Origin of the sequence: Acinetobacter sp. YH12099 (assembly GCF_013419195.1) — a bacterium.
GTDB classification, from domain to species: domain Bacteria; phylum Pseudomonadota; class Gammaproteobacteria; order Pseudomonadales; family Moraxellaceae; genus Acinetobacter; species Acinetobacter towneri.
Genome location: NZ_VPAP01000001.1, coordinates 115,343 through 230,685 on the forward strand (window position 1 = coordinate 115,343; position 115,343 = coordinate 230,685).

Sequence of the window (115,343 nt, forward strand, 5' to 3'; positions counted from 1 at the left end):
GTATTCACGTGAAACGTACAGGTGATATTGGTCTGTTCAAAATCATCTCTGAAGGTGGTGTTGCAGCTGGTGTACGTCGTATTGAAGCAATTACAGGCAGCAAAGCCGTTGAAGCCGTTCAAAAAACTGAACGCGATATCAACAGCATCAATGCTTTGTTGAAAGCACAAAAAGACCAAACTTTAGAAAAAGTGAATACATTGGTCGATACAGCATCTAGCCTTCAAAAGCAGATTGAACAGCTCAATCAAAAATTAGCGCACTTCCAAGCAGCTGAACTTTTAAGTCAAGTACAAGAACTTGCTGGACGTACCACGCTCATTACCACTGTACAAAATATGGATGCAAAATCACTGCGTAATTTGCACGACGGTGTAAAATCCAAACTCGACCAAGCAGTGATTGTACTTGCAGGTGTAGAAGGCGATAAAGTCAGCTTAATCGCTTCTGTTGCACCAGACTTTACTGCTACGATTAAAGCAGGAGACATCATCAAACACTTGGCTACAGAACTAGGTGGTAAAGGTGGTGGTAAACCTGATTTGGCACAAGGTGGCGCGCCACTTAACGAGAACTTTGCAACGGTGATGGCAGGTTTAACTGCTTGGCTTGCGGCAAAATAATCTCACTTTTTGTGTAACTGACCCTGAGCAGGTAAATTCAGGGTCATGGCTTATATGGAACAACTATGGCACTAATCGTTCAAAAATATGGCGGTACCTCAATGGGTACTCCCGAGCGCATTTTAAATGTTGCTCGTCGTGTGAAGCGCTGGCATGATCATGGCCACAAAGTAGTGGTTGTCGTTTCTGCCATGAGTGGCGAAACCAATCGCCTACTCGCTCTCGCGAAAGCCATTACCGAAACCCCTGATCCGCGTGAATTAGACCAAATGGTGTCTACAGGCGAACAGGTGACGATTTCGATGTTAGCGATGGCGCTGAATTCTATTGGCGTTGCGGCAAAATCACTAACTGGTCGCCAAGTTGGTATTCAAACTGACAGCGCATTTACCAAAGCACGTATTGAAGCGATTAATACTGACGTGTTAACTGAAAACCTAGACGCAGGCCGTGTGATTGTGGTTGCTGGTTTCCAAGGTTTTGATGCTGAAGGTAACACCACTACTTTAGGTCGTGGTGGTTCTGATACTTCTGGCGTTGCGCTTGCTGCTGCATTGAAAGCCGATGAATGCCAAATTTATACTGACGTAGATGGCGTTTACACCACAGACCCACGCGTTGCACCAAAAGCCAAAAAAGTAGATCGTATTTCTTTTGAAGAAATGCTAGAAATGGCTTCTTTAGGTTCTAAAGTATTGCAAATTCGTGCGGTTGAATTTGCAGGTAAATACCAAGTACCTTTACGTGTATTATCAAGTTTTGATAATGACAATGATGGCGCATTCGACGAAGATTTTAAACAAAATGTCGGCACACTCATTACTACTGAATTGGAAGACAACATGGAACAACCTATCATCTCAGGTATCGCGTTTAACCGTGACGAAGCAAAATTAACTATTTTAGGTGTGCCTGATGAGCCAGGTATTGCATCTAAAATCTTGTCACCTATTGGCGCTGCCAATGTTGAAGTTGACATGATCATCCAAAACGTAGAAGAAGATGGTACTACCGACTTTACTTTTACTGTAAACCGTGGCGAACTTGCCAAAGCAAAATCAATTCTTGAAGCAACTGCCAAAGAAATTGGTGCACGTGAAGTCGCTACACGTGGTGACATCGTGAAAGTATCTATCGTTGGTGTAGGTATGCGTTCACATGCAGGTGTTGCAAGCAAAATGTTTACTGCCCTTGCAGATGAAGGCATTAACATTCTCATGATTTCTACTTCTGAAATTAAAATTTCAGTCATTATTGAAGAAAACTATTTAGAGCTTGCAGTACGTACTTTACACACTGTATTTGGTCTAGATCGTGAAAGCGGTGAGTCTAGCGCACGCGCTTAATACGCCCCTGTCAGAAAATGTAATTGTCTGACAAATTTTGCGAAAAAGTACAAAAAAATAGAGCCACTATAGTTTTTTTTATAGTGGCTCTGTTATATTGAGCAATATGCTTTCATAAATTTTGGCAGCGCTGTATCTTATAAAATAAATAATGATACGTTCCGTTAAAATTTACTGGTTTTTATTTGGTTGTGACTTTTAAATTGCTTTAAAAATCAATGCAGGTTTAGCATTTTGCAAGGAGATAAACATGCTGATTCTGACCCGACGTGTCGGAGAAACATTAATGATTGGGGACCAAGTCAGCGTGACTGTGCTTGGTGTCAAAGGTAACCAAGTTCGTATTGGTGTAAATGCCCCGAAAGAAGTATCGGTTCATCGTGAAGAAATCTATCAACGTATTCAACACGAGCGTGCCATGCATGAGCATTTGCAACATTTAGATCAAGATTATCAACCTTCATTTGAAGAAGATAACTACTCGCAAAATGACTTTAATCGTTAAACGATTAAGGTAATTGAATATAAAGCGGCTCATTTGCCGCTTTAAATTTTTCTGCTGAATGCTTTTTAAAAACTCGCATCATTTCAGAGTTGCTCGCTGATTCGAAGCATGTAAAGACTATTTTACAGGCAACTCAGCACAAGTTTTGCATGAAAATTACTGTGAGTTTTCCATTAATTCTAAAGCTTTACGCACAGGTGCAAAACTACGTCGATGTGCCGCAATCACGCCATGCTGTGCAATGGCTTCAAAATGTGCTTTGGTTGGATAACCTTTATGTTTGGCAAAACCAAATTGTGGAAATGCTTGATCAAGCAATACCATTTCACGGTCACGCGCCACTTTAGCTAAAATACTGGCTGCCGAAATCTCTGCATGTAATGCATCTCCCCCAACAACGGCATCACAAGACATCGCTAAACCCTGCGGAATTTTATTGCCATCGACTAAGACATGCTCAGGTTGAATAGATAAGGCTTCCACCGCACGACGCATCGCCAATAACGACGCTTGCAAAATATTCAGTTCATCAATTTCGGCTGCAGATGCTTCTGCAATTGCCCAAGCCAAAGCCTTTTCCTGAATTTCAACAAATAACTTTTCACGCTTTTTTTCTGTCAGTTTTTTAGAATCATTTAAACCTTCAATCGGGTTATTCGGATCTAAAATAACTGCCGCAGCGACAACAGAACCCACTAAAGGCCCACGCCCTGCTTCATCTACACCTGCAATTTTCATCATCTTTTTCCAGAAAAAATAGGCTGAAATCTTCAGCCTATCTTACGATGCGAGTCACAACGCACCATTTTTAATTTTACAGAATCGGTAAAACTTATCTTACTGCTTCTGCCACACATGCATTAATGGTTCGAGATACTGCATTGCTCACAATGGTTGCACGTGCAGCAGGGTCAATTGCTGCAGTGGCTAAATCTACTGCAGTCACATTTTGTGGTGCTTTTTCACTAACACAACCACAAATTTCCGCTTGAACATTTTGCTTTTGCGTTGGTGTCATAACACGTGTCGCAGTGTGCCATGCAGGAATGTTGTTTAATTCAGTCACACACTTAGCATTAATTGCAATTTTAATCGCCGCCATACCCAATTGTTGAGTTGCTGTCGGTGCAGTTGTCGTTCCTATAGTAGTACCTGTAGTGGTGGTACATGCAGATAAAACCAAAGCGATAGGTGCCAATACAGCGAGTAGTTTTTTCATGGATATTTCCTGTATTTAATATTCAAGTCATTTGAGTGAAACAATGCCGCTATTGTGCCTAAACTTGTTTGACGAAGGAATAGCTTTTTGCAATTTCTACATTCATGTGCTTAGGCTTAAGGCTAGGGGCTGTTGACAATTTTTCTATGTTTGCGACAACGCATATTTTTTAGCTGATATAAGGCATGAGGTAGGAAATTTAGTCATTCTAAATGACTGACTCATAACGCAATAGCAGCAAAAAATATGCTTGTCCTGAAAGGCTGTGGCTAAAACTTTCTCAGATTGCGTTATGAAACTTGGCAATAGTCTCGCTATTCCCTGCGTTTCATGCCTGATCTGCTCAGTTTTAGCCTACAGCGCAAACTATTTATGAAATATCAACAGCCCCCTCAAGAACGCTATTTTTTTTGCAGCGTTGCAGATTTTCAACACTCCGTTGCAGGTGGATACTTTTTTCGCTACATGCTGTTGTTTAGCATGCAAGCACACTATTCGCCTGAAACACAACATGAACAGTTCTCATTCATATTACACCCGTACCGCACAAGTTTTACATTGGCTCATGGCGATTATTTTTATTGGTGATTCGCTTATTTTGGCGTTACACCCACCCTGCGCCACAACTGCCTGACAGCATGTCACCGTTGATGAAAACACTAGCGCATTTAGGACATCTAGGTCTGTATTTTATGCTGATTGCGATTCCAATCACGGACTGTTTGTTTAGCTGGAGCGTGGGTAAACCTGTGCCTGTGTTGTATTTATTTGAAATTCCAGCCTTGGTGGATAAGAACCCCGAACTATTAGCAATTGTTAAACCTGTGCATACTTATTTGTCATGGTTTGCAGGGGCAATGGTGGTTGGGCATATGCTTGCAGCACTTAAACATCACTTTATAGATAAAGACGATGTATTGCGTAGTATGACGCAACAAGGTAAATAATTTTTAAAGCTTGAGTTTAAAGCGATTCAAATCGTTCTCCCACAAAAAAGCAGCTTAAATTAAGCTGCTTTTTTGTAGTCTAAGCTAATCTAAATTCAGTTTAACTCATCCCAATGCTTGAATTTGCTCAATCCATTTTTGCTTTTCTTCAGCCGAAATAAATGAAGCTTCAAAAGAATTAACCGCCAATTGTTTTAATTCAGCATTGCTTAAATCTAAAGCTTGGCTAATAGCAACAAAGTTATCATTCATATAACCACCAAAATAAGATGGATCATCTGAATTAACTGTCACTTTAACACCCTGCTGCAATAAACGGCGGATGTTGTGCTGTGCCATATCATCCACTACGCATAGCTTTAAATTACTCAATGGACAGACCGTGAGCGGCATTTTCTCTGCAATTAGACGTTGCATTAATACAGGATCTTCTTCAGAACGCACACCATGATCAATACGGTTTACTTTCAGTAAATCTAATGCTTCCCAAACATATTCGGCTGGCCCTTCTTCGCCTGCATGTGCCACGACTAAAAAGCCTGCTTCACGTGCTTTGGCAAAGACACGTTCAAACTTTGAAGGTGGATGTCCAACTTCGCTTGAGTCCAAACCCACTGCGATAATTTGATCTTTATAAGGCAAAGCCTGTTCAAGTGTGGCAAATGCTGCATCTTCGCTTAAATGACGCAAGAAACACATAATTAAATTTGAACTGATGCCTAATTTTGTTTGCGCATCATCACAAGCACGTTGTAAGCCATTAATCACGGTTGCAAATGCCACACCACGCTCGGTATGGGTTTGCGGATCAAAAAACATTTCGGTATGTACCACACGGTCTTCAACACATTTTTCAAAATATGCCCAAGCCAAATCGTAAAAATCTTGCTCATGCACCAACACTTGTGCGCCTGCATAATAAATATCTAAAAAAGACTGCAAGTTATGAAAGTTATATGCTTGTTTGACTTCTTCTACGGACTGATAAGGGATGTCTATTTGGTTGCGCTGCGCAATGGCAAACATCAATTCAGGTTCAAAAGTACCTTCAATATGCACATGCAATTCTGCTTTAGGTAATGCACAGATTAGCTCAAGTTGATTCATGTTCTGTCCTTTTTGCTATTTTATGGGAGAATATTAAAAAATTGATCAAAATAAAAAAGGGTGCAAACTGAGTTTACACCCCTTTTCAGTTTAAGAATATTAACCGCCAAACATGGCAAATTTTAATGCCCAAAGTGCAGCAATAATCCACACCATATAAGGTACAGACTTGGCTTTGCCAGTGAGTAGTTTAATCAGCGCATAGCTAATAAAGCCCATAGCGATGCCATCGGCAATAGAATAAGTAAATGGCATGAACACGACTGTTAAGAATGCAGGCACGGCTTCGGTGATGTCATCCCAATCAATATGCACAATGCCTTGAATCATCAACACACCCACAAATAACAAGGCAGGTGCAGTCGCAAAACCTGGTACCGATTGCGCAAGTGGGGCCAAGAACAAACAGGCAATAAACAACAAGCCAACAATCACTGCGGTTAAGCCTGTACGACCACCCGCTGCAACACCTGCAGATGATTCAATATACGGCGTTGTTGAAGATGTACCCAATGCCGCACCTGCAACAATTGCAGAAGAATCGGCAAAAAGTGCTTTTTTCAAACGGGGTAATTTACCATCTTGCAACAAGCCTGCACGGTGTGAAACACCCACTAAAGTACCTGTAGAGTCGAATAAATCGACTAAGAAAAATACGAAAATTACGCCAATTAAACTTGCTGTAAATAGACCTTCAAAGTCCATTTGCATAAAAGTAGGTGCAATAGATGGAATTTCACCAACCACACCTTTAAATTCGCTTAAACCTAAAGCTGTTGAAATAGCAGTCAGCACCAAAATACTGATGATAATTGCACCACGTACTTTAAAGTGATGCATTACTACAACCATTAAAAAGCCAAGTAGCGCTAACAGTACTGATGGTTGTTTTAAGTCACCCAAGCCCACCAAAGTCGCAGGATTATCAACAATAACACCTGCATTTTTTAGCGCGATTAAAGCTAGGAATAAACCAATACCACCGCCAATGGCTAATTTTAATGACATGGGAATGGCATTAACAATGGCTTCACGGATTTTAAACATGCTAATGGCAATGAAAATAATCCCTGATACAAAAACTGCAGCCAAAGCCGTTTGCCAAGGCACACCCATGCCTAAACAAACCGAGTAAGTGAAATAGGCGTTTAGCCCCATGCCTGGTGCGAGTGCGATTGGGTAATTGGCAACAATTCCCATCACCAAGCAGCCAATAGCTGCGGCTAAACAGGTGGCGACAAAGACAGCTCCATGATCCATTCCTGTTTCAGATAAAATCATCGGATTGACAATAATGATGTAACACATGGTTAAGAATGTGGTTACACCCGCCAAAATCTCGGTACGGAATGTGGTCTTGTTTTCGCTTAATTTGAATAAGCGCTCAAGCATTCCCGCTGAGGATGGATTAGGAGTCGTCATGACCTAGCCCCTGTAAATAAACTGAATTTGCAGCATGACGCAATTTTAAGTCAGCACTTAAAAGCCTGTGTCAGTTGCGGCAATGGATTTGCCCAATGAGCATGTAAAATTACATGAAAAAGATAAACTTAATTCACAATCAAGCATTTGATTTTATCAAAATCAAAAATTCGGAATGCTAAATAAAAAAGCCGCATAAATTTTATGCAGCTTTGTTCATCTTTTTTTTACTTCAGTCACTCTCAAAAGTAATGCCTTTGAGTTGTGATGAAGCAGTTTCAATTGGCAAATTATACCATAGGGATTTTTTAAAAATTCTAGTTTTTTGAATTAAAGATAAAATTTTACGATAAAGTGAAGCACACAAAAGTGTGATGAATAAAGCAATTACCACACATTATGTTAGAAATTTCTACGCTTATTCTGTGACTTGCAAAATCTGTGGTGTAGCCGCTTCTGTTTTTTCTAGCGATAAATTTGCAGATTCAGTCAAAACTCGGTTCAGTTCTGCCTGCTTTCGCGTTTCCTCTTCCAAGTAAACGAGATAACCTAATAAAACGACCAACACCACCAAAACTGGCACAAGAATGTGTTTCATGTCATTTACTTTTATTGAACAATTTTCATACATATTAGCAAAAATTATGCGCGGTGTAACTCTTAATACGCCCCAGTCAAAATTTGTGCTTCAGCGATCAAACTCAATCTATTACATTAAGCCATTGTATGAATGGTATTTTTAAAACGTTTCCAAGATACATAGAAAAATGTTGTTGCAATTGCGATTAACCATAGAAAGGAAGGCCAGACCACATCCAATCCTGCATTTCGGTATAAAATTGCTTGCGCCAATGTTACAAAATGCATTGTCGTTGCAATCAACATGATATTTTGAATAATTTCTGGCATGCTTTCTCGTGGTGTACTTGCCCCAGACAACATTTGCAAGGGAATCAGAATAAGTATCATCAGCAAACCGAATTGCGGCATCGATTTAGACACGGTTGCCATATATATACCCATTGAGGTTGTTGCAAATAAGGTCAGCAAGGCTCCAAAGAAAAATAACAGCAAACTTCCTTCTATGGGTACCTGTAATGCCCCCTGCACCACTACTTTTAAGCCTAAAAAAGCTGCTAAAAGCACCACAAGGCTCATCGATAAAACCTTTGCCAGCATAATTTCAAAAACCGTGACTAGCATAACCGTTAAATGCTTAATGGTGCCATGTTCTCGCTCACGAATCAGTGCACAAATGAAATGTGGAAAGAGGCTTCAAAGCTCTAGTGCAAAATAAAAACCAATTAGTGCAAAATAAGCCGAAAACTTACATGTGTACACCACTGTGTACATATTTTTAAACTATAAGCGAATTTATGTATCTTTAAGAAAAGCAATAAAAAAGCCCTAAATCGTTATAATTCAGAGCTTTATTACTTATATGAAGTTATGTAACAACATATAATTTTAATGTATTGGTAGGCATATCCAGACTCGAACTGGAGACCTCTACGATGTCAACGTAGCGCTCTAACCAACTGAGCTATACGCCTAAAGTGCTTCGCATCATATTCAGTTTTGATTTTTAAGACAAGTCCTTTCTGTGTTTTTTCAACACATCCGAGCAAGTTTTAAGCAAATCAAAAAACACCTGCTCTGAAACACGGTCATGTTCAGGCGCATAAGAATATTGTTGATAGCACACGCCTAAACGCTTAAATGCCTCTTGTTCATTTGCATCTACCTGCGCTGCTAAACGCTGCATCCACACACTCACTGTTTCTGCATCCTGTTTTTGCAACTGAGCGGGCAATCTTTTAGAAAATTTGTCTAAGGCACGATTTATGCGAGAACCTTGCTGACGTTTTTTCCAAAAAATCCAGCCAAAATACCCTGCTAAGATCATGAGAATACTTGAAACCAACACCGCTGCCAAAGCATAGTTTGAGTGCAGCCCTAAGCGTCCAAACCAGTGACGCTGTGACTCGGCATCATAACCCACGACCTTGCTTTGCCATTGATAACTTGCATAATCACTCCACACCCGTAAAGAACGAATAAAATTAGAATGTTGGTATTGCCACATTTGTGTGTCAGCACCCAAAACGGCCCGATCATCTGCCATTAGGTTTTGCATACCATCATCTATACGTTGAGGTGCAATGATGGCTGTCGGGTCTATGCGTACCCATTGTTGATTGAGCAACACTTCTGTCCAAGCATGTGCATCTTGCTGTCGTACTTCCCAGCTTTGTCCATCGGGTGCAAGTTCCCCACCCTGATAGCCCACGACTACACGCGCTGGAATCCCGACATAACGCATCAATAAGGCAAAACTTGAGGCATAATGTTCACAAAAACCTTGCTTACTCTGAAACAAGAATTCATCGACTCGGTTTTGTCCGAGCATTCCAGGTTTTAAGGTATAACTAAAGCCATTATTGCGATACCACTGCAATACATTCTGCACGTAGCGTTCAGGTTGTTGCTGACTTTGAGCAAACATCTGCAGGGCAAATTGCTGAGCTTTTGGGTCAGATTGCGTCTGTACCTGAACATTTAAACGCTGGCTAAAGCGTCGATAACGCTCGTTCTGTGCATCATCCCCTTGAATACGTGCAGATTCCCCAACCCACTGCAAAGCAATCGGTTGAATCCGACCATTTTGACGCTGTGGCACCATACTCCAATCACGGCGTAACACATAGCCGTGTTGATTCGGTACAGATTTTTCCAGCGCCATAATCCACTGTACACGTGGATCTGCTGCAATATATTGATACTGAAAATCGACTTGCTCTGGCTGTAATTGTGCTGCCTGAACGGGTTGTTGATTGCTAAAATTGCTTGTCCATGTGCGACCATCATATTGATCAAGTACCATCGCCCGCCAATATAGTTTTGAACGTGGCGGCAGTTGCTGCATATTCCCCACAATACGAAATGCCAAAGCAGAAGATTGTGATAATTCGGCAATATCGCCCGGTGACATCGTGTCACTAATACCTGTCACGCCTTTGGCATCAGGAATAGGTACATGCCACAATGGCGGTAAACGTGGAAAGAATAAAAACAATAATAAAAAGAATGGCAAAGCGTATGCGATAAACTTGGCGACATTTTTAAGGTCATGCTTTGCATCTTGCCTGCTCGAATGTCGCGACGCATAATCTGAAAATGCACTTTTTTGAATCCGATATAACCCAATTAAACAACTGATTAAACATAGAATGACCAACACGGTCATCCACATGCTCTGGCTGTATAAAAATGAACTGGCGCTCACAAAAAGCGCAAAATTAAATAAAATAATCAGGTCGCGCTGAGTATGACTTTCTAAAGCTTTGGCAAACAAAAAGGTGCTTAATAAGGCAACCCCTGCCTCTACACCAATCAGGCTTTTATAACTCAAATAAATGCTGGCTAAGGCACAACAGGTCAATCCATAAGTCCAAACTTTAGAAATATGCGCTGTCTTGTTTTTATAGTGAAGATACAACAGCAACAACATGAGTCCGAAAATAACACTCAATGCCACAGGGCTAAACAGCATGTGAGCAGCCAAAATTAAGATCAGGCTAAGCAGAATAGATTGCTGAATCGAATTGTGCATGATCATCAAGCCTGTGCCAAAAGAATTTTTGCCTGTTTCAACTGTCGCTCGCCTACGCCTTTTTCAAGGGTCGCATGCGGCAAAAACATCGCATAATTCAACTGTTGTTGTTCACATTGTTCAACTAAGCCCATCATCAAACTTAGTTTTTCTTCTTGGGTCGGTGCAGGCATGTGTTCATAGTGAATGTCGATACTCTGTTGATCCTGATATTGTTCAAAAACTTTCACATATAAGCCTTGCCCTCGTGCCGCTTGCTTCCACGACACAGCTTGCAAAGAATCGCCCAATTGAAAATCACGCAGCTCACGAAACTCGTCTAAATCAGGTTGAAAGCTGTGTTGATGCTGTTTATTCTCTGCGCTATACATGGCGGCTTTGGGCGCAACCCACGCGGTACGTGTCAAATTCAAATAAGTCCACGCACGTACCAAGCCAAAAGGATAAACCGAATAAATGTGTAAATGAGGGAAATTAAACTGCCCACGTTGCTCCGCAAAAAATGTCAATACATACTGCTGCTGGGTGTCTTGAATAAGAACCTTTTCTAATTGATGATTGGCTTTAATCCATAAATAGCGTGCCTGCGCGACCTCTTGTTTGAAATGCAATTGTAATTGCAATACTTCGCCCACTTGCCCAACTTCAGTAGTCACAATTTCTATCTCTAATTCATGCAACTGCTTAAAGGTCAAATAAAAGCTGATACATAAAATGGCACTGATCAAAAAGCAAAAGCCTAAAATCAGGTTATTGCCATAATTCACGCCTGCAATAAACGTGATCAAAATCAGCACTAAATACAGATAGCCCTGTTGGTAAATAAAAACCAAAATATCTTTTTGTTTTAAGGCCTTGTGTCGATCAAATTTAAAACGTGTCTTGATCCAGTTTTGCCATGCCTGCTTAAACATGCGTGTACTAACTCACTTTAACCTGTTGCATCACATACAAAGTTTCTGCCTCACTCAATCCAATACGATGTGCAGCAACTGCCACAAATACCGCTTGAATATCATCGGCAGTGACAAAACTACGTTGCTCAATTAGAGCATGTGCTTGTGCTGCTTTTTTCAATGCCAAAACACCACGGGTAGATAATCCGTGACGCGCTTTACGGGTTTCTGTGGCTAAGTCGAGTAAGTAATCTAGCGCGGTATCTGACACATAAATTTCCGTGACCAATTGCTGTAAATTTAAAATTTCTGTTTCAGTAAAAATATGGGCCAAACTGGCAATCAGCGCATGTCTGGAGTTTTGTTGCAGCAACATTTTTTCAGCAAAACGCGATGGATAACCCAAAGACAGACGCATTAAAAAACGATCAAGCTGTGATTCTGGCAGCGCATAAGTACCACTTTGAAACAGTGGATTTTGTGTGGCAATCACCCAAAAAGGTTGCGGCAAGCTATAACGCACACCATCCACCGTAACCGCGCCTTCTTCCATCGCTTCCAACAAGGCACTTTGGGTTTTAGGCGAACAACGGTTAATTTCATCTGCCAATAAAATTTGGGTAAAAATAGGGCCTTGCTTAAACTCAAATTGATGTTCTTTTTGATTAAACATATTCACGCCAATCACATCACTGGCCAGCATGTCATTGGTAAACTGAATACGCTGAAATTGCAGACCCGCCAAGTGCGATAAGGCACTCGATAAAGTCGTTTTACCTAATCCGGGTAAATCTTCAAAAAGCACATGCCCGCCCGCCAACAAACAACTTAACGCCAATTTGGTCTGCTGTTCTTTATCTAAAATAATGGTATTAATTTCAGTCAAAAAAGCCTGAATTTTTCCAGCATAAGATTCAATCTGTGCATTGAGCTGTTGCTGCGCTTGCGTCAGTTGTTGTTTTTGAACTTTTTCTGTACCCCAAATCACAGTAAATCCCCTTATCCCCAATAAAAAACGGCGCATGTTTAAACATACACCGTTTTGCTAAATTTCCAAAGAAATCCTCGAGATATTCTAAACTGCCTAAAAAAGTAAGTTTTAAACAGCTCGTATCTCTATACGTTTCCATCGTGATACGGGATTAACACGGACACTTTTTCAAACCACCTTTTGCCGATGGATAACGCGCATCGACACAGTAGCGATAAAAAGTCTTCGGATCCATGGCTTCTAAATCTGGATGATGCTTACGCATGTGTTCCAAATAGTTCTGATAATCAGGTACACCAACCATTAAACGAAAACTTTGTTGCAAACGCTGCCATAAAGTAGCGATACGCGACCAGTTTTTCGGATTCAGAATCAAATCCTTTTGCGACATGATGGTCATTTTAATGATGTTGTAAATCACTGTTTTACCCTGTTGGGCAAATTTAAGCTTAATCATGTGCTCACTCCTAATGACCGCTATTCGGCTGAATCGTTTCAGGATCACGATAAATCGCTTCAGCTTCATGTACAGTTGGTGTTGGACTTGCCAATGCACGACGAATCACCCCAATGGCAGCAAACAACATCACAAATGCCACAATCATAAAGAAACCACATAACACGGCATTAATTTGATTGGACATGACAATGGTTTGCATTTCAGTCACTGTTTTTGCAGGTGCTAAAATTTCATTGCGTTGAATTGCAGCATTGAAACGATCTGCTTGCGCCAAGAAACCAATTTTGGGATTGTCGTGGAAAATCTTTTGCCAACCTGCAGTCATTGAAGTAATGAACAAGAAAACTGTAGGGATAATCGTCACCCAAACATATTTTTCTTTTTTCATTTTAAACAGAATCACTGTACCTAAAATGAGCGCCATCGCTGCCAAAATTTGGTTACCAATACCAAATAGAGGCCATAAGCTATTAATACCGCCTAAAGGATCGACCACGCCTTGATAGACGAAGAAGCCCCAACCAGCCACCGCAACTGCTGTGCCAAGCAAGTTACCAAAGAAGTTATGTGAGTTTTTCACTGCAGGAATAACAATACCTACAGTATCTTGCACCATAAAACGGCAAGCACGTGTGCCTGCATCTACTGCAGTTAAAATAAATAAGGCTTCAAATAAAATGGCAAAGTGATACCAGAATGCCATCATTGAGCGGTTATTAAAAATCTCGGTGATGATATGTGCCATACCAATTGCAAACGTTGGCGCACCACCCGTACGTGACAGAATCGAGCTTTCACCGACTTCTTTTGCCAAAATGGTTAAAGCCTCAGGAGTCACTACAAAGCCTAAATTTCGTACCGCTTCTGCTGCACTTTCCACCGTTGTACCTAAAACTGCAGTGGGTGCATTAATGGCAAAGTACACGCCTGGGTCTAGCACCGTGGCACAAATCATTGCCATGATTGCCACGAAAGACTCCATCAACATGCCGCCATAACCAATCATCCGAATGTCTTTTTCGTTATTGACCAGTTTTGGCGTCGTACCTGAAGACACTAAGGCGTGGAAACCTGAAATCGCACCGCAGGCAATGGTAATAAATAAGAATGGGAACAATGAACCCGCAAATACTGGCCCTGTACCATCAATAAAATGGGTCACCGCAGGCATCTTCATTTCAGGCATTGCAAACACAATCCCGACAGCCAAACCCGCTATAACACCAATTTTTAAGAACGTCGATAAATAATCACGTGGCGCCAATAACAACCACACTGGCAAAACTGAAGCAATAAAACCGTAGGCAATTAAACACCACGTTAATTCTGTGCCACTTAAAGTAAATAAAGGCCCCCAGAATGGATGCTGTGCAACATTTTCACCATAAATAATACCCATCATCATCAGGACAAAACCAATAATGGAAACCTCAGCAATTTTCCCCGGACGAATAAAACGCATATAAATGCCCATGAAAATCGCAATTGGGATGGTGGCTGCAATACTAAATACGCCCCACGGACTATTGGTTAAAGCTTTCACGACAACCAAAGCGAGTACGGCAAGAATAATCACCATCACGCCCAGCGCACCCAGCATGACAATCACACCAGCAAATGAACCCAACTCTTGTTTTGCCATTTCTCCCAAAGAACGCCCATCACGACGTGTAGAAATAAACAAAACCAAAAAGTCTTGGACTGCACCTGCCAACACCACCCCGACTAAAAGCCAGATCGTGCCGGGTAAATAACCCATTTGTGCTGCAAGAATAGGCCCAACTAAAGGGCCTGCACCTGCAATCGCGGCAAAGTGGTGACCAAATAACACACTTTTATTGGTGGGCACATAATCTAAACCGTCAGCCAAACGATGTGCGGGCGTTAAGCGTCGCTCATTTAACTCAAATACTTTGGTGGCAATAAATAAACTGTAGAAGCGGTATGCAATGCTATAGACACAGACCGCAGCTAAAACTAACCAGACTGCATTGACGTGTTCGCCTCTACTGACTGCCAATATCCCAAAAGATACTGCACCCAATATAGCGACCAAAAGCCATATAATTTTTGAAGTCAGACCTGACTTCGGTTGAACTGTTTCCATGTCAATCTCTCTTCTTGTTACATTTTTTAAGCGTTACTTTTATTGTCGAGATGTAGCTTTATTTCCTAAATCCTTGGTTGATCCTGCTCCTTTTATTTTGATGTCTGCTGCCCTTACATCCATAGTGTGCGCTACCGTACACTTAAATGGAGCACCAACAGTTTCCTATACTTTTCACCTATTCTTTTACCACATAATCAAATCAACAAAAAAGGGGGATGACGCGAATCATCCCCCTCTTTTACTTATGATTTATCAATAAATCATTATGCGCGTTCTAGGTATTCACCTGTACGTGTATCTACACGAACGCTTTCTTCTTGCTGTACGAATAAAGGAACACGTACCACTGCACCTGTTTCTAATTTCGCTGGTTTACCGCCACCACCAGAAGTATCGCCACGTACACCCGGATCAGTTTCGACAATTTTTAATACCACGAAGTTTGGTGCGTTTACAGTTAAAGGCACACCGTTAAACAACATAATGGTACATTTTTCGTTTGAATCATCTTTTAACCATTTTGCAGCATCGCCCATTGCGGTTTTGTCAGCAGCAATTTGCTCAAAAGATACAGGATCCATGAAGTTCCACATTTCGCCATCGTTGTAGAGGTATTCCATTTCTACTTCTACAATGTCAGCTGCTTCTAGTGAATCACCAGACTTAAATGTTTTTTCTAAAACTTTACCAGAACGAAGGTTACGAAGTTTTACGCGGTTAAACGCTTGACCTTTACCTGGCTTTACATATTCATTTTCCATGATTGAACATGGGTTACCATCAAGCATAACCTTAAGGCCTGACTTGAAATCATTCGTAGAATAATAGGCCATGACTGGCACACTCCAAACTGACTAACTTAACTATTTATGTTACAAAGCAAATGACCAACGCAGCTTTGCGATGCTCGCCATCCTGCAACATCTTTTTTCATCGGACGTATTGTAAATGAGCAAGCCATAACGAAGCAATGAAAATCCACTACCGATCACCTCAAGATATCGGTAAAATCAGCTGTTTTGTAATGATTCTGATTCAAAGCGATTAATCATTCGCGGCATTCACGCTCAATGAACAAAGAATTCATCTACGCTAAATAGATCTGTACTTGGTTCCTTTCACCTCATATTTAAATCTTTTCTGGCATGATCAACTACCTGTACCAAGAACAAAACTGGCAATCTCAACTCAGTGACTTGATCACCGACCCACGCGAATTGTTAAATATTTTAGAGCTGTCTGAACAGCAGTTGCTGTCAGGTGCTTTACTGGCATCCAATCAGTTTAAATTGCGTATCCCGCGTGCATTTGTGGCCAAAATGCAAAAAGGCAATCCACTCGATCCTTTACTGTTACAGGTTCTGCCACATCATTTAGAACTGGAAGATCATCCTGGATTTGTGACCGACCCTTTGGGTGAGGAACAAGCCAATCAACAACCTGGAGTCTTACACAAATATAAATCACGCTTTTTGCTGACCTTGACTGGTGCTTGCGCAGTACATTGTCGTTATTGTTTCCGCAGGCACTTTCCTTATCAGGAAAATCTGCCAAAAACTGAAGACTGGGACAATATCCGTAATTACATTGAAAGCCAGCCCGATATTAATGAAGTGATTTTAAGTGGTGGCGACCCACTCACTTTGTCAAATCGTAAATTAAATATCTGGATTGAGCGTTTAGCGTCTATTCCACAAATAAAATTTTTGAGAATTCATTCACGAGTTCCGATTGTTATTCCCAACCGTGTCGATGAATCGCTGATTTCCTTACTAAAAAATAGTAGGCTGCGTATTATTCTAGTGGTACACTCGAACCACGCATCAGAATTAGATGACTTTACCTGTTCGCAACTTGCCAAGTTAGTCGAACAAAATATCACCGTTCTGAATCAAGCAGTCTTATTAAATGGGGTCAATAATTCTGCTCAGGTCTTGGTCGATTTAAGCTATCGTCTTTTTGATGCGGGGGTGATGCCTTACTATTTACACGTGTTAGATAAAGTAAAAGGAGCGCATCATTTTGATTTAATGCCGCAAGACATTGATCACATCTATAAAGAGCTTTTAGCGAACTTACCCGGCTATTTAGTTCCTAAACTCGTTAGGGAAATTGCGGGCGAAAAAAACAAGACACCGCTTTTTGGGGTTTCAACTTATTGAGTTAAATAACAATCATGAATATGAATACTTCAGATCTTTTTCTAGTTCCCAGCGAACTAAAGCTGGAGCAATTGAGTTTTTGTCAAAATACGGTTAAAAGCATTCAGGCATGGGCAGCGGATTTATCCATTTTACAATTGGGTGATTCTTCCCAAGCTCTATTTAATGCACTTTTAGAAATTTCAGAACTGAAATGTCAGGAAACATTACGTTTTGACTTAATTCAAGCTATTCATCCGACACTTGAAAATGTGCTTACCAGTCTGGAAAAGCATTTTTTCAACCAGGCTTTGATTAGTAATGACCGCAACGATCATATTATTGAACTCGCGCTGTTATTACGCAGTCATTTCGCCAAAGTCTATATTAATATTTCCCGACGTAGCCACCAACAACTCACCCAACAAAAATTTTCTTTATTTGCCTTTAATTTAAAAAAGAACTTACAAACTGCACGAGTTCTATCTAGCTATTATGCTTTACAACAATTAGCTCTACTGCGCTATCAACAACACATGCTTTATAGCCACGCCTTGCCAAATCAGTGGTTAATTGCACACCAACTTTTAGATACAGCCATTCAACAACATTATTATTTAAATAATATTAATCAGTTACAAGGCACACAACATCAACTGATTAATATTGCTCAAGCCTATGCACAGCTGATTTTATTGGAAATTTTCAATACCCATCAAATTCGACCTGCAGAAATTCAAGGCTTATATCTCTGTAGCTTTGATTGGGCAAAACTGATTCAAGTTTTACCCAAAGAAACGACGCTTTCACGTTATGTGGTCGATGCAAGCAAAGATCATCCACCTATTTACAATACGCACCAAAGCCAAGGTTTTCATGCCAATATTTTTATTGCAACTCAACCCCTACTCGATCATTTAAATGAAGCTCAAGGTCGTAAAGGTGAACATTTATCACGCAATGAAAAGCTATTCTTAACCCCTGCTTTGCATTTCCACTTGCACAATATTTTGACCAATACAGCAGAACGTGTGCATGAGCGTTATGAATATTCGGCACGGATTAAAATTTGCTTTGGTTTGACTGTGGCACATTTTTATCTGTCTAATGGTAAAAACTTCAATGAAACGCTGGCTTTGGGCGATAACTACCAATTCCAGAATGAAAGCCAGTTTATCAATGCCATGCATACCAACTCTACGGTAGATATTAGCGCTGTTAAAACCTTAGACCGTGAAGCCAAACAAATTTACAATGCCGATGTTTTAGATATTAGTGTCAATGGCTATCGTATTAAATGGACGGGTGAAACACCGAAAAACCTTAAAACAGGTGAATTTATTCTGGTTCAGGAAAATAGCCAAAGTCCGTGGCGTGGTGGTGTCATTCGCTGGATTAAACAATCTGCTGAAAAAAGCTTAGAACTTGGCTTGGAAATTTTAACCCAAGATATTTACCCTTGTGCTGTTTTTGTTAAAACAGATCGGCATACAGGACATTATCATCCAGCATTATTGGTACAAAGTACGCAGGTCAATGAAGTCAATACCTCATTGATTTTGCCAAGTCTGCAATTATTACGTGACAAACAAACCGTACAGCTACGTTTAGGTGAAGAAGAACTAAAAGTGTTCTTAATTAAGCCGTTATTGATTACCCAAAGCTTTATGCGCTTTGATTTTGAGTTGTTGAATGACCAACAACAGCCTTTACTTGATGGTTTTATTCAGAAACAAGTGAATGAAGTTAAAAATCACGATTTATGGGAAGCATTAAAGTGAGAAATCCATTATTGTCTAAAAAGCTCAAACGTACCGAAACACGTTTACTCATAATCGATGACAACCAAATACGTTTTAATCAAATTTGTGAACAACTCACTGCAAATGAGCACCGTGTTCAGGCTTATCTATTAGATGACATTAAAAACTTTGAAAAACAATTACATTTAACTTGGGATTTGGTGATCTTTGGTCGTGCTTATGACCTAAAAGTCGATCAGGCACTCACTTTAATTCGTGCATCACAGCAACCAAATTTACCGCTACTTTTGCTCAAACCAGACGATTACGATGCCACGCAATACACCAGTTATGTGCGCAAAGGCATCTATGACATTATCAATTTAGATTACCCCGAACGCTTCTATTTTGGCTTAATTCGCGCACTGTCTTTTAGTCGCTTACAGCAGTCACAAGAACAACTTATGACTGAACTGGAAAATGCACAATCACAAGCTCAGGCGTTGGTCGAAGACAGTAGCAAAGCAGTAGCCATTATTCAGGAAGGAATTCATGCACAAGCCAATGCTGAATATTTACAGCTATTTGGTTTAAAAAGTGAAGATGACCTTATTGGCTTGCCATTATTGGATTTATTGCAACCGCAAGATATTACAGATTTTAAATTCCGCTTTAAGAAAGTCAGTCAAGGACAATTTGAACACGGCCGTTTTGATATTCATAGCCAAAACCCGCTATTAGCAAAACAAAACCCACTCAAAATTGAATTTATTGGAGCAGCTGACGACGCCATACAAATCACCATAGATATTGAAAATACGGCGCAAAATACATCCCCTGCTCAAACGACAGCAGACAAAGCAGCGGCAAAACCAAGCACATACCAATTGGTAAATCGCACTTTAGCCAAACAGCCTTCTAGTGCCAATGCTTTGGTGGTATTTTCTTTGGCGAACTGCCCTGAATCAATTTTCCAAGCCGACTGGCAAACCACAAAAAATTACTTTACCAACATTCAAAATTTTTTAAAAGAACAGACCAATGTACCATTATTTAATGTGAGTAATGGTTTAGTGGTTGGTTTGTTCCAAGCAGAATCGCCTGCAATTTTAGAATCGAAACTGATTGGCTTAAATTCACTCACGAAACCGCAATTACTTACGGTAGATCAACATACTTACCCACTTAATTTGCGTATTGGTTATGTGCCATTCACTCCAGACATTCAAAATGAAAGCAGTTTTGAGCAACTGATTAGCCAAGGTTTTGCCAACGCATTACCACAACAGCAAGAACAACATAACTCAGGTTTAACCTTAGACTTGTCCTTTGGTGAATCTAACTTAAATGTAATTGAATCTGCTGCAGCTGTACCACAATCGTATAGTGAATCTGCGATTATTGCAGCGATACGTCAAAGTCTTGATCGTGGTGAAATTCATCTGAAGTATCAACAACTTTATGATAAGCAAGACACCAATTTATATACCTATGAAGTAACTAGTGGCTTTATTTTCAATAGTGAATGGAAATCACTGACAGGCTTAATAGATTTGGCTGAAGACCCAGAATTATCCATTAAACTGGATCGTTGGATTTTGGTCGAAGCTTGTAAACAATTGCACAACTTCATCACCCAATATCCTGAAGCGAAGCTGATTATCAATTTAAACGTATTTGTTTTATTACAAGACCGCAGCTTCCCTGAGTTTGTGTCTAAACTGATAACGATTATTGGTAGCCGCCTCAGCCATCCATTAATTTTGCAATTCTCTGAAGAAGACATCAGCCAAAACTTAGGTGATGCGCAGAAACAAATCAGTTTATTACGTCAGCACGGCGCTGAAATTTCTCTGCGTGATTTTGGTCATTCGATTTATAGTGAATCTATCTTGAAACAAGTCGATATTCACTACTTGACCTTGCACAGTGCACTGACTGAAAAACTGGCTGCTGATGACTCGACGCAAGAATTACAGGAACAATTGAGCATTTATAGTGAAATTAAACCTGTAGAAGTGTTATTGCGTGACTTAAATGATATGAACCTGTTTGCGAATGCGTGGAATGTCGATGCGCGCTTTATTCAGGGTGATTATTTCCAGAAAAAACTCGATCATTTAATTGATGTGCAAGACCAATAAGGTCTTGTGCATTAGGGTCTATTTGTAGACCCTAAAATTTAAGGCACAAAAAAACGGGCAATTGCCCGTTTTTTTCGTACTGGATATTAACGTTTGATAGAACGTGACATACCAGCAAAACGTTGTTTGAACTTGTCGATACGACCGCCAGTGTCAACGTTCTTTTGCTTACCAGTGTAGAACGGGTGGCATGCAGAACATACGTCAAGATAAAGAGTTTCTTTACCAACTGCTGAACGAGTTTCGATTACGTTACCGCAAGAACAAGTTGCAACTAATTTTTCATATTTTGGGTGAATATCGGCGCGCATCGTCGATTACTCCTAAGATTTAAGAAGGCTTAAGCTGTCATCGCAATTGGTCACTCTCATTAAAAAAATGAGGACATGCTTTAAAAGCAGACCAACACCACAACAGACCATTCTTTTGGCCCACCGAGACGGATACCGTCAGAGCTAAGCACAACAAGTTGGGCAATATTATACGGAATAAAATATTTTAAAGCTAATTATTCTTAGGAATTTAATTCCTGAGGTTCAGTCGAATCGGGCTGCTTTTCGAGATAATTGGCTATCACACCGCACACCATCAACTGAATTTGATGGAAAATCATGATCGGTAAAACAATCATCCCCAACGGCTGCCCAATAAATAAAATTTGCGCCATCGGTACACCACTGGCTAAGGTTTTTTTGGAGCTACAAAAAAATGCGGCAATTTGGTCTTCACGTGCAAAACCCAACCATTGCGGCACAACCCACGCCAACCACATCACAAGGGTCAATAACACGGAACAAGCAATAATCAACAGCAATAAAGTCATACCACTAACTTGATGCCACAATCCTGCTACCACTGCCCCACTAAATGCACCAAAAACCACCATCAAAATCGAACCCTGATCAAATACCTTGACCAGCTTTGGTAATTTCAACATCTGAGGAAAAACATAAGGACGTAATAACTGCCCCAAAATAAATGGCACCAATAACAATAAAGTAATTTGAATAATCGAATTTGTCGGGTCAAAACCGTGTTCAGACTGCCCTAAAATAAAGATGCCTACTAAAACTGGGGTAATAAACATCCCAATTAAATTAGAGAATGACGCACTGCAGACTGCGCTGGCAACATTGCCTTTTGCCACTGACGTAAAGGCAATTGAAGATTGCACGGTTGAAGGCAAAAAGCACATGAACAAAAAGCCCCAATACAGCTCCTGCCCGAGCATTGGCACTAGAATTGGCTTTGCCAGCAAACCTAAAATTGGGAATAACGCAAAGGTAAAAGTAAATACCAACGCATGCAATTTCCAATGCATCATGCCCTGAATGACAGCTTCACGTGATAATTTCGCCCCATGCAAAAAGAATAAGATTGCAATGGCAACTGTCGTAATCACACTAAAAACTTCGGCTGCTTGCCCTGACACAGGCACGACACTGGCGAGGATGACCATCACAAACAAAAGAATGGTAAAGCGATCCAATGCCAATAACTTCAACATAAACACATCCTGTATATTCTTTTACTGTTGCAAAAAAGCCCAGCAATTTTTACCTTTCGATAAAGGTATATTACTGAGCAATATTCAAAAAGCGAGCATTTTCAGGCGATGTTCAATATTTTCAAAATGAATACTGAACAACATTCAGTTTATTGCGCCATAAAGGTTTGGTTTTTACTGCTTCACTGATGAAGACTTAGTTATTACGTGCGTTCTGATCTTGCTGAATCAATTCAACTTTATAACCATCTGGGTCTTCAACAAAAGCAATGACAGTTACACCACCTTTCATTGGCCCTGCTTCACGTACCACATTGCCGCCGCGCGCTTTAATTTCTTCACATGCTTTGTAGGCATCGTCTACCGCAATTGCAATATGACCATAACCATTGCCCAAATCATAGCTGTCTGTATCCCAGTTATGCGTCAACTCCAAAACGGTGTGATTTTCTTCATCGCCATAGCCTACAAAAGCAAGGGTAAAACGACCTTCTTCATAATCACGCTTACGCAGCAAAGTCATGCCTAAAACTTCTGTATAAAATTTTAATGATTGCTCTAAATTACCTACACGTAACATGGTATGCAGCATGCGCATGTCATTCATCCTTTTGTTCAATCGGTTTTGCTTGTATGTGTTGATGGTCACGTAACAATTTCGCCACCCACACCACTAAAATTAAAATAGGGATTCCAATTAATGTGGTCATGAGGAAAAAGTTTGGATAACCAATATTGGTCACTATAGTACCTGAATAACCACCTAAAATCTTAGGAGTCAAGGTCATGAGTGAGCTAAAAATTGCATATTGCACAGCAGTAAATGACACACTGGTTAAACTGGATAAAAATGCGATAAAAGCCGCGCCCGCTAAACCTGAAGCCAAGTTATCGACAATAATCGCAAAATATAACCATGCTGTGCTATATGGCTTAATCACCTTGCCCTGAATTTCAACCATATTGTTTGAAGATGATTGAACGATCGGCAAAGGTTGTATATCTACATCCAAAGCATTGCCTTCATGTGTGTTTAAATCGACCTGATAGGTTTGGCTGTGTTGTTGTACTGTTTGCTGTCTATTCAATAATACGGCTTGCAGTTGTTTACTTGGTGAGTCTGCCAAAAGCTGCCCTGCAATCGCTGCCGTAAAAATTCCTTGTGCATCTAGTTTTGCATCAAAATTTTGACCATCTAGCTGCAGTACAATTTTTTGCTGTTCGGTTAAGGCAGGCCCTGCATATTGCCCACGTACGACAATACTGTTGCTGGCTTCATTTTCGCTAATACGATTATCCGAAGTCAGTGGTAAAAACTGGAGTTGTGCAGTTTCAATCTCAGTTTGGTGCAAATACGGCATCGACACTAAACGTGACGGCGTATCGCCCGTTTGGTATTGCGCACGTACCTGAATTTCATCCTGTGTTGCTAAAACCTGACTAGGCACAGCCACTTTCCAATATCCAACTTCATCGGCCTGGGTTTGATATTGTTGCTGCCCCACAGAAACTTGCACATCGCTCAGTTGCTGTCCTGACTTCACCAGACCAATAAAAATAAGATTGGTGGATGATGCCAACACCGCGCCAACAAACATTAATTTCATAATGTTCATACGCTGTGCCAGTAAACCGCCCAAGAAGCCACCCACTAAACTGAAAATGACCCCATAAACCTTAACCGCTTCGGCAATTTGTTCTTTGCTAAAGTTCAAATCCTGATAGAACACATTGGAAATTACACCTGCAATAATGTCTGAAACTCGATAAAAACCAATCAAGAGTAATAACACCAGTGCCAGTTTCATGCCGTAGCGTTTAAAGAAATCTGCAACAGGATGCACCCATGTTTCAAATGCCATCTGTTTATTGACTGCGCCCAATTTGACCAAAATTGTGCCCATGCCTACAGCAGCCGCACCCGATGCAATAAAACGTAAAGCTTCTATAGAAAATAATAAAAATGCATCTTTGAGTTGGAATTGTTGTTTTAAGGCTTCGGTAAAATTACCCGAAAAGACGTAGCACAATACAAAACTGAATACCGCAACAAAAAACACCGTAACCAGACGAAAATAGTCGCGTCGTTGATAATGCTTGCTGACCCGATTCACTTGCGGCTCACGAATCACCAAAGTCGTGATAATGCCAATCAGCATCACCGCAGCCATCGCCAAATAGGTAATTTTCCATGCACTATAAATATAGTTGCCTTTGGCTGTACCTAACGAGGCTGCCAAAAATAAAGCACCTGCCCCTGCGACAATCATCCCAATGCGATAGCCCGCGTTATAGGTCGATGCCAACACGGTTTGCATTTGAGTTTCAGCCAGTTCGATACGGTAAGCATCAATCACAATATCTTGCGTGGCTGCAGAAAAGCCCAGTAATACTGCACCCAATGCCATTTGATATAAATGCGCCTGTCCCAAAGCTGGGTCAGAAAATGCCATCACCGCAATTGCACAAACAATTAAACATTGGGCGATGAGCAGCCATGCCCGACGTCGCCCCAGTTTTTTGGTTAAATAGGGTACGGGTAATTCATCAATTAATGGTGCCCAGACAAATTTAAAGGAATAACCCAAGGCAGCCCAACTAAAGAAAGTGACCGCACTTTTGTCAATGCCTGCTTCGCCCAACCACAAAGATAGACTGGAAAAAATCAGTAAAATTGGAATACCTGCAGAGAAGCCCAAAAACAGCATAATCAGCGCACGACGGTCTAAAAATGCCGTAAATGCAGCTTTCCACCCTGTATTTTGTGCTGAAGTTTGCCCAGTCTGTTGTGTGGTCATTCGATTATTATTTTCTATCAAGTCAAATTGTTGTTATTCAATCGCGGAATAGCTTCTGTTTCAACAGTATTTATGAAATTATCCACAACAGCTTTGTCATTTTGTAGTAAAAATTACGGCTTAGCTTGAATTTTCCGCTTAAACCTGTATACCTTTAAACTTCTAACTGCAATATTTCGTTTTGGATTTCTACAGTGACCCAAAGACTTGATCAAATCACCCCATCAATGACAACCAACACAACAACAGCAGCGCAAGATGAACAACAACCGCTTCTCAGCTCTGCCTTTGAACAAAGCGAAATACAAACGACTTTAGAAAATACACGACTCAAAGCAACACAACTAACCCATATTCCAAATTACGATAACATTCCCGCTTCGACCCGACGCATTAAACCGCTGAATAATTTTTTAGGACAAGATCGGGCACGCGCTTCGGTGGAAGCAGGTATTTCCCTGCCATATTCTGGCTACAATATTTTTGCAGTGGGTACGGCGGGATTGGGCAAACGTACCATGGTCAAGCGTTTGCTGCAGCAACATGCCAAGAGCATGCCCACACCGAATGACTGGGTTTATGTCAATAATTTCAAACACCCGCGCCAACCGATTGCCTTGCAACTGCCTGCAGGTCAAGCGCCTAAATTTCAAAGTTTGTTACATCAAACTTGGCAAACTATTTTAAAGCAACTCGAACGTCGCTTTACCGCAGAAACCTATCACAACCGCATTGAAATGATTCGTCAGCAAGCGGGTGATGAACAGCAACAAGCCTTAATTGAGCTGACCAGTGAAGGTGAAGAACTCGATTTAAAACTGATTGCGCAGGAAGATGAACATTGCTTTGTACCCGTGCATCTGAAAAATGACAAAATGCAGGAAATGTCTAAGGAAGATATTAACGCCTTGGACAGCAAAACCCGTGCAGAAATTGCGTCCAATATTCGTTATATGAATAAAAAACTGGAGCGTTTGGGTTTGCATTTAGGCGATTTAGAAGATGACGCACGTGACAAAGTACAAGACCTGAACCGTGATATTGCCAAACAAGTGGTAATGCCACGCATTGATATTATTCAAAATAAATATCCTAGTGTCGAAGGTTTGACTGAATATTTACAATACTATGCCGAAGATATTATTAATAATGTCGAGTTTGTTTTAGAACAGGAAGAAGATGATTTCCGTCCTGGCACCTTTAGCCGTATTCCTGCGCGCTACCAAGCCAATATTATTGTGACGCACAAACCCAACAGCGGTGTACCTGTTATTTTTGAAGATTTTCCAACCCATTACAATTTATTGGGGCATGTAGAACAACTCACGCAAAACGGCACCATTACCACTGACTTCACCTTAATTCGTGCAGGTAGCTTACATAAAGCCAATGGCGGCTTTTTGATGCTCGAAGCAGAGCAGTTACTGGAACAGCCTTATGCATGGCAAGGACTGAAACGCGCTTTAAAATCGGGGCAATTGAAACTTTCATCTTTGGAACACATGCTAACTTTAACAGGCAGCATTTCAATTGAACCACAAGCCATTCCACTAAATATTAAAGTGATTTTACTGGCAGAGCCTGAAATTTATTATGAAATTTTAGAGCTAGAACCCGAACTTGGCAGCGTGTTTAAAATCCGTGCCGACTTTACCGATACATTACAACGTAATGACGAAAACGAGCAGGCATATATGCAGCTGATTGCCGACTATGTGCAATCTGACAAATTATTACCATTTGACCGTTCTGCTTTGGCAGCTTTACTTACTGACTCAAGCCGTCAAGCTGAAGATCAAAGCTCACTCTCCTTACATGCCCTCACCTTGGGGGATTTAATTCGTGAATCGCATCACCATGCGGCACAGGCGGGCGATAAAACGGTTTCCGAACAGCATATCAATACCGCACTGGATCATCGCAAATATCGCTTAGGTTATTTAAGAGAACTGTACTGGCAAGATTTATCACGCGGTACGCAGTTAATAGAAACTCGCGGACATCGTTTAGGGCAAATTAATGCCCTGTCGGTCATTCACTATGCCGATGTCGAGTTTGGCTTACCTTCGCGCTTAACCGCCTCAGTCTATCAAGGCGGCGGCGATATTTTAGATATTGAACGCAGTGTTGAACTTGGCGGTTCTTTACATGCCAAAGGCGTGTTGTTGATGGCCAGTTTCCTCAAAGCACATTTTGGCCGTGAGCAAATTTTACATTTTTCTGCTGCCCTTGCCTTTGAGCAAAGTTATGGTCAGGTTGATGGTGACAGTGCAACAGTGGCAGAGCTTTCTGCTTTGATTTCTGCAATCAGCCAACTACCTATTGACCAATCTTGGGCCATTACAGGCTCCATGAACCAACTCGGTCAAGTACAGCCAATTGGTGGCGTGAATGCAAAAATTGAAGGTTTCTTTGATGCCTGCAAACTGCAAGGTTTAACTGGCAAGCAAGGCGTGATTATTCCACGTCAAAATATGCAGCACCTTATGTTGCGTAAAGATGTGATTGAAGCGGTAGAACAAGGTCAGTTCCACATTCACGCCATTGATACCATTGACCAAGCCTTAGAAATTTTAATGGCGCGTCCTGTGGGTAAACTCACTAAAAAAGGACGTTACAGTAAAGGTTCAATTTACGCTGCAGTGATGGAACAACTTGAGTATTGGCAAGCCATTGAAGATGGTGCTGAAATTGAAGAAGAGCCAAAGAAAAAGAAAAAGTCCAAGAAAGAAAAGGACAAAAAAGACCCAGAGAAAAAGGACAAAGCGCAAAAAGCCAAGAAAAAACAGAAATCGGCTGAACCATCTGATGCGGCAACTTCTGATGAAGTCACTGCTGAGTCGGCTGAAACTGCTGAACTTGCAACTGAAAGTACTACGGTAAACTAAGTGCAGTGATTCAAATCAGCTATTCAAGTGAATTCCAGATATAAAAAAAGCGCCAAGGCGCTTTTTTTATATCAACTTTTTTGTATGGATGACTTTGGTCTAGTGTGACCCAAGTCCAATACTTTAAGCTTCAGGTGCTGGGCTGTATTGCTCAACTAAAGGCTTTAACTCACCTTTCTGGAACATATCCAACATAATATCGCTACCACCAATCAACTCACCGTTAATCCACAATTGTGGGAAAGTTGGCCAGTTGGCAATTTTTGGCAAAGTGGTACGAATATCCTGATTTTCTAAAATATTCACATAAGCAAAAGGACGACCAATTTGACTGAGTGCTTCTACTGCGCGCGCAGAAAAACCGCATTGTGGAAATTGTGGTGTGCCTTTCATGTAAAGAAGAACAGCATGTTTAGCAATTTGTTCACGAATTAACGCTTCGGTATCGCGTACTTGTTCAGTCATTGGTAAATCCTCAACTCATCTGTGTGGCATTATACCCAAAACCGAGCAAAACAGTACGTCTAAAGCAATAAATCCAATTTTATTTACAATTAGGCTTTTCATCTGCAGTAGATTTTGCTTATATAAGTTTTTCCCTCCAACCTAACAGATAAGAGTTAGTCATGAATAACATTACCCTTGCTCCTGTGCAAACTGATCAACCATCACATTTGATGCCTGTATTTGGCCGTCAGCCGATCAGCTTTGTCCGCGGTCGAGGTTCTTATCTTTATACTGAAGATGGCACAGAATATTTAGATGCACTTACAGGCATTGCCGTATGTGGTTTAGGTCACGCACACCCTGCAATTACCGAAGCCATTGCAGATCAGGCGGCTACCTTAATTCACACCAGTAACTTGTTTGAAGTGCCGTGGCAGACTGCTGCTGCACAAAAATTGGCGCAAGTTGCTGGCATGGAAGAAGTGTTTTTTTCAAACAGTGGCGCAGAGTCTAACGAAGGTGCAATTAAAATTGCACGTAAATTCGGTCATATGCAAGGCGTAGCCAATCCTAAAATTATTGTTGCAGATCACTCTTTCCACGGTCGTACTTTGGCTACCCTGTCTGCAACTGGCAATAAAAAAGTTCAGGAAGGTTTTGCACCTTTGGTTGAAGGCTTTATTCGTGTGCCTTTTGGTGATGTCGAAGCCATTGAAGAAGCTGCGATTCAGCATCCTGATATTGTGGCTATTTTAGTCGAGCCGATTCAGGGTGAAGGCGGTGTGAATACTGCACCACAAGGCTTTAGCTACCTAGAAGACATCCGCCGTATTTGTAATCAACACAACTGGCTGATGATGCTGGATGAAGTACAAACAGGAAATGGTCGTACAGGTAAATTCTTTGCTTATCAGCACACCAATATTGTGCCTGATGTATTGACTACAGCGAAAGGTTTGGGCAATGGCTTCCCAATTGGTGCAGTCATGACTCAAGGTCGTGGTGTGGGCGTTCTTACTGCTGGTAATCATGGCTCAACCTACAGTGGTACTGCGTTAGGTTCACGCGTGGTTTACACTGTTATTGACACCATCCAGAAAGAAAACTTGGTAGAAAATGCAGCAAAAATGGGTGGCTACATTGTGGAACAATTGCGTCAACAACTCGCAGACCAAAATGTAAGCGTGCGTGGTTTTGGCTTGATGATTGGTATTGAATTACCAAAACCATGTGCAGAGTTGGTCGATATTGCCCGCGATGAATACAAAATGATTATTAACGTAACTGCAGGTTCTGTAGTGCGTTTATTGCCAACATTAAATATTACTCAAGCCCAGGCAGATCAATTGATTGAACGCCTTGTAGCAATGATTAAAAATTCTTGGCTTAAATAAATCCCTAACAAAAAGCCGCAGTTTGAACTGCGGCTTTTTGCTAACTAAATGGTCGATCAGTATATTATCAACATTCAATTAAGATGCTTCTTGAAACACTCGCCCACCCGGCAATTGAGAAAAATATTGTTTTAAGGCTTCCAAACAACGATGTACTTTCATCGGTTGTTGCTCATGTTTGGAAATGATTGCATACAAGGTAAATGCGGGTAATTTCCACTCAGGCAAAATTTCAACCAAACTGCCATTAAGCAAATCTTTTTGAATATCCAAATGCAAAATTCGCGCAAGCCCATGCCCTTGCATACACAAAGATTTAGACACCAACACATTATTGGTCGATAGACGCGAGCCCAACTCTACATCCACATTTTCAGCAGTGCTGATATGCTTAAAATTGAGTTGCTGAAAATTCTTCATAATGGTTAATGGAATTAACTCGTGATGTTTTAAATCTTCAGGACGTGAAATGGGCGCGGTTTGATTTAAATAACTAGGTGATGCGACTAAAACTTGGTCAATAAGTGCAATAGGAATCACATGCTGGTTTTGATCTTCAATTATTGGACTCATACGCAGCGCAATATCAATACGACCATCAATCAGGTCAATGTATTGATTGTCGGTTTCTAGATGTACAGACAAGCCACGATGGGCAGACAGCCAATGAGAAAGTGCGGGAATCACATGGTTCGCGGCTAATTCTGGAGTGGTGGCAATTCTTAAATCACCGACCAAATCATCTCTTAACTCATTAATGCGTATTTTACCACGCTCAGCAGCGGCGAGCATTTCTTGACAACTGTGGAAAAAAGCTTGTCCTGCTTCAGTCAAACTCAGTTTTCTAGTAGAACGATGCAGAAGCGTGACTTCCATATCTTGTTCTAGTGAACGGATTTGCTGACTGACGGCGCTGGTGGTGATCCCTAAATCACGTGCTGCACCGCTAAACGAGCTTTTTTCAACAACACAAGCAAATACACCCATTGCTCGAAGTTGATCTAACATAAATTCCCTCTGAAATTATAATCGTTGCCCTCATCTATCGATAAAAGCAACTTATTGTATTATACGGTGAAATTTATGCTTTGTATTCGTGATATTTAATTTATTGGTAAAACATTAGTTGGATTGATTGGCTTGCCATCTAGACGTACCTGAAACTCCAACATGGTACGTGTTGCACCAGAAGAACCCATTTCAGCAATCTTTTGACCCGCTGTGACATTTTGACCACTGCTCACATTCATCTTACTGTTATGTGCATAGGCGGTGATATAACCATCAATGTGCTTGATTAAAATCAAGTTCCCATATTCTTTTAATCCATCTGCAGCATAAACCACCTGCCCATCTGCTGCGGCATAAATTGGATCGCCCACATTGCCACCGTAACGAATTCCTTTGATATTACTTGCCAAATTAAACTGTGCAATCACAGCACCTTGTGATGGTTTCACCCAGCGCAATGTGCTGCTACGCACCGGTGTACTTGGTGTTGTTGAGCTAGTGGTCGTGGTTGTAGTCGATGTTACCGGTGCAGGTGTCGTTGGTAAAGTGACTGTTTGACGTTGAATTGGTGCAGCCTGCGTTACAGGGCGAGTGCTTGTTGTACGTGGTGCATTGCCCGCTTTCAAACGAATCGACTGCCCGACATAAATACGATACGGCGGTGCAATATCATTCATTTCTGCAATGCTGAGATAGCTCAAACCATAACGTGCAGCGATACCACTTAAAGTATCACCTGAACGTACAGTATAAAAATTCGGCGCTGTTGCATAACGTGCAGAATTATTCACTTGAGGTTTAGAGGCACAACCACTCAACACGACGGTAGCCACAACAGCACTTGATAACACTAAGGTTTTCAACAATGCTGTTGGTGTGCTAAATAAACGATACTGAAACACCACAGGCATTCTTTCCTCTCTACAAATTCTAAATATTTTCTATTGCGCTAAGAGTAGCAAAAAAGTCCTTGTAATGAGGCTTACAAGCTACTTTTTCACAAAGTTATAACATTAGTTAGCCAATTTGGGAAAATTGACTGTGCAATGATTGCAAAACGTCATAATTGGTGGCATCCATCTGAATTGGTGTCACGCTGACATAGCCATTTGCTACCGCAAAAAAATCAGACTCAATTTCAGTTAAGCCTTTTTTCGGTGCAGCCACTGCCTCGCCCGACAAACCAATCCAATACACTTGACGCCCTCGTGGATCGACCTGACTAGTAATTGGCTTAGATTGGGTACGCTGTCCTTGATAGGTAATTTTTGTGCCCTGCAACACTGGCACATCTGGAATATTCACATTAAAAATATGTCGTGCAGGTAAACTTGGTAAACCTTGAGCAATAAAGTCATGTACCCACTGCGCTGCCTGCATATAATCTTGCGGATGCTGATAAGCACGTACATTATGCCCTGCAAGTGATACCGCAATCGCAGGCTGTTTCATCAAACGTCCTTCAAATGCCGCACCGACTGTGCCTGAGTACAGTACATCATCCCCTAGATTTGCACCGCTGTTAATGCCGCTGACCACCAAATCAAATTCGAAATCGAACAATCCATTCATCGACAAATAGACACAGTCTGCAGGTGTACCATTCACTGCCCAGACATCTTCAGCAATTTGCACAGGACGTAATGGTCGGTCTAAAGTCAGCGCACTCGAAAAACCACTGCGTTCACTTTCGGGTGCAACAATCACCACGCGACCCAAAGGTTTTAAGGCTTTCGCCAAAGCTTGGATACCAGGTGCAAACACGCCATCATCATTGGCTATCAAAATATTCACAGAAAAATCTCAGATAAAACAAATATAAAGGTTATATACTAAAATATAGCAACGTCGGTTCAATCTTAAACTTGTTTGTGCCTGATTCATGCCTAAGCACATTTAATAAGCACACGACAACAAAATGACTGATCAGCACATTTCATTGAAATATACAAAAGATTATATATATTTAGCGCTTAACATCCATCCAAAAATATATGTGATTCTCATGATTTTAGCTTTGTCATTTCGTCGTTTATTGGGTCTAGGTTTTGCTGCTGTATTAACGCAGTCTGTAATTGCAGAAGATTTGACTGCAGCAGAAGCCAATACGATTGTGAAAGAAGATGTTGCAGCGGCACAAGTCATGACTGAAATGTGCCCTGCACTGATTGGAAAAAATGCAAAATTAGATGCCAATATTCAAGCACTGATTCAAACTTATCTACAAGATTATTCAGAATCGAACATGACGCTTGCCAAACTACAAGCCGACGCAGAATATCAATCCGTTTTAGCTGAAGCGCGTGAAGCAGCAAAAGATACAGCCAAAGAAGAGCAAAAAGTAGTGTGTCAGGAAGCTTTAGAATTAGCACTTTAAATCACATGATTTAAATACTATTTTGAGCCTGTAAATAATTTTGCATACTCACCCTTTAAGGCAAACTTTCAAAGTTTGCCTTAAATTTTATGCTTAGTTTTTATATCTGGTATTTTTCCACTATTATTTTACGCTTTATATCAAGCCACTGATTTTCAAATTTCAGACTTTAATCTTCACTTTTTATACATGATTTGCGCTCAGATCACACAGCTTTAATACATTTTCACTCTTTCAATTCGCAAATAAATGATTCATCTTATAAGCACTTAAATGAATCGGTAGATTCAGTTCAAACAATATTTAAGGTACTTGATATGCAATTTTCTGGCTTAAAAAATTCACGTGCAGTTCATTTTTTTGGCGCAGTTGCGCTCAGTTTGGGTTTAAGTCAAGCCGCAATTGCGCAAGAAGAAAATATTGAAGTGACGCCATTACAACAAGTGACTCAGCAAGAATTAGCCGCTATTTATGTGTTATCTGAAGTTTGCCCTTCACTAGTCAAAGAACAAGATCAATTTCATCAGGGTTATACAAAACTTGCCCAAGAATATATGCCTAAAGAAAAAGACGCTGTTACTGCCTTAAGTAAACTCAGCAAACAAAAAAGCTTCCAGCCAATTTTAAAAGAAGCCCGTGCCGATGCCAAAGCTGCTGGAACAGCCAAAAACCAAGCAATTTGCCAAGAATTGACAGCATATAGCAGATAATACAATTTGGTTACAATACTTTTATCAATAAGCCGATTTCTCCCATAGAAGTCGGCTGAGCTTTGCCCTAAAATGCTAGCTCTTTTGTGCATACCTCAAGTATTGGAACCTCTTAGAATGACCCCAAAAAGCGCCCTTGCTGCATTATTACTATTACCAAGCTTTTCTTATGCAGCAACTGTCTTAGCTACACCACCAGAACTCAATAACAAATCATACGTTTTGATGGATTATGAGACGGGACAAATTTTAGCTTCAAAAAATGAAAACGAAAAACTCGCCCCTGCCTCAATGACCAAAATGATGACTAGTTTCATCATTGAACAAAAGTTATTAAAAGGCGAACTCACGGAAGATGAACAAGTCCGCATGAATGAGTCTGCATGGTGTCGTGGCAGCAGCACAGAATCATGTATGTATGTTCCTTTAAATGGCACAGCAACCGTACTTGAAATGCTACGCGGAATTATCGTGCAATCGGGCAACGATGCATCTAAAGCCATGGCAGAGCACATTGCAGGTAATGAAGGCACATTCGTTCACATGATGAATGAAGAAGCCAAACGTATTGGCATGAGCAATACCCAGTTTATGAACTCTACGGGTATGCCTGCTGAAGGTCACTTTTCTACCGCAAAAGATATGGCGACTTTAGCGCAGCACATCATCCATGACAGCTCAAAATACTACCCAATTTATTCTGAAAAAGAGTTTTCTTTTAATGGAATTAAACAAGGCAACCGTAATGCCCTGTTATATACCGACCCAAGCGTGGATGGTTTAAAAACAGGTCATACCAACGAAGCGGGTTACTGCTTAACCACTTCATCTAAACGTGGCCCAATGCGTTTAATTTCGGTGATTTTTGGTGCGCCAACCATGCAAGCTCGTGCAACTCAAACTCGTGAATTGTTAGCTTGGGGTTATGCAAACTACGAAACTGTACGTGTACAGCCTGCCAACCAAGTCTTAGCTAAAGCAAAAGTATGGTACGGTAAAAGCAAAGAAGCACAAATTGGTTTGCCAGAAAACTTTAACGTGACCATGCCAAAAGGCAAAGCCAACCAAATTAAAACTCAATTGGTGGTTCAACCTAAATTGACTGCTCCTTTGAAAAAAGGTCAAGTGATTGGTAAATATGTCGCAACCTTAGATGGTAAAGTGATTGCTGAAAAACCATTGGTGGCGTTGCAGGAAGTGGAAGAAGCGGGTTTCTTTGCACGTATGCTAGACCATATCAAACAATTCTTTAGCAACTTATTCTAAGATTCATAAGCTTAGACTAAAGCGCAAAGCACACATGCCCGCATGTGTGCTTTTTTATTTTATACTGTCCTCAATCCTAAATTTATAAGCTAAAGATTTGTCCATCATGAAAAAAAATGTGCGTGCTTATTTAGAGCAAACCCCAAAAATTGACGCAAGCTGTTATGTAGATGAATTGTCGGTGGTGATTGGTGATGTGCATTTGGCCGCAAATGTATCGGTTTGGCCATTTGCCGTGATTCGTGGTGATGTTAACCATATTCGGATTGGTCAAAATTCCAATGTGCAAGATCATGCCATGCTGCATGTTAGCCATAAAAAAGCCGACAAACCTGAAGGTTCACCGCTGATTATTGGCGAAGATGTCACAGTTGGACATGGTGTGACCTTACACGGCTGCACCATTGGCAATCGGGTGTTATTGGGCATCAACACAATTGTTTTGGATGATGTCATTATTGAAGATGATGTAATGATTGGCGCAGGGTCTTTAGTGCCACCGCGTAAGCGTTTGGAAAGTGGCTATTTGTACGTGGGTAGCCCTGTGCAAAAAGTTCGTCCTTTAACCGACAAGGAAAAAGAGTTTTTGCCTTATTCTGCACGGCACTATGTAAAAGTGGCGGGGAATTATCAATAATCCACCCCTCAAAGTTCTTTTTGATTGTTGTAATTTGAGGGATTACACGTTCTGCACCGTTAATTTTAAACTCAGTGTATGAATGACATGATTAATCATATCAAATCGAGAGGCTGAATCTTGACTTAGAGTTTTATACAAAGCTTTACGGTCAATATCTGCCTCTTTTTCTATTTGTGCAATAGCTTTGACTTTGGCAACAACACCTAGCGCAAATGAGATCACATCCAGCATCACCAAATGAATCAAAGAACAAAGTACCCCTCACATCTTCCCACAACTACACAAACCTACATTTACAGTTTTAAAGAAATCCCCTTTCAACATAGCCACATCCCCCTAAATTTTGTAGAATATGCGTTTTACCCCATGGTGCTTTTCAATGACCGCTTGGACTGCTCACGTTACTGTCGCCACCGTTATCGAAAAAAACGGAAAATTCCTGTTTGTTGAAGAACATACAGAAGGTGTGACGCATAGCGTGTTTAATCAGCCTGCAGGGCATGTTGAAGCTGGCGAAAGCTTAATTGAAGCAGCAATACGTGAAACCATGGAAGAAACTGGGCATCGGGTGAAAATTAATGCCTTACTCGGTATTTATAGCTATACTCCGCCTATGTTTCCTGACCGCACCTATTATCGCTTCTGCTTTCTAGCCGAATCGCTGCAACATGATGCGCAAGCCCAGCTCGATCCCGATATTATTGGTACAGTATGGATGTCTGCAGACGAACTGGCTGAATCAGCACGTGCCCGAAGTCCGTTGGTACTGAAAGCGGTTCAAGATGCGCTCAGTGGTCAATCTTATCCTTTATCGCTCATTTACGAGCACCAAAATTCTCCCCTTATTTCTAGTTTGGATGCCTAATCCTATGCAACAACGTGTCATCGTCGGTATGTCAGGTGGTGTAGATTCATCTGTTTCTGCTGCACTTCTACTTCAACAAGGTTATCGGGTTGAAGGGCTTTTCATGAAAAACTGGGAAGAAGATGACGGCACCGAATATTGCACCGCGATGGAAGATCTTGCCGATGCGCAAGCGGTGTGCGACAAGCTAGGCATTAAGTTGCATACAGCCAACTTTGCGATGGAATATTGGGATCGGGTTTTTGAGCATTTTCTTGCCGAATATGCCGCAGGACGCACGCCAAACCCAGATATTTTATGTAATAAAGAAATTAAGTTCCGTGCTTTTTTAGATCACGCCATGAATTTAGGTGCAGATTTTATTGCTACAGGCCACTACGCTCGTCGTGGTGAAACGCAGTACAACTCCAAAGGTGAAGCATACGCTCCACTGTTACGTGGTTTAGATAAAAATAAAGATCAAACCTATTTCTTACATGCAGTGCATGGTCGTGAAATCAATAAAACCTTGTTCCCTGTGGGCGAAATTGAAAAGCCGCAAGTCCGAAAAATTGCCGAAGAACTAGATTTAGTCACTGCCAAGAAAAAAGACTCGACAGGGATTTGCTTTATTGGTGAACGTCGCTTTAATGATTTCTTAAAACAGTATTTGCCTGCTCAAGCTGGAAAAATTGTTTTAGACGATGGCAAAGAGGTTGGTGAACATCACGGCTTAATGTACTATACGCTCGGTCAGCGTGGCGGGATTGGTATTGGCGGCTTAAAAGGTGTTGCTGAAGGTGCATGGTTTGTCCTGCATAAAGATATTGAAAACAATCGTTTAGTGATTGGTCAAGGTCATGAACATCCACTCATGCAAAGCACTATTTTATGGAGCGAAGCAATTGATTGGGTGGCAGGTGAACAAGAAATTCCAGCGTCAGGCTTCCGTTGTACTTGTCGCACTCGCTATCGCCAAGATGATCAGGACTGTGTAATTTTCAATGATGACAGCATGCCTGGCGGTGTACGTGTGGAATTTGATGAACCACAACGTGCAGTCACTCCTGGTCAAAGTGTCGTATTCTATTCAGGCGAAATGTGTTTAGGCGGTGGTGTGATTCACCATACCAATGCACCTAAACCCGATTTTATTTAAGGATTGTTTTGGATGACAGAGTTACCGTTTCAACAGTCACCAACTCTGAATGTTCGCCAAAATCGTGCCTTGGCGTTAGCGGGTGTGTTTCAAGCCACCCAGCTCACGCACATGACTGCACTCACAGGCAGACAAAGTATTGGTGAAAGCGGTAACTTTTATTTTGAGCAATTAATTAAAGCCAGTTTAAATATCCGTCCAAGTAGCAATCACAGTTCGCAAACTTTGGATTTTTTTAATCATTTGGCCGATATTTCTTTGGGTTTAAAAACGCTAGAAAGCAGCATCAACCAACCTTTTAATACTGCTCCTAAATCGCGTTTACCTAAACTATCCAATACCAAACTACCCATGTCGTATGCGATGGCACTCTTACAATTAGAAAAGAAAGTGTATAGCAATCCTAAATACGTCGAAATTATTGAGCAGTCACAGCAAAAAATCTTAAAACAACTTTCATTTTTTGATCATAACTATTTGCATCCCAGTATTATTGCCAATTTAGCCCAAACCTATGTCGATACTGCGGGACAAATTAACCCGCGCATTATGGTACGTGGCAATGCAGAAGCATTTAAGGATTCTGCACATACCAACCGAATTCGAGCTTCGCTTTTTACAGGCTTACAAATGGCACACCTTTGGCGTCAACTTGGTGGCAGTTCATGGGGCATGGTATTTAGCAAACGTAAATTATTACGTGATATTCAAGATCTGGCGCGTTTACAGTATCAGGTGGTTTAAACCATGCTGAACACGCTTTTGTTTTAGGTTTAATTCCAAAGTTTAAGGAATCGATATGAACGCTTTAACCGCACTTTCTCCATTAGATGGGCGCTATGCAAGCAAATGTGATGCTCTCCGCCCTTTCCTCTCTGAGTTTGGTTTAATCCATGCTCGTGTGACTGTTGAAGTGCGTTGGTTACAAGCGCTTGCCAATCGTCCTGAAATTACCGAAGTACCTGCTTTCAGTGCTGCAACGAATGCTGCATTAGATGCAATTGTTGCAGATTTCTCTGAAGATGATGCCAACCGCATTAAAGAAATTGAACGCACCACCAACCATGACGTAAAAGCAGTTGAATATTTCTTAAAAGAAAAAATTGCCAACATTGATGAGTTAAAAAATGCAGGTGAGTTCATTCACTTTGCTTGTACTTCAGAAGACATCAACAACTTGTCACATGCTTTAATGCTTAAAAATGGTCGTGAAGTATTGGTTGCAGCGATGCAGCAAATCATTGATTCGATTGTTGCATTGGCAGAAAAACACGCAGATCAACCAATGTTGTCACGTACTCACGGTCAAACTGCAAGCCCAACAACTTTGGGTAAAGAAATGGCAAACGTGGCATATCGTCTTGCACGTCAAATCAAACAGTTCAAGCAAGTTGAGCTTTTGGGCAAAATCAATGGTGCAGTAGGTAACTACAACGCTCACCTTTCTGCATACCCAGAAATCAACTGGCCTGCACATTCTCAAGCATTTGTAGAATCTTTAGGTTTAAGCTTTAACCCATACACGACTCAAATTGAGCCACACGACTATATGGCAGAATTGTTTGATGCGCTACGTCGTTTCAACACCATTCTAATCGACTTCAACCGTGACGTTTGGGGCTACATCTCACTTGGTTTCTTCAAGCAAAAACTGAAAGAAGGTGAAGTTGGTTCTTCAACCATGCCGCACAAAGTAAACCCAATTGACTTTGAAAACTCTGAAGGTAACTTGGGTATCGCCAATGCAGTCTTGGCTCACTTAGGCGAAAAATTACCAATCTCTCGCTGGCAACGTGACTTAACTGACTCGACTGTATTGCGTAATATGGGTGTTGGTTTTGCACAAAGCTTGATCGCATTTGAAGCTTGCTCTAAAGGTATTGGCAAACTTGAATTGAACGCACAACGTATTCTTGAAGATTTAGACAATGCTCAAGAAGTATTGGCTGAGCCAATTCAAACTGTGATGCGTCGTTATAACATCGAAAAACCATACGAAAAATTAAAAGCTCTTACACGTGGTCAAGCTATGACACGTGACATGATGGTAGATTTCGTGAATGGTAATGAGTTGGAAGGCGTTCCTGCAGCAGATCGCGCACGTTTAGCGACAATGACGCCTGCAACTTACACAGGTAATGCAGCTGAACAAGCAAAACAAATTCAAGATTTAATTGCTAAAATCTAATTTGTAAAAGCATTCATCACAATACAAAAATGCGAAGCTTCGGCTTCGCATTTTTATTAGAATAAAACAAATCTTCCAACTTAAACATCACATGCAAAATCAATTCCGCATTCAACATTACTGTGCTTTAGGCTTGGTTATACTCGCCATGCTTGCTGCCAGTATTCAACCACTGGAATTTGAATCGTATCTACTGCATCAGGCAGGCACAGTTTTTATGCTCGCGGCTTTATTGATTGCATTTAAAAAAGTAGGACTGAGTTTTTCTAGCTTTGTGCTGTATTTAATATTTTTACTGATTCATATTGTCGGAGCACATTATCTGTATTCTTATGTGCCCTATAATGATTGGATTTTGCACAGCTTTGGCTTCAATTTAGATCAGAGCATGGGTTGGTCACGCAATATGTATGACCGTTTTGTGCATTTGGCTTATGGTATTTTGCTCTATCCTGTTTTATTGCGCTTGTTTGAAGTCTGGTTTCCAAAAAACAAACCTATCGTTTTATATCTTTTGGTCATTCAATTTATCATGGCAAGCAGTTTAATTTATGAATGGGTGGAATGGCTCATTGCGCTTGGCTTATCGCCAGAAGATGCTGAAAATTATAATGGTCAGCAAGGTGATATTTGGGATGCACACATGGATATGCTTTTAGCAACGATAGGAGCAATGCTGATGGGATGCTTCTACTTGATCAAGAAACCCTAACAGGATGCCTCTTTCGTACTAAATCCAAATTTATTGCCAATACCACCACCAGAAGCCAGCTAAACTTGCGACTGAAATCATCCAGATCAACACCGTTAATACTGCAGGTTTACCTGAACCCCAAAACATGGTTTTGGCAAGCCATTTTTTAAACAATACGCTGCTTAAAGTTAAGCTCGCTAAATGCACCAATACCGCAGCTAAGAATAAATTTGCTGCAAATTCATGTAGCTCTTTTAAAGTATGACTTTGGGTATAATCGGTGAAAAATCCAACCAACACAGTTAAAGGCAATGCCAACCAAATCAACAAAATACTGAATTGAAACGCACTGGAACTGCCTGACTTTAAAAACGGTAATGAAAAAAACTGCTGTGGCTGTTTCCAATCGCGTTTTACAAATTGTTGAATCATGCCTAAACGTTTAGAAATTCCTGTCGGCTGTGTGCTGTTCAACATACTCAACACCTGCCATACGATTCGTAAAGCTAAACTAATCCCCAACGTATAGCCAAAAGCCATATGTAACTGATGCCATTCTTCCGCATCACCTGTTAAGTAAGCCCCTGTAAAACTTAGCAGCATCACCACATGCAAAAAGCGAATCATTAAATCTGTAGATGTTGATTGCTTCGCGGGCACACTATTTGTTTGCATATTCAATCTATCAAGGTGGTTTGGTTCTTATCACAAAGATATAACATCAAGCTGAATTGAAAATTAAGATGCTTAAATCAAAGACCCTATATTTTTGAATAAAAGTGAATAAAAAAATTGCGCTCAATTGAGCGCAATTTTTAGATAAATTTTAGAAGTTAGATCATCACTATTACAGTTTAGGATCACGGATTTGCAACAAACTGCTGTTGGCTTTGCTTAGGCTATCAACCAGTTTATTCATCACTGCAGGAATCAAACTGTCTGCCATTTGTGCAGCTTGCAAACCCAGTTTTTCACCCAAAGTTGGCTTTTTACGGGTTTGAATCACATAAATATCATGCTGTGGCAACAAACTTAGTAAGTATTCATCTGAGGTTTGTAACTTATCTACCAAGTTTAAATCCAGTGCATCCTGACCATACCAATGCTCACCTGTTGCCACTTTTTCAACATTCAGTTGTGGACGGTATTTTTCAACAAAGTGTTTAAATAGTACATGAGTTTGTTGCAATTCTTCTTCAAACTTAGCCTTGCCTTCTTCGGTATTTTCACCAAACATGGTCACAGTGCGTTTGTATTGACCTGCTGTGTACATCTCAAAATCTATATTTTTTTCTTTGAGCAAGCGATTAAAGTTAGGCACTTGTGCCACTACGCCAATAGAACCCAAAATCGCAAATGGCGCTGACACAATTTCTGAACCAATACATGCCATCATATAGCCACCACTTGCTGCGACTTTATCGACGCAAATCGTGAGATGGAAACCTGCATCACGCAAACGTACCAATTGTGCAGCTGCAAGCCCATAACCATGCACCATACCGCCTGGACTTTCCAAACGTACCACAACACGGTCACGTCCAGCTTTGGCCGTTGCCAAAATTAGGGTGATTTCTTCACGCAATTGCTCTACAGCAGACGCAGCAGTATCACCTTTAAAATCCAACACATAAATTTTTTGATTGTTCTTTTTACGGGCGCGCGCTTCACGTGCCATTTGTTGTGAAAGTTGTAATAGCTCGAGTTTAGATGCCGTGGTTTGCGCAATTTTTTTTCGTTGTTCATTAATTCGCGCATTCAAATGACTAATCCGAATTTCGGCAGGTAGTTTAGGTAAATGAAATAACATAAAAATGAGTTCTCAATTTAATTCGGTTTATTAGGACTACATTAGGTCAATTTCGACTTTTTCAATACTTTTTCTATCTTAAAGCAGCTTCTTTTTGAATCAATCGTAAATATCGTTTAGAAATCTGCCGAACAGCCATTAAACGTACAGCAAACCAAATTTGCCCCTGATAGCAAATCCCAATAATAAGTGCGTTGATCGGCCACCAACCAAACAGTAGAAAACTACCTCTACGCTCATGATCTGAAGGTGTAAGCATTGAATAGAAACACACTAAACCTACGCAGAAACACATTACGCAAAGAAATTCACCTACTGCACTGTGCAAGAACGGTAACTTATTTTTTTGTTGTGCTTTTACATAGCGATAAAACTTAAATTTAGTATTGGCATCGATATAGTCTCGCCAAGCCTGCCGAAAATGGGGATCACTTGCTTGCTGCTGTACCCTAAAATAAACAACAAGCACTATCACACCTGAAACTATCACAAATTGATCATACAACCAACGATGATAATTGCTCATATTGGGGCTTTGAGAAGTTGGAAACCACCCATCATGGTTAAAAAACGTTGCCAATAAAATACTCAGCAAAACCAAAAGTGCTGCTATCGTCTCTGCACTATGTTGAAATCCAAACAAGGCATCGATTATTTTTTTCGTGGCTTGGCGTGCTGGTTTTGCCTGTTGTCGTTCTTCTTGTGAAGGAAACTGCATTTTTTATTTTCGCTGCGCGTACAAAACAATCAATACTATAACAAAAAAACAGAATCCTAAGATTCTGTTTTAATAGCTTTCAGGACTTAAGTAGATTAACCAAAACGACCTGTAATATATGCTTCTGTTAATTGATGGTCTGGCTGAGTAAATACTTTTTCAGTTGCATTCACTTCAATCAAATCACCTAAATGGAAGTATGCGGTACGGTCAGATACACGCGCTGCCTGTTGCATTGAGTGCGTTACAATCGCAATCGTATATTGAGTAGAAAGTTCAGAAATTAGCTCTTCTACTTTTGCCGTTGCAATTGGGTCAAGTGCCGAACATGGTTCATCCATCAAAATTACTTCTGGACTTACCGCAATGGTACGCGCAATACAAAGACGTTGTTGCTGACCACCAGAAAGACCTGTGCCTGGTTGATTCAAACGATCTTTCACTTCATCCCACAAACCTGCTTTACGCAAGCTGTTTTCTACAATTTCTTCTAAATCGTACTTATCACGTGCTAAACCATGCAGTTTAGGGCCATAGGCTACGTTTTCAAAAATTGATTTTGGGAATGGGTTTGGTTTCTGGAACACCATGCCCACTTGTGCACGCAATAACACCACGTCTAAGTTCGGATCGTAAATATCTTGGTTATCCAACATTACTTTACCCGTCACACGACAGCTATCAATCGTGTCGTTCATACGGTTTAAAGTACGCAAGAAAGTCGATTTACCACAACCCGATGGACCAATAAATGCAATCACTTCATTTTCATAGATATTTAAATCAATACCTTTGATGGCTTCAGACTCACCATAATACACATGCACGTCATTGGTGCTTAACTTTACATTTGAAGATTTCGCTTCTTTTTTGCTTGAAGTTTGCGTATCAAATTGTGAAACAAACGAAGTCGATGATTGCTTCTGTTCTACATCGGTAGATGTAAATTGGCTTTGTTGTGGATTCACTTGCTTATCCTGTTCTAAGGAATTCGGTTTTTCTGTGCTTACTACAGTATTCATATTCTCTGCCCTCAATTACCAGCGTACTTCAAACTTCTTACGTAACCAAATTGCAAGGCTGTTTAAGCCAATCATTAGCGCAAGTAGTACGATAATGGCTGCAGCGGTACGTCCCTCGAAGAAGTTACGCAATTCATTACCCTGCCATAAGAAAATTTGCACAGGTAACGCAGTAGATTGATCAAGTGGAGTTGCTGGTACACTGGCAACGAAAGCACTCATACCAATTAATAACAATGGTGCGGTTTCACCTAAAGCTTGTGCGACACCAATAATTGCACCCGTTAAAATACCCGGCAATGCAAGTGGGAGTACGTGGTGGAACACTGTTTGTAAACGAGAAGCACCCAAACCTAAAGCAGCTTGACGAATAGACGGTGGCACTGCTTTTAATGATGCACGCGTGGTAATAATCACGGTTGGTAAAGTCATTAAACTCAGTACCAAACCACCGACCAATGGTGCAGACAATGGTAAATGCATCCAACCAATAAAGATCGCAGCACCCAACAAACCAAATACAATAGAAGGTACAGCGGCCAAGTTATTGATGTTCACTTCAATAATATCAGTAATCGCATTTTTTGGCGCAAATTCTTCTAAGTAAATTGCTGATGCAACACCAATTGGAATCGAAATAAAGATCACAATCAGCATCATGAATAATGAACCCATGAATGCACCTGCCAAACCAGAAGTCGCTGGAGAACTACGTGAGTCTGGGCTAACAAAAATATTGGTATTGAAAGTACTTTCAATAATACCTTGTGATTCGAGCTGATCTGCCAATTGACGTACTTCAGGGCTTAATTGTTGCTGCTCATCTGGTAAGCTGCGGTCAATCTTGCCTTCTAGCCATACATCGACGTTGGCATCTGCAAGCACTTTCACTTCTTTGGTTTGGCCAATTAAAGAAGGATCTGCCAAGACCATGTCACGAAGACGGTATGCTTCAGAACTGGTATATAAGTAACCAAGATCATCACGCTTAGCTTCTAGTGCTTTGTCTTTCGCTACAATACCATTCACAATTAAAGCATCCCAATCGACCATACCCATTTCGGTTTGCCACGCAATCATACGGTCTTCGTATTGTGCTGGTGACTCGCCTGCAATCGCCTTAGGTTTTGGACCTGCATTGACAATCGCTGGATCGAAGTAAATTGGAAGGCTCATGCTGCTTTGCCAGAACGCAGGCAAACCTTTAGATAAGATACTGCCGAATAACAATACGACAAAGAATAAACCTGCAATAACTGCCGAGAAACCCATCAAGCGGAAGGTTTTTTCCTTACGATGACGCTTACCCAATGAACTGGCGATGGTTTTTTTACGTTGTTCACGTAATTCGGCAGCAGCTTGTGGATCTAACTGATCCAAAGACGATGTATTTGAAGTACTCATTAGTCGTATTGCTCACGATATTTACGCACGATGTATAGTGCAACAATGTTCAAACCTAAGGTAATCACGAACAGGGTCAAACCAAGTGCGAAAGCAACCAATGCCTGCGGACTTGCGAAATCTGTATCACCTGTTAATTGGTTCACAATCGTAATCGTAACCGTAGATACCGCTTCTAATGGGTTTGCGTGTAGTAAAGGACTATTACCTGCAGCCAACACCACAATCATGGTTTCGCCAATTGCACGTGACGCAGCAAGTAAGAATGCACCAATCACCCCTGGTAATGCAGCTGGCATCACCACGCGACGAATGGTTTCAGATTTGGTTGCACCCAAGCCTAAAGAACCATCACGCAGCGCACGCGGCACTTGCGTAATAATGTCATCAGACAATGAAGATACAAAAGGAATAATCATGATGCCCATCACTAAACCAGCGGTTAATGCACTCGTGGCATTAATATCTAGTCCAATGATTGCACCCGCAGTTTTAAGGAACGGGCCGATGATCATCATGGCAAATACACCGTACACAATGGTCGGAATACCTGCTAAAACTTCAATGGTCGGCTTTGCCCATGCACGGAATTTAGGCGATGCATATTCTGCAAGGTAAATGGCGATCATTAAACCAATAGGTACTGCAACTAATAAAGCAATACCACTCACCATCAATGTGCCCCACAGTAATGGAAGTAAACCATAACTGCCATCTGCACTACCCGAGGTGCTAAAACCAGGGTTCCAGACTGTACCAAAGAAGAAATCCAGTGGGCTAACGAAACTAAAGAATCGCATCGCTTCACTGAACATGGACATCACAATACCAACCGTAGTTAGAATCGCAACACCAGAACATAATGCCAAAGAAATGTTGATGATTTTTTCAACTTGGTTACGTGCGCGGAATTGTTGTGAAACACGTTTCTTTGCCCACAGCAAACCAAATAAGGCCGCACAGATCACCACCGCAAGTTTGGCATAAGAACCAATGGTTTCAATTTTCGCTAATTGCTCTGCCGCTGCAACTTCGTATGCAGCAGGTGTATCACTTACACCAAAACCAGATGCAATGGCTTGTACGCGATCAACCAAAACACTTGTACTTGCAGGGTCTAGGCTTGCAGCAATGTGCGCTGGCACATTATTAATTACCACTTGCTCTAGAATACTTGGTTCAACCAAGTTCCAAACAATCAAAATTAAAAAAGCAGGAATACCACACCATAATGCTACCAACGCGCCATAATATCCTGGGCGTGAATGTAACATTGCAGAGTTATTTCCCTTACCTGCTAGGTTACGGCTCTTGCTTAACCCGATTTGATAGGCTACGGCGATAATCGCCAATAACACACCTATGAGTAGCAGATTCATGTATTCTCCACTGTTTTTTCAATTTGTGTTTTTGAAAAAACATTTCTTAGCAAAAAGCCGATGGCAGGTTGTTCCCTGCCATCAGCTGCTTTAACTCAAATTACTTAACCGCTTTACCAGCTTTGAAGTTAGCAAGAACTTGTGCACGCTCTTTGTCAGACATAGAGATCAAACCTGCTTTGTCTAATTTAGAACCTTTACCAGATACTTTCTTGCTCAAGAAGTATTCAGTAAATTGCGGTAAACCTTTGATTGATTTAAGGTGCTCACCTTTCACGTAGAAGAACAATGGACGTGATACAGGGTAAGAACCATTTAAAATTGTGTTTTCAGATGGCGCTACGTTGTTTACAGTTGCAACACGTAAACGGTCACGGTTTTGGTCATAGAAACCTAAGCCGAATACACCTACTGCGCTTGGAGAAGTTTTCAAACGTGCCAGTGTTTCTGTGTAGTCACCCGCGATTTCGATTACACGACCATCCTTACGGAAAGTAGTACACACTTTCTTTTGCGCATCTTTGTCTAATGCTTTGATTGCAGCATAAGCTTCACAGCCTGCATCAACCATTTTCTCTTGGAACACTTCACGTGTACCGTGGTTAGACGCTGGAATTACAAGTGTAATAGGCTCGTTTGGAAGTGTTTTGTCAATTTGGTTCCAACGTGTATATGGGTTAGCAACCATTTTACCTTTAGATGGTAATTGAGCTGCAATTGCTGCATATACATGGTAAGGCTTTAATTTGTAAGCCGCTTTGTTTGCGTTAGAAGCAAATACGATACCGTCGTAACCAATTTTAATTTCTAAAACTTGGTTTACGCCTGCTTTTTTACAAGCAGCTAATTCTGAATCTTTAATTTTACGAGATGAGTTCGCGATGTCGATTGTGTTATCACCCACACCTGTACAGAACTGCTTCAAACCACCTGAAGAACCGCCTGAACCAATAACTGGAGTTTTGAATTGTGGGAAAGTATTACCAAATTCTTCTGCTACAATACTTGCGTATGGTAGAACGGTTGAAGAACCCGCGATTTGGATGGTGTCACGAGCTGCGTTAGCAGTTGTTACAGCTGCTGCAGATACGGCTAAAGCAATGGCGATGTTAGTAAAGCGCATTCTGTTCTCTCTCATAGTATGCAAGTTCGGAGTACGTCACTTGTTATTAAGTTTTGTACTTATTTCGATAACTGCATTGTGGTTTTATAATATGACAACCATGTTACAGCTTTGTTACGCTTTGGTTATATTTGCTTTTCGTATCTGAAATAATTTTTAAATGATTTAAAATCAATAACTAATAAAACACTAGAGTGCTTATTTTTTTCAGTATTTAAATTTCAAAATGTAATAATTCATGCCAATGTCATCATTATTTATGGTTTTTTCTACCAAAATTGATGGTTTATTCGCCAATTGCGTAATTTTTATGACATCCGCAGTGCATTATTTGAGCCCAAAACACCCAATCCATCACAAAATTCAAGCAAGAACGGTACAACACTTCACTGCAATATTTTTAATCAGACACAAAAAAAGCCACCGTAGTGACTTCTTTTGTTGTATTTCATAACAATCTGAATAATGAAAGCATTAGTCGATTGGTGGCGTATAAGTACCCGCGACAATCGCATCTTTAATGCGATCTGCTTCTGCCAATACTAGGCCTAACAAGTTTTTCACGTTTTCAAGTGTTGCCACTGGACTTAAAGTCGTCATCTTCAATGATTGAACATTACCGACTTTAGTTACACCAATATTGGCCTCACCACGTGCAAATAATTCATCTGCCACGTTTTGGTTCAAGCTATCCAAGAACTCTGCAGGATAACCTTCAGGCACAACACGGAACAACACTGAAGCAAATTGTGGTTCAACCAACAATTCTAAACCTGCAGTCGCTTTAATATAATCAGCAACGTCACGGGTTAGCTTCACACCATGATCAATCATAGAACCGTAAAGCTCTTCACCTAATGCTTCAATCGTCATCCAAAGTTTCAACGCATCAAAACGACGCGTTGTTTGCAATGACTTAGACACCAAGTTTGGTACGCCATGTTCTTCATCATAAGCAGAGTTCAAATATTCTGCTTCATAGTGCATGAAACGATAGTTCGCTTCATCTTTCAGTAAGAACGCACCGCACGAAATAGTTTGGAAGTAATGCTTATGGAAATCCAGTGTCACAGAATCAGACAGCTCAATACCATCAAGCATGTCACGATGACTGTTAGAAAGAATTAATGCACCACCCCAAGCTGCGTCAATGTGCATCCACGCGCCATATTGATTAGTGATGTCACGAATCTTTTTAAGCGGATCAATCGCGCCTGCATCGGTTGTACCTGCAGTCGCAACCACACACGCAACGATCTTACCTTCAGATTTTAAATGCGCCATGGTTTGCTCAAGTGCAACCACGTCCATTTGTGCATTTTCATTAACAGGTACAGTAACAACCGATTGGAAGCCCATACCCATCATCGCCATGTTCTTTTGCACAGAGAAGTGTGCATTTTCAGAACAAATGACTTTCACATTACGCATTGCATCGCTTGGAATACCATCGCGCTGAACAGACCACGGATTACCGTTTTCATCTTTCCAGTTCTTTGCAATACACGCATCACGCGCCAATAACACACCCATCAAGTTAGACTGCGTACCACCTGAAGTGAACACGCCCGCTTGACCTGCACCATAGCCAACTTTTTGACGTAACCAGTCAATTAGTTGTACTTCCATCAATGAACCTGCAGGGCTTTGATCCCAAGAGTCCATAGATTGGTTGGTTGCGTTAATGAGAACTTCTGCAATTTGGCTTGCCACCATAGTTGGACAATGCAAATGTGCCAAAGAATGTGGATGATGAACTTTTAAACTTTTGTTTAAGAAAAGCTCAACCATGCGTTCCAATGACTTTTGTACACCCAAACCTTGTTTTGCAGGCTGGAAAGAAATCGCTTCACGCAATTCTTTAATGCTGCCGCCTGTGTACATTTTGTCATTTTGCAACCATGCCGCGACTGCTTGAGTCGCTTGTTCCATTGCTGCACTGTAGTCAGCAATGGATTGAGCATCATTGCAGAGTAACGCTTTACGATGTTCTGCAAAATCTACCATAAACTTATGCGCCTCGAACTGCGACTAACGCTTCAGCAACTGCTTTCTTGAAGCGAGCGATGACTTCTACACACTCTTCTTGAGTAATGATGAGTGGACAAAGTAAACGGATTACCGTACCACCACGACCACCTTTCTCAAGCAACAATTTGTTGTCAAAACATGCAGCTTGAACAGCAGCAGCCAATTGAGAGTCTGCTGGATAAGCACCTAAACGGTCTTTTTCTTGGCGTTCATCTACAATTTCGATACCAATCATTAAACCACGACCACGCACGTTACCAATACATGGGAATTCAACAGCTAATTTTTTCAATTCAGCTTGTAAGAACTCACCACGCTCTTGCGCATTTTGTGCAAGGTTTTGTTCTTTAATGGTTTTAAGCACCACAAGACCAGTACCCATTGCCAATTGGTTACCACGGAAAGTACCCGTGTGACCTGCAGGCTGCCATGCGTCAAACTTACGTTTAATTGCAAGTACCGCCAATGGCAAGCCGCCACCAACAGCTTTAGACATTACAATCACGTCTGGCTCAATACCTGCATGTTCAAATGCAAACATTTTGCCTGAACGTGCAAAGCCCGCTTGAACTTCGTCTAAAATTAAAACGATGTTGTGCTTTTCAGTCACTTCGCGGATTTTTTTCAACCATTTAATTGGTGCAGTCACTACACCGCCTTCACCTTGAATTGCTTCAAGAATCACAGCTGCAGGCTTAGTTACACCGCTTTCTACATCTTCAATGAAGTTTTCAAAATAATACGTTAAAGCATCTACACCCGCTTCACCGCCAATACCAAGTGGGCAGCGGTATTCATGCGGATATGGCATAAATTGAACACCAGGCATTAAACCATTGACTGCGTTTTTTGCAGACAAGTTACCTGTCATCGCCAATGAACCATGAGTCATACCATGATAGCCACCTGAGAAGCTGATGACTGAGCTACGACCTGTATAGGTTTTTGCAAGTTTGATTGCCGCTTCTGTGCCATCTGCACCTGTAGGACCACAGAACTGCAAGCAGTATTCTTCTTGACCACCAGGCATATGTGAAAGTAACGCTTCAGTAAAAGCATCTTTCAAAGGTGTCGTTAAATCTAGGGTATGTAATGGCAAACCACTCGCTAAAGTGTCTTGGATGCTTTGAACCACCGCAGGATGGTTATGACCCAATGCCAAGGTTCCTGCCCCAGCCAAACAATCTAGGTACTCAGTACCTTCAACATCGGTAACCCAACAACCCAGTGCTTTCGCTATCGCTAACGGTAATTTACGAGGATAACTACGCACATTCGATTCCATCTGACTTTGGCGAGTCAAGTAGTATTCGTTTGTGGAATGGTTGGCAGGGTTTACAGAAGTAACGCTCATATCGAATTACCATCTCTGATATGGGTTGAAAGAAATAAGTCTGGTGACTTGCGGTCCTTTGACTCGGTGCTTTTTTGATCTAGCGAGATAGAGTTTTGTTCTTCAAGACTAGGAAGCGGGATAATACCTAATTTTTCTAGAAAATAAACAGGTTTAACCCAAATATTGCCTAATCTCATCGAAAAAACATATCTTGCAGATGATTCGATTGAATTATCATCTTACATTGTGACAAAGGAAAGAAAATTTAACTCTTTCCACTTCCTTTATACGTTTTTTTGCACAATCTCTCAAGTCATGCAGCATTTATTTTCAAAATAGTATAGATCATTATTTTTATTGAATTTTATAAAGCAGTATTTACCGCATTTTTTAACGCATATTTTACAAAGCCACCACAAATTCAACTAAAAATCCTCACAAAGCAAAGCTAAAATTTAAAGCAGTTAAAACACATTTTAAAATCTCGATAATTTGAACAAAAGGTCAGAATATGCGCTTACTTTCTCTCGCTGCTACCCTGTTGGCTGTTGGTGCTGCAAGCACTGCTTTTGCCCAACAAAATGAATCTTTAAATTACAATATCGTCAATGTTCAAGCCGAAGCTACACGCGAAGTTTCAAATGATCAAATGCACGCTGTGTTATATATTGAAAAAAGTCACAAACAGCCTGCTGAACTTGCATCACAAATTAACCAGTTAATGAGCCAAGCCATTGCAACTGCACGTAAGTATCCACAAGTGAAAGTTGAAACGGGCTCACAAACCACCTATCCAATTTACGACAATGACAGTCGTAAGTTAAAAGAATGGCGCGGTCGTGCAGAAGTACGTGTGCAAAGCACCGATTTTAAAGCCGCAAGCCAGTTGGTGAGTGAGCTACAACAAAACTTTCAGACCCAATCAATTAATTTTAGCGTGTCGGATGCACAACGCAAAAAAGTTGAAAATGAGTTGATGGTCGAAGCGTCTAAAAACTTTCAACAACGTGCGCAAATGTTAAGTCAGGCTTGGAATAAATCGGGCTATAACTTGGTTAATTTGAACCTAAACACCAATTCTTATTTTCCGCAACCCGTTATGCGCGCGAGTATGGCTAAATTTGCTGTCGCAGAAACGGCTGTAGCTGATCAAGATACGGCAGCAGGTGAATCTAAAATTACAGTCAATGCAAATGGAACGATTCAGTTTAAATAAACTTGAAGCATGACATGCGTTGTTTAAGTAATAAAAAACCCGCTTAGATATTCCAAGCGGGTTTTTTAATAACTTCAATTGAATGATAACTTACAGCATCATCAATAAATCGCCATGTGATTGCGATGGATCATCTCCAACGAACGTGCCTCGCCTAACACCTGATGCACTTTGTCAGAAGCCAAGCCTTTGACCAAATCTGCAGAACGTGAACTAAAATTAACACGTCCCACAGCGACACGATGACCTTGTGTATCTACACACTCCACCACATCGCCACGTTCAAAATGCCCTTCTACCGCTTTTACACCCACAGGCAATAAACTGCGATGATTTTCTGTAATGGCTTTGACTGCGCCATCATCAATCACCAAACGTCCTGCCGTTTGTAAATGTGCCGCCAACCACTGTTGATGTGCTGCAATACGGTCATTGTCAGTAATGAACAGTGTACCCAACATTTCGCCCGCCATTAAACGCGCAAGCACATTGTCACTTTCACCACTGGCAATTAAAGTTGGACAACCCGATTTAGCCGCCAAACGCGCTGCACGGACTTTGGTCAGCATGCCACCGCGCCCAAACTTGCCGCCACCACCCGCCATATCAAACAGACTTTCATCCAAAGCGCGTACAGTATGGAACAGTTTTGCGTTTGGATTAGAGCGTGGGTCGGAGTCAAACATGCCTTGCTGATCGGTCAAAATAATCAACAAATCTGCATGTACCTGCCCTGCCACCATCGCAGCCAAAGTGTCGTTATCACCAAAGCGAATTTCGTCAGTAGACACTGTGTCATTTTCATTAATGACTGGTATCACGCGCCATTCAATCAGGTTTTGCAATGCATCGCACGAGTTTAAATAACGACGACGATCTGCCAAATCATCATGGGTTAATAGGACTTGTGCAGTTTGAATCTGGTGTTTTTCCAGCACACTTGACCAAGTTTGAATCAAGCCCATTTGACCAATGGCAGCGCATGCCTGAAGACTGGGTAGATCGGTGGGTCGATGCTCAAGTTTCATTCGCACCATACCTTCAGCCACAGCTCCCGATGACACTAAAATAATTTCGTGTCCAGCATTGTGTAGATCTGCAATTTGTCCCGCCCAATGCGAGATTGCATCCAAATCTAAACCTTGCCCATTGGCTGTGAGTAAAGATGATCCGATTTTAACAACGATTCGTTTACAACCCTTGAGCTGACGTTGCCCATCTACCACTTCTATCATCTTGTCCTCAGTCACTTTTTGTAGCGCTTAGCGTACGTAGTACACTTCTACTTCGCCATCTTCACCATCATCGTCTTCGTCGTCATCGCCCAACATACCTGCAAGACGTTGCTGACGGCGCATCTCACGATACGCTTCTTTCGCGGCAATGGTTTGTTCACGTGTTTCAGCTTCCAGCTGATCACGGAATGCTTTCATTTCTGCTGCGTACTCAGGATCTTCAACTTCGCGTTCACGTTGTTGCTCAATTTGATCCATCAAGTAATACACCACTTGCTGTGTACCTTCAGACATTAAGCCTGAAGTTTTGAACACAGGACCATCCCACTGCAATTCTTCAAGAATGTGTTTACACCATTCTTCACGTGAATCTTCAGGAAGTTGATCAAGTTTATTCAACACCAACACGATTGGTAACTTTGCCAAAGTTGGAGAGAATTTTTCCAACTCTTGCAGAATTGCTTTGGCATTGTACGCAGGATCAGAACCATCAATAGGTTGAACATCCACAATGTGCAGTAAAATACGAGTACGCGCCAAGTGTTTCAGGAAGCGAATCCCCAAACCTGCGCCTTCTGCTGCACCTTCAATTAGTCCTGGAATATCTGCCATGACAAAAGAACGATGACGATCTGCATCCACCACGCCTAAATTTGGCACCATGGTGGTAAATGGATAGTCAGCAACTTTTGGTTTTGCCGCAGACACGGCACGAATAAAGGTCGATTTACCCGCGTTTGGCATGCCTAGCAAGCCTACATCGGCAAGGACTTTCAACTCCAGACGGATTTCACGAAACTCACCTTTCGTACCATGCGTGAATTTACGCGGTGTACGGTTGGTAGATGATTTAAAGTGAGTATTCCCTAAACCACCATCACCGCCTTGAGCGACCAATACTTTCTGACCGCTTTCGACTAAATCTGCAATAATATCGCCAGAGTCTGTATCAACAATGGTTGTGCCCACTGGAACGGTCAAAACGACAGATTCACCACCACGACCTGCACAGTTTGCGCCCGAACCGTTTTTACCACGTTCAGCGCGAAATTTACGGGTATAACGATAATCTACAAGGGTGCTTGCGTTGTCGTCGGCTTGAATAAAAATACTGCCGCCACGACCACCATCACCGCCATCTGGCCCACCAAATGGTACAAATTTCTCTCGGCGAAAACTGGCTACGCCATTGCCACCGTCGCCAGCCTCTACGGTAATGACTGCTTCATCAACAAAGCGCATCTTGCCAATCCTCTAAAACTTTAAAAGCCGTATATTCTGCCATATTTTAGAGAATTTCTCGAATTATATTTATGCAATCGTATGCGTAGATGCTTTTTATCCTTGATTGTTCAAAACACTCATTTCTTTTAGCAATGATATGATCGTTTTTTCTTATTTCTCCTTCCTCATCTAAGTTCTTATAGTGCTTTAACCCTTGTTTGCTTTCTGTCGCCATGTCTAATGCTGTTGCCACCACAACCACGCCTGCTTTATCGCCTAAATTTATTTTACTCATAGCAACCGCCTGTGGCTTGTGTGCGGGATCGGCATATTTTAATCAGCCTTTAATTTATTCAATTGAAAAAAGTTTAGGCATCAGCACCAGCCAAGCAGGTTTTGCAGTAGTACTTGCACAAATCGGCTATGGTTTAGGATTAATGTTACTTGTGCCTTTGGGCGATCTACTCAATAAAAGAAAACTGATTGTGAGCTTGATGGTCTTTGCTGCCCTCTCGCAAATTTTACTGTCCTTCAGCAGCAATTTAACCATGCTGTATTTCTTTACGGTATGTGCCACATTTGGTGCGATTTCCGCACAGGTTTTAATTCCTTTTGCATCAAGCATTAGTCCACCCGAATCGAGTGCTGCCATTGTAGGCAAACTTATGAGTGGTTTGGTGATGGGTATTATTTTATCGCGTACCTTTGCTGGTTTTGTTTCGACCTTTTGGTCTTGGGAAGGTGTTTATTTAAGTAGCGGCATAATCACCCTACTGTTTGCAGGGCTGATGTGGAAAAAGCTACCTTCTACAGCTGCCAATAAAAATTTGACCGTGGTAGCTATTTATCGTTCTCTAATTCAATTAGCCACCACCCAGCCACATTTAATTCGCAGAGCCTGCGCAGGTGCTTTGGGTTTCGCTATTTTGTCCTTGGTTTTTACTTCCATGACTTTTGTTTTAGCCAATCCGCCTTATCATTTTAGTGATTTTCAAATTGGGCTTTTTGGCTTATTGGGTGTGATTGGTATTTTTTCTTCGAGCTGGTCAGGTAAAACGGTAGGCAAAGGACATGAAAATTTTGTCGCTATGCTCTGTATCAGTTTGATGTTGTTTTCTTGCATTCCACTCTTTTTTGCACAGCAGAATATTATGGCTTATGCAGTGGGCGTATTGATGAGTTATTTTGGCCTCACTGCATTTCACGTACTGAATCAGAACTTGGTGTATCGAATTGATGCTACCGCACGCTCACGTATTAATGCCGTATATATGACCATTTATTTTTCTGGTGCAGCACTTGGTTCGCTGACGGCGGTCTACGCATGGCTGCACTGGGGCTGGATGGGCTGTGTCGCGAGTATTTTAATATTTGCCGTAGGTATTTTATTGATTGATCGTTATGATTTTAGACAGCAAGAAAGATAATTATTCTGACAGAGTCTGATTGATATTTTTTTCTAAATAATCAATCAACTGATTAACTTTTTCTGCAATTTGTGAACCTTCAAACGTAAGTTGATACTCCACTTTAGGTGGTACGGTTGGATAGACAGTGCGTAAAATCAAACCATCTTGTTCTAAAATTTTCAGGGTTTGTGCCAACATTTTTTCACTCACCCCTTCAATGCGCTGTCTTAACTCACTAAAGCGATGTAAACCCTCACTCAAACAATGCAGCACCAACATCGACCATTTATTGGCAAGGTGTTCTAACAAAATACGAGATGGACAATCTTTGGCAAGGACTTGTCCGAGTACATGACTGCTGGCATATTGCATAACTTAATCCTTGTGTAGATTGACCTTAAAAGTTGAATTAAAAATCAAGCTTACTTTTAAACATAGACTTTATTTTTGTAAGTTTAGAATAACTTATTTTGCTAAAACTTCAAATATCTATCATACGCTTTAAGCATAGAAAAAATGTATAAAAAAAGAGCCTTAAAAAGGCTCTTTTTCAAATTCTGATGTTACAAATTATGCATTTGTTTCAGCAGGAATTTTTGGATAACTTACGCCACCCATTTGCTCAGCGATACGTAATACTTGACAGCTATAACCCACTTCGTTGTCATACCAAACGTAAGCAGTTAAACGGTTGCCAGAAGTAATGGTTGCTTGCGCGTCAAATACACCCGCAGTACGTGAACCAATGAAGTCGCTTGAAACCACTTCAGTCGAGTTGGTATAACCAATCTGACCTTGAAGGTTAGAGTGAATTGAAATTTGACGAATATATTCGTTCACTTCTTCACGATCTACTTCTTTCTCAAGCGTTAAGTTCAAGATAGCAAGTGATACGTTTGGCGTTGGAACACGTACAGAGTTACCTGTTAATTTACCTTGCAATGCAGGCAATGCTTTCGCAACTGCTTTTGCTGCACCAGTTTCAGTAATAACCATGTTCAAAGTTGCCGCACGACCACGACGATCTGCCTTGTGGTAGTTATCAATCAAGTTTTGGTCATTGGTAAATGAGTGCACAGTTTCAACGTGACCATTCACAACAGTGTACTTGTCATGCAACACTTTTAAAGTTGGTGTGATTGCATTCGTTGTACAGCTTGCTGCAGAAATAATAGTATCTTCATCAAGAATGTCAGCTTGGTTTACGCCGTAAACCACGTTCTTCAGGTCGCCTTTACCTGGTGCAGTTAAAATTACGCGTGCAGCACCTGGGCATTGAAGATGTTGTGCAAGACCTTCTGCATCACGCCATTTACCTGTGTTGTCAATCACTAATGCATTGTTGATGCCGTAAGCTGTGTAATCTACTTCAGATGGGTTAGATGCATAGATCACTTTGATGAAGTTACCATTTGCGATAATGGCTTCATTTTCTTCATCTACAGAAATAGTGCCTGCAAACGGACCGTGAATAGAGTCACGACGTAGCAAAGATGCACGTTTTTCTAAATCACCGTCAGATGATTTACGTACCACAATAGCTTTAAGGTTTAAGCCACGACCAAGACCTGATTGACCAATGATTAAACGTGCAAGAATACGACCGATACGACCAAAACCGTAAAGAACAACATCTTTGCTTTCTACTGTTGTTGGGTTACCTGCTAAAGATTTCACAGCGTCTGCAACAAATGCATCTACATCGCCGCCTTTTTCTTTATATTCAACAGCAAGTTTACCCAAGTCAACTTCTGCTGAACCAATGTTCTCTACTTTGGTTAAAGCTTCAAGAATTGGGAATGTGTGAACAACTGAAAGTTCTACGTCCATCATACGAGTACGACGGTGTGCTTTCAAAATTTGAATCACAGAACGGTTAACTAAAGAACGACCAAAAACTGAAACCATGATATTTTTTTCACGGTACAACTGACCGAGTAAAGCAATCATACGTTCCGCGATTTCTTCACGGTTTTTCCAGCGACCTTGGTGCTCTGCGTGTAGGGCGATGATAGTCTCTTTGCTCACAGATACGTCCTCTAATTAATTGTATATCTAGGCATGAATTTCAAAACCCGATAATTGTAATGGAATTGTCGTCAAGATTGAATCAAAAGCTGGTACTGACCCGACTATTTTCCTATATATTCACTATAAATTCATAAAATAGTTGTAATTATTTTTGTGATTTTAGTTTTTTCAACAAAAGTTCAATTTTTTAGACGAAAAGGAGGATGATGCCAAACTCGATTATCCTCTTGGAAATTTGAATATCTCACCACAGCGACGGCTTTTATTGTCCAGATGACTGTTGAATCTTCTGCTGTAAATCTTGCTGATTCATTTTTTGTTTTCTTAAATGCAAACACCCTTCAACCACCAATAATGCAACTGCCAACCAAATTGGGATATAAGTCAGCCATTCCCCTGCTTCAACTCGTTCACCTAACAACATAGACACAAAAGCCAACAGCACAGGTTCTAAATAACTCAGTAAACCAAAAATCACAAAAGGCAAATGGCGGCTGGCCAAAATATAACTGCCAAGTCCCAATGCACTTAAAAAGCCCAATCCAAGTACCGACCAAATTAAATATGGAAAAGCTGCGATGACATTTACACTGTCACTATAATAAAAGCCTAAATATACCGCGACAGGAATAACTAGCAGTAAATCCCACCAAAACCCGCCCAAGTGATCGGTTTGAAAGACCCGACGTAAAAAGAAATATAAAGGATAGGCAAATGCCACATATAAGGTTTCCCACGCCACCGTGCCAATGCGCCAGATTTCATGACTGACACCTAGCACGGCTAAGGCAACTGCTGCCATCTGCCAAGTCGATAACTTTTCTTTATATAGCACACAGCCAAGCAAAACCATGATCAAAGGCAATAAGAAATAACCCAAAGAAACCTGCAAACCACGCCCGTTAATCGGCCCCCACAAAAATAACCACAATTGCGTAGTGCATAAAAAAGAACTAAAAATCAGCCAAAGTATGAATTGTGGTTGTTGTTTGAGCCGCTGAAAAATCGCGGAAATATGTTTTAAATCTCCCGACCACCACATAAACAAAGTTAGGAATGGCAAAGTTGCCAACATACGCCACGCAAAAGTTTCTTCGCTGTCTAAAGGTTTGAGTAATTGGGTATAAAAATACAGCACCCCAAAAGTGACCGATGCTAAAACCGATAGTGCAATGCCTTTATACATCCGACTCTCCCCTATATCAGTCGGCATTATACTCATATATACGTTGTTTTAGAGATTGATCGAATGTTCAAAATTTAAAATGACAGGATATAAAAAACCACGCAGCTTTTGCGTGGTCAATTGGTCTGCATACGTTTGTCTGCTTATATCTATAAGTAGCTCTGGAGCTGCTGCAACTTAGTCTGACTTTTTAGTTTGCGTATGTCTGGTATAAATCACATCACTTAAGTCATAACCGAGTGATTTGGCATAGTTCAGATATTCAGTCACGACAGCCTGATCAGGATGCGGCGTACGTGAAAGTACCCATAAATATTTACGGCGTGGTTCACCCACCAAGGCAGTTTGATAGTCATCATCTAGCTTTAACACCCAATAATCACCACGCCCTACAGGCAACCAACGAATGACTTCAGGTAAAAAGCTAACTTTGAGTTTGCTGTTAAAAGGCGCATTTTGTACAAAAGCTTCGCCCAAAGCACGCATTTGTTTGCCATCTTTTGCAATACAACGGTTATCCACCTGCACATTGCCATTTTCATTCAATGTATATGCTGCTGTTACATTTGAACCGCATTTGTTTTGGAAATATAAAGGCTTTCTTGCAACCTCATACCAAACGCCTAAATATTTATCTAATTCGACTTTTTCTACCGTTTTCATCGGTTCATTGGTTTTGGAATATGCCATAGTCGCAGCACCCAAACCAATCAGCACCACACCACCAAGGGCAATTTTGGCAAGTCGCGCACCTGCAAACGGAAGTTTTTTAGCCATTGTCCCAACCTCTAAACTCTAATGTTCAGTCAATTTTGTTTATCTTCTTCAAAAATAACCGCAAGCATTTCAATTTACTGTATGGATATGTAATTTTTGCAACTCAAATTTTACATAGCAAGTTTAGTATGCAAACTCGCACTTACACTGACAGTGCAGTTCGCCCCAATTTAGCCAGATTGCAACATTTGCGCTTTTAAACGCAAAATTTCATCACGTAAACGAGCCGCTTGTTCAAATTGCAGTTCTTTAGATGCTTTCAACATCTCTTTTTCAAGTTTGGCAATATGTTTGGCATACAGTTTAGGATCAGCCAAAATGTGCTGTTCATCGTCACTTAAAGCACGGCTTTGTGCATTGATTTTTTCATCAATTTGCTCATCGTTCAGCACTTCACCTGTGTCGATTTCTTTAATCACCTGACGCACTGCACTACGTGGAGTAATGCCGTGCAATTCATTAAATTCAATTTGTTTGGCACGACGACGCTCTGTTTCATCTATCGCCTTTTGCATTGAATCGGTAATGCGATCTGCATATAAAATTGCTTTACCTTTCAAGTTACGTGCTGCACGTCCAATGGTTTGAATCAACGAACGTTCTGAACGTAAAAAGCCTTCTTTGTCGGCATCTAAAATTGCCACTAAAGACACTTCAGGCATGTCTAAACCTTCTCGTAACAGGTTAATGCCAACCAAGACATCATGCACGCCTGTACGTAATTCGTGAATAATTTTGACGCGTTCTACGGTATCAATATCAGAGTGTAAATAAGCCACTTGAATGCCGTATTCTTTTAAATACGAGGTCAAATCTTCAGCCATGCGTTTGGTTAAAGTGGTGACCAACACCCGCTCATTCAATTCTTTACGCAAATTGATTTCAGACAGCACATCATCCACCTGCGTTAACACAGGACGAATTTCAATTTCTGGGTCAATCAATCCTGTTGGACGCACCACTTGCTCTACAATTTGTTGCGATTTTTCCAACTCATATTGTGCAGGTGTAGCGCTCACATAAATTGTGGATGGGACGATGCGCTCCCATTCTTCAAATTTCATTGGACGGTTGTCTAACGCACTAGGTAAACGGAAACCATAATTCACCAAGTTTTCTTTACGTGATCGGTCACCTTTATACATCGCGCCAATTTGCGGAACGGTCACGTGCGATTCATCAATAATCAGCAAGGCATCATCAGGTACATAATCAAACAAAGTGGGCGGTGCTTCGCCTGCAGGTCGTCCAGACAAATGTCGTGAATAGTTTTCGATGCCGTTGGTATAGCCCAATTGCTGCATCATTTCTAAATCATAGCGGGTACGTTGTTCTATGCGCTGCGCTTCTAGCAATTTGTCATGTTCGCGAAAAAACACCAAACGCTCTTTTAGTTCTTCTTTAATGGTACCAATCGCACGTTCTAAATTATCCTTAGGCGTAACATAGTGACTTTTAGGATAAATAGTCACGCGCGGCACTTTACGCACCAATTTGCCTGTTAATGGATCAAACCAACGAATCGAATCGACTTCATCATCAAATAATTCTATGCGAATAGCATGCTGATCAGATTCAGCAGGGAAAATATCTAAAATTTCACCACGAATACGGTAAGTACCGCGCAAAAACTCTAGCTCATTACGGCTATATTGCATTTCCACCAAACGACGGATCAAATCATCACGATTCACCCGATCACCTTGCACCACATGCAGCAACATGCTCATATAAGCATTGGGGTCACCCAAACCGTAAATTGCAGATACCGATGCGACAATAATGGCATCACGACGCTCTAGCAAAGCACGTGTGGCCGAGAGTCGCATTTGGTCAATATGATCATTAATAGACGCATCTTTTTCAATAAAAGTATCGGAAGATGGTACATAGGCTTCAGGCTGATAATAGTCATAATAACTGACAAAATATTCGACTGCGTTGTTCGGAAAGAACGCTTTAAACTCACCATACAACTGCGCTGCCAGCGTTTTGTTATGTGCCATGACAATGGTCGGACGCTGTGTTCTGGCAATCACATTGGCCATGGTATAAGTCTTACCTGAGCCTGTAACCCCAAGTAATAGCTGATCATGATAGCCCTGTTCTATCCCTTGAACCAATTTTTCAATGGCTTGTGGTTGGTCACCCGCAGGTTGATAGTTGGTGACTAAATCGAAAGGTTGCTTATCACTCACAAATGCAGCTCTCAGGTTTGATGCGACCTAATATTTTAGCAGATTTGCCTACACTCAGGACATCCGAATATGTTGTGGCGATGTTGCGTAGCTACAAAGCCATTGCTCGGTTTTAATTCTGTATTGGACGCTGTTAGAACGAAGATGTGCTACGACTAAATTGAGCACGGGGAAACTGCTTTAAGACTTGACCCACTGGCTATTCAAAGGCAACATGAAATTTCAGGACGACAACCATAAAAGCACACATTCATGACTTACCAATATCACGACGAATCAATTATCAAAAGCCTCCCTGAAGATACTGTTTTCGTATTTGGCAGTAACATGGCAGGACAACATGCAGGTGGTGCAGCACGAACAGCCAAAGAATTTTTTGGTGCCGTTGAAGGCGTCGGGCGCGGTTGGGCAGGACAAAGTTTTGCCATTCCAACCATGAATGAACATTTACAACAAATGCCACTATCGCAAATTCAGCACTATGTGGATGACTTTAAAATCTATGCCAAAAACCATCCTAAAATGAAGTATTTTTTAACTTCAATTGGTTGTGGTATTGCAGGTTATACGGTTGAAGAAATTGCCCCTATGTTTAAAGGCATTGCCCATAATGTGATTTTTCCTGCGTCGTTTCGTCCTTTTGTCGAAAAAGCATTGCCTAAACTAACGCAAAAATTACTACACACCATTTACCGTGATTCTGTGATTTTTACCCCTGCCACCGATGAATTAATTGAAGTCTTGGCATTGAGCGATAATGAAAAAGCCTTGGCTAAAATCATATTGAATACACAAATGTACCCAACTGACAGCAATGGGCGTGATCGGGTCTTTGAAATTCAGGATATTTTGCACAACTTAAATGGTAAGGTATTCGAGTTCCAAAATAATTCAGAAGGCCCAATGCTATTTGGTGCAGCGATTTTGGCTTTATTGGAATTGTATAATATCAACGAGCAAGATTTTAGCGATGTATGGCATGGCGTACGTGAAATCTCGCCGCCAAAACCTGCCAACAAAGCGCGTAAGCATGTTCGTTAATTTCAATACTTTTAAATCCCCATCAATAAAAAATGCCACGTAATTGTGGCATTTTTTTAGCGCTTACCCATCGAACGACGAGTACCACGTGGCGGTGGCCAAGTCTTATCCGCATATTGCTCAGGTTTAGGACGCACCGAATTATGTACCGCCTGATCATTATCCTGCGCTGTGTTTGGCATTGGGAATGGGAGATTCACCAATGGTTTTTTTGAAGTAGGCTGCTGCTTACTCATGACCATCACTCTTATAAAATTTGGACTATTTTAAAGTTTTTTGCCGCCCGATGCGAGAAACTTCCACCTCACAGCAGTTTTAATCACGATTTCATAGGAAATTGGTCTAATTTGGTGATTTTTTATTAATTTGATGCAATTTTAAACGACGCAGACATCGAATTTAGGCTAAGATAATATGCTTTTTATTTTTTTATCCCTATAAGAAGGAATATGCCGTGGACGTACGTCTCTCTGATCGTGTCAATGCCATCAAACCGTCCCCAACACTTGCAGTAACCAATAAAGCCGCTGAACTTAAAGCTGCGGGTCATAACGTTATTGGTTTGGGTGCAGGTGAACCGGATTTCGATACACCACAACACATCAAAGATGCAGCTATTGCAGCAATTAATAACGGTTTTACAAAATATACTGCTGTTGACGGTACGCCTGGTCTTAAAAAAGCCATTATCGCAAAATTAAAACGTGACAATAATCTTGACTACCAAGCGAACCAAATTTTGGTGTCTTGTGGTGGTAAGCAATCATTCTTTAACTTGGCGTTGGCTTTGTTAAACAAGGGTGATGAAGTGATTATCCCTGCACCGTTCTGGGTAAGCTATCCAGATATGGTGATTATTGCTGAAGGCGTGCCAGTCATTGTGGAATGTGGTGAAGAACAACGTTTCAAAATCACGCCTGAACAATTAGAAGCTGCGATCACTGACAAAACACGTTTAGTGGTGTTAAACAGCCCATCTAACCCTACAGGTATGATCTACACTAAAGCTGAATTAGAAGCTTTGGCTGCTGTACTACGCAAATACCCTGAAGTATTCATTGCATCTGACGATATGTACGAACCAATCCGTTGGGATGATGAGTTCTATAACATCGCGACAGTTGCACCAGACCTTTATGACCGCACAATCGTGTTAAACGGTGTGTCTAAAGCTTATGCAATGACTGGCTGGCGTATTGGCTATGCAGCGGGCCCTGCTAAACTAATTGGTGCGATGAAGAAAATTCAATCTCAATCGACTTCTAACCCAACTTCTATTTCACAAGTTGCTGCAGAAGCTGCATTGAACGGCCCACAAGACGTACTTGAGCCAATGGTTGAAGCATTCAAACGCCGTCATGACTTAGTTGTAAATGGCTTGAATGACATCAAAGGTATTTCTTGCTTACCTGCAGATGGCGCGTTCTATGCGTATGCAAACATCAAACCATTAATTCGTGCGAAAGGCTTAAAATCTTGCACAGAATTCTCTGCTTGGTTATTGGAAGAAACTGGTGTTGCCGTTGTTCCTGGTGATGCGTTCGGTTTAGGTGGTTTCATGCGTATTTCTTATGCAACTGCAGACGAAGTACTTGTAGATGCGCTTGCACGTATCAAAAAAGCTGCTGAATCAATTGAAGGTGTAGATGAAGCGATTGCTTCAATCGAAGCTGAAAAAGCTGCAAAATAATCTAAACCTGTTTAGATGAACAAAACCCACGATTGAATCGTGGGTTTTTGTTTTTAATTGCGTTTTTTCACTCACTATTTCCCCTTCTTTCTGAGGAGAGAGATCACAAACAACGCTTTAAAAAAGCCTCACAATCATTTCTTGATAGATATAAGAAATTCAATAAAAGACCAAACCCGCTGCAATCTAAACGGTTTTATACACGTGGTTTAGTTAAAATCACCATCAAAATACCACATAACACAATCAAGGTTGCCACGACCTTCAACAGGGTGAGTTGTTCGCCTAGAAAAATTACACCGCCTAAAATCGCCAAACACGGCACAGAAAGTTGCACAGTACTTGCGGTAATGTGATCAATTTTTTTCACAATGCTGTACCACAACACATACGCTCCAGCCGAAGCCAATGCACCCGACAAGACCGCCAAAACCACCCCCTGCCAAGTGATAAAACTTTCGGGTAAATACCAAAGAAAAAATACAGCAACAAGCGGAGTCGCCAGAATGAAATTAGACAGAGTATTAGTTAAAGCATGCTGCATCGTCTTTGCAGTAATGCTATAAAAACCCCATGCAATACCTGCCAGTAACATCATCAGCGCATATTTGAACGTTGGCGTACTGGCTTCAGGCAATAGCAACAAGCCCATCCCCAATACAGCACAGCCTAACCCGACCCAGCGCGGCAAAGTCATGCGCTCACCATGCAAAATTGCATAACTGATCATGGTGATTTGCACTGCGCCAAATAGAATCAATGCACCAATGCCTGCATCTATATGCAAATATGCCAACGAAAAACCGAGTAGATATACAGCAAGGCTTAATGCAGATTTCCATTGGAATTGAATTGGTTGTTGAACCTGCAAAACAGCATAGAATATGCCTAAGCACACTGCCCCACTGCCAACCCTGAGCAAACTAAAACTCATAGGGTCAATTTGCTGTTCAGCCAATGCCAAACGACACAGCAAGGAATTTGCAGCAAATGCGAGCATGGCAATGCATATTTTAATCCACACGGCTGAATATCCTTTTCAAGCTGTTCGCAAATCTTTATCGCAGTTTAGAACACTATTTTAGTGCAAGTCATTTCGCTCAATTCAATACAAATCTATTTGGCTGAAATGATAAATTATCTTAGATTAAATACTATTTAGATTAGATACTGTTTTTCAATGCTGCGATCAACTCTGATTTAGACACTACAGGTTGAGTTGTCGCTTTATATTCACATAAATAGCGAAAAGCAGAGTCTAATTCTACACGCAATTGTTTTTGTTCAGACACAGACCACACGCGTGAACGGTTGCTCCCCGAAAGCGCACTACCCGCCAGTTGGTACAAATATAAATCATGATCACGCTGTAATGGTTTTTTGGTGCCGTTGTCTGGATGGTCTGAAAGCAATTGGCAGGATGATTGAATGAGCCATTTTTCACTAAACCACAATTGCAATAAATCGCCCAAATACAAATCTTGAGGTGCCAAAGGCCAGACATGAATAAACGCGCCTTCTACAGCAGTGTAGTATTGTTCAGGCGTAGACAAGATAGAAAGATAATGTTCTTGATAATAAGAAAATTGAGAAAAAATGTCAGAAATGCTGAGCGTATTCATTCGCTTACTCCGATTTAGCCATTTTAGTGCTGGCAAGTTGGGTTAAATCCACACTGTTTAAGATGCTACTTAAACGCTTTGTTCTGTCACTCAGACTAACAACCGATTTTGTGTAACGCAAGTCTTGTGGGTGATTTTTTAATAAAATTTTGTTTTTTGTTCAAATAAAAAGCATATAAAGTCAAAATGAAAGAAACATGACAATTTATGCTTGACCCTTGCTTAAATCTGCTTATAATCGCATTCAGATTCTCCCATAGCTCAGTCGGTAGAGCGACGGACTGTTAATCCGCAGGTCCCTGGTTCGAGCCCAGGTGGGAGAGCCAAATTCTAAAAAGCCCAAGCATAACGACTTGGGTTTTTTATTGCCTAAAATTTATGGATGATGTGGTCTGTAAATAACCAAGCAGCGATTCATGCCTTAATCGTTCAAAAAGATGAATGTAACTGTTTTGGGCAATTCAGCTTAATGTAATTCCTAATCTTAGCCTTGATCATTTCTAAGTGACTTAGGCAACAATCCACAATCAAAATACCTAAGCAATAACTTGATTGATAAAAAAACGGAACCGAAGTTCCGTTTTCTATCTTAGATCATCTACAAGTTTTAAGCGGCTTGCACAGGCACGCCACTATGAAAACGGAACAAATCATCTGGACTTAAAATCAGATTCTTTTCCACTTCACGTATATGCTGAATTCGTCCCTGAATATCTTCTTCAGGGTTTTTCAGTTTTTCCGTTTTTGCAACATCCAAAGCCAGTGCTAAATAGTCTTCATAATGACGTGATTCTGATTTAAGCAAATAACGGTAATACTTACCTAATTCTTCATCCACCAGTGGTGCTAGCGCATAAAACCGCTCGCATGAACGTGCTTCTACAAAGGCACCAATCACCAAAACATCAATCAATGCTTCGGGTTCATAGGTGCGGATTTCTTTACGTAAACCACCTGCATAACGCCCTGCACTTAAACCTTGCCACGTTTGCCCGCGCTTTGCCATGAACTCTAGCACCTGCTCATAATGCAGCATTTCTTCGCGTACCAACTGTGCAAGTTTGACCTGTAAATCGGTAAAAAAGCTATAACGAAACATCAAGTTCATGGCTGTGCCTGCTGCTTTTTTCTCACAGTTGGCATGATCTTGCATCAAAATATCTAAATTATTTAATGCTTCATTCAACCATTCTTTAGGTGTTTCACAGCCTAAAAATGCTATTACAGGCTGCATCAATTCATCATAATTTATGCTGGACATAACGTTTCAAATTTTATCTTTCAATTTCAAATATACAGATTAACGCGCTGCATCAATCGCGGCTTTCATGCGTTTAACAGCCTGCTCCAATCCGACAAATACAGCATCACCAATTAAAGCATGACCAATATTTAACTCATGGATGTATGGAATTGCGGCAATTGCACCTACATTATCCAAGTTCAAGCCATGCCCTGCATTAATCACTAAGCCACGGCTAGCTGCATATTCTACGCCCTGAACAATACGGGTCAATTCAGCTTGCTGTGCAGCTTCATTTTCTGCATTGGCATACGCGCCTGTATGGATTTCAATGGTCGGTGCACCACATGCAACGGCCGCATCAATTTGTGCAAGATCTGCATCAATAAACAGTGACACATCACAGCCAATTGCTGTTAATTCCTGAGTAGCGGCCTTAACTGCTGCAAAATTGCCTACTACATCCAAACCACCTTCAGTGGTTACTTCTTCACGGCGCTCAGGTACCAAACATACATGCTGTGGACGAATTTCCTTGGCAAACTCGATCATTTCTTCAGTAACTGCCATTTCCAAATTCATGCGGGTTTTCAACAACGGACGCATACGACGCACGTCATCATCCTGAATATGACGACGATCTTCACGCAAATGCAAAGTAATCCCCTCTGCACCCGCCTGTTCACAAACTAATGCGGCCTTCACAGGGTCTGGATAGTTCGTGCCACGCGCTTGTCTTAAAGTTGCCACATGGTCAATATTGACACCGAGTAAAGCCATAATAGGTTCCTACATTACGCTTGGGTTTGAGAATTCTGAATCCACAATTGGCGACTTTTTAAAGGTCGATCACCCAACAGTGAACTAATCATTTGTCGATACAGCCGAGACAGTAATTGTAACTGCTCTGGGTTAAAATCCCTACCTTTTTCATAGTCGCACATACTCAGGATCTGTGCGCCAAGCAAATTTGCTCGTGATACTTGCGCGGTGGGGATAAAACCATCATTCAGTTGAAAATGATAATGTAGATTGGGCTGAATCGGCTCTTGGTTCGCATCGACTGAAAAATCAATCGCATAGCCTAATTCTTCCAATAATGCATGTTCAAACTGACGTAAAATTTGTCTTAAGAATAGATTGGGATTTTCTTGACTAGATAAGTGTTGTAAATGCGCCAAAGTCTGGTGATATTGCACAAAAGTTTCTGGCATTTCCACTTCGGCAGAACATAAGCGCAGCACGATTTCATTTAAATAAAAGCCTGAAAAAAATGCATCACCAAAGAAGAAAACCGGTTGATTGACAATTTCCAGCTTGGTGAAATTTTTAAGGTCTGATTTTCCCGAAGCTTGTATGCGAATCGGTTGATATTGTGGCGGTGGCATTTGTCTTAAAATACCATCAACCCGCCCATGTTCGCGGGTAAACAAGTGCACAATATGGCTACGTTCGCGGTATTTTCGATGATGGATTAAATAACCATGCAAGATTTCATTACGCATGATAGCGTCAATTAATCCTGTTCTTTAGAGGATTCTTGTTTGGATTTTTCTTCGTCATCACCATCTGGAATGACAGCACCAACTACAGCAGCAGTGCCTTTCACCACACCCTTTGTAGTTTTGTAGGCAACTTTTACGGGAACTGTCACAACTTTGTGAATACAACCTTGCAAGACAAACATACATGCCACAATGGCCAACACTTTCATCATCACAGTTCCCTTTTCGTCAAACTTAGATATCGCTATATCCTAAGCTTTTTAATGCACGTTCATCATCAGACCAACCACCTTTGACTTTCACCCAAAGCGTCAGCATGATTTTTTGCTCGAACATTTTTTCCATGTCGACCCGTGCATCCATACCAATTTTTTTCAGCTTCGCGCCTTTTTCACCAATCACAATGGCTTTTTGACCAGAGCGATCTACAAAAATAGTGGCATCAATATAGGTACATGGTGCTTTCATACGACCCGTTTTTTCATTTAAAACCGCATCTTCAGTTTTAAATGATTCGATTTGCACGGTTAAATCGTAAGGCAGTTCTTCGCCCAATTGGCGCATGATCTTTTCACGGATAATTTCAGATGCCAAGAAACGTTCTGAACGGTCTGTGATTTGATCTAGCGAGTACAACGGTGGCTGGAATGGCAAATAGCGTTCAATCGTGTCACGCAAATGATCTAGGTTCGCGCCGCGCAATGCCGATACAGGTACAATTTCGGCAAAGTTCATTAACTTGGCACGTTCTTGAATAATCGGCAAAGCCTGATTTTTATTCTCAAAAGTGTCGAGTTTGTTAATCACTAGAATCACTGGCATTTCTGCATTTTTCAGCTTTTCTAGGACTAACTCATCATTTTGCGTCCATTTTTGTGCATCTACCACAAACAAAACCAAGTTCACATCACGCAAAGCAGATGATGCAGCACGGTTCATCATTTTGTTAATGGCACGGACTTCTTTTTTGTGCATCCCTGGGGTGTCTACAAACACAGCCTGAGATTTTTCACGTGAATCAATTCCCACAATTTTGTGACGTGTGGTTTGCGGTTTACGTGAAGTAATGGATAGTTTTTGACCCAATAAGTGGTTCATGAGGGTCGATTTACCCACATTCGGGCGACCAACAATCGCAACAAAACCACTGCGGAAATCAGATGGAATTTCAGTTCCCTGACCGCTAAAGAATTGGTTAATTAGGTCATTGGCGTCGTTATTCGACTCGTGATCAGCATCTACGTGATCGGAATGGATGGTCATTCAGACTTTTGCTCCAAGAATTTTAAAATATCTGCCGCAACTGCCTGCTCGGCAAAGCGACGGCTTGAACCTTCACCCTTCATTACAGGTAAGCTATCGACTCGGCATTCCACAATGAAATGCTGATTCGGTGCATCGCCCTGAATATCTACAACCTCGTAAACCGGGAGAGGTTTTTTACGTGCTTGTAAATACTCTTGTAAGCGTGATTTAGGGTCTTTGAGTTGATCAGTTGGCTCAATATGATCTAAATAAGGGCTGTACCATTTTAGCACAATCGTTTGCAGCAAATTCAAATCACCGCTATCGACATAAATAGCGCCAATAATCGCTTCTACGGTATCTGCCAGTATAGACTCACGATGATGACCGCCAGATTTCAATTCTCCCGTACTGAGAATTAAATTTTGGCTGAGCTTTAAATCATTGGCAATTTTGCCTAAGGCTTCCTGACGTACCAGTGTTGCCCGCATGCGCGTTAAACGCCCTTCATTTTCATGTGGATAAGCCACATATAAATAATTGGCAACAATCATTCCCAATAACGAATCGCCTAGAAATTCCAGACGTTCGTAATTGTGTTTATGACTCACCGAGCGGTGAGTCAAAGCCAGTTTAAGCAATTCAGGTTGCTTAAAATGATAACCGATTCGGCTGGCTAGACGGGTCTCATTTAGCTTGGACTGAGCTTTGATCAAAACTTTTCTCGAACTTCATTACAATATCAATATTCAATAAGAAAGGTTTTCTTATTTCATATTCTTTTTTCACTTCTAAACCATCTACGTTGGTCACTTGAGCTACATCTGCAAATTTAATATCGCGAATGTTGTTCATGCTTAAACGCTTGTCCATTTCACCAATAAACTTTTGTGGTGATAGGTTTTTTGGCCCATTCAACAATTGCTCTTCAATTTGATTGTCCAACATTCGATCATCGAAATATGGTCCCCAAACCGCAATTGCCACTTTTGCCATAAATGCAAAACCAATAATTGCAATTAAAATTGCAATATAGGATGCCCCTTGTTGATGACGCATTTTTTATTTTCCTAATCTGCTGTATTAATCAATTTTGCCGTTACGACTAAATGACGGCAAATTAAACCCAGGCTCTTTATGCATCCACACATAGAATGCACGACCTGTTAGGTTTTCCTCTGGTACAAAACCCCAAAAACGACTGTCAGCACTTTGATCGCGGTTATCCCCCATCGCGAAGTAATGACCTTCAGGTACTTTGACTTCCCAATATAAACCATTTTCTGCTGAATATTTACCATTGTCTACATAGTTCAGGAATGGTGCCTGACGCGCCACGTTTACACCTTCAAGCTCGCGCATGGTAAATGTATGCGCCCCTAAAGTTTCCTGATGGTAAATTGAAGTAGGTGTATCTAGACTGTCTTTTTCACGGCTAAACTGGATTGGGGTTTTCGTTACTTTCTCGCCATTAATGCTCAGCTGACCATGATCATAAACAATATGATCGCCTGGTAAACCGACAATACGCTTAATATAACTAATGCTTGGTTGTGGTGGATAACGGAACACCGCAACTTCGCCACGCTCAGGCGAACCCACATCTATAATTTTGCTGTTTATAATTGGCAAACGCACGCCATATTCAAACTTGTTCACCAAAATAAAATCGCCCGTTTCTAAGGTTGGCACCATAGAATCTGACGGAATATTAAATGGTTCATACAGGAATGAACGCAGTACCATCACCACTGCCAAAACAGGCCAAAAATCATAAGCCCATGTGATAATGAAGTTTTCATTGCCTCGCCCTTTCGTTGCTCTTTGCTTAAATACAAATTTATCGAGCAGCCACACCGCAATAAAAAATAATGTGGCAGGAACGAGAATCAAATTAAAATCAAAATCCATGGGTTTATTATCCTTATAATTTTAGCGTTCGACTTTAAGTACAGCTAAGAAAGCTTCTTGCGGGATTTCAACACTTCCCACTTGCTTCATACGTTTCTTACCTTCTTTTTGCTTGGCAAGTAGTTTCTTTTTACGAGAAACGTCACCGCCATAACACTTCGCAAGTACGTTTTTACGCATCGCTTTCACGGTTGAACGCGCAATAATTTGCGCACCAATCGCAGCCTGAATAGCCACATCAAACATTTGACGCGGAATCAAGTCTTTCATTTTTTCAACCAAGGCAATACCACGGTGACGTGCATCTTGACGGTGGCAAATCATAGCTAAGGCATCGACTTTTTCACCGTTAATCAGTACATCGACTTTAACCAAAGATGAGCTTTCAAAACGGACAAAGTTATAATCTAACGATGCAAAACCACGTGAACATGACTTCAATTTATCAAAGAAATCCATCACGACTTCTGCCATTGGAATTTCAAAAGTAATAGACACTTGGTTACCCAAGAATTTCATGTCTTTTTGCACACCACGACGCTCAATACATAGGGTCATGACGTTACCCAAGTATTCTTGCGGCACTAAAATATGACATTCCGCAATCGGTTCACGCAAATCTTCTACAGTTGAACCATCAGGCATTTTAGATGGACTGTCGATATAAACCGTTTCGCCATTTTTCATCACAGCTTCATAAATAACCGTTGGTGCCGATGAAATTAGGTCTAAATCGTACTCACGCTCTAAACGCTCTTGTACGATTTCCATGTGCAACATGCCCAAGAAACCACAACGGAAACCAAAGCCTAAAGCATCTGAACTTTCAGGTTCAAAGAACAAAGCTGAGTCGTTAATTTGTAGTTTGTGCAAGGCTTCACGGAACGGTTCAAAGTCGCTGGCATCAATTGGGAATAAACCTGCATAAACCTGCGGCTTAACTTTTTTAAAGCCTGGTAAGGTTTCTACTTCTGGTGTAGTTGCGAGTGTGATGGTATCACCCACTGGCGCACCAAAAATATCTTTAATACCCGCAATAACAAAGCCAACTTCACCTGCTTCCAAAATACCTGTTTCGGTATGTTTTGGATTAAAAATACCAACTGAGGTAATAATGTGCGTTTGACCTGTCGATTTCATCAACATTTTATCGCCTTTACGCACGCGACCTTGCTTGATACGTACCAGCGACACAACGCCCAAATAGTTATCAAACCATGAGTCAATAATTAAGGCTTGCAATGGCGCATCACGATCACCTTGTGGTGCAGGAATGACATTCACCAAGGTTTCTAATACATTGTCGATGCCTAAACCTGTTTTAGCCGAACAGGTGGGTGCATCTTGCGCTTCGATACCAATAATTTCTTCAATTTCATGAATCACGCGCTCAGGTTCTGCCTGCGGTAAATCAATTTTATTCAGTACAGGTAAAACTTCTAAGCCTTGCTCAATTGCGGTATAGCAGTTTGCAACTGATTGCGCTTCTACCCCTTGTGCCGCATCGACTACCAATAGCGCACCTTCACAAGCTGCCAAAGAACGTGATACTTCATAGGAAAAGTCAACGTGTCCTGGGGTGTCAATGAAGTTTAACTGGTATTCCTGACCATTTGGATGGTTGTAGTATAAAGTCACTGAGGTGGCTTTAATGGTAATCCCACGCTCACGCTCAAGCTCCATAGAATCCAACACCTGAGCTTGCATCTCACGATCTTGTAAACCACCACAGGTTTGAATGAAACGATCTGCTAGAGTCGATTTACCATGGTCAATATGGGCAATGATCGAAAAGTTACGGATGTTTTTAATATCAACAGTTTTTTTAGCTTGCGCCATGGGTTACCTTGAAAAATAACACGCTCTGCACCTCAAAATTCATGCAGAGCAAAAGCCGAATAGAAATTGCGAAGGATTATAGCAGATGGATTTTTCAATGTATCCATAATAATGACTTCCTTTTGCAGCCTCACGCGTTTTTCTTTTTATTCGAGAGTTTCAGGCTTTTTATGCAGAGATGTGTGTCGTAATTAAAGTGAGAATTGAAGAATACTTCATGCTATTTGAAACAGGTGAATACCCTCTTTAACAACATCGACAGCAATAACATGCAGCAACTTTCAATGACGCTACACTTGGTGCTTCAACTCATCTTAATGAATCATACTCACTAAAATCCAACGGATTCACATCAGCAGCAAGGGGTTGATAGGCTTGCGTAAATGTCGGTGACATGCGTTTTGGACGACCTGTAGCAATTTCCACACAAGCCCATTGTGTATTGCCCATAAACAGCAGACTTTTATCTTGAGGGCGATAAAACGCATATTGGCGGAATGAATACAACGCATTCAAATCACTTAACCATGTACGCAAAATCAGCTCCTCACCTTCGAGTGCCGCTTTACGATATTGCACATGATGTTCCACCGCCACCATCGCATGTTTTAGTTTTAAGTATTCCAGCACCCCTAAACCTAATGTTTCGATATGTGCCGATGCTACATCCTGCATCCACTGCACATACACCACATTATTTACATGCCCTAAAATATCAATATGTTCTGGCTGTACGGTGATTTTTAAATCAAATATGCTGCTCATGTCATCCTTTTAACTAAAACGGCGATGTCGGTCTAGTCTAACAAAAATACCGAGTTACATAAAAAAGTCGCCCTAATTCAAGAGCGACTTCCTTAAAATAAGTGGCTATTTAAAGTTTAGCAAGATTCTAAATTTTAGATAGATTTACGATTTTATGCCACATCAACTTATTGAATACGCATGCCAATAATCGCACGTTGCCCTTGACGGATAATCACCACACGCGCAATTGTACCTTGTTTCAAGGTAGATACTGTTTCAACAAATTGGTTGGCATTTTGGATGGTGGTGTTATTCAGTTGCACAATCACATCACCTGGCATAATACGTGCCTGAGCTGCCGAACCACCACGACGCACTTCCTGAATCAACACACCGCCTTTAATATCTAATTGGCGTTGTTCTGCAACGCTTAAATCACGAATCGACACCCCTAAAACAGGGCCTTTGGCTGCGGTATCAGGGTTGTTTTTGGCAGGCGTGTCGTCAGGTGCTGTGCTCACCGTAGCGGTAATATTACGGCGTTTATCATCGCGTAATACTTCAAGCTGAATACTTTGATTTGGCACTGAACGGTTTAAATAGTTCAACAATTCAGACGTTCTGGAAATAGGTGTGCCGTTGTATTTAAGAATCACATCGCCCGCGCGCAAACCTGCACGTGCCGCAGGTGAGTTTGGTGCAACTTGAGTAATTAATGAACCTTCAGGCTTACTGAGTTTATAAGATTCTGCCAAATTGCGGTCAATATCTTGCAAACTCACCCCTAAATAAGAACGAGTCACTTTACCGTTACGCTTTAACTGATCGGCAACATCCATGGCAACATCAATAGGAATGGAGAATGACAAGCCCATATAACCACCCGTACCACTAAAAATACGGGAGTTCACGCCGACCACTTCACCGCGCTGGTTAAATAGTGGCCCGCCTGAGTTACCTGGGTTAAGCGCCACATCGGTCTGAATAAATGGCACTGAAGTTTCACCCATCATATTACGCATTTTGGCACTCACGATTCCTGCCGATGCAGAATAGTCAAAGCCAAATGGTGAACCAATCGCAAGTACAGGCTCACCTACACGTAATTGATCGACATTGCCTGTACGCAGTTCTGGATAACTGCTGCCCTGCACTTTTAATAACGCGACATCGGTACGTTCATCACTACCCACGACAGTTGCATCAAGTTCACGGCGGTCATTCAGTACAATGGTAACTTTAGAAGCATCTTCAACAACGTGGTGATTGGTTAAAAGGTATCCATCTTTACTGATAAAAAAGGCACTGCCGTAACCTGTTTTTTCTTGTGGAATTTGCTGTTGAGGAATAATCACTTGATTGCCAAAAAAACGGCGTAAAATTTCTGGAACCTGTTGTTGTAAGAGTTCTTCCTGACTCATTTTTTTGACAACATTGACACTCACCACCGCAGGACTAACCTGCTCAACCAAATTAGAAAAGTCTACTGGTGGTGCTGCTTGAGTCTGCACAGTTGCCATAGTAAAAACAGCCGCATATAAACCTTTTTTTAAGTTGCGATTTTTCATAAATAGCATTCACTCAATAATAATTATGACTTTGAACTCACCTTATTTAGCACAAAATAATAGGCTTTTGCGTAATAAAATGTTGAATCTTTTTCAATTACGGTTTGGCAGGCACTGTGGAGGATAGCTGAGATAGCATCTTATATTTGACCCATCAAAAATGATGCGCCAAAGTGCTATAAATGAAAAGCGTGGAATCGAATCACAATAAAAGTGGGATATTCCATAAAAGTTGCCAGTTTATTCTTTTTTTTCATTATTCAAATCCACTTCGCACTTGCCTTTTTCTGTAAAAAGGGGTGTCATTATCCAACTTTTTTCAAATTAGCTGATGGACATGCCTAATTTAAACACAACACATCAATTTGATGTGATTATTGTGGGAAGTGGTGGTGCAGGTTTGAGTTTAGCGCTCTCATTACCCCAGCATTTCAATATTGCCGTTTTGGCGAAATCTACCCTCACTGAAGCCAGCACCTTCTATGCGCAAGGCGGTGTCGCGGCAGTGCTTGATGAAACAGATTCAATTGAACAACACATAGATGACACTATGATTGCAGGTGCGCATTTATGTGAAATGGATGCCGTCAAACAAACCGTAGAAGGCGGCAAACCTTCGGTAGATTTTCTGCTGAGACAAGGTGTTCAATTTACTTTAGATGAACAAGAACAGTTGCACTTAACCCGTGAAGGCGGTCACTCACAGCGACGTATTATTCATGCAGCCGATGCAACAGGACGCGCAATTTCGACCACTTTAGTACAACGTGTCCAAGAACAGCAAAACATCACCATTTTTGAAAATTTTATTGCGATTGACCTAATTACCTCGCAAAAATTAGGTTTAAATGAAAGCAATCGCACTTTAGGCTTATATGCACTAGATGAAAAAACACAAAAAGTGCATAGCTTCCTTGCTCCGTTTACCGCACTTGCCTGCGGTGGTGCAATGAAAGCCTATCTATATACATCTAACCCAGACATTGCCACAGGTGATGGTATGGCCATGGCATACCGTGCAGGTTGCCGTGTGGCAAATATGGAGTTTAATCAATTCCACCCGACCTGTTTGTATCATCCCCAAGCACGTTCGTTTTTAATTACTGAAGCCATGCGTGGTGAAGGTGCATATTTGCGTTTACCCGATGGTGAGCGTTTTATGCTGCGTTTTGATGAGCGTGCAGAATTGGCGCCACGTGACATTGTAGCACGTGCGATTGACTATGAAATCAAACGCTTAGGTATTCGTCATGTGTGGTTAGACATCACCCATAAACCTGCAGAATTTGTGAAAGAACACTTCCCAACGCTGTATGCACGTTTACTGGAATTGGGCATTGATATCACTACCGATATGATTCCTGTTGTACCTGCTGCCCACTACACTTGTGGCGGAGTAATGGTGGATGAACATAGTCAAACCGATATTGCAGGTTTATATGCGATTGGTGAAACTTCTTATACAGGTTTGCATGGCGCTAACCGTATGGCAAGTAACTCTCTTTTAGAATGTTTTGTCTATGGAATGGCTGCCGCCAAACATATTGAAGCCCATTACACTGCAGATTATAGCTCGCCTGAAGTTCCTGCTTGGGATGATTCGCAAGTGACGAACCCTGACGAAGATGTGGTGATTTTACAAAACTGGGATGAGCTACGTGCAACCATGTGGAACTATGTCGGCATTGTACGCACCACTAAGCGTTTAGAGCGTGCCTTACACCGTATTGAAATGCTAAAACGTGAAATCACCGAGTATTATCAGGACTATCAAGTCAGTAAAAACTTGATTGAGCTGCGTAATTTGGTTCTGGTTTCTGAAATGATTGTGCGCTGTGCCATGCAACGCAAAGAATCACGTGGTTTACACTTCACGCTAGATTATCCAGAGCTTGCGCCTGAATTGCGTAAAACTGTGCTCATTCCACCAAATTTCCAAGTGGAAACTCCATTGGTGAATGAGTGATCTGATTGCTTGTTACACAACAGCATTTGCATAAAAGTATCTGTGAATAAAGTGCATTTGAATTCTAATGCAAGAAAGCACCGAATCGTGTTCCATAACACGATTCGATATTTTATCATTTTGAATATGATGACGTTAACTTACTAAACCTCCCCCCAAGAATTCATCAAGTTGAGTTTTAGATTACGGCTGCAACTTGAGTACCATCTTGAATAAATGCTTCTAAGCGAACTTGACCAGCCAATAGTTGCTGTAATTGGTGGCTAATTATGTACTGCAATTGCTGCCGTGTCTGTTCGTCTATAGGCGCATTTTGCAATTGTTTTGACAAATGCTGTAATGCTGCTTGAGCCCCCAACTGCTGCATTTTAATTGCATACAGATAGCCCAACACCACTCCTTTCTGCACATAATTTGCAGCTAAATCATGCTGCAGATGATAAATCAAAGCACCCATCACCCGTTCATTGGCTGAGAGTTTACGCAAAGGGTCACGTGCCACACGCTGACACGGGTCTTTATAGGCATGTTCACATGAGTCCAGAAAGCTCTGTGCCAGATGCTTTAAGTTTTGCTGACGATGCGGCAACTGTGCAGCTAATCCCAACGCTACTTGTGCCGAAACAGCGCGGGTAAAATCTGCAACCAATGGGTCTGCCATTGCGACACCAATACTGTTATGCCCTATTAAACTGGATAACCAAGCCATCATGGCATGTACACCATTCCATAAACGATTTTTAATGAGTTGGATTTCGGCAATATCATCTACCAAAATCATTTGACGCATGTGTTGCAATAATGGACTGGCATTTTCCACATAAATAGGCATGTCACTTTCAGCATGAAATAAAATTAAATCCATACTTTGCAAAATGTGACTGGGCTGAAAATTGCGTCTTAAATCTTCTACATATAAGGTGGCTTGACGCTCTTGCTCAGGCTGCAATCGAGTATTGTCTTCAATTTCAATTGGCTCTGCTTCGTCATCCAACTGAAATTGCTTAAAAATATTATACTTGATGCGTAATTGGCGATATAAGTTTTGATCGCTTAATTTAGAGACCATTCTATTTACGACAGTATCGCAAAAATAATGCTGCTCCATAATTTTGGCTGCCGTATCGGGATCCAACAACGCCTCTAACGCCTGATGAATATGCGTCATCAAGAGCTGTTTTGCCCCAACTTTATTTAAAATTACCAAAATAGTTAAAGGCTGATAGAGTTCAACTTGCGCTATAAAACGGGCATATAAGCCCTGCGCAATTACTTTAGCCTCTTGCTGTAAAGCATGTTCAGGCAAACATAATGCAATTAGGCTCGACTCCACATACATTTGCTGCATCTGCTGCAAGTTCTCCGCATCAATGATGTGCATATTTTCAATTCGTTCATCATAAGAACATTGTCCATAACGAATTGAATACGTTCCAAAGGCGTTTACTGCAGAACGATATAAGGTATTCCGTGTAGAAGCATAAATACGTTTAGGACGGGTATAGCCATCCCAGTGCGATAAAATTTGGGCCAAATAGCCCCCACCTATTGCACCAAAACCATGAATCCCCACACTCAACTGATTTAAAGTTTGCGGGAAGGCCTCTTGTAAACTCGGCATTTCCAATACAGGAATAACTTGATTTAAGTCATCTAAATAAGCTTGCATACTTGCGTAATAATGCTGCGTGAGTAACAACATATTAGCATTAGGTTTTTTGATATCCCGAAATAGTATGGTTATGCCACCCGCTGCATGTGCAGATTTGATTCCATTTTCAGAATCTTCCAGCATGAAACATTCGCTGGGTTCTAGATTAATTTTTTGTGCGGCTGTTATAAAAATTTCAGGATGTGGCTTGCCCTGTTGCACCTCATCGCCACAAACTAATACATCAAAAAACTTATAGACATTGGCATTAATCAAATATTCTTCGGCAATGGCACGACGACTAGACGTAGCAACCGCCATTCTCAAGCCAGACTTTCGTAACCGCTCTAATACCTGCAACAAACCTTTTTTAATGGGCACACCAAAATTGCGCACACTTTCTAGTTCTAGTTCATCAGCACGCTGACGGATCTCACGGTAAGGAATGTCTGCACCATATTCTGCTTGAGCCAGTTGTTCAGCGCTCTTTGCACTCAAACCCAAACATTGCATGAGGTATACGTCTGAAAATTCAACGCCAATGAGCTCCTGAGATGCCTGCTTCAATGTTTGAAACCGTAATCGTTCAGTATCAAACATTGTTCCATCCATATCAAAGATTGCTCCATGAACAATATTGTTCTTAAATTTAAGCATTTAGCTCCCTTGTTTTATTACTTACGGGTTGCTAGCTTAGACAAAAGCAGATTTGATCTATATGAAAAACATAAAATGAAATATTTGTGATTATTTTTTAACCAATAAAACCCTGATTTTCATGTGGTATGTGTACATATGTAACCACATGGTAAATATAAGTAACTAAAATTAAGATAAAGCTGACTTTATTCTCAGCCAATCTGTGGAATCGAATACGTCCCTGTGACATGCGCCACGGCATCATCTACACCTTCGGAATATACCCAAACCTCACCGACCACGAGGTTTTTCCCTACTTTCATTAAGCGACATTCACCACGTAAATTACGGCCTGCTGCGGGCTTGCGTAAAAAGTTGATGTTTAAATTACTGGTCACCGCCAAAGCCACCAAACCTAATTCGCCTAAAATGGCGATATAAAGTGCATAGTCTGCAACGGTCATCATGGTCGGCCCCGATACTGTGCCGCCTGGACGTAAATCACGTTCATCGATGTGATAATTCACCAATGCCCCACGTGGGGTGATGGATACAATTTCACATTTTTCCAAACTTTGCGGAAACTCAACTTTTAAAAATTCAATAATTTCGTCTTTGGTCATATTTACTATTCGCTATTATTTAAATAAAAAAATCTTCTAAAGCATTTCCACTATAGAAGATTTTTCCATTCAATCAAATGCATAACCATGACCCATTGGCTTGTTATACCTTTGTTTGTTATGCCTTAGCTTGCAAATAGTGCATCGCCTGTGCAAATACTTGATCGGGGCTTTGTGTTGCATCTAAGCGCTTCACTCGCTCAGGGTGTCGCTCCCACAAAGTTTGATAGCCACCTCTTACTTTCTCAAAGAAAGTTGCTTTCTCTTGTTCAAAACGATCAAGTTCACCACGTGCCCGTGCACGGGTCATACCCAGTTCAATCGGTGCATCCAGCCAGAAAGTTAAGTCAGGCATACGTGCCACAAAGTTATTATTTAAAGTCTGCAACTTGCTTTCACTCAAACCACGTCCTGCACACTGATAAGCAAAACTCGCATCACTAAAACGGTCACACAGTACAGTTTTTCCTGCAGCCAACGCAGGTAAAATCACCCGATCTAAATGCTGTGCACGCGCTGCATACATCAACAATAACTCAGTGTCTGAACACATTTTTTCTTCATGGTTGACCTCGAGCAACAAAGCACGAATTTGCTCTGCCATAGGGGTTCCACCCGGTTCACGGGTTAAAACCACCGACTGACCTTGTGCAGTAAAATAATCATGAATACGGCGAATAAGTGTAGTTTTGCCTACCCCTTCAGTACCTTCAAAACTGATAAACATGCTTATTCCCCTGATTTTTTCATGCGCAGTACGTTTAAATATTCCTGTACGGCACGGTTATGATCTTGCAAATTGGTGCTAAATTTATGCCCACCGTTACCTGTCGCCACAAAATAAATGTTGTCAGATTGATCTGGATGCATCGCCGCTTCAATGGCTTTTTGACTTGGCAATGCAATTGGCGTTGGCGTTAAACCACTCATGGTATAGGTGTTGTATGGCGTTGGAGTGCGTAAATCCTGACGGGTAATATTGCCCTGATAACGCTCTCCCATACCATAAATCACGGTTGGGTCAGTCTGTAAACGCATCCCCAGTTTTAAACGACGTACAAACACACCCGAAACCTGCTCTAATTCAGCATCAACATTGGTTTCTTTTTCAATAATAGATGCCATGATTAAAGCTTCATATTTATTTTTATAGGGCAAATCTGCTGCACGATTATTCCAAGCATCATCCAATGATTTCATTTGACGCTGATATAAATCGGTTAAAATTTTACGGTCAGTTTCACCTTTGGCAAAGAAATAAGTATTCGGCGCAAATAAACCTTCGGGATGTGTAAAAGGAATATTTAAAGCTTTTAGCATTTGATCATATGGCAAATGCGACACTTCTTTGGTGACTAACTCATCTTTCTTTAACGCATCAATCAATTGTTTAAAAGTCGTGCCTTCGATCACCAAAATACGGTTCATTTGTGCATTTTCAGCATTGGCGATCATTTCCATAACCTGACGTACACTCATACCCTGACGAACTTCATACACGCCTTTTTTCATGCTGTCGTGAATCATCACCCGTTGATAGAGCTTTAAAACAATTGGAAAATTCACATGATCTTGTTCTGCCAAACGATCAATAAAGCGTGAATAGGTATCACCATCATTAATTGCCAATAATTGTTTTTTGCCTTCAATAGGATAATCTTTAAATAAGCTTGACCATAAGATCATGCCAATGACCAAAAACAGTCCGAGTACAAAAATAAGCGCACCCTGAATAGCACGCTTAGACCATATAGGTTTGGTTTTCTTTTTAGATTTTGATGGACGCTTAGACATAAGAATGAATCTGATTCAGTTGAAGTTGCTTAAATAGTTCCACACACGGCTGCACATCTAAAACCTGCTGCCCTAAATGGCTGACAATTTTCATGGGCGTTAAGGCATTACAGAAAAACAGACTTTGAATCTGCGCAATTTCCGAAACATGAACATCACGCTGTTCACAATGCAAATTCTGTTGTTGCATGCGCGATAAAATTTCTGCCCGCATGACACCGTGCACGCCATTATAACCAAGTTGCGGGGTAATCCATGTATTGTTTATACGAATGAAACAATTACTACTCACACCTTCAACCACACTGCCCTGTACATCAGTAACCAAAGCTTCTGTCCAGCCTTTTTGATCGGCTTCTTGTTTGAGCAATACCTGTTCAAGTCGGTTTAGACTTTTCAGCCCAACTAAATTCGGCATGCTTAGTCCAATCGCTTGTGCCAAGATGCCACTTTGAATGATGTCATAATGATATGCCGTATCTAAAGCCGCTTGTACTTGTGGATAGAAAAACACCCAAACATCGGCAGGATGATCAGGCAAGCTGTAGCCACGCTGCCCCACACCACGACTTAAAACAATCTTCAAAGTACCATTTAACTCGCCATGCGCCTGCTTTAAAATTGTCAGCGTTTCAGTGATTAACTCAAGATTGGCATTTAAAGAAAGTTGGCGATTGGCATATTGCAAACGCGCCAAATGGCGGTCAAATAATTCAATTTGATTTTGGCGAAAACGTGCAGTGCTAAAGCATCCATCACCATAATGAAACGCGCGATCTAACACATGAATCTGCTCGGTAGGCTTGGCATTTTTATAACACTGCATGGAAGAAGTACTCGTTATTTATCTCTAAATATAGAAAACAATGAAGAAATTTATATTTATCATTTACTGATATTCACCGCATTTTAAATTATTTTTTCAGCAAATAGACTACCGATATGCTTGCCTCATTCAGCAACAGATTTAATACCTGAGGTCAAACATGAACTTTACAAAACTGAAAATTGGACTACTGGCGGCAGTACTTTCGGCAACAACCTTGAGCGTTTCTGCAAAAGACTTTCTGAATGTTTCCTACGATCCAACCCGTGAATTATACGATAACTTTAACAAAGATTTTGGTGCGTACTGGAAAAAAGCCACGGGGCAAAACATTAACTTTAAACAATCACATGGCGGTTCGGGCAAACAGGCACGTGCGGTAATTGATGGTTTGGGTGCCGATGTCGTGACTTTGGCGCTGGCTGCCGATATTGATGAAATTGCCAAACGTGGTCTATTACCCAAAGACTGGCAAAAGAAATTTCCGCACAACTCGACCCCTTACACATCCACAATTGTATTTTTAGTGCGTAAAGGCAATCCGAAAGCGATTCAAGATTGGGGTGATTTGATCAAACCAGGAGTAGAAATCATTACCCCAAATCCCAAAACATCTGGCGGTGCACGCTGGAACTATTTGGCAGCGTGGGCATGGGCAAAACATCAACCTGCGGGCAATGATGCTAAAGCGCAAGAGTTTGTTCGCCAAATTTATAAACAAACCAAAGTATTGGATTCAGGCGCACGTGGCTCAACCACCACTTTTGCAGAACGTGGCATTGGTGATGTTTTGTTAGCTTGGGAAAATGAAGCCTATTTAGCCGTGCGTGAACAACCGGGTAAATTTGAGATCATCACACCTTCTCTATCTATTTTGGCTGAACCGCCTGTGGCGATTGTAGAGAAAAATGTGCAAAAAGATGGCAATCAACACTTAGCCAAAGCCTATTTAAACTATCTCTATTCGCCTGCGGGTCAAAACATTGCTGCGAAGAATTATTACCGACCACGTAATGCTACGGTGTTGGCACAATATAAGTCGCAATTTAAACCATTGAAGTTGGTGACTATTGATCAAGAGTTTGGTGGATGGAGCAAAGTTCAGAAGCAACACTTTGAAAATGATGGCATTTTCGATCAGATTGTCAAAGCCAACCAAACCAAATAATACTCCGAAAGGTAAATCATACCAAAGCGCTAGCTGAAAACACCCAAATTGAAAAATGCGGGTGTTTTCACAAACGCATTTTTACCTGATTCACATATATCTCTTTTATTCATATAAAATTCATTTTTAATTATTTTTTTTGCATAGAAACTCTAGTTATCCTTGTTGCAGATTATTTAAAACATGAATTTTACAGCATTATCTTACTGAGTTTTGAATCCAAGTGATCACAGCCAAAGCTGAAAATGATGGGTTCAATTCATATTCAAGCGTTATTCAGATCATTATTTCAGGCTGAAATATGCGAAGGAGCATCGACATGATTCATACCGTAATTGTTCCAGGTGTAGGTGGCAGTGAATATGCGCACTGGCAATCTTGGTTACAACGACAACTCATGTCTTGCTCGCGTGTACAACAGTCAGACTGGAATAGCCCAATTTTACAGAACTGGGTTGCTGAATTTGTCAAAACAGTTGCCCCGATTCAGGACGACATTCAAATTGTGGCGCACAGTTTTGGTTGTCTGACCACAGTGGCAGCATTGGCGCAGCACCCTGAACTGCAGGCGAAAATAAAAAATGTGGTTTTGGTTGCACCTGCTAACCCTGCCCGTTTTGGTGAATCTGGTTTTGCACAACACAGCCAAAGCAATTATTCGGCTTATTTTCAGCAACTTAAATTGGCTGTACCGACACGCTTATTGATCAGTGAAAATGACCCGTGGCTAAGTTTTGCAGATGCACAGGCACTTGCCCAAGCATGGCAATTAACACCGATTAATTTAGGACAAGTGGGTCATATTAATGTTGCATCAGGCTTTGGGGCATTTCCTGAAATTTATGATTATTTGATTGCAGAAAATATGCAATCACATATCAGTATTTCTGATAACAACAAGTATTTATTCAAATTTGCAATTTAATCTTCGCAAATTATGCTTGTGCCGAATTTATCTTTTACTTTTATCTGTTTGTTTTCAAACACTCATTCTCTCTTTTGAGGAGTCATCATGTCGCAGCGATCCAAAGTGCTGCCAGGATTTGGTCTTTCTCTAGGCTTTACCCTAGCGTATTTATCCTTAATTGTTCTTATTCCCTTATCGGCTGTATTTATTAAATCGCTGGGTATCGGTTGGGATGGTTTATGGGAAATTTTAAGTTCAGAACGTATCCAAAAATCTTTGCAACTCAGTTTTAGCGCTGCGCTCATTGCAGCCTTTATTAATGTCGTCTTCGGCTTATTATTGGCATGGTGTTTGGTACGATACAGCTTTCCGGGCAAACGTATTATAGATTCTTTGGTCGATTTACCTTTTGCATTGCCTACTGCAGTTGCGGGTATTGCCCTGACTTCTTTATACGCACCGACTGGCTGGATTGGACAATATTTAGAACCATTAGGCATTAAAGTCGCGTATACCCCTATCGGGATTACCCTTGCCCTGATTTTTATTGGTATTCCATTTGTTGTGCGTACCGTGCAACCCGTACTCAGTGACTTAGAAACCGAGTTGGAAGAAGCAGCATCTGCGCTAGGGGCTAACCGCTTTCAAATTGTCACCAAAGTGATTTTCCCTATTTTATTGCCTGCACTGATTACAGGTTTTGCCCTCGCATTTGCGCGTGGCGTGGGTGAATATGGCTCGGTGATTTTCATTGCAGGTAACCAACCATTTAAAACTGAAATTGCACCCTTAATGATTATTTCTCGTTTAGAAGAATATGACTACGCAGGTGCAACCACAATTGCTGTGGTGATGTTGCTGATTTCTTTTGTCATGCTGTTCTTAATTAACTTATTACAAGCATGGGCAAGTCGTCGCACAGGGAGAACTGCACGATGAGTTTAAATACCAACAGCAATGCTTTGGCTGAAAAACTACAATCACGCGATGCAACACGTGAACCGACTTGGGTACGCTATACCCTGATTGCAATTGCCTTCATTTTCTTCTTAAGCTGTCTGATTTTGCCGCTGATTTTGGTTTTTGTCGAAGCGTTTAAACAAGGCATTGGTGTCTATGCCCAAGCATTGGTGCATCCTGACACTTTATCGGCAGTGAAATTAACCTTACTCACTGCAGCCATTGCCGTACCTTTAAACGTGGTATTTGGTATTGCCGCAGCGTGGTCAGTGGCGAAATTCAATTTCCGTGGTAAGTCGATTCTCACCACCTTAATTGATATGCCTTTTTCAGTTTCTCCGGTCATTGCAGGTTTAATGCTAGTCCTGATTTTTGGTACACAAGGTTGGATGGGCGGCTGGTTGATGGAACACGACATCAAAGTTTTATATGCCGTACCTGCAATTGTGATTGCCACCATCTTCATTACTGTACCTTTTGTGGCGCGTGAATTGATTCCTTTAATGGAAGCGCAAGGCACAGAGGAAGAAGAAGCTGCGATTGTATTAGGTGCATCGGGTTGGCAGACCTTCTGGAAAGTCACTTTGCCAAATATAAAATGGGGTTTAATTTACGGCGTGATTCTGTGTAATGCCCGCGCAATGGGTGAGTTTGGCGCGGTATCTGTGGTATCGGGGCATATTCGCGGAGAAACCAACACCCTACCGCTGCACGTCGAAATTCTCTATAACGAATATACCTTTAGTGCTGCGTTTGCGGTGTCCTCTCTCTTGGCACTTCTCGCGATTGTGACCCTGATTTTAAAAACTTGGGTTGAAATTCGCCAAGAAAAGCAAAACCAACGCAATGAAGATTCAACTGTTTCTTAAGGAATGACCGCATGAGTATTCAAGTTAAAAATATTGAAAAAAATTTTGGTGCATTCCATGCACTTAAAGACATCTCCCTCGATTTTCCAGATGGCCAACTGGTGGCGCTGCTTGGGCCTTCAGGCTGTGGTAAAACCACCTTGTTGCGTATTATTGCAGGATTAGAGTCGGCAGATCGTGGGCAAGTGATATTAGAGGGTCAGGATGCAACCGATGTGCATGTGCGCGAACGTCAAGTTGGATTCGTTTTCCAACACTATGCCCTATTCCGCCACATGACCGTATTTGACAATATCGCATTTGGTTTACGGGTACGTCCACGTGCAACCCGACCTTCAGAAGCCGAGATTAAAAAGCGTGTTATGCGTTTACTCGACTTGGTACAGTTAAGCTTTTTAGCAGACCGTTATCCTGCACAATTATCGGGTGGACAACGTCAACGTATTGCTTTGGCACGTGCCTTAGCGGTAGAACCACGCGTATTGTTATTGGATGAACCTTTTGGTGCGCTTGATGCCAAAGTGCGTAAAGAATTACGTCGTTGGTTAAGAACTTTGCATGATGAATTACACATCACTTCAATTTTCGTGACCCACGATCAGGAAGAAGCACTCGAAGTTGCCGATCAAATTATTGTCATGAACAAAGGTAATGTCGAACAAATTGGTTCACCGCGTGAAGTGTATGAACAGCCTGCAACTCCGTTTGTATTTGACTTCTTAGGTCAAGCCAACCGTTTTGAAGGACAACATCATCAAGGGGTTGTGCAAATTGGTGAAGATCGCGTACAACTTCTCAATCAACCGAATGCACCACAAGGCAAAGTGATTGCATTTGCGCGTCCAGATGAGTTGCATATTCATGCCCAACCACAGGAAAATACCATTCAAGCGACCTTCTTACGTGAGGTTTGGATTGCTGGTAAAGTAGTTGCAGAATTGCAAGATCGCCAAGGGAATTTAATTGAAATTGCACTCACTGCAGATGGAGCGAAACTGCACCAATTCCGCCCAAATCAAACGGTTTGGTTAAGTGTAACCACTTTACATTTATTTGAAAATCAAGTCGCATAAGGACATCAAGATGGAGCCTAACCCGCTCCATCCTTTTTAGGGTTGCACCACTATGAACTTCCAACAACTTAGAATTATTAGAGAAACCGTTCGGCAAAACTTTAATTTAACCGAAGCGTCTGCGGCACTATACACTTCTCAATCGGGCGTGAGTAAGCACATTAAAGACCTTGAAGATGAACTTGGTGTGCAGCTTTTTGTGCGCAAAGGCAAACGTCTATTAGGTTTAACCGAGCCAGGACAAGCTTTGCTGAGTATTGTCGAACGCATGTTGGTTGATGCAGATAACATTAAACGCCTTGCCGATGACTTTAATAAAGTCGATGAAGGCACGCTCACCATTGCGACTACACATACCCAAGCGCGTTATGTGCTGCCGCCTATTGTGAATTTGTTTAAAAAAGAATTCCCTAAAGTACATTTGATTTTGCAACAAGCCAGCCCTGTAGAAATTGCCGAAATGCTGCTGCAAGGTGAAGCCGATATTGGTATTGCAACTGAATCTCTAACCACTGAAGAGAACTTAGCAAGTGTGCCTTATTATGACTGGTGTCACAGCATTATTACCCCACAAGATCATCCTTTAGCCAGTAAAACTGAGATCAGCCTGACCGATTTGGCAGAATATCCAATCATCACTTATCACGGCGGCTTTACGGGACGTTCTAAAATTGACAAAGCATTTACCGATGCAGGAATTGATGTCAATATCGTCATGTCTGCACTCGATGCAGATGTCATTAAAACCTATGTTGAATTGGGCATGGGCGTAGGTGTGGTGAACAATGTGGCATACGATGCAGAACGTGATTACCGCCTAAAACAAATCCAGACCGATATTTTTGGAGTAAACACCACGTGGATTGCGGTTCGCAAAGGACACTTACTACGTGGTTACGGCTATGAGTTTATTTCTTTATGTGCCCCGAATGCCGATATTAAAGCTTTAAAACGTATCGCCTATCCTGAAGAATAAGCCAAATCAGATCAACATAAGTACGTAAATTGACGTGCTTATGTTTCATCACTTTGCCATGAAATTGATTTATCTTTTTGTGCAGCAAATAATTGAAATAATGATTTATATTTTATAAAAACCATGAATAATATAGAATCTAAAATAAAAAATACGATTCAATTTTAAATACGATTCTATAATTTCGACCAAGGGCGTAACATGAAATATCACATTTATACTGCGTTATTCTACGTGCTGCCCATCGGTCATGTTTGTGCTGCAGGCTTAGAACGCAGCAATCAATCCATTCAAGCTTTCTTTGAAAAAGGCAATTATGCAGAAGTGTCTGTGCTGCAAGTCAACCCGAATGTTTCAGGAAAAGTGCAACCTGTTTCATCTCTAGGGAGTCCAGAGTTTTCTACAGGCGATATGGTGAACAATCAACACTACTTTCAAGCCGCCTTAAAACTACAACCGCATCCACAAGTTTCGGTCGCATTATTATTTGACCAACCTTTTTTTACGGATGTGGATTATCAGTTCAAAACGACTCACCCCTCTTCAGAAATTGCAGACGTTGAATTCGATTCAAACAACATGACTGCAGTGGTTGGCTATCAACCAAATGCAAACTGGAATCTGTTTACTGGTGTCAGCTACCAATCCTTTTCAGGGAATCTCAAAATTGGTACACACGTCGAAAATTTTTATGTTGATTATGCTGTGCATTTCCCTAAAGATCACGCATGGGGCTGGCTGACAGGTGTCAGCTATCAGCTTCCTGAATATGCTTTCACTACTGCTATTACCTATCGTTCTAAAATAAAGCACCACACCAAGGCAAGAGAAAGTTTTTGGGGGACTCAGATTGCACCACAGCATGCGACTACTATTCAAACACCAGAATCGATTAATCTAGATTTTCAAACAGGTTTACCTGCCCAAAATTTTCTCTATGCATCCTTAAGATGGGGGAATTGGCAAGATTTTGAAATTCAACCCACACAATATGCTGCAATGCTACAGCAAGTACCCAATATGAATTTAAATCTGATTGATTACCAAAAAAATCAGTGGTCGGTACGTTTGGGTTTAGCGCATCAATGGTCACCCAAATGGATCACTGCTGTTGAAGGATTGTGGGACTCAGGTGCAGGAAACCCAGCTTCCAGCTTCAACCCTGTAGATGGTTATTTAGGTTTAGGTACTGGCCTTATTTATAATTTCACCCCTAAAACTTTTGTGATTAGCGGTATTCATTATCTGTACTTTAATTAACCAAAGAATGAACAAGGGTCTTCTTTGCTTTCACAAAGCTCACACTTTTCACAACTCGAAGAACGGGATGCTTGGATTTATCATCTCAAACTTGCACACCGTTTTTAGTCCATAAAAAAACGAGCCGAAGCTCGTTTTTTAAGGTTTAGCTAAAACTAATGGATATTACCAGTGGTAACTGACACCTAGTTTCGCGACTGGCATCCATTCGTATTTGTCATCGTTACGGATTTTTTGTTCTTCCGCACGTACTGACTCTGAAATACTTGGAGAACTAGCAACTGCATTAGATAAATTACCATATTCACTTAAATTAACAGTCGGATTGCCTGTATAGAACGCACCAACTTCACCAAATACACCCCAATTATTGTTAATCTTTGGAGCAAAACCTAAACCTAGATATGGCGCAATGTCATTTTCATAAGCGAGTTTACCTTTCACCCCACCTAAACCTGTGTATGCAACATCATTTACATGAATAGTACCTTGAGCATTTTTATTTTGCTTATCTAAACCGTATTCATTGTCAATATAGCCAACACCTGCTGCAACATAAACGCCTTGTGCCCATTTACTTGGACTTGCACCCCATGGACGAATTTCAGCATTTAAATAGGTCAAGTTATTGTCCATATCCATATCGTACTTAGTACCATTAATAGATAAGTCATCCGACCAAGAAATATCGCCACCGTTATAACCAAGAGCTAAGCCCACATACGGGTTTGCAGTCCATAGTAAGGCACCACCATAACCTGTCGTACCGACTTCAGCACGTACGCCTGTTGGAATGAGTTGGTTACGATCAAACGCATAACCATCTTTTACCACGGCTGTATCTGCCATTGCAGAACCTGCAACTGCTGCCAATACCGAAGCGGCTAAAATTGTATGTAAAGTTTTCATTGTGTTTCTCCTCAAACTAAAACTTTTTGAATTTTCATTCGTTTTGTCATGAGAAAACTATAGAGCATGTTGCGCTCAGCTTTTATGCAAAATTCACCCCGTTTTTGTTATTTTTTGATACAAATTTATTCTTATTGTTTATTGCAAAAGCATTTATTTTCAAAACTTCAACAATTTAGCGCTCAACTTAACTTGTTTTATTTTGCCAAGGATAAATTCCAATCTGTTCCAATTTTTATCTATTCCTCACTCAATATAGTGTAAAATCTTCGGAAATTTTTTTCTGGTAAGAACATCGATGTCTCAGCTTTCAACAATCATTGAACAAGCATTTGAAGACCGCGCTAATTTCAGCGCTGCAGATTGTCCCGCTGAAATTCGTCAGGCAGTTGAACAAGCAATTGCAGGTTTAGATAACGGCACATTACGCGTTGCTGAAAAAATTAATGGTGAGTGGATCGTTCACCAATGGTTAAAAAAGGCAGTTTTGTTATCTTTTAAACTCAATGATAACAAGCCAATTGAATCTTGTGATTTGCGTTTCTACGACAAAGTAGACACGAAATTTACAGGTTGGACTGACGAGCAATTCAAACAAGCAGGTGTGCGTGTTGTACCGCCAGCAGTTGCACGTAAAGGTTCATTCCAAGCCAAAAATGTGGTGTTAATGCCATCTTATGTCAATATTGGCGCTTATGTAGATGAAGGCACCATGGTTGATACATGGGCAACTGTAGGTTCATGTGCACAAATTGGTAAAAACGTGCATTTATCGGGTGGTGTAGGTATTGGTGGTGTACTTGAGCCACTTCAAGCAAACCCAACTATTATTGAAGATAACTGCTTCATTGGCGCACGTTCTGAAATTGTTGAAGGCGTGATTGTGGAAGAAGGTTCTGTCATTTCTATGGGCGTTTATATTGGTCAATCGACCAAAATTTATGACCGTGAAACTGGCGAAATCCATTATGGTCGTGTACCTGCAGGTTCGGTGGTAGTTTCTGGCAACCTGCCTTCTAAATGTGGCACTTATAGCTTGTATGCTGCTATCATTGTGAAGAAAGTAGATGCGAAAACCCGTGCAAAAACCAGTTTGAACGACTTATTACGCGAAGACTAAACTTTTTTTAGTTTTCTCCATCTCTACGGCCAGCAATGACCGTAGGGATTTTTGTTTTTTTACATACTGTGATGAATTTTATGAATACCCTCCGATCTTCCGCTATTCCTGTTTCTGATCCGTCTGCGGGTTTACGCATTACGGAGATTTTCTATTCGTTGCAGGGCGAAGCCAATACATCAGGCTTGCCAACCGTGTTTATTCGTTTAACGGGTTGTCCATTGCGTTGTCATTACTGCGATACCACCTATTCTTTTGAAGGTGGCGAACGTCAATCTTTAGATGACATCATCCAAACCACGCTAGATTTTAAAACACCGTATGTATGTGTGACAGGTGGTGAACCTCTGGCTCAACCGAATGCACTGCCACTCATGCAACGCTTGGCAGATTTAGGTTGTGAAGTGTCTTTGGAAACCAGTGGAGCTTTAGATATTTCTAAAGTGGATAACCGTGTGTCGAAGGTGCTGGATTTAAAAACCCCTGCATCGGGTGAAATGTCACGCAACTTATTATCAAATTTAGATTTTTTAAACCCACATGATCAAATCAAATTTGTGATTTGTAATCATGACGATTATCTTTGGGCGAAGCAGCAAGTTGAGCAATATCAGTTGCATAAAAAAGTCGATACAGTGTGGTTCTCCCCTGCATTTGCTGTCGAAAAAGGTGCAGTCGCCTTGCCACAACTTGCACGTGATTTGGCACAGTGGATTTTAGCCGACCATCTCCCTGTTCGTTTCCAATTGCAATTACATAAATTGCTTTGGAATGATGAAACAGGTCGTTAATCTCCTCACGAATCCCCCATTCGTATTGACGTCAATCTTCACACTTTTGCTCAAGTTCTATCGCTATATTTTAAAATTTGGAGTTCAATTATGCGCCCTCGTGCCATTGTATTGTTATCTGGTGGATTAGACTCAACCACGTGTTTGGCATGGGCACAAGCGCGTTATGAATGTATTGCACTTAGTTTTATGTATGGTCAACGCTCGACTACAGAGCTAGATGCTGCACGTGCCTTGACTAAAAATGCAGGCATTGAGCATCGTGTGATTAATATTGATTTAGGCAACTTGGGCGGTTCTGCCCTGACCGATCACAGCATTGAAGTACCTGATCATGAGCAAGAAGGTATTCCTGTGACTTATGTGCCTGCGCGTAATACCATCTTCCTGTCTTATGCTTTGGCAGCTGCCGAAGTTTTTGATGCAGAAGCAATTGTGATTGGTATTAATGCGGTAGATTATTCGGGCTATCCTGACTGTCGTCCTGAATTTATTGATGCTTTTGCCAATATGGCACGCTTGGCAACCAAAGTTGGCGTAGAAGGCAAACCGTTAAAATTTGAGACACCTTTGTTACATTTATCCAAAGCAAATATTATTCGCTTAGGTATTGAACATGGCGTAGACTATAGTCAAACGGTTTCTTGCTACCAAGCAGATGACCAAGGACGTGCTTGTGGTAAATGTGACAGCTGTCGCTTACGCAAACAAGGTTTTGCCGATGCTGGTGTTGCAGACCCAACGCGTTATATACCGTCATAACAAGGTAAAGTGTATGAAAAATTTGAAATCAAACATTATAGTTTCTGCGATTATGTCTGTTGCTGCATTATTCGCAACAACGACACACGCAAATAATGACAAGTTGCAACAAGCATATAAAAGCACCAATGTAAAAGCAGCTTTAATTAATGTTTGTAAAGAAGAAACTGCAAAAGGCAAAAAACTGACTACAGCTGAAGTAAGCAAATATTGTACTTGTGCAGTAGAAGCAGATGGTAAATTAACCAACGCTCAAAAATGGGAAATTCAAAGCGCAATTAACCAGAAAAAGAGCCCTGCGACTTTAGCTTTTGTACAAAAGCAAAATAAAGATTTGCAAACTTGTTTTGGTCCTCAGCTTACAGGTAAATTAAAAACCTTAACTGAAGAAGCAATGAAAGCGGCTGAGAAAAAATAATTTTTCTTAACAATTTCAACTAGCCACTTTATGTGGCTAGTTTTTTATGTGCATGATTTTGGAGAAAAATATGAGCACGACAATTCAATTACCAAATCAAGATTTTCCTGCAACCACAGGCGAAGTCAATTTAACCGAACTTGGTACAGATTGGTTAGTGGTGTATTTTTACCCGAAAGATTCTACCCCAGGCTGCACCACACAAGCTGTCGATTTTACTGCGCTAAAGCCACAATTTGATGCGCTTAATACCACCATCATTGGCATTTCGCGCGACTCAGTCAAAGCCCATCAAAACTTTACCGAAAAACAATCTTTAGGCATCAACTTGATTAGCGATAAAGAAGAAGTATTGTGTCAGTTGTTTGATGTGATTAAAGAAAAAAATATGTATGGCAAAAAAGTTATGGGCATTGAACGCTCTACTTTTATTTTCCATCAAGGTCAATTACTGAAAGAATATCGTAAAGTCAAAGCTGCAGGACATGCCGAGCAAGTGCTTACGGATTTAACCGCTTTACAGGCTTAATTTTCAGCCTCTAAAAAAACACAATGTTCTGGATGATTGAAAGCTTTTTCAATCATCCTTTTTCATTTAAAAACTGGATTACTCCGTCAAATTACTGCTGTCCTGCTGCTGGTATTTGTCTTGTAATTGACGATAAATTTCCGTGTTTTGAAATGCGGTTAAGAAATCAATTGTGCCTTGCGGGAAAAAATTAGGCTGTATTTCCCCACGATAATAAGCCTCACGTGCAGGCGTAGCAGACATGGCATCTTGCAAGCTGTCTAATTCTACCATCTCCCATTCAGGGAAAAACTTTAAATAATAAGACGAGTCATCTTTAAAATGCCCAATTAAACCAACACGATCTTGCGGTTGAATCAATTCACCGACTAAAGATTTGACTAGTTTTTGCCATTTTTCATCATTGTAGACATCTACGACATGCACAAACTTAATCCGTTCTTGCATCTCAGGTGAAAAGTTAGACAAAATCATCTGCTCACGTTCTTTGGCTAAAAACGGATTTTTTAAATTGCGCTCATTTTGTGCAGAACCTAATGCCAAAATCACATAATGACTACGTGCTAACGCAATTTGAATGGTTTGCAAATGCGCCAAATGAAATGGCTGAAAGCGGCCAATGAAAACCAAATAATCAAACGTATATTGCATAATAAATACGCCAATCCTAATTTTGATAACAACATGATGCTATCTGATACGCGGAAATGTCATCCACAACCTGCGTGGTATCAACTCATTATTGTTTTTGCAAGATAATAAATCAAAAACAATAATTGGGCAGGTTTCGTGGATGACAAATGGTTTTGCCTACTTTTGCCAAAACAAAAGTAGGTCGAACCGAAGGTTAATCCTAAAATAGAATTAATAGACGTTAAGATTCCGCCTTGCTTATTCATTTTTTAAATGAACAACCCCAAATTCTAAATAAATTTCACATTGAATTAGGAACGCAAATCTCATCATTCACTAACTTTTTATGAACTCATGAGTTGTGCCAGCGCTGCGAATTTGCGACATAATGAGCCATAAATTCAAACCAATCAAAGCAAGGATAGTACGATGACACTGAGCTGTATTCAACAACCTCACCCACATTTGAATGCGAATTTAGACAATGGCGTACTGACTTTAGCCATCAACCGACCAGAAGCAAAAAACGCGCTGTATGGTGAATTGTATTTGTGGATTGCACAAGCCTTAGATGAAGCAGATCAGTCCAACGCAGTACGTTGTGTAATTTTACGTGGCACAGATGCAGATTTTAGTGCTGGCAATGACATGCAAGACTTTATGAAGTCTGCTGCACTTAAAGGACAACTACCTGCTGCCGAAGGCCCTCCATTCATCTTATTAAAATCTGCAGCTAAGTTTTCTAAACCGCTGATTGCAGCTGTACGTGGGGTGGCAATTGGCATTGGTGTCACAATTCTATTACATGCAGATTTGGTATATAGCGACAATACTGCCCTATTCCAAATTCCATTTGTGAGCTTGGGCTTATCGCCTGAAGGTGCATCAAGCAAACTTCTAGTAGAACAAGCAGGCTATCACAAAGCGGCTGAACTGTTGCTAACTGCACAAAAATTCAATAGCGAAACGGCATTATCGGCAAATTTAGTTAATAGCATTGAAACCGATGTCTATGCAACGGCGCAACAAAAAGCAGCACAATTGGCAGCTTTACCATTGGCATCACTTAAACAATCTAAAGCCCTCATGAAACATAATGTCAATGAGATTGTGGCGTGGATTGACCATGAAGCAGAGATTTTTATGCAACGTGTCGGCTCAGCAGAAATGATGGAAGCGGTGCAGGCCTTTATGCAAAAACGTAAACCTGATTTCAGCCAATTTAATTAAACGTTGTTTAACTGAAATGCGATTAAACTCATTTCAAGTAAACTAGACGTTTTAAACCACATTCATCTTGGCTGAATGTGGTTTTTTCTTTATTCGCCCCCATATTCTGCAATGAGCTGTCAATCATTAAAAAATTGAGGAAAATTGTAATGTCTAATCCAAATCCAGCCGATGTTAAAGCTGAAAAAAAAGAACGTTATTTTGAACCTGCACCACAAGATATTGATGTAGAAAACTTTAAAAAAGTCATTCAAAGCCGTCGTTCGGTGCGTAAATTTACCGACAAAGCCATTCCTGCGGAAGTATTGGATGATTGTTTAGATATGGCTTTATTGGCACCAAACTCATCTAATTTACAACCGTGGACTTTTGTCGTGGTGCAAAATCCTGCCAAGAAAAAACAACTGGTTAAAGCCTGCTTAGGACAACTCGCTGCTCGTACTGCAGCAGAGCTAATCGTGTGTATTGCACGTACAGACCGTGTTGATGAAATGGCAAAAAAGAACATCAGCGAGTTTCCTTTTCCTGAAGCACCTGCAGCAGTCAAAAAATATTACAAGTTTATTCCTTATAACTACATGACTGGCTACTTAAACGCAGTAGGTAACTTTAAGAAAGTCGCTTTCAAAATTGCACGTAGTTTAGATAAACAATTACCTGTAACTGCATTTAACCCTGCCGATGCCAAACTTTGGGCGAGTAAAACCACTGCACTCGCTTGTGAAAATATGGTCTTGGCCCTTCGCGCACACGGTTTTGATAGCTGTATGATGGAAGGTTTTGATGAGCCGATGGTACGCAAACTCTTAAAACTGAATGAACAACAATTTCCAGTGATGGTGATTGCTGCAGGTGAACGTGCCGAAGATGGTGTCTTTTTCCCGCAATACCGTTTTGACCGTGACCTGTTTATTCAGAAAGTCTAGGGGCTGTTAACATTTCATAAATGGCTTGCGCTGTAGGCTAAAACTGAGCAGATTAGGCATGAAACGCAAGGAATAACGAGACTATTGCCAAGTTTCATAACGTAATCTGAGAAAGTTTTAGCCACATGAGCAAGAACAAAGCGCTGCTTTGTTTGCTGCGCAAGGGGACGAGCATATTTTTTGCTGCTATTGCGTTATGAGTCAGTCATTTAGAATAACTAAATTTCCTGCCCCATGCCTTATATCAGCTAAAAAACCTTGCGAGATATATCTCTCACGTCGCAAACATAGATGAAGTGTCAACAGACCCTAATATTTCAACTGTATTTTTAAAACCTAGCCACATTTTGACTCGTGATAAGGCGACAAGGATGTCGCCCGTTAGACTGTGGTACAGGACGTACCATCAGTCTAACAGAGGGCTTTTGTTACTTTTCGCCCGTGAAAAGTAAAATCTATCTACGCAACTTATATTTGCCCCAATCCATATATGAGTGATCGTACAATTCTATTTTTCTTTAAAAATTGGTATTTAAGTCTTTAAAAATTAATATCTAAAAGTTGCATAAACTCAAAGGCAGGCTCTTCGTAAGGATGGCTTGCCTTGAGCGCTTTTGCGACTGCCTGAGCATTTTGCTCAGGTACAATGGTTTCCACGCGCCATTCGGCAACGTGTTCCAAAGCATCTAACTCACCAATAAACGGATTTGCTCCTTTGACAGGCTTAAATTGCCCTGTGCCTAAAACCTGCCATGCACAATGTTCATAATTGCCAATTCCACCTGCACCCGCTGCAAAAACCGCCAGTTTAGTTTCTTCAAGATGAGATTCAGGCACATAGTAAATCAGTTTGAGCATATTTAAACTTCGCTATCCATTTCACAATTAATTAGAAATTAGCATAAAAATTTGAGCATTGTTGCTATTTTGGCAACCTATACGCATCATCCAATCCTCAATTTATACAGTTCCCCAAAAAAACTTTAAAGTACGCTTCGCCACAAACTTATCCCCCATTTTGTATGAATTTAGATTTAAAAAGACAAGCCATGTCGCACGCCCCTAGAGCTTTTGTCATTTTTTTGGCATGATGCAAAACAAGCACATAGTGAATAATGATAAATGACTCAAATGCGTTGGTTAGAACTGCTTTCCACAGTTCGAATTGGTAGTAAAAAACAAAGTACAGAACAGGCGCGCAGCCCTTTTCATAAAGATTATGACCGTATTATTTTTTCGCAAAGTTTTAGACAACTAAACCGTAAAACCCAAGTCCATCCACTGACTCAACACGATGGTATTCACACTCGCCTGACCCATTCTTTAGAAGTGTCTTGTATTGGACGTTCATTAGGGATGCTGGCTGCAGAAAAAATCAAAGACCATTTGCCTATGTGGATTTCCCCTGCCGATGTCGGTGCGATTATTCAAGCCGCTTGCTTGGCACATGATATTGGTAATCCACCTTTCGGACATGCAGGCGAATATGCCATTCGTGAATGGTTTGACGATGCTTCACACGGCAATTTTCTCGCCAAACTTAGTGATGAGGAAGAAGCCGACGTACGTCAATTTGAAGGCAATGCGCAAGGTTTACGTCTACTCACCAAAATTGACTATCATCCAAATGATGGCGGCATGCGTTTAACCTATGCCACTTTAGGCGCTTATTTAAAATATCCGTGGCTCTCCAAAACCATTGCCGAACAAGGCAACCGCCCTGCCAATCAACGTGATAAATTTGGTTGTTACCAAGCTGAAAAAGAAATTCTCAAACAAATTGCAGAACAACTTGGACTGATTCAATTGGGCGATTATCACTATTGTCGTCATCCACTGACATATTTATTGGAGGCAGCGGATGATATTTGCTATGCCTTAATTGATTTGGAAGATGGCATTATTTTAAACATGCTCAGCTATGAAGAAGTTGAACCGATCTTTTTAAACTTGATTGGTGACTACGGTATTCCTGCAGAACTAGCGATGGCACGTACCACATGGCAACAAAAAATTGCCGCTTTGCGTGGTCGGGTCATGAAGCGTTTAGTCGATGAAGTCACTACAGCATTTGCCAAACACCATTTTGAAATCCTAATGGGACAACTTAAAGGCAGCCTTTTACAGTATTGCTCAGCAGATATTGAAATTGGTATTAATCGCGCCAAAGACTTAGCGCGTGAGAAAATTTTCGAGCATCCGCAAAAAGCTGGATTGGAAATTATTGCGCATCAAAGTTTACAAAATATTTTGGATGCGTTTATTCCGCTCACCACACCCCATAAAACCCTAAGTTTTAAAGAGCAGCGTTTAATGTCCATCTTGCAACGCTCAGGGGCAGATTTTGCGCATAATCATTATGACAATATCATGCAAGTCTTGGACATTATCTCTAAGTTTTCAGATCACCAAGCCTATAATTTATCGCAAGAATTACAAGGCAATAAGGTTGGTCTGCTATGACGAATCACATGTATATCAATAACTTATATAAGATTGACGTAGAATTTAAGCACGAATTTTGCCTTTTGTGAAAATGCGCTCTACTATGCGAACAGCAACTTATTTTAAATTAATCAGTGAACCACAAATATGATCGGATGTCTTATTGGCGAAGTATTGGCTTTAGAAGCACCAACCGTGTTGCTGAATGTAAATGGTGTGGGCTATGAAATTGACACGCCACTCACCACATTTTGCCAGTTACAAAAGGGGCAGAAAATTACCCTGTGGACGCATTTAGCTGTGCGTGAAGATGCTCAATTGTTATATGGCTTTTTAGAAGCCCAAGAAAAAACCATTTTCCGTACCTTACTCAAAGTCAATGGTGTCGGCCCGAAAATGGCACTGGGTATTTTATCGACCTTGAGTGTCGAGTTACTGATTCACACCGTAGAACATGAAGATATTAACACCCTGATTAAAGTGCCAGGTGTGGGCAAAAAAACCGCTGAACGCCTGATGATTGAATTGCGTGATCGCTTTAAAGCCATGTCCAACGAAGTGAGCAGCAGCAATTCCACTGCGACTCAAATCCAGTTTACAGGCAATTCTGCTGTTGCCGAAGCCGAAGCCGCTTTACAATCTTTAGGTTATAAACCTGCCGAAGCACAAAAACTGATTAATGCAGTCAAGGGCGATTTTACTGAAGCCAGTGATATTATCCGTGCAGCATTAAAGTCGATGAATAAATAAAAGATGCCAACAAACCTAGCGTAAGTTCATCTTTCCAATATTGGATACATGACTGGCGACATGGATGTCGCCCGTTGAGTTGGGGTATAGGGATATACCCTCAACTCAACATAAGATTTTTGTTACTTTTGATCTTTCAAAAGTAAAATCATGCCTTCGCAAAGGCATTTAAACGCAACTCATACTTTGAGGCTGTGCATGCAGCATCAAAATGCCCAGCTCAAGAGATTAGTTAACACGATATGCAAGACCGTCTAATCAGTGGTTCTGAAAAACCCGAAGATCAAATTGATCGCGCCATTCGCCCCACTTCACTCGATGACTATATTGGGCAACCTGTAGTGCGTGAACAAATGGAAATTTTCATTGGTGCAGCCCGTGGACGCGCAGAAGCATTGGACCACACCCTGATTTTTGGACCACCAGGTTTAGGCAAAACCACACTCGCCAATATTATTGCCCGTGAAATGGGCGGCAACCTTAAATCTACTTCAGGGCCTGTCTTGGAACGCGCAGGTGATTTAGCCGCCATGCTGACCAATCTTGAAGAAGGCGATGTGTTATTTATTGATGAAATCCATCGTCTTTCACCTGTGATTGAAGAGATTTTGTATCCAGCGATGGAAGATTATCAACTGGACATCATGATTGGTGAAGGGCCTGCAGCACGCTCCATTAAACTGGACTTGCCACCATTTACCCTTGTCGCCGCTACCACACGTGCAGGCTTACTCACCTCACCGTTACGTGACCGTTTTGGTATTGTGCAGCGTTTGGAATTTTATTCGGTTGAAGATTTGACCCATATTGTCAAACGCTCGGCGAGTTTAATGGATGTGCCAATGACCGATGCAGGAGCCAATGAAGTCGCTCGTCGTTCGCGCGGTACACCACGTATTGCCAACCGATTATTGCGTCGCGTTCGTGACTATGCGCAGGTCAAAGGCACAGGTGAAGTCACGCAAGAGATGGCACAACGTGCGCTAGATATGCTGAATGTCGATAAAGATGGTTTAGATACCTTAGACCGTCGTTATTTATCAATGTTATTAGAGCGTTTTGATGGTGGGCCTGCAGGTGTGGAAGCTTTGGCCGCTGCTATGGCTGAAGACTCTGGCACTTTGGAAGATGTAATTGAACCATACCTAATTCAACAAGGTTATGTAATGCGAACCGCTCGCGGGCGTATTGCCACCAATATGGCGTATTTACAATTTGGGATGACACCGCCAGAGCCAAAAGAAAAATAGCTCAAAGGAAAAAATAGCTTAAAGGGAGCTATCTCCCTTTAAGCTATTAAATATTTAGGTCAATTGGGTCTGTAGATAGACCCTAATTTTCAATAATACGCACATCTTCAACAAGCATTAATTCACACGCGCCCGCCCCTGTATCATGACGGCTTAAAGAACTGCGCCACTGCCACCCATCTGCGGCAGTAACTTCAACCAATTTACCTTTCAAATAAATCAAATCATCTTCATCAATCTGTTTTAACTGTGTCGCAATCGCGGGTGTGGCAGGAATTAAATGCGTATTAGCGCTCAAACTTGCAATCTCTTGCACAGGAATCGGTGGTGCTTGTTCATAACGCCAATGATACCAACGGTTGCTTTGACGAATAGACAACTGTTTATACACTTCAGGCTTGGCCATTTCGCCCCATCCCAAAGCAAAATCGACAGGGCTAAGTTCGGCTTCACGTCCAAAATTATAATTTTCACGTGACAATACCCGAAACTCACCTTCATAGGTTTCCAAAGCTTGAATGGTATAGTCTTTAAATTGATGCACTTGCTGCGATGACTGATAGGTTGTGCTATCCGCAATTCCTCCATCTGGCTGGAACAGCGTCATCCACAACAAATACAATATGGCAATTACCACAAAAAATTTAACTAAACGGCTCATGTGCTGCTCATTGGGGTGGATCATCTGCATGTATCAGGCAGGCAGCTAATTTTAACTTAAAAGCATGTTTGAAATCTTGTGCCATTGGACGAAGCGTTGAGAATGATAAACTGCCACGCTATACACAGCTTGACTTATAGCCCCGATTCACGTCAATTTCATAGACATGGCTTAAGCTATAAGTATTGCTTATCAAACAACATTGCAACATTGAAGCGGAACATCATCATGGCGAATAAATTTGAATTTAAAATTCGTATCTATATGGAAGATACTGATGCAGGCGGCATTGTTTACCACGCCAACCATATTCGCTTTATGGAACGTACCCGTACCGAATGGCTTCGTGCGTCGGGTGTTGATCATTATTGGCATCAACAAGATTACAACTTTGTCGTGCATAAAATTAATGTGAAATATTCACGTCCAATCTTAATGGATGACCTAATAACTGTTACAGCAAGTGTAGTTTCGTGTAAAGCGTCATCATTTGTATTGCAACAAAATATTTATCGTGGTGAAATCATGCTTGCATCTGGCGAGGTTGAATTGGCCTGTCTTGGTTCAGATATGAAACCACGTCGTCTGCCAGATGAAATTCGTAGCCTTATTCTGAAAGAATTAGGACAAGATTAAAAAAATGAATTGGCACATGTAGTAACTATGGCAACACAACTCGAATCATCTCTTCAAGTATCAGATCTTATTTTACAAGCAAGTCCTGTTGTTCAGCTGGTAATGCTCTCGCTGCTTTTAGCATCATTATACAGTTGGTATCTGATTGCCAAGTTACACATGAGCTATAAAAAAGCACAGGCAGATGATCAGCATTTCCAAAAAATCTTCTGGTCTGGTGCAGAATTAAATACGCTTTACAACAATGCACAGCTCAATTCAAAACGTGTCGGTTTGGAAGATATTTTCTATCAAGGCTTAGGTGAGTTTTTAAAACTCAAAAAACGCCAAGCGCCTGCTCCACAAACCATTGAAGGCACAGAACGTATTTTACGTGTCGGTTTAAGCCGCGACCAAGCTCAACTTGAACAAGGCTTAGGTGCATTAGCCAGCATTGGTTCGGTTGCGCCATACGTTGGTTTATTTGGTACCGTCTGGGGCATTATGAATGCCTTTATTGGACTGGCAGATGTCGATCAAGTCACATTGGCAACAGTCGCACCAGGGATTGCCGAAGCCCTCATTGCCACAGCCATTGGTTTATTTGCCGCCATTCCTGCGGTACTCGCCTTTAACCATTACACAGCTAAGGGTGAAGGCATTTATTCAGATCGTGCCCTATTTGCTGAAGAAATGGTGGCTTTATTACAACGTCAATCTTTAGGCAATACTCAGGATCACGACTAATGGCCATTCAACGCTCAGGACGCTTCGAGCGCATCAAAAAACCACTGAAAAGTGACATGAATGTAGTGCCCTATATTGATGTCATGTTGGTGTTGCTTGTGATTTTTATGGTCACCGCACCTATGATTACCAGTGGTATTCAGGTCGATTTACCACAAGCTAACGGTAATGCCATTGAATCGAAAAGTGCTATAGCTCAGGTAACTTTAGATAAAGATGGACGATACTTCCTGAAATATAAAGATGTTGGTTCTAACCAACCTATTTCACTTGAAGAACTTACAACGATACTGACTCAAGCTCAGGAACAGGCTAAGACTGAAAACAAAGAGTTTAGAGTAATTATTGAAGGCGACAAATCACGCTCTTATGGTGAAGTTATGTCACTGATGAACACACTTCAAAACACAGGTTTAACCCAAGTTGGATTGCTGACCGAGCCTTTAAAGTAATTTATGAAAGATTTTAAAAAGCCACCTTTTCAACAAAAAGCCATCGCGATTGGGTTCACCGTAGGTATCCACCTTGTCGCAGTGGTTGGCTTGCTTTATTTGGGCATGAGTAAAGTACCTGAGCCACCTAAGCCCATTAAAACAGTACTGATTAAACCCGAAGATTTAAAACCTTTATTAGAAACTGAATCTGCTGAAACGACACATGAAAATGTAGCAGAGCAAATTACTCAAACTGCTGAACCTGCGCTTGAACCTGCACCTGTCATGCCGACACCTGCAGCAGCCCCTACACCGCCCGCGCCTCAAGTTGATACACAAAAAACTGCACAAGCAGCAGAGGCTCAAGCACGTGCAGAACGACAAGCTGCTGAAGCCAAACAAATTGCAGAGCGACAAAAACTAGAAGCTGAACGCTTAAAAGCTCAACAAGCACGCGCCGAAGAACGTGCTCAACGAGAAGCTGACGCCAAAGCAAAAGCTCAAGCCGATGCCAAAGCACGTGCTGAAGCAGATGCTGTACGTCGTAAAGAAGCCGAAGCCCTGAAAAAAGCAGAAGCGGCAGAAAGACGTCAACTCGAAGCCAATGCAGCAGCAAAACGCAAAGCTGAAGCAGATGCAAAAGCCAAGGCAGATGCTGAGGCAAAACGTAAAGCTGACGCAGATGCAAAAGCCAAAGCTGATGCAAAACGTAAAGCTGACGCAGATGCAAAAACCAAAGCAGATGCCGATGCAAAACGTAAAGCTGCAGCAGATGCAAAAGCCAAAGCTGATGCCGATGCAAAACGTAAGGCTGACGCAGATGCAAAAGCCAAAGCAGATGCCGAAGCAAAACGTAAAGCTGCTGCAGATGCAAAAGCCAAAGCTGATGCCGAAGCGAAGGCGCGTGCCGATACTGAAGCCAAAGCTTCAGCTGCCAAACAAGCTGCAGAAGAAGCCGCTCAGAAAAAGGCAGAAGTACGACGTATTGCATCCACTGCTAAACGCGATTTCGAAAATAAAATCAGACGAGCGTGGGATACCCCAGCTGGTTCTTCGGGTCAACGTGCAACTGCCCGCGTGACTTTAAGTGACAGTGGCGCAGTTCAGTCTGTCGTGGTTAATTCTAGCGACCCTGACATGAAAGCCAGTGTAGAAGCTGCTGTTCGTGCTGCCGCACCTTATCCGATGCCATCAGACCCAGATGCACGACGCGAAGCACGTAGCTTCACCTCTACCTTTACAGCGCAATAAGTTACCAGTTAGCCGAATAACATCTATTTGGCTAACTCCTTCTCAAAATATTTACGAGTATAAATAAATTTAAATTTTCACAGTGTTATAACAGTTTTATTATAAATTCATGCTTTCATTCCTACCAAAGCATGCCATTATGTACCACAATTACATCCAAAAAAGTTATGTTGATTTGAGAAAATAGCGAATGATGGAAACAACGCGTAAACACCTACTTTGTCTTGCTATTTTAACTGCGCTTAGCCCAGTTTTAAGCACACAATCTTTTGCACAACTGCATTTAGAAATTGCCAAAGCACCAGAAGAAGCACCTAAAATTGCGATTGTGCCGTTTGGCAATGATCAAAGTATTTATCCTATTGTAGAAAACGATTTAAACCGTTCAGGCAAATTCACCAGTTCATCTAAAAACCTTGCTGCAACTGCAAGCATGAACAATCCAAATGCAGCTGCATGGCAAGCCGCAGGTGTACCTTATGTGGTGACGGGAAATGTCAAAGCCACTGCAGAAGGCGGTTATGAAGTTCATTACCAACTTTATGATGTGCAAAAACAGCAATACTTATTGAATGAATTATTGAGCGTGCCTGCATCACGCGTGCGTTCTGCTGCACACATGATCAGTGATGCCATTTATGAAGCACTCACGGGCATTAAAGGTGACTTTAGCGGACGCATTGCTTATGTACTGCGCAACCCTGCAACACCTGAACAACGCTATACCCTGCAAATTGCCGATACTGATGGTGAACAGCCTAAAACCATTTTGACTTCGCGTGATCCTATTTTGTCGCCTGCGTGGACACCAGATGCCAAAAAAATTGCCTATGTGTCGTTTGAAACCAAACGCCCTGCTATTTATGTGCAAGATTTGGCGACAGGTCAGCGTGAAAAATTAGCCAGTTTCCGTGGTTTAAATGGTGCTCCAAGCTTCTCACCAGATGGTCAAAGTATGTTGTTTACCGCATCCATGCATGGCAATCCAGAAATTTATCAAATGAATTTAAGCACCCGTGAACTGCGACGCATGACCAATGACAGTGCGATTGATACCGAAGCACGTTATGCACCAGATGGTAAATCATTTATTTACACTTCAGATCGTGGTGGTTCCGCACAAATTTATCGTTATGACTTTGCCACAGGCAGCAGCAAACGCCTAACCTTCCGCGGTGCATTTAACGCACGTGGTACGCTCAGTGCCGATGGTCGTAAACTGGCATTGGTGCATCGCCCAAGTGGCAGTAATTACAAAGTCGCAATTCAAGACATCAACACCAATATCACCAATATTTTAACCCCAACCAGTTTGGATGAGTCGCCAAGCTTCTCACCAAATGGGCAAATGGTGGTGTATGCAACGCGCGAAGGCGCACGTGGCTTATTGTCAATTATGTCTTTAGACGGTCGCTTCCGCATGAACTTACCAAGTGAACAAGGTGAAGTGCGTGAACCTGCGTGGGCGCCAAAATAATGAGTATCCGCAAGGTAAACACTTTTCAGTTCTGTTTTAAAACCAAAAATCAAGCTTCATGGAGATGAGGATGAACGCAGTTAAATTATTGGTACTCCCTGTTTTGGCATCAGCTTTAGTGATGACAGGTTGTGCAAACCGCAAACCAACAACTGACTTACAAGCAGGTCAAACACCAAACGGTGCAACTACAGTCAACACCCAAGGTTTGAGTGAAGATGCAGCTTTAAATGCACAAAACCTTGCAGGTGCATCTGCCAAAGGTGTAACCGAAGCCAACAAAGCTTTCTTGGCAAAGCGTGTGGTGCATTTTGACTACGACAGTAGCGAATTATCTAACGATGATTACCAGACCCTACAAGCACATGCACAGTTTCTAATGGCGAATGCCAACTCTAAAGTAGCGCTTACAGGTCATACCGATGAACGCGGTACACGCGAATACAACATGGCTTTAGGCGAGCGTCGTGCCAAAGCGGTTGAGAGCTTCTTAATCACCAGCGGCGTTAACGCAGGTCAGCTTGAAGCAGTGAGCTATGGTAAAGAAATGCCAGTCAACCCTGGACATGATGAAAATGCATGGAAAGAAAACCGTCGCGTAGAAATTAACTACGAAGCTGTTCCACCATTATTGAAATAATAATTTGCTGTTTGGGAAAAACTCGTTTAGAACGTGTTTCCCCAATACGAAAAAAGCGCTCTTTATTACAAGGGCGCTTTTTTATGACATAAAAAACTGGGCGAACGAATATTTTAAAAACTAACAGATAAGTGCAGAAATACAGCTTTGCTTCAGTTATTCCGACTCGGCATCAGCTTTTGCAGTTTGCATAGATTCAATCAAATCATGCTTGTTAAACTTTTTATATTCAGGTTTAGACTCATAATCTTTCCAAGCGGCTTTCATCTTGTCCTCAGAAATATCGTCTAAACTAATCCCTTCGCTTGGCGTTGGAGTCGCATCAAACTTTAACGTTGTCATATCTGTGCTCCTATCTCAAATTAAATCCTTCACATCAACATAGCACTTTCTGCAGGACTTGCAAGGGTAAAATCACAGCAAATAGTCGAGTTTAATTTTTCTTTTAACGCGTTCTCATCTAAACTATTGCAGCATATTGTTATCCTCATTTTTGCAGTCATTCGGAGTTTTCCAGTCATGTCATACCGCACCCTTTCCCAATTTCTACAACAACAAACTGGAAATTTAACACCCGAACTTGCTCAAGTGATTGAAACTATAGCCAATACTTGCAAAACAATTGACCAAACATTACAAAAAGGTGCATTGGCGGGCGTATTAGGCAGTGCACAAAATGAAAACGTACAAGGCGAAGAACAAAAGAAATTAGATGTTATTTCAAATGATTATTTAATTGAAGCGTTACAAAAACATCCTAATGTGGGTGGTTTGGCGTCGGAAGAATTAGACGAATTCACTCCTGCTCAGGAAAATGGTCAATATTTAGTGTTATTTGACCCACTGGATGGTTCAAGCAACATCGACATCAATATGTGTGTGGGTACCATTTTCTCAATTTTACCTGCAAAAAATGCCGTGACCCAAGCTGCAGACTTTATGCAAGCAGGTACACAACAAGTTGCTGCAGGTTATGTCCTGTATGGCCCATCTACCATGATGGCGCTCACTGTTGGTGCAGGCGTGGTATTCTTTACCTTTGACCCAGAAAGCCAAGAGTTTTTGGTGACTGCAGACAACATTCAAGTTGCTGCCGATACAAAAGAATACGCGATCAATGCTTCAAACCAACGCCATTGGGAAGCACCTGTAAAACGCTATATTGATGAACTTTTGGCTGGTAAAACTGGGCCACGCGAAAAAGACTTTAACATGCGTTGGGTTGCATGTATGGTGGGCGATATTCACCGTATCCTTTGCCGTAGCGGGGTTTTCATGTATCCATACGACTTAAAAGACCCGAAAAAAGCAGGTCGTTTACGTTTAATGTATGAAGCCAATCCAATGAGTATGCTCATGGAACAAGCAGGCGGTGCGGCAACCACAGGTCGTGTGCGTATTTTAGACATCCAACCCACAGACCTACATCAACGTGTGCCTGTCATCATTGGCTCAAAAAATGAAGTCGATTTGGTCAGCAGCTACCATCAATAATTTTTAACAACAGCAGTCGGCCATTCGCTGACTGCTGTGGATTTTATCGCATGCCTACGATTTTTTTAGAATCAAAAGATAACCCGAAAATTAAACACTTACGTGGTTTAATTGAACAAAATAACTATCGCAAAAAACAGGGACAAACGGTACTTGAAGGTACACATTTGTGTCTGGCGTGGTTACATGAAAATAAAAAAATCAATTCGATTTTTACCACCGAACATGCACTAAGCCATCCTGACTATGAGCGTATTTTGGCTAAATACACAGGCGTGGTCTTTGTCATTGGCGAATCTTTATATAAAGATTTAAGCACTTTAGGCACTTCCCTTGCCTGTTTAGCCATTGTCGACGTGCCAAGTTCAAGCCAAGCTTTAGACTTTAAAGCAGACACACTGATTTTAGAAAATGTGCAAGATCCGGGTAATGTCGGCACCTTATTGCGCTCTGCAGCAGCAGCAGGTATTGAACAAATTATTTGTACCAAAGGTTCTGCCTCACTTTGGTCGCCACGGGTGTTACGTGCAGGCATGGGCGCACACTTTAGCTTGCATACCTTTGAAAATATTGAACTCGAAGATGTCTTAGCACAATTTCAGATTCCTGTATATGTGACCAGTTCACACCATGCAGAAAGTCTCTATTCCAAAAATCTGCGTAAGGCTTGCGTCTGGATTCTAGGCAATGAAGGTCAAGGTGTGTCCAATTATGCCTTACAGCATGCAGAAGCGGTAAGTATTCCACAACCAGGTGGACAGGAATCTTTGAATGTGGCAATTGCAGGCTCAATCTGTTTCTTTGAAATGGTACGCCAACGTCTGTAAATGGTTAATTTATTTTAAAAAGACTAGCCCTGCAAAAAAAATAGATTAGACTGAAAATAATAACTTGCAATGTCAACCAAACCATTGTTTTTAGCGTTATAAAAATATGATGTTAAAAATAATGGTGGGTATCCAATGACAGGATTTTCCATCTCTATGGATTTAAACCCGAAGTCGTCACACTCGGAAAATTTGAGTGCTCTTAAGAGTACGGCTGAGCAACGTCTGAAGAATTTCATGCAAGACGTAACGGGGCGTGCCTTAGTGATGATGGAAAGTGCAACGCAAGGACAGCACGGCATTGCTATGGATTTGGTGCAAGAAGCCTTTATTTCCTTGCATAAATCTTATGCTGACAAAGCCACAGAGGAATGGTATCCCCTGTTTTACACCATTTTAAATAACAAATTACAAGATTGGCGTCGTAAAGAAGCTCGCCGCGCTCAACCGTTTTCATGGTTCAAAAAAATCAGTTTAGATGATGACGATGTTGAACAACTTGATATTGTCGATGAGCAAGCACTCAATCCTGCAGAGTTTTTAGATCAAGCTGTGACTGTAGAAGAAATTCAGGCAGCAATTGCGGGGCTTCCTGTGCGGCAACAACAAGCTTTTATGTTACGTGCTTGGGAAGGTTTTGATACGCAAACCACCGCACTAATTATGAACTGCACTGAAGGCAGTGTAAAAACGCATTATCACCGTGCTATTCAAGCTTTACGCAACAGTTTGGCACATATGAATCCGTATCTGGGAGGATCATCAGAATGAAACAAGATGATTTCTTAAAACAAGTGACATCCAAACTTGATGGATTGGCTCGCCACCATCAACACAAAGCTGCGGTCATGAATCATGTCTTGGATAATATTCAAGACAAGAAAACATCGCGCTATGGGCTTTGGAAAATGTCAGGTTTTGCATTGGCTGCAGCAATTGCAGGTTTTGTGGTCTTACCAAATTCAATGGAAATGACCACACAGCCGCAGAATCAGGCAGTGTCTGTTCCTAAACTTTCGCCACAAATGGTGGAAGATTTAGAAATGTTAATGGTGTTGGGTGAGGACAAAGTTCCACATGGCAGCTAAACGAATTGTGATTGCGTGTTGTGCGCTCAGTTTTTTACAAACCAGTTTTGCAGGGTTTGAGCGTTTTTGGATTTTTTCCAAAGATGCAGATACGCAAATTTCAGAAACCTGGGAAACTCTTTCTGAAGAAGAACAATTGGCCTTAATTAAGCGCTATCAAAACTTAAAAGAAATTCCTGCAGAAAAAAGCGTAGCTTTACAGCAGCGGATGGATTGGTTTACTCAACTGCCTGATAGCGAAAAACAAAAAATGCGTGAAACTTGGCAAAAAATGAGCACGCAAGAACGTCGTGAATTAGGACAACGCTTGCAACAAGCAACACCTGAACAACGACCTTTAATTCGTCAGGAATACATTCTTAAATATCAGCAGCCTGCAATGAGTCACTAATTTTATCTGTTCATGGATAATAGAAAGTACTTGAAGTCACCAATAACAAAAGCCTCATCGTGTAAAACAGATGAGGCTTTTGCAATAAAGAGTCGGTAGATTACGATTTTCTTGGACGTTGACGATAGAACGCCAATCCGATTAAACCAAACACACCCCAGTAACCTAAGCTTCCCCCACCGCCACCACTGGCTTCATAATTGGTATTTTTCGCTGTATTTTCTAAAGTAATGGTCGCTTCAGGCGAAAATTCCAGTTCATGATCGAAAATCGTGTATTTCAGCTCATAATCAAATGGGCTAAAGCTATTTCGTACTTGAACCTGAATATTGCCACCATAACAAATTTCACCTGCATAATCCCCAGGACAATGTTCTTGTCGATCTGCCGTAATTATCACACCTGAAGGCAATTCCTTAAAACGAATTGCCAGTTCTTGTTCTGTACTATCTTTATAGAATGCAGGCTTATTGGTATTTTCTTTCAGAGTGCTGATAGAACCATCGCCTGCATCGCTATCATTCAGCAATGGATTAAAACTCACTTTAAGGTCTGTACCATATTCAAGTCGTACACGATCATCTTTTGCAATTGGGGCAATATTGCTAAATTTGCCTTCAAGTAAGCCCGAAGAATGCAAATTACTGTCTAATTTTGAGGTAATGGTGTATTTACAATACGCTGAATCGGTTGCTTCTGTGACTTTATCATTCAATCGATACATCACAATCCGTTGCAACTGTGCATCCCATTCACATTTGAATAGTGGGTCTTGGGTCAATTTATCGGTGCTAAATGTGGTACCTGAACCCGAAATTGCACCAATCCCCAATACTTCAGTGCTAATGCTAAAGTTGTCAGAATTAAGCTGTCTTAACTGAACAAATTTCCCATCTGCAGTTGGTTCATCATGCTTTAATGCCATCGCAAATGGATCAACATATATGGCACGATATTGCTGCTTGGCTTTGGTATTGGCCAACAAATCCTGCATCGTTTTCAAATCAGCATGTGATTGAGAAACGACCGAAGATGCAGCATCTTTACTTTGATCTATCGCAGACTGAATACGGTCAATTTGTTGCTGATAATTGGCAAATAAACTTTCATAAGAGACATTACGCAAGCTTTGAATATCGGCTGCATTTAAGCGCATCACTTCTACAGAGCCAATTTCACAGGTATTTTTTGCATCAGGATTTAAAGTTAAAGTTGCATTACTCACCCGCGCTAAACCACGTTGTTCATAATCACTACACCCCATGCTGTTTACATCAATCAAATCTTTCGCAGGGTCTGAACCAAGTTTTGGATAATACAACGGCAGGAATAAATTATAAGCAGATGGTTCTTGCAAGGGCTGCAATACTTGATCAAAGCTAAGCCCTGTCAAATCCAAATTTTTAGCACCATCATAAGAACTATTTGCTGTTTCAGGCAAATCACACTCGCCTTGCTCTGTCGCTGATCCCATTGCGAATAAGGCATTGCGAATTGTGTTGATGTTGCGCGCCTGCTCTAAGCTCGCAGGGAATGCATAACGA

The 115,343-nt window shown here is 41.2% G+C and carries 111 protein-coding genes, 2 tRNA genes and 2 pseudogenes (2 of these 115 running past the window's edge); 52 read left to right on the forward strand and 63 right to left on the reverse strand.

The genetic code is table 11. The features are described 5' to 3' along the window. The 3 genes from alaS to csrA form a co-directional block, all read left to right on the forward strand. Positions 1 to 623: the final stretch of an alanine--tRNA ligase gene (gene alaS, locus FTU39_RS00575; RefSeq protein WP_180051591.1), read on the forward strand. The gene continues 2,071 nt to the left of window position 1, outside the view; the window shows 623 of its 2,694 coding nt (coding positions 2,072–2,694); its start codon lies beyond the left edge, outside the window; its stop codon occupies positions 621 to 623. Positions 624 to 688: 65 nt separating this feature from the next. Then, positions 689 to 1,969, forward strand: coding sequence for an aspartate kinase (locus tag FTU39_RS00580; protein ID WP_004971586.1), 1,281 nt, complete (start codon positions 689 to 691; stop codon positions 1,967 to 1,969). Positions 1,970 to 2,219: 250 nt separating this feature from the next. Further along, a complete protein-coding gene (csrA, locus tag FTU39_RS00585; RefSeq protein ID WP_004971589.1) occupies positions 2,220 to 2,474 on the forward strand; it encodes a carbon storage regulator CsrA in 255 nt (84 codons plus the stop codon). A 156-nt stretch (positions 2,475 to 2,630) separates the two neighbouring features. On the opposite strand, the gene rnhB is transcribed toward csrA, so the two are convergent. Both rnhB and FTU39_RS00595 read right to left on the reverse strand, forming a co-directional pair. Then, positions 2,631 to 3,212 (reverse strand): ribonuclease HII, encoded by a 582-nt coding sequence (rnhB, locus tag FTU39_RS00590; protein WP_004971591.1) that lies wholly within the window; start codon positions 3,210 to 3,212, stop codon positions 2,631 to 2,633. Positions 3,213 to 3,306: 94 nt separating this feature from the next. Continuing rightward, complete coding sequence (locus FTU39_RS00595; protein ID WP_180051592.1) at positions 3,307 to 3,693, reverse strand: hypothetical protein; 387 nt, start codon at positions 3,691 to 3,693, stop codon at positions 3,307 to 3,309. Positions 3,694 to 4,204: 511 nt separating this feature from the next. Between FTU39_RS00595 and FTU39_RS00600 the strand changes: the two are divergent. Then, positions 4,205 to 4,640 (forward strand): annotated as a pseudogene (locus FTU39_RS00600) (cytochrome b). A gap of 105 nt (positions 4,641 to 4,745) precedes the next feature. Here the strand turns inward: FTU39_RS00600 and FTU39_RS00605 are convergent. The 11 genes and pseudogenes from FTU39_RS00605 to efp form a co-directional block, all read right to left on the reverse strand. Next, positions 4,746 to 5,747 (reverse strand): adenosine deaminase, encoded by a 1,002-nt coding sequence (locus FTU39_RS00605; RefSeq protein WP_096901064.1) that lies wholly within the window; start codon positions 5,745 to 5,747, stop codon positions 4,746 to 4,748. A gap of 99 nt (positions 5,748 to 5,846) precedes the next feature. Beyond that, positions 5,847 to 7,169: an NCS2 family permease gene (locus FTU39_RS00610; protein WP_096901065.1), complete on the reverse strand. Its 1,323-nt coding sequence runs from the start codon at positions 7,167 to 7,169 to the stop codon at positions 5,847 to 5,849. Between the two features lie 418 nt (positions 7,170 to 7,587). Further along, on the reverse strand, positions 7,588 to 7,767 hold the full coding sequence (locus FTU39_RS00615) for a hypothetical protein (protein ID WP_004971601.1): 180 nt from the start codon (positions 7,765 to 7,767) through the stop codon (positions 7,588 to 7,590). Positions 7,768 to 7,883: 116 nt separating this feature from the next. Continuing rightward, positions 7,884 to 8,420, reverse strand: a pseudogene (locus tag FTU39_RS00620) (ABC transporter permease); the annotation flags it as partial. Positions 8,421 to 8,645: 225 nt separating this feature from the next. Next, positions 8,646 to 8,722, reverse strand: a tRNA-Val gene (locus tag FTU39_RS00625). A 32-nt stretch (positions 8,723 to 8,754) separates the two neighbouring features. After that, entirely contained in the window at positions 8,755 to 10,782 is a 2,028-nt protein-coding gene (locus FTU39_RS00630; protein ID WP_180051593.1) for a DUF3488 and transglutaminase-like domain-containing protein, read from the reverse strand. Positions 10,783 to 10,787: 5 nt separating this feature from the next. Continuing rightward, on the reverse strand, positions 10,788 to 11,696 hold the full coding sequence (locus FTU39_RS00635; RefSeq protein ID WP_180051594.1) for a DUF58 domain-containing protein: 909 nt from the start codon (positions 11,694 to 11,696) through the stop codon (positions 10,788 to 10,790). A gap of 7 nt (positions 11,697 to 11,703) precedes the next feature. Continuing rightward, entirely contained in the window at positions 11,704 to 12,663 is a 960-nt protein-coding gene (locus FTU39_RS00640) for a MoxR family ATPase (protein WP_096901148.1), read from the reverse strand. Between the two features lie 157 nt (positions 12,664 to 12,820). Then, positions 12,821 to 13,126 carry a YbdD/YjiX family protein gene (locus FTU39_RS00645; RefSeq protein WP_171324790.1) on the reverse strand — a complete coding sequence of 102 codons (306 nt, stop codon included), beginning with the start codon at positions 13,124 to 13,126 and terminating at the stop codon, positions 12,821 to 12,823. Between the two features lie 10 nt (positions 13,127 to 13,136). Continuing rightward, a complete protein-coding gene (locus FTU39_RS00650) occupies positions 13,137 to 15,236 on the reverse strand; it encodes a carbon starvation CstA family protein (protein WP_004971612.1) in 2,100 nt (699 codons plus the stop codon). Positions 15,237 to 15,502: 266 nt separating this feature from the next. Beyond that, a complete protein-coding gene (gene efp, locus FTU39_RS00655) occupies positions 15,503 to 16,072 on the reverse strand; it encodes an elongation factor P (RefSeq protein ID WP_004971615.1) in 570 nt (189 codons plus the stop codon). Positions 16,073 to 16,384: 312 nt separating this feature from the next. Here efp and epmB point away from each other — a divergent pair, with 312 nt between their 5' ends. Genes epmB through FTU39_RS00670 form a run of 3 tightly spaced genes read left to right on the forward strand, consistent with a single transcriptional unit; the run spans position 16,385 to position 21,266 of the window. Next, entirely contained in the window at positions 16,385 to 17,401 is a 1,017-nt protein-coding gene (gene epmB, locus FTU39_RS00660) for an EF-P beta-lysylation protein EpmB (RefSeq protein WP_096901068.1), read from the forward strand. A 14-nt stretch (positions 17,402 to 17,415) separates the two neighbouring features. Beyond that, positions 17,416 to 19,161, forward strand: coding sequence for a GTPase (locus FTU39_RS00665; protein WP_096901069.1), 1,746 nt, complete (start codon positions 17,416 to 17,418; stop codon positions 19,159 to 19,161). Continuing rightward, positions 19,143 to 21,266 carry an EAL domain-containing protein gene (locus FTU39_RS00670; RefSeq protein WP_180051595.1) on the forward strand — a complete coding sequence of 708 codons (2,124 nt, stop codon included), beginning with the start codon at positions 19,143 to 19,145 and terminating at the stop codon, positions 21,264 to 21,266. The genes FTU39_RS00665 and FTU39_RS00670 overlap by 19 nt, the downstream gene beginning before the upstream one ends. Before the next feature lie 86 nt (positions 21,267 to 21,352). On the opposite strand, the gene rpmE is transcribed toward FTU39_RS00670, so the two are convergent. The 4 genes from rpmE to FTU39_RS00690 all read right to left on the reverse strand — a co-directional run bounded on the left by rpmE (position 21,353) and on the right by FTU39_RS00690 (position 25,571). Beyond that, a complete protein-coding gene (rpmE, locus tag FTU39_RS00675; protein WP_004971624.1) occupies positions 21,353 to 21,577 on the reverse strand; it encodes a 50S ribosomal protein L31 in 225 nt (74 codons plus the stop codon). 203 nt (positions 21,578 to 21,780) lie between these two features. Continuing rightward, positions 21,781 to 22,779: a bile acid:sodium symporter family protein gene (locus FTU39_RS00680; RefSeq protein WP_180043306.1), complete on the reverse strand. Its 999-nt coding sequence runs from the start codon at positions 22,777 to 22,779 to the stop codon at positions 21,781 to 21,783. A gap of 190 nt (positions 22,780 to 22,969) precedes the next feature. Next, the gene (gene gloA, locus FTU39_RS00685; protein ID WP_004971627.1) at positions 22,970 to 23,371 is read right to left on the reverse strand and encodes a lactoylglutathione lyase; all 402 of its coding nucleotides are present in this window, start codon (positions 23,369 to 23,371) and stop codon (positions 22,970 to 22,972) included. Position 23,372: 1 nt separating this feature from the next. After that, positions 23,373 to 25,571 (reverse strand): MFS transporter, encoded by a 2,199-nt coding sequence (locus FTU39_RS00690; RefSeq protein ID WP_004971628.1) that lies wholly within the window; start codon positions 25,569 to 25,571, stop codon positions 23,373 to 23,375. 194 nt (positions 25,572 to 25,765) lie between these two features. Here FTU39_RS00690 and FTU39_RS00695 point away from each other — a divergent pair, with 194 nt between their 5' ends. After that, complete coding sequence (locus tag FTU39_RS00695; RefSeq protein WP_004971630.1) at positions 25,766 to 28,459, forward strand: Lon protease family protein; 2,694 nt, start codon at positions 25,766 to 25,768, stop codon at positions 28,457 to 28,459. Positions 28,460 to 28,582: 123 nt separating this feature from the next. Here FTU39_RS00695 and grxD read toward each other — a convergent pair whose 3' ends face one another. Further along, complete coding sequence (grxD, locus tag FTU39_RS00700) at positions 28,583 to 28,924, reverse strand: Grx4 family monothiol glutaredoxin (protein WP_019837647.1); 342 nt, start codon at positions 28,922 to 28,924, stop codon at positions 28,583 to 28,585. 161 nt (positions 28,925 to 29,085) lie between these two features. Between grxD and FTU39_RS00705 the strand changes: the two genes are divergently transcribed. Beyond that, positions 29,086 to 30,300, forward strand: coding sequence for an aspartate aminotransferase family protein (locus FTU39_RS00705; RefSeq protein WP_180051596.1), 1,215 nt, complete (start codon positions 29,086 to 29,088; stop codon positions 30,298 to 30,300). A gap of 78 nt (positions 30,301 to 30,378) precedes the next feature. Here FTU39_RS00705 and FTU39_RS00710 read toward each other — a convergent pair whose 3' ends face one another. The 3 genes from FTU39_RS00710 to surE all read right to left on the reverse strand — a co-directional run bounded on the left by FTU39_RS00710 (position 30,379) and on the right by surE (position 33,105). Further along, on the reverse strand, positions 30,379 to 31,308 hold the full coding sequence (locus tag FTU39_RS00710; protein ID WP_131261144.1) for a LysR family transcriptional regulator: 930 nt from the start codon (positions 31,306 to 31,308) through the stop codon (positions 30,379 to 30,381). Positions 31,309 to 31,403: 95 nt separating this feature from the next. Continuing rightward, a complete protein-coding gene (locus tag FTU39_RS00715; protein WP_104851774.1) occupies positions 31,404 to 32,222 on the reverse strand; it encodes a peptidoglycan DD-metalloendopeptidase family protein in 819 nt (272 codons plus the stop codon). Between the two features lie 106 nt (positions 32,223 to 32,328). Beyond that, positions 32,329 to 33,105 carry a 5'/3'-nucleotidase SurE gene (surE, locus tag FTU39_RS00720; RefSeq protein ID WP_096901077.1) on the reverse strand — a complete coding sequence of 259 codons (777 nt, stop codon included), beginning with the start codon at positions 33,103 to 33,105 and terminating at the stop codon, positions 32,329 to 32,331. A gap of 211 nt (positions 33,106 to 33,316) precedes the next feature. Between surE and FTU39_RS00725 the strand changes: the two genes are divergently transcribed. The 4 genes from FTU39_RS00725 to FTU39_RS00740 all read left to right on the forward strand — a co-directional run bounded on the left by FTU39_RS00725 (position 33,317) and on the right by FTU39_RS00740 (position 36,301). Then, positions 33,317 to 33,688 carry an MCR_0457 family protein gene (locus tag FTU39_RS00725; protein WP_026438310.1) on the forward strand — a complete coding sequence of 124 codons (372 nt, stop codon included), beginning with the start codon at positions 33,317 to 33,319 and terminating at the stop codon, positions 33,686 to 33,688. A 317-nt stretch (positions 33,689 to 34,005) separates the two neighbouring features. Further along, positions 34,006 to 34,398: an MCR_0457 family protein gene (locus FTU39_RS00730; protein WP_004971644.1), complete on the forward strand. Its 393-nt coding sequence runs from the start codon at positions 34,006 to 34,008 to the stop codon at positions 34,396 to 34,398. 117 nt (positions 34,399 to 34,515) lie between these two features. After that, complete coding sequence (dacC, locus tag FTU39_RS00735) at positions 34,516 to 35,664, forward strand: D-alanyl-D-alanine carboxypeptidase PBP5/6 (protein WP_004971646.1); 1,149 nt, start codon at positions 34,516 to 34,518, stop codon at positions 35,662 to 35,664. Positions 35,665 to 35,770: 106 nt separating this feature from the next. Then, positions 35,771 to 36,301 (forward strand): gamma carbonic anhydrase family protein, encoded by a 531-nt coding sequence (locus FTU39_RS00740; protein ID WP_004971648.1) that lies wholly within the window; start codon positions 35,771 to 35,773, stop codon positions 36,299 to 36,301. 42 nt (positions 36,302 to 36,343) lie between these two features. On the opposite strand, the gene FTU39_RS00745 is transcribed toward FTU39_RS00740, so the two are convergent. After that, positions 36,344 to 36,526 carry a DNA-binding protein gene (locus FTU39_RS00745; protein ID WP_218953063.1) on the reverse strand — a complete coding sequence of 61 codons (183 nt, stop codon included), beginning with the start codon at positions 36,524 to 36,526 and terminating at the stop codon, positions 36,344 to 36,346. 157 nt (positions 36,527 to 36,683) lie between these two features. Here FTU39_RS00745 and FTU39_RS00750 point away from each other — a divergent pair, with 157 nt between their 5' ends. From FTU39_RS00750 to FTU39_RS00770, 5 genes are all read left to right on the forward strand, one after another. After that, on the forward strand, positions 36,684 to 37,169 hold the full coding sequence (locus FTU39_RS00750) for an NUDIX hydrolase (RefSeq protein WP_096901080.1): 486 nt from the start codon (positions 36,684 to 36,686) through the stop codon (positions 37,167 to 37,169). Between the two features lie 4 nt (positions 37,170 to 37,173). After that, positions 37,174 to 38,307 (forward strand): tRNA 2-thiouridine(34) synthase MnmA, encoded by a 1,134-nt coding sequence (gene mnmA / locus FTU39_RS00755; protein ID WP_180051598.1) that lies wholly within the window; start codon positions 37,174 to 37,176, stop codon positions 38,305 to 38,307. Positions 38,308 to 38,319: 12 nt separating this feature from the next. Then, positions 38,320 to 39,051: a high frequency lysogenization protein HflD gene (gene hflD / locus FTU39_RS00760; RefSeq protein WP_004971659.1), complete on the forward strand. Its 732-nt coding sequence runs from the start codon at positions 38,320 to 38,322 to the stop codon at positions 39,049 to 39,051. A gap of 55 nt (positions 39,052 to 39,106) precedes the next feature. Then, positions 39,107 to 40,495, forward strand: coding sequence for an adenylosuccinate lyase (gene purB / locus FTU39_RS00765; protein WP_019837658.1), 1,389 nt, complete (start codon positions 39,107 to 39,109; stop codon positions 40,493 to 40,495). Positions 40,496 to 40,586: 91 nt separating this feature from the next. Then, entirely contained in the window at positions 40,587 to 41,207 is a 621-nt protein-coding gene (locus FTU39_RS00770) for a DUF2238 domain-containing protein (protein ID WP_004971662.1), read from the forward strand. 30 nt (positions 41,208 to 41,237) lie between these two features. On the opposite strand, the gene FTU39_RS00775 is transcribed toward FTU39_RS00770, so the two are convergent. From FTU39_RS00775 to FTU39_RS00815, 9 genes are all read right to left on the reverse strand, one after another. Then, entirely contained in the window at positions 41,238 to 41,864 is a 627-nt protein-coding gene (locus tag FTU39_RS00775; protein ID WP_004971665.1) for a cytochrome b/b6 domain-containing protein, read from the reverse strand. A gap of 172 nt (positions 41,865 to 42,036) precedes the next feature. Continuing rightward, entirely contained in the window at positions 42,037 to 42,999 is a 963-nt protein-coding gene (gene sohB / locus FTU39_RS00780) for a protease SohB (RefSeq protein WP_004971667.1), read from the reverse strand. Between the two features lie 73 nt (positions 43,000 to 43,072). Beyond that, positions 43,073 to 43,717 (reverse strand): hypothetical protein, encoded by a 645-nt coding sequence (locus tag FTU39_RS00785; protein WP_180051599.1) that lies wholly within the window; start codon positions 43,715 to 43,717, stop codon positions 43,073 to 43,075. A gap of 95 nt (positions 43,718 to 43,812) precedes the next feature. Then, positions 43,813 to 44,739, reverse strand: a complete 927-nt coding sequence (pstB, locus tag FTU39_RS00790) for a phosphate ABC transporter ATP-binding protein PstB (RefSeq protein ID WP_154320875.1) — start codon at positions 44,737 to 44,739, stop codon at positions 43,813 to 43,815. Positions 44,740 to 44,754: 15 nt separating this feature from the next. Next, positions 44,755 to 46,143, reverse strand: a complete 1,389-nt coding sequence (gene pstA, locus FTU39_RS00795; RefSeq protein WP_167845916.1) for a phosphate ABC transporter permease PstA — start codon at positions 46,141 to 46,143, stop codon at positions 44,755 to 44,757. Beyond that, positions 46,143 to 47,522 (reverse strand): phosphate ABC transporter permease subunit PstC, encoded by a 1,380-nt coding sequence (gene pstC / locus FTU39_RS00800; protein ID WP_004971674.1) that lies wholly within the window; start codon positions 47,520 to 47,522, stop codon positions 46,143 to 46,145. Before pstC ends, pstA begins: the two co-directional genes overlap by 1 nt. A 100-nt stretch (positions 47,523 to 47,622) precedes the next feature. Next, positions 47,623 to 48,645: a substrate-binding domain-containing protein gene (locus FTU39_RS00805; protein WP_180051600.1), complete on the reverse strand. Its 1,023-nt coding sequence runs from the start codon at positions 48,643 to 48,645 to the stop codon at positions 47,623 to 47,625. A 474-nt stretch (positions 48,646 to 49,119) separates the two neighbouring features. Then, positions 49,120 to 50,652: an aspartate aminotransferase family protein gene (locus FTU39_RS00810; RefSeq protein WP_004971679.1), complete on the reverse strand. Its 1,533-nt coding sequence runs from the start codon at positions 50,650 to 50,652 to the stop codon at positions 49,120 to 49,122. A 4-nt stretch (positions 50,653 to 50,656) separates the two neighbouring features. Continuing rightward, a complete protein-coding gene (locus FTU39_RS00815; RefSeq protein WP_004971681.1) occupies positions 50,657 to 52,030 on the reverse strand; it encodes a diaminobutyrate--2-oxoglutarate transaminase in 1,374 nt (457 codons plus the stop codon). A gap of 493 nt (positions 52,031 to 52,523) precedes the next feature. Here FTU39_RS00815 and FTU39_RS00820 point away from each other — a divergent pair, with 493 nt between their 5' ends. Then, positions 52,524 to 53,228 (forward strand): SIMPL domain-containing protein, encoded by a 705-nt coding sequence (locus FTU39_RS00820; protein ID WP_180051601.1) that lies wholly within the window; start codon positions 52,524 to 52,526, stop codon positions 53,226 to 53,228. Between the two features lie 101 nt (positions 53,229 to 53,329). On the opposite strand, the gene proB is transcribed toward FTU39_RS00820, so the two are convergent. Both proB and cgtA read right to left on the reverse strand, forming a co-directional pair. Then, positions 53,330 to 54,463 (reverse strand): glutamate 5-kinase, encoded by a 1,134-nt coding sequence (proB, locus tag FTU39_RS00825; RefSeq protein WP_180051602.1) that lies wholly within the window; start codon positions 54,461 to 54,463, stop codon positions 53,330 to 53,332. Positions 54,464 to 54,490: 27 nt separating this feature from the next. Next, the gene (gene cgtA / locus FTU39_RS00830; protein ID WP_004971687.1) at positions 54,491 to 55,705 is read right to left on the reverse strand and encodes an Obg family GTPase CgtA; all 1,215 of its coding nucleotides are present in this window, start codon (positions 55,703 to 55,705) and stop codon (positions 54,491 to 54,493) included. A gap of 215 nt (positions 55,706 to 55,920) precedes the next feature. On the opposite strand from cgtA, the gene FTU39_RS00835 reads away from it, so the two are divergent. Next, complete coding sequence (locus FTU39_RS00835) at positions 55,921 to 57,114, forward strand: MFS transporter (protein ID WP_180051603.1); 1,194 nt, start codon at positions 55,921 to 55,923, stop codon at positions 57,112 to 57,114. On the opposite strand, the gene FTU39_RS00840 is transcribed toward FTU39_RS00835, so the two are convergent. The 5 genes from FTU39_RS00840 to uvrB form a co-directional block, all read right to left on the reverse strand. After that, on the reverse strand, positions 57,115 to 57,468 hold the full coding sequence (locus FTU39_RS00840; protein ID WP_168418171.1) for a helix-turn-helix domain-containing protein: 354 nt from the start codon (positions 57,466 to 57,468) through the stop codon (positions 57,115 to 57,117). Between the two features lie 198 nt (positions 57,469 to 57,666). Further along, complete coding sequence (locus tag FTU39_RS00845; protein ID WP_180051604.1) at positions 57,667 to 59,124, reverse strand: glyceraldehyde-3-phosphate dehydrogenase; 1,458 nt, start codon at positions 59,122 to 59,124, stop codon at positions 57,667 to 57,669. A 265-nt stretch (positions 59,125 to 59,389) separates the two neighbouring features. After that, the gene (gene rarD, locus FTU39_RS00850) at positions 59,390 to 60,313 is read right to left on the reverse strand and encodes an EamA family transporter RarD (RefSeq protein ID WP_154320882.1); all 924 of its coding nucleotides are present in this window, start codon (positions 60,311 to 60,313) and stop codon (positions 59,390 to 59,392) included. 177 nt (positions 60,314 to 60,490) lie between these two features. Continuing rightward, a complete protein-coding gene (locus tag FTU39_RS00855) occupies positions 60,491 to 61,090 on the reverse strand; it encodes a lipocalin family protein (protein WP_004971700.1) in 600 nt (199 codons plus the stop codon). A 170-nt stretch (positions 61,091 to 61,260) separates the two neighbouring features. Beyond that, the gene (gene uvrB, locus FTU39_RS00860) at positions 61,261 to 63,288 is read right to left on the reverse strand and encodes an excinuclease ABC subunit UvrB (RefSeq protein WP_180051605.1); all 2,028 of its coding nucleotides are present in this window, start codon (positions 63,286 to 63,288) and stop codon (positions 61,261 to 61,263) included. Between the two features lie 252 nt (positions 63,289 to 63,540). Between uvrB and FTU39_RS00865 the strand changes: the two genes are divergently transcribed. Further along, positions 63,541 to 64,329 carry a hypothetical protein gene (locus tag FTU39_RS00865; RefSeq protein ID WP_004971705.1) on the forward strand — a complete coding sequence of 263 codons (789 nt, stop codon included), beginning with the start codon at positions 63,541 to 63,543 and terminating at the stop codon, positions 64,327 to 64,329. A 56-nt stretch (positions 64,330 to 64,385) separates the two neighbouring features. On the opposite strand, the gene FTU39_RS00870 is transcribed toward FTU39_RS00865, so the two are convergent. Continuing rightward, a complete protein-coding gene (locus FTU39_RS00870; RefSeq protein WP_004971707.1) occupies positions 64,386 to 64,565 on the reverse strand; it encodes a hypothetical protein in 180 nt (59 codons plus the stop codon). 218 nt (positions 64,566 to 64,783) lie between these two features. On the opposite strand from FTU39_RS00870, the gene FTU39_RS00875 reads away from it, so the two are divergent. Then, entirely contained in the window at positions 64,784 to 66,019 is a 1,236-nt protein-coding gene (locus FTU39_RS00875) for a pyridoxal phosphate-dependent aminotransferase (RefSeq protein WP_004971708.1), read from the forward strand. A gap of 196 nt (positions 66,020 to 66,215) precedes the next feature. On the opposite strand, the gene FTU39_RS00880 is transcribed toward FTU39_RS00875, so the two are convergent. Further along, positions 66,216 to 67,043, reverse strand: coding sequence for a DMT family transporter (locus FTU39_RS00880; protein WP_180051606.1), 828 nt, complete (start codon positions 67,041 to 67,043; stop codon positions 66,216 to 66,218). A gap of 139 nt (positions 67,044 to 67,182) precedes the next feature. Then, the gene (locus FTU39_RS00885; protein ID WP_178318832.1) at positions 67,183 to 67,641 is read right to left on the reverse strand and encodes a hypothetical protein; all 459 of its coding nucleotides are present in this window, start codon (positions 67,639 to 67,641) and stop codon (positions 67,183 to 67,185) included. A gap of 250 nt (positions 67,642 to 67,891) precedes the next feature. Here FTU39_RS00885 and FTU39_RS00890 point away from each other — a divergent pair. Beyond that, positions 67,892 to 67,967: transfer RNA gene (locus FTU39_RS00890), tRNA-Asn, on the forward strand. 281 nt (positions 67,968 to 68,248) lie between these two features. Here the strand turns inward: FTU39_RS00890 and FTU39_RS00895 are convergent. The 11 genes from FTU39_RS00895 to FTU39_RS00945 all read right to left on the reverse strand — a co-directional run bounded on the left by FTU39_RS00895 (position 68,249) and on the right by FTU39_RS00945 (position 77,699). Further along, positions 68,249 to 68,902 (reverse strand): tRNA-(ms[2]io[6]A)-hydroxylase, encoded by a 654-nt coding sequence (locus FTU39_RS00895; RefSeq protein WP_179990068.1) that lies wholly within the window; start codon positions 68,900 to 68,902, stop codon positions 68,249 to 68,251. Positions 68,903 to 68,941: 39 nt separating this feature from the next. Then, positions 68,942 to 69,667, reverse strand: coding sequence for a pyridoxine 5'-phosphate synthase (pdxJ, locus tag FTU39_RS00900; RefSeq protein ID WP_179990141.1), 726 nt, complete (start codon positions 69,665 to 69,667; stop codon positions 68,942 to 68,944). A gap of 11 nt (positions 69,668 to 69,678) precedes the next feature. Further along, entirely contained in the window at positions 69,679 to 70,392 is a 714-nt protein-coding gene (gene recO, locus FTU39_RS00905) for a DNA repair protein RecO (protein WP_180008383.1), read from the reverse strand. A gap of 8 nt (positions 70,393 to 70,400) precedes the next feature. Beyond that, positions 70,401 to 70,601 (reverse strand): NF038104 family lipoprotein, encoded by a 201-nt coding sequence (locus FTU39_RS00910; RefSeq protein WP_019837686.1) that lies wholly within the window; start codon positions 70,599 to 70,601, stop codon positions 70,401 to 70,403. A 22-nt stretch (positions 70,602 to 70,623) separates the two neighbouring features. Further along, positions 70,624 to 71,652 (reverse strand): GTPase Era, encoded by a 1,029-nt coding sequence (gene era / locus FTU39_RS00915; protein ID WP_004971721.1) that lies wholly within the window; start codon positions 71,650 to 71,652, stop codon positions 70,624 to 70,626. Further along, positions 71,649 to 72,350: a ribonuclease III gene (gene rnc / locus FTU39_RS00920; RefSeq protein ID WP_180051607.1), complete on the reverse strand. Its 702-nt coding sequence runs from the start codon at positions 72,348 to 72,350 to the stop codon at positions 71,649 to 71,651. The genes era and rnc overlap by 4 nt, the downstream gene beginning before the upstream one ends. After that, entirely contained in the window at positions 72,322 to 72,693 is a 372-nt protein-coding gene (locus FTU39_RS00925) for a DUF4845 domain-containing protein (RefSeq protein ID WP_004971723.1), read from the reverse strand. The genes rnc and FTU39_RS00925 overlap by 29 nt, the downstream gene beginning before the upstream one ends. Before the next feature lie 24 nt (positions 72,694 to 72,717). After that, positions 72,718 to 73,545 carry a signal peptidase I gene (gene lepB / locus FTU39_RS00930; RefSeq protein ID WP_004971724.1) on the reverse strand — a complete coding sequence of 276 codons (828 nt, stop codon included), beginning with the start codon at positions 73,543 to 73,545 and terminating at the stop codon, positions 72,718 to 72,720. A gap of 21 nt (positions 73,546 to 73,566) precedes the next feature. Further along, on the reverse strand, positions 73,567 to 75,384 hold the full coding sequence (gene lepA, locus FTU39_RS00935) for a translation elongation factor 4 (RefSeq protein WP_004971725.1): 1,818 nt from the start codon (positions 75,382 to 75,384) through the stop codon (positions 73,567 to 73,569). A gap of 309 nt (positions 75,385 to 75,693) precedes the next feature. Next, positions 75,694 to 76,149 carry a thioesterase family protein gene (locus FTU39_RS00940; RefSeq protein WP_004971726.1) on the reverse strand — a complete coding sequence of 152 codons (456 nt, stop codon included), beginning with the start codon at positions 76,147 to 76,149 and terminating at the stop codon, positions 75,694 to 75,696. A 167-nt stretch (positions 76,150 to 76,316) separates the two neighbouring features. Next, positions 76,317 to 77,699: a Do family serine endopeptidase gene (locus FTU39_RS00945; protein ID WP_131261155.1), complete on the reverse strand. Its 1,383-nt coding sequence runs from the start codon at positions 77,697 to 77,699 to the stop codon at positions 76,317 to 76,319. Between the two features lie 331 nt (positions 77,700 to 78,030). Between FTU39_RS00945 and nadB the strand changes: the two genes are divergently transcribed. Next, positions 78,031 to 79,665: an L-aspartate oxidase gene (gene nadB, locus FTU39_RS00950; protein ID WP_154320890.1), complete on the forward strand. Its 1,635-nt coding sequence runs from the start codon at positions 78,031 to 78,033 to the stop codon at positions 79,663 to 79,665. A gap of 178 nt (positions 79,666 to 79,843) precedes the next feature. Here the strand turns inward: nadB and mtlD are convergent, their stop codons facing one another. The 5 genes from mtlD to pabC all read right to left on the reverse strand — a co-directional run bounded on the left by mtlD (position 79,844) and on the right by pabC (position 85,198). Further along, positions 79,844 to 81,973 carry a bifunctional mannitol-1-phosphate dehydrogenase/phosphatase gene (gene mtlD / locus FTU39_RS00955; protein WP_154320891.1) on the reverse strand — a complete coding sequence of 710 codons (2,130 nt, stop codon included), beginning with the start codon at positions 81,971 to 81,973 and terminating at the stop codon, positions 79,844 to 79,846. 194 nt (positions 81,974 to 82,167) lie between these two features. Beyond that, positions 82,168 to 82,578, reverse strand: coding sequence for a PaaI family thioesterase (locus FTU39_RS00960; protein WP_096901103.1), 411 nt, complete (start codon positions 82,576 to 82,578; stop codon positions 82,168 to 82,170). Between the two features lie 118 nt (positions 82,579 to 82,696). Further along, positions 82,697 to 83,305 carry a dTMP kinase gene (gene tmk / locus FTU39_RS00965; protein ID WP_131261157.1) on the reverse strand — a complete coding sequence of 203 codons (609 nt, stop codon included), beginning with the start codon at positions 83,303 to 83,305 and terminating at the stop codon, positions 82,697 to 82,699. Between the two features lie 2 nt (positions 83,306 to 83,307). After that, positions 83,308 to 84,372 (reverse strand): endolytic transglycosylase MltG, encoded by a 1,065-nt coding sequence (gene mltG / locus FTU39_RS00970; protein WP_178865640.1) that lies wholly within the window; start codon positions 84,370 to 84,372, stop codon positions 83,308 to 83,310. Continuing rightward, the gene (gene pabC / locus FTU39_RS00975) at positions 84,365 to 85,198 is read right to left on the reverse strand and encodes an aminodeoxychorismate lyase (protein WP_004971738.1); all 834 of its coding nucleotides are present in this window, start codon (positions 85,196 to 85,198) and stop codon (positions 84,365 to 84,367) included. The genes mltG and pabC overlap by 8 nt, the downstream gene beginning before the upstream one ends. A gap of 160 nt (positions 85,199 to 85,358) precedes the next feature. Here pabC and FTU39_RS00980 point away from each other — a divergent pair, with 160 nt between their 5' ends. From FTU39_RS00980 to FTU39_RS01010, 7 genes are all read left to right on the forward strand, one after another. Continuing rightward, positions 85,359 to 86,366 (forward strand): sulfate ABC transporter substrate-binding protein, encoded by a 1,008-nt coding sequence (locus FTU39_RS00980; RefSeq protein ID WP_180051608.1) that lies wholly within the window; start codon positions 85,359 to 85,361, stop codon positions 86,364 to 86,366. Between the two features lie 319 nt (positions 86,367 to 86,685). Continuing rightward, positions 86,686 to 87,291 (forward strand): alpha/beta hydrolase, encoded by a 606-nt coding sequence (locus tag FTU39_RS00985; RefSeq protein WP_178865643.1) that lies wholly within the window; start codon positions 86,686 to 86,688, stop codon positions 87,289 to 87,291. 87 nt (positions 87,292 to 87,378) lie between these two features. Further along, positions 87,379 to 88,212, forward strand: a complete 834-nt coding sequence (gene cysT / locus FTU39_RS00990; protein ID WP_004971748.1) for a sulfate ABC transporter permease subunit CysT — start codon at positions 87,379 to 87,381, stop codon at positions 88,210 to 88,212. Next, entirely contained in the window at positions 88,209 to 89,102 is an 894-nt protein-coding gene (gene cysW / locus FTU39_RS00995) for a sulfate ABC transporter permease subunit CysW (RefSeq protein WP_096901108.1), read from the forward strand. The genes cysT and cysW overlap by 4 nt, the downstream gene beginning before the upstream one ends. An 11-nt stretch (positions 89,103 to 89,113) precedes the next feature. Then, a complete protein-coding gene (locus FTU39_RS01000; protein ID WP_180051609.1) occupies positions 89,114 to 90,175 on the forward strand; it encodes a sulfate/molybdate ABC transporter ATP-binding protein in 1,062 nt (353 codons plus the stop codon). Positions 90,176 to 90,227: 52 nt separating this feature from the next. Then, entirely contained in the window at positions 90,228 to 91,151 is a 924-nt protein-coding gene (locus FTU39_RS01005) for a CysB family HTH-type transcriptional regulator (RefSeq protein WP_178318841.1), read from the forward strand. A 201-nt stretch (positions 91,152 to 91,352) separates the two neighbouring features. Next, complete coding sequence (locus tag FTU39_RS01010; RefSeq protein ID WP_257224378.1) at positions 91,353 to 92,411, forward strand: outer membrane transporter family protein; 1,059 nt, start codon at positions 91,353 to 91,355, stop codon at positions 92,409 to 92,411. Between the two features lie 165 nt (positions 92,412 to 92,576). On the opposite strand, the gene carO is transcribed toward FTU39_RS01010, so the two are convergent. Then, entirely contained in the window at positions 92,577 to 93,320 is a 744-nt protein-coding gene (gene carO, locus FTU39_RS01015; protein WP_180051610.1) for an ornithine uptake porin CarO, read from the reverse strand. 298 nt (positions 93,321 to 93,618) lie between these two features. On the opposite strand from carO, the gene dapD reads away from it, so the two are divergent. From dapD to FTU39_RS01040, 5 genes are all read left to right on the forward strand, one after another. Next, a complete protein-coding gene (gene dapD, locus FTU39_RS01020; RefSeq protein WP_004971762.1) occupies positions 93,619 to 94,440 on the forward strand; it encodes a 2,3,4,5-tetrahydropyridine-2,6-dicarboxylate N-succinyltransferase in 822 nt (273 codons plus the stop codon). 80 nt (positions 94,441 to 94,520) lie between these two features. Continuing rightward, complete coding sequence (queE, locus tag FTU39_RS01025; protein ID WP_179989039.1) at positions 94,521 to 95,231, forward strand: 7-carboxy-7-deazaguanine synthase QueE; 711 nt, start codon at positions 94,521 to 94,523, stop codon at positions 95,229 to 95,231. Positions 95,232 to 95,321: 90 nt separating this feature from the next. Continuing rightward, positions 95,322 to 95,993: a 7-cyano-7-deazaguanine synthase QueC gene (queC, locus tag FTU39_RS01030; protein ID WP_136144778.1), complete on the forward strand. Its 672-nt coding sequence runs from the start codon at positions 95,322 to 95,324 to the stop codon at positions 95,991 to 95,993. 13 nt (positions 95,994 to 96,006) lie between these two features. Continuing rightward, positions 96,007 to 96,411, forward strand: coding sequence for a hypothetical protein (locus tag FTU39_RS01035; protein ID WP_004971768.1), 405 nt, complete (start codon positions 96,007 to 96,009; stop codon positions 96,409 to 96,411). Positions 96,412 to 96,481: 70 nt separating this feature from the next. Beyond that, positions 96,482 to 96,940, forward strand: a complete 459-nt coding sequence (locus FTU39_RS01040) for a peroxiredoxin (protein WP_180051611.1) — start codon at positions 96,482 to 96,484, stop codon at positions 96,938 to 96,940. A 78-nt stretch (positions 96,941 to 97,018) separates the two neighbouring features. Here FTU39_RS01040 and FTU39_RS01045 read toward each other — a convergent pair whose 3' ends face one another. Then, on the reverse strand, positions 97,019 to 97,591 hold the full coding sequence (locus tag FTU39_RS01045) for a nicotinate-nicotinamide nucleotide adenylyltransferase (protein ID WP_096901115.1): 573 nt from the start codon (positions 97,589 to 97,591) through the stop codon (positions 97,019 to 97,021). 411 nt (positions 97,592 to 98,002) lie between these two features. On the opposite strand from FTU39_RS01045, the gene FTU39_RS01050 reads away from it, so the two are divergent. Together FTU39_RS01050 and FTU39_RS01055 are read left to right on the forward strand one after the other, a co-directional pair. Further along, positions 98,003 to 98,803 (forward strand): enoyl-CoA hydratase-related protein, encoded by an 801-nt coding sequence (locus tag FTU39_RS01050; protein WP_096901116.1) that lies wholly within the window; start codon positions 98,003 to 98,005, stop codon positions 98,801 to 98,803. Positions 98,804 to 98,952: 149 nt separating this feature from the next. Continuing rightward, entirely contained in the window at positions 98,953 to 99,729 is a 777-nt protein-coding gene (locus FTU39_RS01055) for a nitroreductase family protein (protein WP_180051612.1), read from the forward strand. Positions 99,730 to 100,269: 540 nt separating this feature from the next. Here FTU39_RS01055 and FTU39_RS01060 read toward each other — a convergent pair. Beyond that, positions 100,270 to 100,587, reverse strand: coding sequence for a YqfO family protein (locus tag FTU39_RS01060; protein WP_104851742.1), 318 nt, complete (start codon positions 100,585 to 100,587; stop codon positions 100,270 to 100,272). Between the two features lie 264 nt (positions 100,588 to 100,851). On the opposite strand from FTU39_RS01060, the gene FTU39_RS01065 reads away from it, so the two are divergent. The 3 genes from FTU39_RS01065 to ruvB all read left to right on the forward strand — a co-directional run bounded on the left by FTU39_RS01065 (position 100,852) and on the right by ruvB (position 104,174). Then, a complete protein-coding gene (locus FTU39_RS01065; RefSeq protein ID WP_019837718.1) occupies positions 100,852 to 102,192 on the forward strand; it encodes a deoxyguanosinetriphosphate triphosphohydrolase in 1,341 nt (446 codons plus the stop codon). 129 nt (positions 102,193 to 102,321) lie between these two features. Next, entirely contained in the window at positions 102,322 to 102,924 is a 603-nt protein-coding gene (ruvA, locus tag FTU39_RS01070) for a Holliday junction branch migration protein RuvA (RefSeq protein WP_180051613.1), read from the forward strand. A 242-nt stretch (positions 102,925 to 103,166) separates the two neighbouring features. Beyond that, complete coding sequence (ruvB, locus tag FTU39_RS01075; RefSeq protein WP_004971787.1) at positions 103,167 to 104,174, forward strand: Holliday junction branch migration DNA helicase RuvB; 1,008 nt, start codon at positions 103,167 to 103,169, stop codon at positions 104,172 to 104,174. An 82-nt stretch (positions 104,175 to 104,256) separates the two neighbouring features. On the opposite strand, the gene FTU39_RS01080 is transcribed toward ruvB, so the two are convergent. After that, positions 104,257 to 104,835 (reverse strand): hypothetical protein, encoded by a 579-nt coding sequence (locus FTU39_RS01080; protein WP_004971789.1) that lies wholly within the window; start codon positions 104,833 to 104,835, stop codon positions 104,257 to 104,259. Between the two features lie 228 nt (positions 104,836 to 105,063). Here FTU39_RS01080 and ybgC point away from each other — a divergent pair, with 228 nt between their 5' ends. The 6 genes from ybgC (at position 105,064) to pal (ending at position 109,999) form a co-directional block, all read left to right on the forward strand. Continuing rightward, positions 105,064 to 105,471 (forward strand): tol-pal system-associated acyl-CoA thioesterase, encoded by a 408-nt coding sequence (ybgC, locus tag FTU39_RS01085; protein ID WP_004971791.1) that lies wholly within the window; start codon positions 105,064 to 105,066, stop codon positions 105,469 to 105,471. Positions 105,472 to 105,498: 27 nt separating this feature from the next. Continuing rightward, positions 105,499 to 106,197 carry a protein TolQ gene (gene tolQ / locus FTU39_RS01090; protein WP_180051614.1) on the forward strand — a complete coding sequence of 233 codons (699 nt, stop codon included), beginning with the start codon at positions 105,499 to 105,501 and terminating at the stop codon, positions 106,195 to 106,197. After that, positions 106,197 to 106,649: a protein TolR gene (gene tolR / locus FTU39_RS01095; protein WP_180051615.1), complete on the forward strand. Its 453-nt coding sequence runs from the start codon at positions 106,197 to 106,199 to the stop codon at positions 106,647 to 106,649. Before tolQ ends, tolR begins: the two co-directional genes overlap by 1 nt. Positions 106,650 to 106,652: 3 nt before the next feature. Beyond that, positions 106,653 to 107,882 (forward strand): cell envelope integrity protein TolA, encoded by a 1,230-nt coding sequence (gene tolA, locus FTU39_RS01100; RefSeq protein ID WP_180051616.1) that lies wholly within the window; start codon positions 106,653 to 106,655, stop codon positions 107,880 to 107,882. Positions 107,883 to 108,075: 193 nt separating this feature from the next. After that, entirely contained in the window at positions 108,076 to 109,359 is a 1,284-nt protein-coding gene (gene tolB, locus FTU39_RS01105) for a Tol-Pal system beta propeller repeat protein TolB (RefSeq protein ID WP_026438303.1), read from the forward strand. 70 nt (positions 109,360 to 109,429) lie between these two features. Further along, entirely contained in the window at positions 109,430 to 109,999 is a 570-nt protein-coding gene (gene pal, locus FTU39_RS01110) for a peptidoglycan-associated lipoprotein Pal (RefSeq protein ID WP_179996167.1), read from the forward strand. A gap of 156 nt (positions 110,000 to 110,155) precedes the next feature. On the opposite strand, the gene FTU39_RS01115 is transcribed toward pal, so the two are convergent. Then, entirely contained in the window at positions 110,156 to 110,341 is a 186-nt protein-coding gene (locus tag FTU39_RS01115; protein WP_004971800.1) for an NF038105 family protein, read from the reverse strand. Positions 110,342 to 110,518: 177 nt separating this feature from the next. Between FTU39_RS01115 and FTU39_RS01120 the strand changes: the two genes are divergently transcribed. The 5 genes from FTU39_RS01120 to FTU39_RS01140 all read left to right on the forward strand — a co-directional run bounded on the left by FTU39_RS01120 (position 110,519) and on the right by FTU39_RS01140 (position 113,799). After that, positions 110,519 to 111,493: a class 1 fructose-bisphosphatase gene (locus FTU39_RS01120; protein WP_004971801.1), complete on the forward strand. Its 975-nt coding sequence runs from the start codon at positions 110,519 to 110,521 to the stop codon at positions 111,491 to 111,493. 50 nt (positions 111,494 to 111,543) lie between these two features. Beyond that, positions 111,544 to 112,320 (forward strand): RNA methyltransferase, encoded by a 777-nt coding sequence (locus FTU39_RS01125; protein WP_154320905.1) that lies wholly within the window; start codon positions 111,544 to 111,546, stop codon positions 112,318 to 112,320. 156 nt (positions 112,321 to 112,476) lie between these two features. Then, entirely contained in the window at positions 112,477 to 113,091 is a 615-nt protein-coding gene (locus FTU39_RS01130; protein ID WP_180051640.1) for an RNA polymerase sigma factor, read from the forward strand. Then, on the forward strand, positions 113,088 to 113,408 hold the full coding sequence (locus FTU39_RS01135; RefSeq protein ID WP_019837931.1) for a hypothetical protein: 321 nt from the start codon (positions 113,088 to 113,090) through the stop codon (positions 113,406 to 113,408). Before FTU39_RS01130 ends, FTU39_RS01135 begins: the two co-directional genes overlap by 4 nt. Continuing rightward, positions 113,398 to 113,799, forward strand: coding sequence for a DUF3106 domain-containing protein (locus FTU39_RS01140; protein ID WP_004971806.1), 402 nt, complete (start codon positions 113,398 to 113,400; stop codon positions 113,797 to 113,799). The genes FTU39_RS01135 and FTU39_RS01140 overlap by 11 nt, the downstream gene beginning before the upstream one ends. Before the next feature lie 100 nt (positions 113,800 to 113,899). On the opposite strand, the gene FTU39_RS01145 is transcribed toward FTU39_RS01140, so the two are convergent. Next, positions 113,900 to 115,343, reverse strand: partial view of a CSLREA domain-containing protein gene (locus FTU39_RS01145; RefSeq protein ID WP_257224379.1) — the 3' portion only. The gene runs 971 nt beyond the window's last position; the window shows 1,444 of its 2,415 coding nt (coding positions 972–2,415); the start codon falls outside the window, past its right edge — the gene reads right to left on this strand; it ends in the stop codon at positions 113,900 to 113,902.

Coding starts and splice junctions, on each gene's coding strand:
- FTU39_RS01065 (WP_019837718.1), top strand. CDS start 100,852: ATGACTCAAATGCGTTGGTTAGAACTGCTTTCCACAGTTCGAATTGGT.
- FTU39_RS00710 (WP_131261144.1), bottom strand. CDS start 31,308: ATGTTAGATCAACTTCGAGCAATGGGTGTATTTGCTTGTGTTGTTGAA.
- pabC (WP_004971738.1), bottom strand. CDS start 85,198: ATGCAGTGTTATAAAAATGCCAAGCCTACCGAGCAGATTCATGTGTTA.
- FTU39_RS00855 (WP_004971700.1), bottom strand. CDS start 61,090: ATGGCTAAAAAACTTCCGTTTGCAGGTGCGCGACTTGCCAAAATTGCC.
- FTU39_RS01120 (WP_004971801.1), top strand. CDS start 110,519: ATGTCATACCGCACCCTTTCCCAATTTCTACAACAACAAACTGGAAAT.
- FTU39_RS00705 (WP_180051596.1), top strand. CDS start 29,086: ATGAATAACATTACCCTTGCTCCTGTGCAAACTGATCAACCATCACAT.
- FTU39_RS00750 (WP_096901080.1), top strand. CDS start 36,684: ATGACCGCTTGGACTGCTCACGTTACTGTCGCCACCGTTATCGAAAAA.
- FTU39_RS00870 (WP_004971707.1), bottom strand. CDS start 64,565: ATGAGTAAGCAGCAGCCTACTTCAAAAAAACCATTGGTGAATCTCCCA.
- FTU39_RS00665 (WP_096901069.1), top strand. CDS start 17,416: ATGAATATGAATACTTCAGATCTTTTTCTAGTTCCCAGCGAACTAAAG.
- FTU39_RS00610 (WP_096901065.1), bottom strand. CDS start 7,169: ATGACGACTCCTAATCCATCCTCAGCGGGAATGCTTGAGCGCTTATTC.
- FTU39_RS00820 (WP_180051601.1), top strand. CDS start 52,524: ATGCGCTTACTTTCTCTCGCTGCTACCCTGTTGGCTGTTGGTGCTGCA.
- lepB (WP_004971724.1), bottom strand. CDS start 73,545: ATGGATTTTGATTTTAATTTGATTCTCGTTCCTGCCACATTATTTTTT.
- FTU39_RS01055 (WP_180051612.1), top strand. CDS start 98,953: ATGTCTAATCCAAATCCAGCCGATGTTAAAGCTGAAAAAAAAGAACGT.
- FTU39_RS00835 (WP_180051603.1), top strand. CDS start 55,921: ATGTCTAATGCTGTTGCCACCACAACCACGCCTGCTTTATCGCCTAAA.
- FTU39_RS00945 (WP_131261155.1), bottom strand. CDS start 77,699: ATGAAAAATCGCAACTTAAAAAAAGGTTTATATGCGGCTGTTTTTACT.
- proB (WP_180051602.1), bottom strand. CDS start 54,463: ATGATAGAAGTGGTAGATGGGCAACGTCAGCTCAAGGGTTGTAAACGA.
- FTU39_RS00715 (WP_104851774.1), bottom strand. CDS start 32,222: ATGCCTGTGGTGTTTCAGTATCGTTTATTTAGCACACCAACAGCATTG.
- FTU39_RS00805 (WP_180051600.1), bottom strand. CDS start 48,645: ATGCGCTTTACTAACATCGCCATTGCTTTAGCCGTATCTGCAGCAGCT.
- FTU39_RS00650 (WP_004971612.1), bottom strand. CDS start 15,236: ATGGAAACAGTTCAACCGAAGTCAGGTCTGACTTCAAAAATTATATGG.
- FTU39_RS00895 (WP_179990068.1), bottom strand. CDS start 68,902: ATGTCCAGCATAAATTATGATGAATTGATGCAGCCTGTAATAGCATTT.
- cysW (WP_096901108.1), top strand. CDS start 88,209: ATGAGTTTAAATACCAACAGCAATGCTTTGGCTGAAAAACTACAATCA.
- sohB (WP_004971667.1), bottom strand. CDS start 42,999: ATGTTATTTCATTTACCTAAACTACCTGCCGAAATTCGGATTAGTCAT.
- pstC (WP_004971674.1), bottom strand. CDS start 47,522: ATGAATCTGCTACTCATAGGTGTGTTATTGGCGATTATCGCCGTAGCC.
- FTU39_RS01140 (WP_004971806.1), top strand. CDS start 113,398: ATGGCAGCTAAACGAATTGTGATTGCGTGTTGTGCGCTCAGTTTTTTA.
- grxD (WP_019837647.1), bottom strand. CDS start 28,924: ATGACTGAACAAGTACGCGATACCGAAGCGTTAATTCGTGAACAAATT.
- hflD (WP_004971659.1), top strand. CDS start 38,320: ATGACAGAGTTACCGTTTCAACAGTCACCAACTCTGAATGTTCGCCAA.
- FTU39_RS01010 (WP_257224378.1), top strand. CDS start 91,353: ATGAAATATCACATTTATACTGCGTTATTCTACGTGCTGCCCATCGGT.
- FTU39_RS00670 (WP_180051595.1), top strand. CDS start 19,143: ATGGGAAGCATTAAAGTGAGAAATCCATTATTGTCTAAAAAGCTCAAA.
- FTU39_RS00615 (WP_004971601.1), bottom strand. CDS start 7,767: ATGAAACACATTCTTGTGCCAGTTTTGGTGGTGTTGGTCGTTTTATTA.
- FTU39_RS00960 (WP_096901103.1), bottom strand. CDS start 82,578: ATGACCAAAGACGAAATTATTGAATTTTTAAAAGTTGAGTTTCCGCAA.
- FTU39_RS00740 (WP_004971648.1), top strand. CDS start 35,771: ATGAAAAAAAATGTGCGTGCTTATTTAGAGCAAACCCCAAAAATTGAC.
- FTU39_RS00690 (WP_004971628.1), bottom strand. CDS start 25,571: ATGACCACACAACAGACTGGGCAAACTTCAGCACAAAATACAGGGTGG.
- tolQ (WP_180051614.1), top strand. CDS start 105,499: ATGGCAACACAACTCGAATCATCTCTTCAAGTATCAGATCTTATTTTA.
- dacC (WP_004971646.1), top strand. CDS start 34,516: ATGACCCCAAAAAGCGCCCTTGCTGCATTATTACTATTACCAAGCTTT.
- csrA (WP_004971589.1), top strand. CDS start 2,220: ATGCTGATTCTGACCCGACGTGTCGGAGAAACATTAATGATTGGGGAC.
- tolB (WP_026438303.1), top strand. CDS start 108,076: ATGGAAACAACGCGTAAACACCTACTTTGTCTTGCTATTTTAACTGCG.
- FTU39_RS00910 (WP_019837686.1), bottom strand. CDS start 70,601: ATGATGAAAGTGTTGGCCATTGTGGCATGTATGTTTGTCTTGCAAGGT.
- lepA (WP_004971725.1), bottom strand. CDS start 75,384: ATGGCGCAAGCTAAAAAAACTGTTGATATTAAAAACATCCGTAACTTT.
- pal (WP_179996167.1), top strand. CDS start 109,430: ATGAACGCAGTTAAATTATTGGTACTCCCTGTTTTGGCATCAGCTTTA.
- FTU39_RS01115 (WP_004971800.1), bottom strand. CDS start 110,341: ATGACAACGTTAAAGTTTGATGCGACTCCAACGCCAAGCGAAGGGATT.
- nadB (WP_154320890.1), top strand. CDS start 78,031: ATGGACATGCCTAATTTAAACACAACACATCAATTTGATGTGATTATT.
- FTU39_RS00885 (WP_178318832.1), bottom strand. CDS start 67,641: ATGAATACGCTCAGCATTTCTGACATTTTTTCTCAATTTTCTTATTAT.
- tolR (WP_180051615.1), top strand. CDS start 106,197: ATGGCCATTCAACGCTCAGGACGCTTCGAGCGCATCAAAAAACCACTG.
- FTU39_RS00595 (WP_180051592.1), bottom strand. CDS start 3,693: ATGAAAAAACTACTCGCTGTATTGGCACCTATCGCTTTGGTTTTATCT.
- FTU39_RS00865 (WP_004971705.1), top strand. CDS start 63,541: ATGACTTACCAATATCACGACGAATCAATTATCAAAAGCCTCCCTGAA.
- FTU39_RS01005 (WP_178318841.1), top strand. CDS start 90,228: ATGAACTTCCAACAACTTAGAATTATTAGAGAAACCGTTCGGCAAAAC.
- FTU39_RS01125 (WP_154320905.1), top strand. CDS start 111,544: ATGCCTACGATTTTTTTAGAATCAAAAGATAACCCGAAAATTAAACAC.
- cgtA (WP_004971687.1), bottom strand. CDS start 55,705: ATGCGCTTTGTTGATGAAGCAGTCATTACCGTAGAGGCTGGCGACGGT.
- FTU39_RS00645 (WP_171324790.1), bottom strand. CDS start 13,126: ATGATTAAGCTTAAATTTGCCCAACAGGGTAAAACAGTGATTTACAAC.
- FTU39_RS00810 (WP_004971679.1), bottom strand. CDS start 50,652: ATGGTAGATTTTGCAGAACATCGTAAAGCGTTACTCTGCAATGATGCT.
- FTU39_RS01080 (WP_004971789.1), bottom strand. CDS start 104,835: ATGAGCCGTTTAGTTAAATTTTTTGTGGTAATTGCCATATTGTATTTG.
- FTU39_RS00630 (WP_180051593.1), bottom strand. CDS start 10,782: ATGCACAATTCGATTCAGCAATCTATTCTGCTTAGCCTGATCTTAATT.
- FTU39_RS00980 (WP_180051608.1), top strand. CDS start 85,359: ATGAACTTTACAAAACTGAAAATTGGACTACTGGCGGCAGTACTTTCG.
- FTU39_RS00815 (WP_004971681.1), bottom strand. CDS start 52,030: ATGAGCGTTACTTCTGTAAACCCTGCCAACCATTCCACAAACGAATAC.
- rarD (WP_154320882.1), bottom strand. CDS start 60,313: ATGTATAAAGGCATTGCACTATCGGTTTTAGCATCGGTCACTTTTGGG.
- queC (WP_136144778.1), top strand. CDS start 95,322: ATGCGCCCTCGTGCCATTGTATTGTTATCTGGTGGATTAGACTCAACC.
- FTU39_RS00785 (WP_180051599.1), bottom strand. CDS start 43,717: ATGCAGTTTCCTTCACAAGAAGAACGACAACAGGCAAAACCAGCACGC.
- FTU39_RS00725 (WP_026438310.1), top strand. CDS start 33,317: ATGATTTTAGCTTTGTCATTTCGTCGTTTATTGGGTCTAGGTTTTGCT.
- FTU39_RS01035 (WP_004971768.1), top strand. CDS start 96,007: ATGAAAAATTTGAAATCAAACATTATAGTTTCTGCGATTATGTCTGTT.
- FTU39_RS00985 (WP_178865643.1), top strand. CDS start 86,686: ATGATTCATACCGTAATTGTTCCAGGTGTAGGTGGCAGTGAATATGCG.
- rnhB (WP_004971591.1), bottom strand. CDS start 3,212: ATGAAAATTGCAGGTGTAGATGAAGCAGGGCGTGGGCCTTTAGTGGGT.
- FTU39_RS01040 (WP_180051611.1), top strand. CDS start 96,482: ATGAGCACGACAATTCAATTACCAAATCAAGATTTTCCTGCAACCACA.
- FTU39_RS00730 (WP_004971644.1), top strand. CDS start 34,006: ATGCAATTTTCTGGCTTAAAAAATTCACGTGCAGTTCATTTTTTTGGC.
- cysT (WP_004971748.1), top strand. CDS start 87,379: ATGTCGCAGCGATCCAAAGTGCTGCCAGGATTTGGTCTTTCTCTAGGC.
- ruvA (WP_180051613.1), top strand. CDS start 102,322: ATGATCGGATGTCTTATTGGCGAAGTATTGGCTTTAGAAGCACCAACC.
- ybgC (WP_004971791.1), top strand. CDS start 105,064: ATGGCGAATAAATTTGAATTTAAAATTCGTATCTATATGGAAGATACT.
- tolA (WP_180051616.1), top strand. CDS start 106,653: ATGAAAGATTTTAAAAAGCCACCTTTTCAACAAAAAGCCATCGCGATT.
- carO (WP_180051610.1), bottom strand. CDS start 93,320: ATGAAAACTTTACATACAATTTTAGCCGCTTCGGTATTGGCAGCAGTT.
- FTU39_RS00580 (WP_004971586.1), top strand. CDS start 689: ATGGCACTAATCGTTCAAAAATATGGCGGTACCTCAATGGGTACTCCC.
- purB (WP_019837658.1), top strand. CDS start 39,107: ATGAACGCTTTAACCGCACTTTCTCCATTAGATGGGCGCTATGCAAGC.
- FTU39_RS00635 (WP_180051594.1), bottom strand. CDS start 11,696: ATGTTTAAGCAGGCATGGCAAAACTGGATCAAGACACGTTTTAAATTT.
- FTU39_RS01045 (WP_096901115.1), bottom strand. CDS start 97,591: ATGCAATATACGTTTGATTATTTGGTTTTCATTGGCCGCTTTCAGCCA.
- FTU39_RS01130 (WP_180051640.1), top strand. CDS start 112,477: ATGGATTTAAACCCGAAGTCGTCACACTCGGAAAATTTGAGTGCTCTT.
- mnmA (WP_180051598.1), top strand. CDS start 37,174: ATGCAACAACGTGTCATCGTCGGTATGTCAGGTGGTGTAGATTCATCT.
- FTU39_RS00840 (WP_168418171.1), bottom strand. CDS start 57,468: ATGCAATATGCCAGCAGTCATGTACTCGGACAAGTCCTTGCCAAAGAT.
- FTU39_RS01050 (WP_096901116.1), top strand. CDS start 98,003: ATGACACTGAGCTGTATTCAACAACCTCACCCACATTTGAATGCGAAT.
- FTU39_RS00775 (WP_004971665.1), bottom strand. CDS start 41,864: ATGCAAACAAATAGTGTGCCCGCGAAGCAATCAACATCTACAGATTTA.
- FTU39_RS00940 (WP_004971726.1), bottom strand. CDS start 76,149: ATGAGCAGCATATTTGATTTAAAAATCACCGTACAGCCAGAACATATT.
- FTU39_RS01000 (WP_180051609.1), top strand. CDS start 89,114: ATGAGTATTCAAGTTAAAAATATTGAAAAAAATTTTGGTGCATTCCAT.
- era (WP_004971721.1), bottom strand. CDS start 71,652: ATGACCATCCATTCCGATCACGTAGATGCTGATCACGAGTCGAATAAC.
- queE (WP_179989039.1), top strand. CDS start 94,521: ATGAATACCCTCCGATCTTCCGCTATTCCTGTTTCTGATCCGTCTGCG.
- efp (WP_004971615.1), bottom strand. CDS start 16,072: ATGGCCTATTATTCTACGAATGATTTCAAGTCAGGCCTTAAGGTTATG.
- FTU39_RS00925 (WP_004971723.1), bottom strand. CDS start 72,693: ATGCGTCATCAACAAGGGGCATCCTATATTGCAATTTTAATTGCAATT.
- rpmE (WP_004971624.1), bottom strand. CDS start 21,577: ATGCGCGCCGATATTCACCCAAAATATGAAAAATTAGTTGCAACTTGT.
- mltG (WP_178865640.1), bottom strand. CDS start 84,372: ATGTCTAAGCGTCCATCAAAATCTAAAAAGAAAACCAAACCTATATGG.
- FTU39_RS01060 (WP_104851742.1), bottom strand. CDS start 100,587: ATGCTCAAACTGATTTACTATGTGCCTGAATCTCATCTTGAAGAAACT.
- epmB (WP_096901068.1), top strand. CDS start 16,385: ATGATCAACTACCTGTACCAAGAACAAAACTGGCAATCTCAACTCAGT.
- pstB (WP_154320875.1), bottom strand. CDS start 44,739: ATGAATACTGTAGTAAGCACAGAAAAACCGAATTCCTTAGAACAGGAT.
- tmk (WP_131261157.1), bottom strand. CDS start 83,305: ATGTTTATCAGTTTTGAAGGTACTGAAGGGGTAGGCAAAACTACACTT.
- ruvB (WP_004971787.1), top strand. CDS start 103,167: ATGCAAGACCGTCTAATCAGTGGTTCTGAAAAACCCGAAGATCAAATT.
- FTU39_RS00605 (WP_096901064.1), bottom strand. CDS start 5,747: ATGAATCAACTTGAGCTAATCTGTGCATTACCTAAAGCAGAATTGCAT.
- dapD (WP_004971762.1), top strand. CDS start 93,619: ATGTCTCAGCTTTCAACAATCATTGAACAAGCATTTGAAGACCGCGCT.
- FTU39_RS01135 (WP_019837931.1), top strand. CDS start 113,088: ATGAAACAAGATGATTTCTTAAAACAAGTGACATCCAAACTTGATGGA.
- pstA (WP_167845916.1), bottom strand. CDS start 46,143: ATGAGTACTTCAAATACATCGTCTTTGGATCAGTTAGATCCACAAGCT.
- FTU39_RS00770 (WP_004971662.1), top strand. CDS start 40,587: ATGCAAAATCAATTCCGCATTCAACATTACTGTGCTTTAGGCTTGGTT.
- mtlD (WP_154320891.1), bottom strand. CDS start 81,973: ATGCTTAAATTTAAGAACAATATTGTTCATGGAGCAATCTTTGATATG.
- gloA (WP_004971627.1), bottom strand. CDS start 23,371: ATGCGCATGCTGCATACCATGTTACGTGTAGGTAATTTAGAGCAATCA.